Below are 114,224 nucleotides of genomic sequence, written 5' to 3' on the forward strand. Positions count from 1 at the left end.
GGCAGGCTCGGTTCTCAGGCCCCCATCGCGTGCGACACCGTGTAGATCACCAGGCCCACCAGCGCGCCCACCACCGTGCCGTTGATCCGGATGAACTGGAGGTCCCGGCCGATGTTCGCCTCGATCTTCTTCGACGTCTGATCCGCGTCCCAGCCGGCGACGGTGTCGCTGATCAGTGACGTGATCTCCGAGCGGTACGTCGTGACCACGTACACCGCCGCGTCCTCCAGCCAGCCGTCCAGCTTGGCCTGCAGCCGGCTGTCCGTCGCGAGCCGGGCGCCCAGCGACATCAGCGAGGCCCGCGCCCGCAGCCGCAGTTCGCTCCGCTCGTCCTCCGCAGCCGCGATGATCATCGTGCGCACCGACGCCCAGGCCGAGGCGATGACGTCCTGGACCTCGCCGCGCCCCAGGATCTCCGACTTCAGGCGCTCCACCCTGGCCCGGGTGTCCGAGTCCGTCTGGAGGTCGGCGGCGAAGTCCGTCAGGAACGTGTCGATCGAGCCGCGCGCGGGGTGCCCCGGCATGTCCCGCATCTCCGTGACGAACCGCAGCAGTTCCTTGTAGACCCGCTCCCCCACCCGCTTGTCGACGAACCGCGGCGTCCAGCCCGGCGCCCCACCCTGTACCGCGTCCATCACCGAATCGCCGTGCAGGACCAGCCAGTCGTGGGCGCGTACGCAGAGGAGGTCGACGACCTTGCGGTGACCGCCGTCGGAGACGATCTTCTCCAGCATCTTGCCGAGGCCGGGCCCGATCTCCGCCGCGTTGGCCCGCCGGGTGATCGCCTCGCCGACGACCGCCTGGACGTCGGAGTCCCGCAGCACGGTCAGCGCGCCGCGCAGCGCCGTGGCGAGTTCGGCGGTGACACGGTCGGCGTGTTCCGGCTCCGCCAGCCACGCACCGAGCCTCGCACCGACCCCGAGAGCGTGAATTCGGTCACGAACGACCTCTCCGGAGAGAAAGTTCTCCCCCACGAAGGAACCAAGTGACGTCCCCAGCTGATCCTTCTTCGTGGGAATGATGGCGGTGTGGGGGATGGGCAGGCCGAGGGGGCGCCGGAAGAGCGCCGTCACGGCGAACCAGTCCGCCATCGCGCCCACCATCCCCGCCTCGGCAGCCGCCGCAACGTAGCCCGGCCAGCCGTCCACACCTGCGCTCTTCGCCCAGGTGGCCAGGACATAGACCAGTGCGACGAGCAGGAGCAGACCGGTGGCGGTGGTCTTCATGCGGCGCACGCCGCGGCTCTTCTCCTCGTCCGCCGCCGTGTACGCGAACACGGCGAGCGGCGTGGAGCGCCGACCGCTGCCCGCATCCTCCGACTGCCCCGGGCGCTTCCCGGCCTCGGTCACCTTCGCCGCTCCCTGCTCCGCGTCCTGCCCGGCGTCGTGCGCTCCGGATTCGGTCCGTTCCATGCGTTCCACCCGTCCGCGTACGAGTCGCCCCCGTGCCGTACGCATTGTCCTTACCTCACCTACTCCCGGGCCGCATGTCGAGTTCCCGTCGGCCTGTCGCATCATGGGACCAGTTCGATCTTCACGAGGAGACACACCGCACATGCCGAGGCGCCAGAGCCCTGCCCTGCTCATCGCCCTTGTGGCGGGCACAGCCGCACTCGCCGCCGCCATCGCTTTCGGTACGACGCTGCTGACCGGCGCCCGGCCGGGGCCGCGTCCCGAACCGGAACCGCACGCGGCGGCCCGTACCCCCGCGGCGCCGGCCAACTCCGCCGGTACCTGGGTCGCTACGTGGACCGCAGCAGCCGTCAGCGCCGAACCGAACACCGCACAAGGTCTGCCCGGACGCACCATCCGCAACACCGTGCACACAAGCGTCGGTGGCGACGCGGCCCGCATCACCCTGTCCAACCTCTTCGGTACGCGCCCGCTCGTCGTCGACCAGGTCACGGTCAACACGCGGCCTGTGACGTTCCGAGGCGCGCCCACCATCACCGTCCCCGCGGGGAAGCAGGTGGTCAGTGACCCGGTCGTCGTACCCGTGGCCGCCGATGCCGACCTGATCGTCGCCTTCCGCACCCCGCGTGCTTCCGGACCCGTCACCTTCCACCCGAACACCCATCAGACGTCCTACCTGGCCGACGACCGGGGCACCTGGAGCAGCACCAACTGGCGTTATCTGACGGCCGTGGACGTCCGCAACAAGACGACGCCCGGCTCGATCGTCGTGATCGGCGACTCGCTCGCCGCGGGCAGCGGCTCCACGACCGACGCGAACAACCGCTGGCCGGACCTGCTCTCCGACCGGCTGCGCGGCCGGTACGGCATCGTCAACCAGGGCATAGCGGGAAATCGGCTCCTGACCGACGGCCCGACCGCGCTGGGCGGACCGAGCGGCACGAGCCGCTTCGAACGCGATGTCCTGTCGGTGGCCGGGGCGAAGACCGTGATCATCGCCCTCGGCATCAACGACGTGCAGCAGGCCCCCCAGGAGCCCGACCCCCAGCGCATCGTCGAGGGCTTCCGCGCCCTGACGGCACAGGCGCACGCGCGCGGCCTGCGGGTCGTCGGGGCCACCCTGACGCCGTTCGAGGGCTTCGCCACCTGGACGCCGGAACGGAACGCGGTACGGCTGGCGGTCAACGAGCAGATCCGGGCGGGCGGCGTCTTCGACGAGTTCGTGGACTTCGACCGGGCGGTGCGCGACCCGTACGCCACGAACCGCCTCCTGCCCGCCTACGACTGCGGCGACCGGCTCCACCTCAACGACAACGGCTACCACGCGCTGGCCGGCCTGATCGATCTCGGCAAGCTGGTGAGCGCACCGAAGTCCGACGCTCTCTGACGGACCGGCAGTGGCCTCGCCCGGCACCGGGCGGGGTCACTGGCCCTCCGTCAGCTTCCGGCGCCGGGCCTTGCTCCACTTGCGCTGTACGTCGACCCCGCCCATCAGCGCGAATCCCACGACCCGCACCCTCGGGGCGTCCGGCACCGGCTCGGCCTCCTCGCTGTTCGGGGAGTGCTCGCCGAAGCCGCCCATGATGCCCATGCCCTGGACCTCCAGGTTCACATCGGGCTCGACGGTGACCTGGGTTCCGCCCATGATCGTGAAGCAGCGGATGACGACATCGCGGTCCTCGAACCGGGCCTGGCGCAGATCGATGTGGCCGCCGCCCCACATCACGAAGGAGGTGAACACCCGGCCCACGGTCCACCGGCCGTTGCGGTTGAATCCGCCCCAGAACGCGAAGCCGCCCTTCGAGGTGGCGGGCCCACCGATGCGTGCCGCCCAGGTGGTGACCTGGCCGGCCGGGACGGGCGACGCGGCGCCCGCGGGTTCCACGGTCGAGCCCGGTGCCGGAAGGTCCCGGACGAGCGGCGCCAACTCCCCGTGCGTACGCGCCTTGTAGGCGGCGTCGAGCCGCTGCTCGAACTCGTCCATCTCCAGCCGGCCCTCGGCCACCGCGTCGCGCAGTCGCTCGGCGACCCGGTCGCGCTCGGCATCGGAGGCACGCATCTCCGGAAGTTCACTTGTCATACCGGGCACCCTATTGAACGCACCCGCTCACGTCATCGACTGGCGGAGCCGCGCCCCGTCTCCGCGACCGGGACCGCCGGAGCGGAGCCCGCCTCGTACATCCTCGCGATCACGGCCTCGATGTCCGGCTCCCGCACGGAGAGGTCCACCATCGGGTAGTCGGCGGCGATCCGCGCCACCAGCGGAGCCGCCGACGCCGATGCCGGGAACGCCAGCCACTGCCGCGGCCCCGCCACCTTCACCACTCGCACCGAATGCTCCGACGCCAGCTCGATCGGCGGGAGTTCACGCTCCAGATCGACCACGAGCGTGCGCTCGCTCTCCCCCGCCTCGTGCAGTCCGGCGAGCGCCCCGTCATACATCAGCCGCCCGTGGTCGATCACCATCACCCGCTTGCACAGCTGCTCGATGTCGGTCAGGTCGTGCGTGGTCAGCAGGACGGTCGTGTCCCGTTCGGCGTTCAGGTCCCGCAGGAACTGCCGGACCTTCGCCTTGGAGACCACGTCGAGCCCGATCGTCGGCTCGTCCAGATACAGCACCTCCGGATCGTGCAGCAGCGCCGCCGCGATGTCCCCGCGCATCCGCTGCCCGAGCGACAGCTGCCGCACGGGGACCTCCAACAGCTCGCCCAGATCGAGGAGTTCGACGCACCGGTCGAAGTTCTCCCGGAAGCGGCTGTCGGGGATGCGGTACATCCGGTGCATCAGCCGGTACGAGTCCCGCAGCGGCAGATCCCACCAGAGCGTCGTGCGCTGGCCGAAGACCACACCGATCCGGTGCGCCAGCCTCGTACGCTCCCGGGACGGATCGATGCCCGCGACCCGCAGCCGGCCGCCGCTCGGGGTGAGAATCCCGGTGAGCATCTTGATCGTGGTCGACTTGCCCGCACCGTTCGGGCCGATGTAACCGACCATCTCTCCGCGCGGCACCCGGAAACTGATGCCGTCGACCGCTCGCACCTCGTGGCGCTCCCGGCGCATGAAGCCCGTTCTGCGGCGTACGTCGAAGACCTTCTCCACTCCGTCGAGCTCGATGAAGTCCTCGTCCATGCCCTGCCCCTCCCGTTGTCCGTACTCCAACGGGCTCTCACCCGATGAACACATGCGCGAACTAGCTGCCCGTGCTCCGGTAGGCGCGCAGACCCGCCCGCCAGGCCGTGCCCGCCAGCACCCAGCACGCCCCCGCCACCACCGGCGGAAGGAACGCCACCCACTCCGGCAGCGCCAACGGGTACGCCCGGTCCATCACGTACAGCGCGGGCAACCAGCTCACGAAGGCCAGCGGCACCACGAACGTCACCCCGCGCACCAGATCCTTCGCGAAGATCGACGGCGGGTACTGGAGCAGCGTCGTCCCCCCGTACGTGAAGGCGTTCTGCACCTCGGAGGCGTCCTGGGCGACGAACTGGAACGCCGCGCCGGCCACGAACACCGCCCCGAAGATCGCCGCCCCGCTCAGCACCGCCAGCGGAAGGATCACCACCTTCAGCGGCGTCCACGCGATGTCCAGCGACACCAGCGCGTACCCGGTCACGACCAGCCCCTGCGTGATCCGGCCCAGCCTGCGCAGCGCGAAACGGTCGGCGGCCACCTGCGCCAGCACCGGTACGGGCCGCACCAGCAAGGTGTCCAGGGTGCCGTCGCGCACCCGCCGCCCCAGCCGGTCCACCGACCCCAGCAGCAGATCCGACAGCCCGAAGGCGGTGGCCGACATCCCGTACAGCAGGGCGATCTCCGGCAGGGAGTACCCGCCCAGGGCGTCCACGTGCGAGAACATCAGCATGATCGTGACGAAGTCGAAGGCGCTCACCACGAAGTCACCCAGCACCGTCATCGCGAACGACGCGCGGTACGCCATCGTGGAGCGCACCCACATCGCGACGATCAGCCCGTAGGCCCTCACCCCCTCGACCAGCCGGGAACGGTCCTCGAACGCGACTCCTCGCTCAGCCACCCTGAATCACCACTCTCCTGGTCGCCAGACCCTGCACCAGCCGTCCCGCCACCAGCAGCACCAGCGCCCAGCCGGCCTGGAAGGCGTACGCCTCCACCAACCCCCAGCCCGTGCGCTTGCCGAGGAAGACATCGGCCGGGACCTGCAACAACGAGGACCACGGCAGCATCCGCGCCACCTCACCGAGCACCCCGGGGAACAGATTCAGCGGCAGCAGCATCCCCGAGAAGAACAGCCCGGCCAGCCAGATGATCTGTGAGGCGCCCGTACCGTCCATCAGCCAGAACGCCGACAGCGCCACCAGATAGCGCACGGCGAAGCTCACCACGACACCGAGCAGCACGGAGACCAGGAAGGCCGGCCAGGTCCAGAACGAGGCGGGCAGCGCCAGATCGAACGCCAGGGCACCCAGCACCATCGGCGCGATCCCGCGCCCCAGCAGATGGAACGCCGCCCGGCCCAGGTCACCCGCCAGCCACCACAGCTGGAGGTCCGCGGGCCGGTACAGATCGACCGCGATGTCGCCGGTACGGATGCGCTCCATCAGCTCGTTCTCGAAGCCGGCGCCCATCATGGCGCAGGTCATCAGCAGCGCCTGGCCCAGCCATACGTACGTCAGCGCCTGGGACATGTCGTACCCGCCGAGCTGCGGACGCTCGTCCCAGAGGGCGATGTAGGTGTACGCCATGACGAAACCGAAGACGGTGTTGGTGAAGACCCCCGCCGCCGTCGCGACCCGGTAGGTGGCATACCGCCGGAACCCGCCCGCCGCCACCACTGCGTACAGCCGCACCTCGACCCCTCCCCCAGGCTCGGCGCCGGGCTGACGGCACCAAAGCGCACGACCCTAGCCCAGGCGGGACAGCCGTCGCGAGCGGTTATCACCGACCTGACCGGTTATCACCGCCGCGACCGGTCACGCAAGGAGAATCCAGTAGTTATCGCGCCAAAAAGTGCACTATGGGACGACTGACCGAGGCCGAGGAGTCCCTACCGACATGAGCGACGAGCAGCACTGGGCCCCGCGCGACCCCGACGGGCGGCCACTCCCCGCCGGCTCACCCGGCGCCAAAGCGACGAAGGGGAGCAAGAAGCGCCCCCGGCGCACCGGTTGGCGCCGCGTCGTCCCCACCTGGCGCACGGTCCTCGGCACAACCCTCGGCATCGCGCTCCTCCTCGTCGGCGGCTTCATCGCCGGATACGAGCTCGTCGACATCCCGCCCGCCAACGCCAGCGCCACCGCGCAGTCCAACACCTACCTCTACAAGGACGGCACGGTCATCGCCCGCGACGGCGAGGTCAACCGGGAGAACATCCGGCTCGGCCAGGTCCCCCTCACCGTCCAGCACGCCGTCCTCGCGGCCGAGGACCGCGACTTCTACTCCGAGCGCGCCGTCGACATCAAGGCCATGGTCCGCGCCGCCTGGAACACCCTCACCGGCAAGGGCAGACAGGGCGGCTCGACCATCACCCAGCAGTACGTCAAGAACTACTACCTCGGCCAGGAACAGACCGTCGTCCGCAAGGCCAAGGAGTTCTTCATCGCGGTCAAACTCAACCGCGAGGAGAGCAAGGACCAGATCTTCGAGGGCTACCTGAACACCAGTTACTTCGGCCGCAACGCCTACGGAATCCAGGCGGCCTCGCAGGCGTACTACAGCAAGGACGCCGAGGCGCTCACCACCGCCGAAGGCGCGTACCTCGCCTCCCTCCTCAACGCCCCCAGCGCGTACGACGTCGTCACCCACCCCGAGAACAAGGCCGACGCCCTCGCCCGCTGGAACTACGTACTGGACGGCATGGTGAAGGAGGACTGGCTCACCGCCGCCGAGCGCGCCACCACCCGATTCCCCGTCCCCGGCCAGGCCAAGCCCGCCACCGGCCTCTCCGGACAGCGCGGCTACCTCGTCCAGGCCGCCGAGGACTACCTCACCGGCAACAGGATCATCGACGAGAACACCCTCGCCGCCGGCGGCTACCGCATCACCACCACCCTGGAGAAGGAGAAGCAGGACGCCTTCGTCGAGGCGGTCGAGAACAACGTCATGTCCAAGACCAGCGACGACCGGAAGATCGACCGCAACGTCCGCGTCGGCGGCGCCTCCATCGACCCGGACACCGGCAAGGTCGTCGCGATGTACGGGGGCATCGACTACACCAAGCAGTACGTCAACAACGCGACCCGCCGCGACTACCAGGTCGGTTCCACCTTCAAGCCCTTCGTCTTCACCTCCGCCGTCGCCAACGACTCCACCACCCAGGACGGCCGCACCATCACGCCCAACACCGTGTACGACGGCACCAACAAGCGGATGGTCGAGGGCCCCGACGGACCCACCGGATACGCCCCCGCCAACGAGGACGACGTCGACTACGGCCCCGTCACCGTCCGCACCGCCACCGACCGGTCCGTCAACGCCGTCTACGCCCAGATGGCCGAGGACGTCGGGCCCGGCAAGGTCGAGGACACCGCCATCGGCCTCGGCATCCCCGAGAACACCCCCGACCTCACCGCATCGCCTTCCATCGCGCTCGGCCCCGCGACCGCCAGCGTCCTCGACATGACCGAGGCGTACGCCACCCTCGCCAACCACGGCAGGCACGGCACCTACACCCTCATCGCGAAGGTCACCAAGGACGGCGAGAGCGTCTCGCTCCCGGTCAGGGACACCGAACAGGCCGTCAGCCGCACGGCCGCCGACACCACGACCTCGATCCTCCAGACCGTCGTCGAGGAAGGCACCGGAACCGCCGCCCAGGCCGCGAACCGTCCCGCCGCGGGCAAGACCGGCACCGCCGAGAAGGACAAGGCCGCCTGGTTCGCCGGCTACACCCCCGACCTCGCGACCGTCGTCGCCGTCATGGGCCAGGACCCCGACACCGGCGCACAGACACCCCTGTACGGAGCACTCGGCCTGCCCCGGATGAACGGCGGCGGACCGCCCGCGGCCACCTGGGCCGACTACACCGCCGCCGCCCTCGCCAGCTCCGAGCCGGAGGAATTCGACCTCGAACTCCAGGACGGCGCCGACGAGCCCGCCCCGCCCACCGAGGAAGAACCCGAACCCCAAGAGACCGAGGAGCAGGAAGAGGACACCCCCGGGGAAACCCCCTCCGGGACCCCGACCGCGTCCCCCGCCGCGACCCCGTCCCGGAGCAGCGCCGCCCCCACCCCCTCGCCCACCCAGGACGGGACCGGCGGCGGCACGACCACCGGAGGCACCGACGGCGGGACCGGCACCGGCGGCACCGGAGAAACGGAAGAAGCCCCCGGGAACACCGGAGGCTTCTTCGAAGGCGCCCGCGGCGCCCGCCCACAGGATCAGTAGCCCGCAGGGTCAGTGGCCCGAGGTCGCCTTCAGACCCACCACGGCCACCAGCAGCAGACACACGAAGAAGATCCGCGCCGCGGTGGCGGGCTCACCCAGCACCACCATGCCGAGCACCGCGGCACCTGCCGCACCGATACCGACCCACACGCCGTACGCCGTACCGATCGGCAGCGTCTTCGCCGCATGGGACAGCAACACCATGCTGGCGACGATCCCGAGGCCGGTGAACACGCTCGGCCACAGCCGGGTGAACCCCTCGGTGTACTTCATTCCGATCGACCAGCCCACTTCCAGCAGACCGGCGACAATCAGCAGAACCCAGGCCATGACGGCACCTCCGACGAGAAAAACGCGGACAACACGGTGCGTCGTCTTTGCAAGGCCCGGTACGGCGCGTCTCGTCGGGGTCCCCCCTACCGTAGCAAATAACGACAAAGAGCCTGGTGACACCGGTCACCAGGCTCCATCGAGACCACCGCGCACCACGGAAACGCACCACGGAAACGGGCGGACTGCGGGCTACAGATACAGCCCCGTCGAGTCCACCGAACCCTCGAACCGGTCCGCGGCCACCGCGTGCAGATCCCGCTCCCGCATCAGTACGTACGCCACGCCCCGCACCTCGACCTCGGCACGGTCCTCGGGGTCGTACAGCACCCGGTCCCCCGGCTCCACCGTCCGCACGTTCTGGCCGACCGCCACCACCGCGGCCCACGCCAGCCGACGGCCGACCGCGGCCGTCGCCGGAATCAGAATGCCGCCGCCCGAGCGCCGCTCGCCCTCGGGCGAATCGGACCGGACCAGCACGCGGTCGTGCAGCATGCGGATGGGCAGCTTGTCGTCGTGGGTGTTGTCGCTCACGAGCCGAAACCTACCTGCTCGGACCCCCGCCGCACGCCCCCGGGGGTCGGCGCCGTCACTTCTTCCGACGCGTCGACACCGCGAGCAGACCCACCACACCGACGACCAGCAGCGCAGCCGGAATCACTCGCTCCAGACGCGGCGCGCCGTCCTCCGACACGAACTTGGCCCTCACGTCCGACACCGAACGGTTCACCGCGACGAACGCACGCCCGGCCGTCCGGTCCACGGTCCCGGCCACCTTGGCCTTCGCGTCTCCGATGATCGTCTTCGGGTGCACCCGCACCCCGATCTCATCGAGCACCACGGCGAGCTGCTCGCGCCTGGTGATGATGTCCGCCTCGATCTGCGCAGGGGTCCTGGCATCCGACACTGCGCCGCCTCCGTGGTCGTCGTCCGGTAAACCTTCATCGACAGTCTGTCAGCTCGACCGCCCGGACACCCGTCGGCACCCCTATTACGCTCGGTGCCAAACACCGTATGTGCCACCTGAGGAGAACCATGAGCGAGCGACTCCAGCCCGGCGAGACCGCCCCGGCCTTCACCCTTCCCGACGCCGACGGCAACCAGATCTCGCTCGCGGACCATAAGGGACGCAAGGTCATCGTCTACTTCTACCCGACCGCCCTCACCCCCGGCTGCACCAAGCAGGCGTGCGACTTCACCGACAACCTGGATCTCCTGGCCGCGGCCGGATACGACGTCATCGGCGTATCCCCCGACAAGCCGGAGAAGCTCGCCAAGTTCCGCGAGCAGGAGAACCTCAAGGTCACGCTGGTCTCCGACCCGTCCAAGGAGACCCTGGAGGCGTACGGCGCCTTCGGCGAGAAGAAGCTCTACGGCAAAGTGGTGACGGGCGTCATCCGGTCGACGATCGTGGTCGACGAGGACGGCAAGGTCGAGCACGCCTTCTACAACGTGAAGGCCACCGGCCACGTAGCCAAGATCATCAGGGATCTGGGCATCTGACGAGCCCACGCCGCCGGTCCCGCCCGGCCGCGGACCTGTGACCCACGTCCCAATCGGCCGGGTAGTCGGTTTGCAGTCGCCATGACCGAACAGAAGCCTCTCCTGGAACATCCTCCAAGGAAAGGAACCCGGTCATGGCGGCCTCCGACCCCCAGCAGGGGGCCGACCCCGAAGCGGTCAAGCGTCACCCCACCCTCTTCCGCGCCATCCGGAAGCGCCAGAACCCCAAGCTCCGCCGGACCGACATCACCGTCACCGACGACAAGGCAGTGAAGCGGGCGGTGAAGGCGGCGTCGCTCGGCAACGCCATGGAGTGGTTCGACTTCGGCATCTACTCCTACCTCGCCGTGACCCTGGGGCACGTCTTCTTCCCGTCAGGGAACGAGACGACCCAGCTCCTCTCCTCCTTCGCGACCTTCGCCGTGGCCTTCCTCGTCCGGCCGCTCGGAGGAATGTTCTTCGGCCCGATGGGCGACAAGATCGGCCGGAAGAAGGTTCTCGCCCTGACGATGATCCTGATGGCGGTCGGCACCTTCGCCATCGGACTCATCCCCTCCCACGGCACGATCGGCCTCTGGGCCCCCGCCCTGCTGATCCTCTTCCGGATGCTCCAGGGCTTCTCCACCGGCGGCGAGTACGGCGGCGCGTCCACCTTCATCGCGGAGTACGCCCCCGACAAGCGCCGCGGCTTCTTCGGCAGCTTCCTCGAATTCGGGACCCTCGCCGGCTACGTCGGCGCCGCCGGCCTCGTCACCGCGCTCTACGCCCTCCTCGACACCGGCCAGATGGAGTCCTGGGGCTGGCGCGTCCCCTTCCTCGTCGCGGGCCCGCTCGGCCTCGTCGGCCTCTACCTGCGACTGCGCCTGGACGAGACCCCCGCCTTCCAGAAGCTGGAAGGCGGCTCCGCCCACGCCATGGAGGCGGCCGACGGCGTCGAGACCACGGCCAAGGGCGACCTCGCCAAGATCTTCCGGCAGCACTGGCCGACGCTGATCCTCTGCATCTGCCTGGTCGGCGCGTACAACATCACCGACTACATGCTGCTGTCGTACATGCCGACGTACCTGTCCGACGAGCTCGGCTACAGCGAGACCCACGGGCTGCTCATCCTGCTCGGCGTCATGGTCTTCCTGATGCTCATCATCAGCCACTTCGGCAAGCTCTCCGACCGCTTCGGCCGCAAGCCGCTGCTGATGACGGGCATGCTCGGCTTCCTGTTCCTCTCCCTGCCCGCCTTCCTCCTGATCCGCCAGGGCAGCATCCCCGCGATCATCATCGGCATGCTGATGCTCGGCCTCTCCCTGGTCTGCCTGCTCGGCACGATGTCGGCGGCGCTCCCGGCCCTGTTCCCGACCAACGTCCGCTACGGCTCCCTGTCGGTCGGCTACAACCTCTCCGCGTCGATCTTCGGCGGCACGACCCCCCTGGTGATCACGGCCCTGATCAGCTGGACCGGCTCGAACCTGATGCCCGCCTACTACGCGATGGCCGCGGCCCTGGTCGGCGTGATCGCCGTGGCCTGCATGAAGGAGACGGCGCAGCAGCCCCTGGCCGGTTCCCCGCCGTCGGTGGAAACGGACGAGGAAGCGGCGGAACTGTGCCACGCCCAGACCCCGGACCCGAAGTTCTGACCCGTTCTCCTCACGGAAGGGCCCGCACCGCTCTCGGCCGCCGAGAAGTGGTGCGGGCCTTCCGCATCTCATCGCATTCCGGACGTGACCATCCGATTAACGGTTCGTTGGTCCGTACGAGGCTGCGAACGCGCGGCCGGATGTGGAGGGGGCATGCCGGCAAGCCCGTACACGCGCGAGCGCCTCACAGAGGCAGCTTCGTCGTCGCGGACGCTCTCGGAGGCGCTCACGAAGCTCGGGGTCGACCCGAAGAGCGCGTCACGGAGCTATCTCCTCGCCCGCATGCGAAAACTCGGCGTGGACACTCGCCACTTCGAGAGCGAAGGTGCGCGCTGGACGAAGGAAGTCCTTCAGGCGGCGGTCGCATCGTCGACCACCATGGGCGAAGTGCTGCGCCGCCTCGGCCTTGAGGTGGTGGGGGGTCAGCACACCCACATCAGCCGCCGCGTCAAGGCTCTGGGGATCGACACGTCGCACTTCGCGGCACCGTCGAGGAGAGGCAAGATACGCCGCCGGCGTCCGGAGGAACTGCTGGTCGACCAAAGTCGGACCCTCGTACGCCGCATACCTGGCGAGCGCCTCAAGCGAGCCATGATCGCCATGGGCGCCTCCGACCACTGCGCCCGGTGCGGCACAGGGCCCGCATGGCGGGACCGGCCACTACCGCTCGAGGTCGATCACATCGACGGCAATTGGCGAAACAACCAACCGGAGAATCTGCGACTGCTCTGCCCCAACTGCCACTCGACGACCGACACCTATCGAGGTCGCGGCAAAGGGCGTCGCACCTCGGCACGGGGTGAGGGCCGATGAGCAACGGCAGCTACTACACCCGGGAGCGGCCGGCCGAGGCAGCCAGTAACGATCGCTTCGAGCATCGTGGGATCGATGTGTCCCACCTTCCCCGCCGCGTCCACCGCAGGTCCGGGAAACGGCCCTCCCCCGCAGAACTCGCAGAGGCCGTCGCCGCTGCCGTTTCCATCGCCGGCGCTCTCAGGCGACTGGGCAGGGCGGACAACGCGAGCCAGCGGAAGCGGTTGCGCGAGTGGGTCTCCGAGGACGGACTCACCACCACACACTTTCTGGGTCAGGGACATCAGCGGGGACGGATCGGAACCACACCGCTGAAGGCTGCCGAACAGATTCTGGTGAGGCACGAGGGCAAGCGCCGCACGAAGACAGTGCAACTCCGACGCGCGCTGCGCGAAGTCGGCGTCCCGGAGGAGTGCGCCGAGTGCGGAACCGGCGCAACCTGGCTGGGCGAGCCCATGACACTGGAGGTGGATCACATCAACGGCGACTGGAGCGACGACCGCAGGAAGAACCTCCGCCTGCTGTGCCCCAACTGTCACGCTGTCACCAGCACCTGGTGCAGAGGCGGCGGTAGGCACAGGACTCCTGGCGTGTCCGGGGAAGCCTCTTCTCCTGGACCCGCTGCCCTCGCTTCCGAGGGGGCAGTAAGCTAAGGGCTGCTATGCGCCCGTACGCCAACTGGTGAGCGACGATCTTTAGGTGGTCGTGTTTGTGTCGGTTCGAATCCGACCGGGCGCACCAGTCACAATGCCTGGCTCCTCCGCAACGGGGGAGCCAGGCATTCGCGTCTTCAGCCCACCAGTTCCCGCACCACCGGCACCAGCGCCCGGAACGCCATGCCGCGGTGGCTGATCGCGTTCTTCTCCGCCGGGGTGAGTTCCGCGGCCGTGCGGGTCTCGCCGTCCGGCTGGAGGATCGGGTCGTAGCCGAAGCCGTTCGTGCCGGACGGGGTGTGGCGCAGGGTGCCCAGGAGGCGGCCCTCGACCACGCGTTCCGTGCCGTCGGGGAGGGCCAGGGCCGCCGCGCAGGCGAAGTACGCCGTGCGGTGGTCGTCGTCGATGTCGGACAGCTGGGCCAGGAGCAGGTCCAGGTTGGCCCGGTCGTTGCCGTGGGTGCCCGACCAGCGGGCGGAGAAGATGCCGGGGGCGCCGCCGAGCACGTCTACGCAGAGGCCGGAGTCGTCGGCGATGGCCGGGTGGCCGGTGGCGCGGGCGAGGGCGTGGGCCTTGAGGAGGGCGTTCTCCGCGAAGGTGACGCCGGTTTCCCTGACGTCCGGGATCTCGGGGTACGCGTCCGCGCCGACGAGGTCGTGCGTGATACCTGCGTCGGCGAGGATCGCATGGAGTTCGGTGATCTTCCCGGCGTTGCGGGTGGCGAGGATGAGGCGGGTCATGCCCTGATTATCGCCGGGCGGAGCGGGGCCCTACGGGGTGCAGACCTTGCCGATCTCGGTGGCCGCGTCGGTGACCGGGGTGATGTCCGGGGTGGCGTCGCCGGCCTCGATGGAGCCGCGGACGTTGGTAACGCCGGTCTGGAGGTCGTCGACGGCCTTGCTGAGGTCGGCGTTGTCGGTCTTGTCGCCGAGGTTCTTCAGCTCCTTGTCGATCTCGTCCAGGGCTTCGGACGCCTGCGTCGGGTCGTCGGCGGCGGTGGAGACGGCCTGCTGGAGCTTGCTGACGCTGGTGGCTATGGCGTCGGCGGTCTGGACGCAGTCGAGCGCCTTGTCGAGGGCGCTGCAGCCGACGGCCGTGGTGAGGGTCAGCAGGGTGGCCGTGACGGCGAGTGCTATGCGGTGGTGACGGTGGTGGTGGCGCTTGGCCATGGTGCGGTCCCTCCCCGGGGGTTGTACGTGGACGGGCGCACGGTTCGACCCGTGCGCCCGTACCCGTAACGACGCTGTGTGGTGCGCTCTTGGTTGCTTCTTTACTCGCCGAGGGTGCGGGCGAGGGCTTCGAGCTGGAGCGCGGTGAGGCTTTCGCAGCCCGCGGTGGCGAGGTCGAGGAGCGCGTTCAGCTCCTTGCGGTCGAAGGGCTCCGCCTCGGCGGTGCCCTGGACCTCGACGAAGCGGCCGTCGCCGGTGCAGACCACGTTCATGTCGGTCTCGGCGCGGACGTCCTCCTCGTAGCAGAGGTCGAGGAGGGGGGTGCCGTCGACGATGCCGACGCTGATGGCGGAGACGGTGCCGGTCAGCGGCTTGCGGCCGGCCTTGACGATCTTCTTCGTCTGGGCCCAGGTGATGGCGTCGGCAAGGGCGACGTAGGCGCCGGTGATGGCCGCCGTGCGGGTGCCGCCGTCGGCCTGGAGGACGTCGCAGTCGAGGACGACGGTGTTCTCGCCGAGCGCCTTGTAGTCGATGACGGCACGCAGGGAGCGGCCGATGAGCCGGCTGATCTCGTGCGTACGGCCGCCGATCTTGCCGCGTACGGATTCGCGGTCGCCGCGGGTGTTGGTCGAGCGGGGCAGCATCGAGTACTCGGCGGTGACCCAGCCTTCACCGCTGCCCTTGCGCCAGCGCGGGACGCCTTCGGTGACGGAGGCGGTGCAGAAGACCTTGGTGTCGCCGAAGGAGATGAGTACGGATCCTTCGGCGTGCTTGCTCCATCCGCGTTCGATGGTGACGGGGCGGAGCTGTTCGGGGGTGCGGCCGTCGATGCGAGACATGGGAGGAAGCCTAGTGGTCGCAGGGAGGGACCTTTGGCCTGCACTCCCACGACCAATGGCATTTACTGGACATTTAGGGTTCTGCCTAAGATTTTACTGTCAAACTCTCCACTCACAGGAAGATCTGAATGCCGACCCTGAAGAAGCAGACAGTCCGGCCGGATGAGTCCGCACGCCTGCCCACCTCGGGCCACGAGGCATCCGTGCAGGCCCTGGAGGGCGCGCCGCACGGCATTCTGATCGCTTCCACGGAGCAGGAGGCGACGGCGCTCTACGCCAACGAGCGCCTGGAGGACCTGTTCGCCACGAAGGTGCCCATGGAGCCGGGCGCCCTGCTGGCGGCCAGCACCTCGTTCTTCGACCGGAACGGGGAGCCGCTGGCGTTCCCCGATTCGCCGCTGGGCATCGCCCTCGGCCGGCGCCGGGCGGCCAGGGCCGAGCTGCAGTACCGCCCCGAGGGCGGGCCGGTGCTCTGGCTCGACATCAGTGCCACTCCCCTCGTCTGCGAGATGAGCGAGCTGCCGCTGGCGGTGGCGTACGTCCACGACGTGTCCCAGCAGAGGCGCGCGGCCGGCGAGCTGGACGAGGTGAACCGCAGGCTGGCCGAGCAGCTCGACGACATCACGTGGGTGCACAGCCTGACCGAGCGGCTCACGGATCACGGCCGTGTGGACAGCACGCTGAACCAGGTGCTGGTGGAAGGCGCGCGGATGCTGCAGGCGGACATGGGGGTGGCCCGGCTGCGCAACGAGGAGGAGTCCTCGATGGAGACGCGTGCGCTGTACGGGGTCTCGCCGGAGGCGCAGGAGGTCCATCAGGCGGCCATGGCGCTGGGGCCCGCGCATTTCGTGGTGGACGACGCGGAGGAGGCGGGCGGCACGCTGATCGTCGAGGACGTGCAGACGGACCCTTCGTGTTCGGCCGAGCTGCGCGAGCTGGGGCGTGCGGCCGGGTTCCGCAGCGTGTACGCGCTGGCGCTGAGCACGGTGTCGGGGCGCCGGCTCGGCGTCCTGGCGTGGGCGTGGCGCAGGCCGGGACGTCCGACGGCGCGGCAGCGCCAACTGGTGGGGACGTACTGCCGGTTCGCCGGGCAGATGGTCGAGAACAATCTGCTGTACGAGCGTGAGCGCCGGATCGCGGGGACGCTCCAGGACTCGATGATGGCGCAGGAACTGCCGTCGATCCCGGGGCTGCAGGTCGCCGCGTGCAGTCTGCCGGGGGCGCGTGGGATGCAGGCCGGGGGCGACTGGTACGACGTGATGGCGCTGCCGGGCGGAAAGGCGGCGCTGGCGCTGGGCGATGTGATGGGCAAGGGGCTGCGGGCGGCCACGGCGATGGGGCAGCTGCGGACGGCGCTGCGCAGTTACGCGTTGCTGGCCGGGGAGGACCCGGTGGCGGTGCTGACGAATCTGAACGCGCTGAGCCAGGACATGGCGCTGACGGAGCTGGCCACGGTGCTGTACATGACGGTGGATCCCGAGCGGCGCTCCGCGGTGGTGGCGTCGGCGGGGCACTGTCCGCCGTTGCTCCTGGACGGGTCGGGGGCGCGGTTCCTGCATGCGGGCCACGGCGTTCCGCTGGGGGTCGTGGACGCGTGGGACGCGGAGCCGGATTGTTTCGAGCTGGAGCCGGGTGCGCTGCTGGTGCTGTACACGGACGGTCTGGTGGAGCGGCGCGGCGAGGAGCTGGGGGTGGGTCTGGAGCGGCTGCGCGCGGCGGCGTCGGCGGCGCCGTCGGATGTGGACGGCCTGTGCGGGCACTTGGTGAAGGAGTGTCTGGACGAGGGCGAGAACACGGACGACGTGGCGATTCTGGCGGTGCGGGTGCGCTGACGGGGTGGGGGTCCGGGTGCGGAACCGGCCGCCGCTTCCTGCGCGGACAGGAGGCGGCGGCCGGTCGGGTGAGCCGGTGTCAGCGGGTCACATCATGTCTTCGATGTCCGCGGCGATGGGGTCCGCGTCGGTGCCGATGACGACCTGGATCGCGGTGCCCATCTTGACGACGCCGTGGGCTCCGGCGGCCTTGAGCGCGGCTTCGTCGACCTTGCTGGGGTCGTGGACCTCGGTGCGGAGGCGCGTGATGCAGCCTTCGATCTCGTCGATGTTCTCGATACCGCCGAGCCCGGCGACGATCTTCTCAGCCTTGCTGGCCATGTCCTTCTCCCTGGTCTTTGCGTGCTGTGAGCGGACCACCATGGGTCCGTTTCGTCACGGTAACGCACGGTTGGCCCAACTTCGCAGGCGCGTATCCGGCTGATCACGAATGATGACGATCACCGGCGCCCTGTCTTCCGAGCGGGCTCCGCACCGTACCGCGACTGGTCTACACCAGTTTGCAACAACCGCCAAACCAGGCGTGTTCCGGGAGGATGCCGATGAGCTCCAACAGCGCAGCAGTGCCAGAACGGAAGTGGTGGAACGGCCTCTTCCAGGGGCTGCAGAAGATGGGCCGCAGCCTCCAGCTGCCGATCGCCGTGCTGCCGGCTGCGGGCATCCTCAACCGGCTCGGTCAGCCGGACGTCTTCGGCGACGACGGTCTGGGCTGGACGAACGTGGCCAAGGTCTTCGCGGCGGCTGGTGGCGCGCTGCTCGACTCCGGCCTCGGCCTGCCCCTCCTGTTCTGCGTCGGTGTCGCCATCGGCATGGCGAAGAAGTCGGACGGCTCGACGGCCCTCGCGGCCGTGACCGGCTTCCTCGTCTACTACGCGGTGCTGCACGCGTTCCCGGTGGACTGCGCCCCGGGTTCGACGTTCACGTCGGGCGGCACCTGGTTCGGCACCTGCGTCGACGGTGACGCGACGGTGACGGCGGCCGAGTACCAGAACCCCGGCGTCTTCGGCGGCATCGTCATGGGCCTGCTGACGGCCTGGCTCTGGCAGCGGTACCACCGGGTCAAGCTGGTCGACTGGCTGGGCTTCTTCAACGGGCGCCGACTCGTCCCGATCATCATGGCGTTCGTCGGTCTGGCCGTCGCGTCCCTGGGCGCCTGGGTGTGGCAGCCGATCGGTGACGGCCTGATCGACTTCTCCGAATGGCTGGTGGACCTGGACTGGGCGGGGTCGGGCATCTTCGGTATCGCCAACCGCGCCCTGCTCGTCTTCGGCCTCCACCAGTTCCTCAACACGTTCGTCTGGTTCCAGTTCGGCGACTACACCAAGCCGGACGGCACGGTCGTCCACGGTGACATCAACCGGTTCCTGGCGGGCGACCCGACGGCCGGCCAGTTCACCACGGGCTTCTTCCCGATCATGATGTTCGCGCTCCCGGCCGCGGCACTGGCGATCTACCACTGCGCGAAGCCGCACCGGCGCAAGGCGGTCGGCGGCATGATGGTCTCGGTCGGTCTGACGTCGTTCGTGACCGGTATCACCGAACCGATCGAGTACTCGTTCCTCTTCGTCGCACCCCTGCTGTACGCGATCCACGCACTCCTCACCGGCGTCTCGATGGCGGTGACCTGGGCGTTCGGGGTGAAGGACGGCTTCAGCTTCTCGGCGGGTCTGATCGACTACGTCATCAACTGGAGCCTGGCGACCAAACCATGGCTGATCATTCCGGTCGGCCTGGGCTTCGCCGTCGTGTACTACGTGATCTTCCGGTTCGCAATCACCAAGTTCAACCTCCAGACTCCCGGGCGCGAGCCCGACGAGATCGAGGAAGAGATCGAGAAGAATCTCACCAAGTAGCCCTCGCCGGGCATCGCACCCGGCCCCACGAAGGCCCCCGGACCGCCTGGTCCGGGGGCCTTCGGCATGTCACTGAGGGTGCCCGATGCACTACTGCGAATTAGGGGGAATTTGCAGGTTCCTTATCTAACCTTCACCGTGCTAAAACTGGTCTACACCACTGAGTGGTCCAGACCACGCGGCATCGACCCGCCGCGTTCCTTGAGTCGTCGCCCCCAAGAAAACTGCCCTGGCGGCGCCTTGCCTATGGAGGAAGTTGATGAGTACGGCCACCGCTTCGGCGGCCCCCGCGAAGAAGCGGGGCTCCGGCCTGTTCCAGGGCCTGCAGAAGGTGGGACGCAGCCTCCAGCTGCCGATCGCCGTGCTGCCCGCGGCGGGCATCCTGCTCCGCCTCGGCCAGCCCGATGTCTTCGGGGCCGAGGGCCTCGGCTGGGGCAAGGTCGCCACGGTCTTCGCCACCGCCGGTGACGCGGTCTTCGCCAACCTGCCGCTGCTGTTCTGCGTCGGCATCGCGATCGGCTTCGCCAAGAAGGCCGACGGCTCGACCGCCCTCGCCGCCCTCGTCGGCTTCCTGGTCTACAAGAACGTGCTGACCGCGTTCCCGACCTCCGACGCCGTCGTCAACACCACGGCCAACAACGGTGTCGACGTCGCCGCGACGTACAACGACCCCAAGGTCTTCGGCGGCATCATCATGGGCCTCCTCGCCGGCGTCATATGGCAGCGCTACCACCGCACCAAGCTGGTGGACTGGCTCGGCTTCTTCAACGGCCGCCGTCTCGTCCCGATCATCATGGCGTTCGTCGGCACCGTGATGGGTGTCCTCTTCGGCCTGGTCTGGGAGCCGATCGGTGACCTCATCACCAACTTCGGCGAGTGGATGACCGGTCTGGGCGCCGTCGGCGCCGGTGTCTTCGGTGTCGTCAACCGCGCGCTGCTGCCGGTCGGCATGCACCAGTTCGTGAACACGGTGGCCTGGCAGGAGATCGGTTCCTTCAAGGACTCCGCGGGTGGCATGTGGCACGGCGACCTGCCGCGCTTCTTCCACGGTGACCCCACCGCCGGTCAGTTCATGTCCGGCTTCTTCCCGATCATGATGTTCGCGCTGCCGGCCGCCGCCCTGGCGATCACGCACTGCGCCCGCCCCGAGCGCCGCAAGGCCGTCGGCGGCATGATGATGTCCCTCGCGCTGACCTCCTTCGTCACCGGTATCACGGAGCCGATCGAGTTCGCGTTCATGTTCATCGCGCCGCTGCTGTACGTGATCCACGCCGTGCTGACCGCCGTCTCCATGGCCGTCACCTGGGGTCTGGGCGTCCACCACGGCTTCAGCTTCTCCGCCGGTGCGATCGACTACTTCCTGAACTGGAACCTGGCGACCAAGCCCTGGATGATCATTCCGATCGGCCTGGTCTTCGCGGCGATCTACTACGTGGTCTTCCGCTTCGCCATCACCAAGTTCAACCTGACCACCCCGGGCCGCGAGCCCGAGGAAGAGGTCGAGGACCTGACCAAGGCGTAAGCCCGGTCCGGACAGATGCGACGAGGCCCCCACCTTCCCGGCGGAAGGTGGGGGCCTCGTGCGTGCCGCGACCGGGTCAGACCTCGTACACCGCGCCCGGGGCAGCCAGCTCGACCGGGCCGTCGTAGGCCCCGCGGGCGTCGGCCACGTTGCGGGCGGCGTCCGTCCACGGCGGGATGTGGGTGAGGACGAGGCGTCCGGCCCCGGCCCTCGCGGCGTGCTCACCGGCCTCACGGCCATTCAGGTGAAGATCCGGGATGTCCTCCTTGCCGTCGACGAACGACGCCTCGCACAGGAACAGGTCCGTGCCCTCGGCAAGTTCGTCCAGGGCCTCGCAGGGCCCGGTGTCCCCGGAGTACGTGAGCGTCCGGCCGCCGTGCTCGAGGCGGATGCCGAAGGTCTCGACGGGGTGGCAGAGCTGCTCCGTACGCACCGAGAAGGGGCCGATCTCGAACGATCCCGACTTGAGCGTGTGGAAGTCGAAGACCTCCCCCATCGCCCGGTCGGACGGGGTGTCGGCGTGGGCCGTGGTCAGCCGCTGTTCGGTGCCGTCGGGGCCGTACACCGGGATGGAGGCGGGGCGCCCGCCGTCGTGCCGGTAGTAGCGGACCACGAAGTACGCGCACATGTCGATGCAGTGATCGGCGTGGAGGTGGCTGAGGAAGATCGCGTCGAGGTCGTAGAGACCGACGTGGCGCTGCAGCTCTCCGAGGGCGCCGTTGCCCATGTCGAGGAGCAGCCGGAAGCCGTCGGCCTCTACGAGGTAGCTCGAGCAAGCCGAACCCGCTGACGGGAACGAGCCGGAGCAGCCGACGACGGTGAGCTTCATGGAGCGAGAACCTCCGTGACGTGGGAACGGGGAGGGTTCGTGCGGTGCGTTGAACGGTTCGTCGAGCGTAAGGCGCGAAACACCCGGTCGCTCCTCCGCGGCCTGCCGTTGTGGGGGAACTCACCTGCTCTGTCACCGGTTCGATGGAAGGCGCCGGTACGGTCGTTCGTATGAACACGTCCTGGTGGGTGGCGCTCGGCGCGGTCGTACTGCTCGCACTGGCCGTGACGGTGGTGGACGGCCGGAGGCGCGGCGGCGGGGGCCGTCCGGGTGGGCGGACCCGTCCGCCGGGCAGGCCCACGGGACCGCGGCGCGGGACGGGGCCGCAGCCGAAGCCGGGTGAGATCTGGTGGGCGGAGGTGCCGTACGAGGACGGGCCCGGGTCGAAGGACCGGCCGTGTCTCGTGCTGTCGGTGCGGCGCGGCACGGCCGTCGTCGCCAAGATCACCAGCAAGCACCATGCGGAGCGGCCCGGGGTGATCGCGCTTCCGTCGGGGACGGTGGGGGACGCGCAGGGGCGGCCGAGCTATCTGGAGCCGGACGAGACGCGGAACGTGGCGGTGCGGGGGTTCCGGCGGAAGGTGGGGGCGGTGGACCCGGGGGTGTGGGCACGGGTCCGCAAGTCGCGCTGAGGACCTCGAACGCCGGACGGGCTGGATCTTCGGCCCGTCCGGCGTCGAGTGAGGTGCCGGGCAGCTACGCCCAGAGCTGGCCCTGAAGCGTTTCGATGGCCGCTTCCGTCGTGGGGGCGGTGTAGACGCCCGTCGACAGGTACTTCCAGCCGCCGTCCGCGACGACGAAGACGATGTCGGCGGACTCACCGGCCTTCACGGCCTTGTTGCCGACACCGATCGCGGCGTGCAGGGCCGCACCCGTGGAGACGCCCGCGAAGATGCCCTCCTGCTGGAGGAGTTCGCGGGTACGGGTGACGGCGTCGGCGGAGCCGACGGAGAAGCGGGTGGTGAGGACGGAGGCGTCGTACAGCTCGGGCACGAAGCCCTCGTCGAGGTTGCGCAGGCCGTACACGAGGTCGTCGTAGCGCGGCTCGGCCGCCACGATCTTGATGCCCTCGACCTGTTCGCGCAGATAGCGGCCCACGCCCATGAGCGTGCCCGTCGTGCCGAGGCCGGCCACGAAGTGGGTGATGGACGGGAGGTCCGCGAGGATCTCCGGTCCGGTGGTCGCGTAGTGGGCGCCCGCGTTGTCCGGGTTGCCGTACTGGTAGAGCATCACCCAGTCGGGGTGCTCGGCCGCCAGTTCCTTGGCGACGCGGACGGCCGTGTTGGAGCCGCCCGCCGCCGGGGACGAGATGATCTCCGCGCCCCACATGGCGAGCAGGTCCCGGCGCTCCTGGGAGGTGTTCTCCGGCATGACGCAGACGATGCGGTAGCCCTTGAGCTTGGCCGCCATGGCGAGCGAGATACCGGTGTTGCCGCTGGTGGGTTCCAGGATCGTGCAACCGGGCGTCAGGCGGCCGTCCTTCTCCGCCTGTTCGACCATGTGGAGCGCGGGGCGGTCCTTGATCGAGCCGGTGGGGTTGCGGTCCTCCAGCTTGGCCCAGATGCGCACGTCCTCGGACGGGGACAGCCGTGGCAGACGGACCAGGGGCGTGTTGCCCACGGCCGCCAGCGGGGAGTCGTACCGCATCAGCGCATGCCACCGGCGACGGCCGGGAGGATGGTGATGCTGTCGCCGTCGCTCAGCTTCGTGTCGATGCCATCGAGGAAGCGGACGTCCTCGTCGTTCAGGTACACATTCACGAAGCGGCGGAGCTCGCCACCGTCGACGATGCGCTCGCGGATGCCGGTGTGGCGGCTCTCCAGGTCGGCGAGCAGGTCGGCGATGGTCGCTCCGCTGCCCTCGACCGCCTTGGCGCCGTCGGTGTAGGTGCGGAGGATGGTCGGGATGCGGACCTCGATGGCCATGGCGTGGGCTCCTGTCGGAAGCGGAGAGGTGGCGTGGGGCGCGCGTTTCTGCCCCCGCGCGGGGGTGGGGCGTGTGGGTGGCGCTCGGACCGCGGCTCAGACCGTGCGGCTCACGGGCAGGCTGCAGCCGGGACAGATCGCGCTGGACAGCCTGCACAGGTCGACGTGCAGCCGCGCGACGAGCAGCATGCCCGGCGTCCTGTCGCTCACGTCATGGAGAACCATGCGGTCATCGTATCGATTCCCGCCCCGGAAACCCGAGTGTGATCTCGCATGGTGGATGGTGAACGTTCACTGGGTGGACAGTGTGGGCCGTCAGGGAAGGTAGACGACGGTCGGCGCGCCCGTCGTGGGGTGCTTTGTGACCTCTGCCGTGACGCCGTACACGGAGCTGAGCAGCTCCGGGGTGAGGACGTCCGTCGGGGTGCCCGAGGCGACGACCCGGCCGTCCCGGAGCACGTAGATCCGGTCGCAGTAGTACGCGGCGAGGTTCAGGTCGTGCAGGGCGAGGAGGTTCGTCGTGCCGAGGTCGCGGACGAGGGAGAGGATCTCCAACTGGTAGCGGATGTCCAGGTGGTTGGTGGGTTCGTCGAGGACGACGAGCGCGGGCTGCTGGACGAGGGCGCGGGCGACCAGGGCGCGCTGGCGTTCCCCGCCGGAGAGCGAGGCGAACGCGCGGGGGGCGAGCGCGGTGATGCCCACGCGGTCCAGGGCCTCGGTGACGAGGGCGTGGTCGGCGGTGGTGTCCGTCTCCCAGAAGCGTTTGTGCGGGGCGCGGCCCATGGCGACGACCTCGCGCACGGTCAGCTCGAATCCTGCCTGGCCGTCCTGCGGGACGGTGGCGATGCGGCGGGCGCGGGCCTTCACCGGGAGGGTGGCAAGGTCGTCGCCGTCCAGGAGGACCCGGCCGTGGGTGGGGCGGAGGGTGCCGTACACGCAGCGCAGGAGCGTGGTCTTGCCGCTGCCGTTGGGGCCGACGAGGCCCACCGTCTCGCCTGCTGCGGCGGTCAGGTCGACGGAGTCGACGAGGTGCCGGCCCACGCCGGTCCCGTACGAGAGGCCCTCGGTGCGCAGGGTCGTCATGCGGGCGCTCCTTCGGGGCGGCGGCGCAGCATCCAGAGGAAGAACGGGCCGCCGGTGAGGGCGGTGAGTACGCCCACGGGGATGTCCTGGGGTGCGGCGACGGTGCGGGCGGCGAGGTCGGCGAGTACGAGGAAGACGGCGCCGCCGAGCGCGGCGACGGGCAGCAGGGCGCGGTGTCCGGCGCCGACGGCCATCCGGGCCATGTGCGGCACCATCAGGCCGACGAAGCCGATCGCTCCGCTGTACGCGACGAGGGCGCCGGTGAGCAGGGAGACGAGGACGAAGACGGCGGCGCGGAAGCGTGCGGTGTCGAGGCCGAGGACGGTGGCGCCCTCCTCGCCGACGAGCAGCAGGTCGAGGGGGCGGGCGATGGTGAGGAGCAGGGCCGTACCGATGACGAGGACCGTCGTGGGCAGGGCGAGCATGTCCCAGCGGGCCGAGCCGAGGCCGCCGAGCGTCCAGTACAGGACTTCCTGGAGGTGGTCGGCGCGGGCGGAGGTGACCAGGATCAGGCTGGTGAGCGCGGACAGGATGTAGGAGACGGCCACTCCGGCGAGGACGAGCCGGTTGGTGGTGAGGCCGGAGCCGCCGCGGGCCAGGGTGTAGACGAGCACGAGCGAGGCGAGGGCGCCGGCGAACGCGGCGGCGGGGATGGTCACGGTGGTGGCGAGTCCGGCCCCGATGCCGAGGACGATGACGAGGACGGCGCCGGTGGACGCGCCGGAGGAGACGCCGAGGAGGAACGGGTCGGCGAGCGGGTTGCGGACCAGGGCCTGGAGGACGGTGCCGATGACGGCGAGTCCGGCGCCGACGACGATGCCGAGCAGGACGCGGGGCAGCCGTACGTCGAGGACGATGGTGCGGAAGGGGCTCGGCCCGGCCCGCCCGGTCAGGATGTCGAGGACCTGGCCGGGCGGGATGCGGACGGAGCCGAGGGCGAGGGCGGCGACGACGGCCGCACCGAGGACGGCGGCGAGGACGCCGACGACGAGGGTGTACCGCAGGCGCCGGCGCGTGTCGGGGGCGCGGCAGCTCACCGGGCGGCGGCCGTCTCCGGGTGGAGCTGGGCCGCGAGGGTCTCCACGGCCGCGGGGGCGCGGACGCCCAGGACCGCGTCGGACAGCGGCAGTACGGCGAACCGCTTGTTCCTGATCGCGGGGACGTCGGCGAGAGCCGGGTCCTCCAGGAGGCGCTTCTTCTTCTGGGCGACGGTGGTGGCGCCGTAGTCGTAGATCAGGACGACGTCGGGCTTGCGGGCGACGACGTTCTCCCAGGAGGCGTCACCGAAGGGCTTGTCGAGGTCGGCGAAGACGTTCCGGCCGCCGGCCCGGGTGATCATCTCGTTGCCGATGCCCTTGCCGCCCGCGGTGAAGGCGGTCTTGTCGCCGCTGTCGTAGACGAAGACCGAGACGGGTTCGACGTTCTCGAGCTTCTGGGCGGCTGCGGCGTTGGTGGCCTTCGCGTCCCGGATCCAGCGTTCGGCGCGGTCGGCGACGCCGAAGGTGCGGCCGACCTCGCGGACCTCCTCGTAGAGGGTGTCCATGGCGGTGTCGCCCTTGGCGCAGTACTCGGTGTTGAGGCGGCTGTCGATGCCCGACTTCCTCAGCGCCTCGCGGCTGCGGCCGTCACTCGCGGCGAACGCGGAGTCGTAGCCGCCGTAGACGAAGTCGGGTGCCGCGGCGAGGAGCTTCTCGTAGGAGGGGTACTCCTTGGCCAGGACCGGGGTGGCCTCGTACTCCTCGGCGTACTCCGGGAGGACCTTGTCGTCGAGGTAGGCGGTGCCGACGAGGGAGGAGGCCAGGCCGAGTTCCAGCATCACTTCGGTGACGTGCTGGTTCATGGTGACGGCGCGCTTCGGGGGCGCCTCGTACGTCGTGGTGACACCGCAGTTGGTGACGGTGTACGGGAAGCCGGGTGCCGCTTTCGCGTCCCCGGAGCTCTTCGTCCCGTCCGCGGTGGAGCAGGCGGTGAGAGCGAGCGGGAGCAGCAGCACGGCGGCTATGAGCGCGGGGGTGCGCCTGGACATGGCGAGCCTCTCCGGGGGATTTCCTCGTCCCCTGGTCGATGCGAGAAGGCGGCAGGTCAGTTCCTGACTCCCGTTCCCTGTCCCGGAGATGACTCTCCCGGAGGGCTCGGTCACAGTGGCGGGACCGTGCCGGACTTGCACCGGCTTCCTGGTTCCTGCCGCCTCGTTGGTCTGCGTGCAGTCTGTCAGATGGTCGTCACGGACGGGTCAGTACGCCTCGACGACCTTGACGTCTTCCTCCGTGATCTCGCCGTCCACGATGCGGTACGAGCGGAACTGGAAGGGGCCCGCCTCGTCGGTGTCCGCGGTGGAGACGAGGACGTAGTGGGCGCCGGGTTCGTTGGCGTACGTGACGTCGGTGCGCGAGGGGTACGCCTCGGTCGCCGTGTGCGAGTGGTAGACGATCACGGGCTCCTCGTCGCGGTCGTCCATCTCGCGGTAGAGCTTCAGCAGGTCCGCGGAGTCGAACTCGTAGAACGTGGGCGAGCGGGCGGCGTTGAGCATGGGGATGAAGCGCTCGGCTCGGCCCGTTCCGGCCGGGCCCGCGACCACGCCGCACGCCTCGTCGGGGTGGTCTGCGCGGGAGTGCGCCACGATCTGGTCGTACAGCGCCTGGGTGATGGTCAGCATGGCGTTCAGGATATGCATGCGGGCCCGCGCGTACCGGGGAGTGGTACGCACGGGACCGCATGGTGGACGGGGCCGTTGGGGCGGCCGTTCGTCCGGGGCAGCCTCCGGGCGGGGTCAGCGCTTGACGAAGGCGGTGTTCTCGGGGTTGCGGGCCTTGAGCACCAGGTAGGAGACACCGAGGATCAGGGCCCAGAGCGGGGCGCAGTACAGCGAGATCCGGGCGTCCTTGTCGACGGCCATCATGACGATGACGAGGCCGATGAAGAGGAGGGCGAACCAGCTGGTGAAGGGGGCGCCGGGCGCCCTGAAGGTGGACTGCGGCAGCTCACCGCGGTCGGCCTTGGCGCGGTAGCGGATCTGGCAGACGAGGATCATGATCCAGGCCCACATGCCGGAGATGGTCGCGAAGGAGACGACGTACGTGAAGGCGTCGCCCGGCCACTGGTAGTTGATCCAGACGCCGACGAGCATCAGCGCGGCCGAGAAGGTGGTGCCCGCCAGCGGGAGGCCGTTCTTCGTCAGCTTGGTGAACGCCTTCGGGCCCTGCCCGTTGAGCGCCAGGTCGCGGAGCATGCGGCCGGTGGAGTACATGCCGGAGTTGCAGGAGGACAGCGCCGCGGTGAGCACGACGAAGTTCACGATCGCGGCGCCGACGCCGAGGCCCATCTGCTCGAACGCGGCGACGAACGGGGAGACGCCCGGCTTGAACGAGCTCCACGGCACCACGGAGAGGATCATGATCAGCGCGCCGACGTAGAAGACGGCGATGCGCCACGGCACGGTGTTGATGGCCTTGGGCAGGACGGTCTTCGGTTCCTTCGACTCGCCCGCCGTGACACCGACGAGCTCGACGGCGAGGAAGGCGAACATCACGATCTGGAGGGTCATCAGCGTGCCGCCGATGCCCTTGGGGAAGAATCCGCCGTCGTTCCAGAGATTGGCGACCGTCGCGGTGTCCCCGGCGTCGGAGAAGCCGATCGTGAGGACGCCGGCGCAGATCAGGATCATGCCGATGATCGCGGTGACCTTGACCATCGAGAACCAGAATTCGAGCTCACCGAAGAGCTTCACGGAGATCAGGTTGGCGCCGTACAGAATGAACGTGAATACGAGCGCGGACAGCCACTGGGGAATGTCCCACCAGTACGTCATATAGGTCGCGGCGGCCGTGACCTCGGTGATTCCGGTGACCACCCAGAACAGCCAGTACGTCCAGCCGGTCACGAATCCGAAGAACGGGCCGATGAATTCACGGGCGTACTCGGAGAAGGATCCCGACACCGGGCGGTACATGAGGAGTTCACCCAGGGACCGCATGATGAAGAAGATCACCAGGCCCGCGATGGCGTAGGCCAGGATGAGACTGGGCCCCGCCCGGTCGATGGCCTTGCCCGCGCCCAGGAAGAGCCCGGTGCCAATGGCTCCGCCAATGGCGATCATCTGGATCTGACGGGCTCCCAGTCCGCGCTGGTAACCCTCGCCCGCTGTTTCGGCATTCGCGGCCTCGTGGCCCGAGTGCCCCTTGTCGACCTGCGCCGATGTCATGGTGATGCGCCTTTCTCCACGCCGATCCGCGCCCTCGCAGGCTACGGATCAGGTCCTGATCCCCCCGGATATGGATGGAGTGCCGCCGGCGTTCGGCCGGTCTGTAGCGCCCCCGGGAACAGGGGTGGCGTCCCCGGGTGGTCGTGAAGATTTATCACGCAGGCCGGGGCAGCCCAGGAGTCATTGTGTGGCGCACACCACAGGAAAAAGCGGACAAGCGTTTCCAGGCGCAGCAAAAAAGGCCATTCAGGTGACGCGATCGTTATTCGGATTTGAGCGTCCGTTGAGCGAACACCTGCGGGGCGGCTACGGCATCAGTGTCTCGACGAGGGTCTCCTGGAGCGCACCGAGCCAGAGGTAGGCCATCACCATGGGCTTGCGCGGGTCGCTGTCGGGAAGGCGGTAGAGCGAGCCGTCCTCGCCGCCGTCCTCGTCGGTGACCTCCAGACGGGTGCCGATGGTGAGCCGCAGGTCGTTGAGGGAGCCCAGCCAGTTGTGGCACTCCTCGGCGGTGAGCCTGAGTACGGCGCCGCCGTCGCCGACGGGGGCGAGGGCGTCCAGGGTCCGTACGACGGCGAGGGCGTCGTCGCGCTTGCGGTTGCGCAGGTCGTTCTCGGTGAAGCGGCGGAACTCGGCGGACGCCTCGCGCAGCTCCTTGTCCTCGTCCCCGTACGCCTCGGGGAAGAGCCGGGCCAGGGCGGGGTCGGACGGCGGTTCGCTGGGGCCCTCCGCGAAGAGCGCGGCGAGCGGGTCCTCCCCCTCGGCGGGCTGGTCGCCGGGGCCGATCAGCTCCAGCAGCTGGACGGCGAGGGAGCGCAGGATGGCGATCTCGACCTCGTCGAGCGCGACGGCCGCGCCGCCGCCGGGGGTGGCCTCGAAATGGCCGGCCATGGATTCTCCGATGGTGGGGCGGAAGGAGGGGCGGGGCGGCGACGGGCTAGTTGCGGTCCTGGGTCAGGGTCGCCCAGAGACCGTAGCCGTGCATGGCCTGGACATCGCGCTCCATCTCCTCGCGGCTTCCGCTGGAGACGACGGCACGGCCCTTCTGGTGTACGTCCAGCATCAGCTTGTGGGCCTTGTCCTTGGAGTAGCCGAAGTACGCCTGGAAGACATAGGTCACGTAGCTCATGAGGTTGACCGGGTCGTTGTGCACCAGCGTCACCCAGGGGACATCGGGCTCGGGGACGACGGAGGTCTCCTCGGCCGATTCGGGACGTTCGATCTCTACGGGGGCAGCAACGCTCACCTACCCCATGCTGCCACCCGGAAGGGCTCATCGCACAAACGGACCCCACATCTCGTCACTTTGACGAAATAGGGGGTAGCATCCGTGTCATGAACTCAGCGGACCTTGGGCGACGGGTCGGTGTGCCGTCGACCGCACTCTTCACCGACCAGTACGAGCTCACGATGGTGCAGGCCGCACTGAAGGCCGGCACCGCGGACCGGCACTCGGTGTTCGAGGCATTCACCCGGCGCCTGCCCGAGGGGCGGCGCTACGGAGTGGTCGGAGGCACCGGGCGGGTGCTCGACGCGGTGGAGAACTTCCACTTCGACGACGAGATGCTGGCCTTCCTCCGCGACCGGAACATCGTCGACGGACCGACACTCGAATGGCTGGCCGACTACCGGTTCAGCGGCGACATCTGGGGCTACCCGGAGGGCGAGGTGTACTTCCCGGGCTCGCCGATCCTGCGGGTCGAAGGCTCCTTCGCCGAGTGCGTACTGCTGGAGACGGTGATCCTCTCCATCCTCAACCACGACTCGGCGATCGCCGCCGCCGCCTCCCGGATGTCGGCCGCCGCGGGTGGCCGCGGGCTGATCGAGATGGGCGCCCGGCGCACGCACGAGCTGTCGGCGGTGGCCTCGGCGCGCGCCGCGTACGTCGGCGGCTTCGACACCACCTCCGACCTGGCCGCGGGATTCCGGTACGGCATCCCGACCGTCGGGACGAGCGCACACGCCTTCACCCTGCTCCACGACAGCGAGCGCGACGCGTTCCAGGCCCAGGTCGACTCCCTCGGCCGGAACACGACCCTGCTGGTCGACACGTACGACGTGACCGAGGCGGTCCGTACGGCGGTGGAGATCGCCGGTACGGAGCTCGGGGCCGTACGGATCGACTCGGGCGACCTGCTCCTGGTCGCGCACCGGGTGCGGCAGCAGCTGGACGAGCTGGGCGCCACCGAGACGAAGATCGTGGTGACCTCGGACCTGGACGAGTACGCCATCGCCTCGCTCGCCGCGGCGCCGGTCGACGCCTACGGCGTGGGCACGCAGCTGGTCACCGGCAGCGGGCAGCCCACCTGCTCGATGGTCTACAAGCTGGTCGCCCGCGCGGGTTCCGCCGACCCCTCCGACCCGCTGCGTCCGGTCGCCAAGAAGTCGCTGGGCGGCAAGACCTCGGTGGGCGGACGCAAGTGGGCCGCGCGCCGGCTGGACGCGTACGGGGTGGCCGAGGCCGAGGTGATCGGCACCGGCCCCGTCCCGGAGGAGCTGGCCGGCCGGCAGCTGCTGGTGGAGCTGGTGCGGGACGGCGAGGTGATCGCGCGCGAGCCGCTGGAGGCGGCCCGGGAGCGGCACATCGCCGCCCGGGACGGCCTGCCGATGTCGGCGAGCCAGCTGTCGCGCGGCGAGCCGGTCATTCCCACCGAATACCTCTGAGCGATCAGGCCCGTACGGAGCGGTGGCCGGACGGGCTTGATTGTCGGGCCGGAGTCTCTAGGCTCGATGGCATCCCCACCCGGCCCACCACCGCACCACTCCCCCATCGAAGGACACCCGCCATGCACCGCGCGTTGATCGTCGTGGACGTTCAGAACGACTTCTGCGAGGGCGGCAGCCTCGCGGTGGCGGGAGGCGCCGACGTCGCCGCCGCCATCACCGATCTGATCGGTGAGGCCCAGGCCGGATACCGCCATGTGGTGGCCACCCGCGACCACCACGTCGACCCGGGCGACCACTTCTCGGACAGCCCCGATTTCGAGCACTCCTGGCCGGCGCACTGCGTCGCCGGTACGGAGGGGGTGGGCTTCCACCCGAACTTCGCCCCCGCCGTCGCCTCGGGCGCCATCGACACCGTCTTCGACAAGGGCGCCTACGCCGCGGCGTACAGCGGCTTCGAGGGGGTCGACGAGAACGGTGTCGGCCTCACCCAGTGGCTGCGGGACCGCTCCGTCACCGAGGTCGACGTGGTCGGTATCGCCACCGACCACTGCGTCCGGGCGACGGCGCTGGACGCGGCACGCGAGGGCTTCACCACGCATGTCCTGCTGGATCTGACCGCGGGAGTCGCCGAGGGGACCACCGAGCGGGCGCTGACGGAGCTCCGGACCGCGGGCGTGGAGCTCACCGGGAAGCCGGTGGTCCGGCCCGCGGTCTAGGGCGTTCCGATCAGGCGGCAGGGCGGACCGGGCCCGCGTAACCGCCGCTCGGTCTCAGCAGGGCCCGGATGGGGTGCCAGAGCTCCTGGCCCGTCTGCGGCGAGGCCCGCCACAGCAGACCGTCCGGGTGGTGCAGCACGGCCGTGATCTCGTCCGGCGTGGGCGGATGGGTGTTGCCGCGGAGGTAGACGGCGCGCAGGCCCAGGTTGCGCAGCCGCGTCAGGGCGCGTGCCCGGTTGGCCGCGTGCACCAGGATCCGCACCGGCGCCGCCGGGTCCGCCCCCTCTGCCGTATGGGTCAGGGTGAGTGCCACCACCACCGTGCCGTTCGGCAGCCTGCAGAAACCTCCACCAGCCATCTTCCGCGCTCCCCCGTGAGACGTCATGTCAATAAGGATCTGAACAAGACGCACCTAAACACGATCGGCCGCCGCCCGCTAGAGGGCGACGGCCGATCATGGTTTGACCTGCGGTGATGCTGACTACTTGGTCGACGGACCAACCAGGACGGTCATCGTGGAGCCGCTGAGCGGCTCGCCGACGATCGAGATCCGGGTGTTCGTGTCAGTGACCTTGACACTTCCGGTCGGGTTCTCCGCGTACCAGTAGGTGCCCTTGCGGTCGTCGAAGACCGGGACACCGCGCGACGGCTTGATCTGCAGCGGCACGTCGGCCTTGTGCAGCGTGAAACCGTCGGTCCGCTGCCAGCTGAACGGAGCGTCGAACGGCTGGATCTTGTTGCGCAGCAGCGTGCCGTCCGCCCACTTCAGCGGCTTGGCGTGCGAGTCGATCGGGAGGATCAGACCCTGGCCGTGGTGCTGGGAGGTGTTGTTGTCCTTCTGGGACTGGTCCCAGAGCCACACCATCAGACCGTTCTGGTACGGGTAGTGCTCGACCCAGTCGGGACGGGTCGACGAGAAGCCGAAGTTGTACGGGCCGACCTTGAGGGTCTTGTCGTACGAGACGTACTGGCGGTTCTCGGCGATGTAGAACTGCGGGTAGTCGTTGGTGAACGACTCACCGATGCGCGAGAAGCCCTTGACGGTCCAGCCGTTGTCGTCGCCCTCGGCGTTGTCCGTGAAGAGCGCGGCACCGTCGGCGGTCACCGTGATGGCGTCGGCGGTGAAGCCCTTGCCGCCCGCGCCGCCGTCCGTCTGGTAGCGGAAGCGGAGGTCGATCTTCTTGCCCGCGTAGGCGTTCAGGGAGTACGAGAGCTTCTTGTACGCGCCCGAGACGTCGGTCAGCGCCGGCTTGTCGCTGGCGTCGCGCGGGATCGCCTTGCCGTCGGCCGTGCCGTCCAGAGCGGTCCAGTTGGCACCGCCGTTCTCCGACACCTCGGTGTAGAGGTAGTCGTAGTCGGCCTCGATGTCGTACCAGCCCGAAAGGTCCAGCGACGCGGCGGACTTGCCGGTCAGGTCGACCGAGCGGGTCAGCGTGTTCGACAGGTCGTCGCCCATGTCGCTCCACCACTGCTTCGAGCCCTCGGCGGGCTTCGTGACAGAGGTGGTGACGGCCTTCTTCGGGAGCTCGACGACGAGCGCCTGCTTGTCCTTGGTGTTGTACTCGGACACGCCCAGCTTGTGCAGCGAGGTCTTGCCCGCCTTGGCCGTGGCGTAGTCGAGCCAGCCCAGCTGGAGCTTGTCCCAGGCGGTCATGTCGCCCGGCAGGTTGCCGATCTCACCGGTGCCGGTGCCGAGCCAGGAGCCCGCCGACATCAGGGACCAGAAGCCGACCGAGTTCTCGCCGCCGCCGGAGGTGTCGTACAGGTCCGGGAGACCGAGGTCGTGGGCGTACTCGTGGGCGAAGACACCCAGGCCGCCGTTCTCGGGCTGCGCGGTGTAGTCGCCGACCCAGATGCCCGTGTCGCCGATCTGCGCGCCACCGGCCTTGTTGTTGGCCGGGCCGGTCGCGCCGGCGTTGGTGCCGTACGCGTACCAGCGGTGGGCCCACAGCGCGTCGGTGCCCTGGGCACCGCCGCCCGCGGACTCGTCCTCGCCGGCGTGGACCAGCTGGAAGTGGTCGATGTAGCCGTCGGGCTCGTTGAAGTTGCCGTCGCCGTCGAAGTCGTAACGGTCCCACTGGTCGTACTGCGCCAGGTCCGTCTTGATCTCTTCGAGGGTGCGGCCCTTGGCCTTCTGGTCGGCGACCCAGGCGTTGACGCCGTCGCGGACCGTGTCCCAGACGTTGGCACAGTTGGTGCTGCCGCAGTAGTTGGAACCGTAACGGGCCTCGTTGTACGGGACCTTGACCCAGTCCGAGACCTCGCCGTCGACCGAGTAACGGCCGGAGGAGGTCTTCTCGTAGTAGGTCTTGAGCGAGTCGACGCCCTTGCCCTCGCCGAAGTACAGCTCCTGGAAGTGCTCCTGGTTGTAGTCGGCCTTCCAGGCGGTGCTGTTGTCCTTCGCCGGGTCGGGCTCGGCTATCTGGTTGTGCGCCGGGCCGGCCGTGCCGCCGTACTTCTTGACGGGCGGCTTGGGGCCGTCGCCGTCCGGGTCGAACATGGTGGTGTCGTCGACCTGGTCGCCGAACTCCACCAGGATGGTGAAGATCTTGTCGGTCTTCTCGCGGCCGAGCTCGACGTACTTCTTGTCGTCGAGCTTGACGACCTTCGAACCGTCCCGGGTCGAGACCTTCTTGTCGCCCGAGATGACCTGCTCCAGGGCGGCCTGACGCTCTGCGTCCTGCTGCTTGCTGAAGGGGCCCTCCAGGTCGTGGTCCTGTCCCTTCGACGGTGCCGCCGGGTCACGGCGGTCGACGATGGAAGCACCGGAACCCGATGTCTGGTCATCTGCCTGCGCTGTGGCGAAAGCCGAAGCCGTCGCGGCGCTCGCGGCCAAGGCCACGGCAACCGCGGTGGCGCGGAGCGCACGTCTCTTAGTGGTCACTTGATGCAGTCCTCCCCAGCGCCCGCGTCCGCGGCCAGGGGGTTACTGAAGGGCCGCGCGCGTAAACGCGTCACAAGTGACGACATTCGATCGGAGTTACGGAAGAAAAGACAGACCTTGACTTGAACAGACCAAGTGCACTATGCAGGAGTCTCATTCCGGTATCCGGACATTCACGAGATGGCAACGGGCGCGTCGGAAGAGTGTGTTGACGGGGAACGTGACCCAGTGCGCCCCCCGTGCATCGGCACCGTGGGTTAGGTCACGCTTACCACCCGTTCCGCTCGGGCATCCACCGTCATAGAGTCGCTTGACAGTGCGACCGTGTTGAGAGACTGCCCCAACCGACGTCCCGAGGACGGAAATCGCCATGCCGCATCCGACTGCCGCACAGCTCTCCTACGGTTCGGTCACCGTCGTCTTCTCGACCCTCGCCATGCTGCTCCTCTCCCGTACGGAATCCGTCGTCGGCGTGGCGGTGATCGGCACGGCGGCCCTCGCGCTCGGCCTGCTGGTGGCCGTGACCGTGCCGCTGCCCAAGCGCACCGGGCCGGCGGAGCCGTCGGCCGCCGTCCGTACGCACCAGGCGCTGGACGGCATCTCCGCGAAGGTTCCCGCGGCACGCCGCGCCGAGCGCGTCGAGGAGCACTCGCTGCGCAGGTGACCCCGCGCTACGGGACGGCGACCACGACCGTCTTGGACGCCTTGTCCTGGAGGGCCTGCCGGTAGGGCTTGTCCGTGAACATCAGCACGATGTTGATCAGCCACCACAGGCACGGGCAGCACAGCAGCGCCGGCACCCACAGCACGACCGCGCGCATCAGCGCGGCGCTGGTGTCCGGTACGCGGCCGTCGTTGAGCATCGCGACGCGCAGCTTCAGCAGCCGCTTCCCGAGCGTCCGGCCGTCCTTCTGGGTGAGATAGGTGTCGTACGCGACGTAGGCCACGAGGCCGATCAGTGACCAGAGCAGCTGGTGCCCGCTGTACGAGTTGCTGAGGGCGGAGGAGAAGTCCTCGTCGCCGTTGTCGTTCGTGACGTCGACCGCGCCCCCGAAGGGCAGCGAGATCAGATACAGCGGGATCGAGATGATGAGGAAGTCGATCAGCCGCGCCAGAATCCGCTTGCCCGGTTCGGCGAGCGGCGGCATACCTGCCAACGGGTCCACCCCGCCGTACTGACCGCCGTACTGGCCCGGATCGTACGGCGGCGGCGGAGGCGGCGGGGGCGGTTCGCTGCCGTAGGGAGAACCCCCGGACGGCGGCGTCGGCTCCTGCGGCTTCTTGAGGAACGGATCGTCGTCCTCGGGCGGCTGGCCGGGCGTCGGCTGGTCGTTACTCATGGGGGCAGTGCACCCCGGCCCACCCCCGCCCGCAACGGCTCAGGTGCGTTCGGGGGAAGGGGCCGTTCCGCCGGGCGGGCGACGGGCCGTCAGCCGGCGACGAAGGTGCGGGCCGCCTTGTCGTGCCAGCACTGGCGCCACGGACGGTCGATCAGACACCACAGCACATTGAGCACCCCGACGACGAGGATGCCGAGGACTCCGTAGACGAGCCAGCGGCGCAGCGCGGCTCCCACGGTGGGCGGGCCGTGGGACTCGATGTCGCGCACCTCCAGCCCGCAGAGCTTCTTGCCCAGCGTGCGTCCCCACTTGGCGGTGGGCAGCGCCTCCAGGAGGAAGCCGAGGACGAGGAAGGCGCCGAGGACTCCCCCGAACAGGCCCGCCGTCGTGGAGTCCACGAGCCAGACGGTGACGGTCTCGCCGGACTGCTTGGCCGCTTCGATCTTCTCGTCGATGTGGTCCAGGGCCTGGGTGACGAGCGGGAATCCGACCGCGCCGACGACGGCGCCGAGCACGACCGTGTCGAGGAGCCGGGCGGCGAGCCGCTTGCCGAGCCCGGCGGGCCTGGCCGACGTCTGGGCGCGGGCGAGCTGCTGGAAGTGGTCGTCGACGGGCGGCTTCCAGGGCACGACGGGCTGGTCGGACCTGCCTCCCTGCAGTCCCTGGCCGGCCGGTTGCGGGCTCTGCTGCTGCCCTTGGGGCTGCTGCGGCTGGAGTTGCTGCGGCGCCGGGGCGGTCCGCTCGGGCTGGGCGAGCTGGTGGACCTGCTGGGCCCAGGAGGCCGAGCCGCCGCCGGGGCCGGGGGTGAGGGGTGTCTGGAGTGCCGGGGGTACGGGGGCGGGGGCGGGTGCTGCGGGGGCCTGGTTCCGCGCCTGCGGGGTCTGCGGGGGCTGCGCCGTCCCGGACGGCCCCTGCCGCTGTGCGGGGGCGGGTGCGGCGGTCTGCGGGGTGGCGCCGGGGCCCACCGCACGGATCGTCATCGTCCCGTCTGCGGGCGCGGGTCCGGTGTCCCGGGACCGGTTGGGCCCGGCGCCCTGGCTGCCCGTGGCGCGGATCGTGACGGTCCCGTCGGCCGGCGGGCGTGGCGCGTCGGCGGGGCGGTCGGACCGGATCCCCATCGTGCCGTCGGGGACAGGGGCGCCGCCGTCCCGCATACCGGGCAGCGCGCCGCCGGTCGGGTCCTGCGGCGCGGGCCGGCGCGGGTCGACGGGGGCCCGGTCGGCAGGCGTACGGGGACCGGGTGTGCGGTCCACCGGGGCGCGGTCGGCCGGGTTCTGCGCGTCGGGGGCAGGCTGGGCCTGCTGGCCGCCCCAGGAGACGCGGCGGTCGCGGTCGCCGCCGAAGCCGGTCTGGCGGGAGGTGTCGGCCTGCCAGGCGGGGGCGGGTTCGGTGCGGCCTCCGGCGGCCGGCTGCGCGCCGCTGCCGTGGACCTCGTCGACGTCGTCGACCTCGTCGAAGAAAACCGGTCCGGTCTCCTCCACCGAGGCCGCCCGCTGTGCCGGTGCGGAGGCATCTTCGGCGGGAGGCGGGGCCGGGGCCGTCTCGCCCTGCTGGGGCGCCGGCCGACTCGTACCGGGAACCCACGAAACACCGTTCCAGTACCGGACGTACCCGGGAATGGAGGGGTCGGGGTAGTACCCCTCGCGGGGGCTGTCGTCACCGGGTGCCGGGGTTGGCGCGCTCATCACCGTGGTCCCGTATCTCTTCGAGGTCTCAGACCGTCCGTACAAGGGTCCACATCTATCAGACGGCCACCCGCCCCCGGGCCGGTCCCGTCGTTTGGACCTTCTTCCGGGAACAACTGAAGTTTTTTTGAGAAGTCGCGTAATAGGTGGCAGGGAGGGCGCTCTCTCCTTGTGCGGGCCGGTCGTGGGACCGGCCTCCGAGCACCGGAAGGTCGTGCACTCTCATGCTGAACGTCGTGGAACGCGAGCTGGAACTGAAGCTTGTCCTGTCCCCCGAGCGCTCCATCCCCGTCCCCGCCCGGCTGAGCTACCGCACAGCCGACCCGTACGCCGTGCACATCACGTTCCACATCGGCTCCGAGGCGCCCGTGCACTGGACGTTCGCGCGGGAGCTCCTGGTGGAGGGTGTGTTCCGGCCGTGCGGGCACGGGGACGTACGGATCTGGCCGACGAAGATCGACGAACGCAACGTCATCTGTGTCGCCCTGACCTCGCCGGACGGCAACGCCCTGCTGGAGGTGCCGTCCGCCGCCGTGGCCGCCTGGGTGGAGCGGACGCTGCGGGTCGTGCCGCCCGGGACCGAGACCGAGCGGCTGGGCCTCGACGAGGCGCTCGCCGAGCTGCTCGCCCCGCTGCCGGCCGACGACCTGTGGCTGAGTGACCCGTGGCCCTCGGACGAGTCCCCTTCCCAGGACGGTGAGGCGTGACGGTACGGGGGTCAGAAGAGCTTGCCCGGGTTGAGGAGTCCCAGCGGGTCGAAGGCGGCCTTGATGCCGCGCTGCACCTCGATGCCCACCTCACCCAGTTCGCGGGCGAGCCATTCCTTCTTCAGTACGCCGATGCCGTGCTCGCCGGTGATGGTGCCGCCGAGTTCGAGGCCGAGGGCCATGATCTCGTCGAAGGACTCGCGGGCCCGGCGGGATTCGTCGGCGTCCGTGTGGTCGAAGCAGACGACGGGGTGGGTGTTGCCGTCACCGGCGTGGGCGCAGACGCCGATGGTGAGACCGAACTTCTCGGCGATGGCGGCGGTGCCGTCGAGCATCGCGCCGAGCTGCGAGCGCGGTACGCAGACGTCGTCGATCATCGTGGCGGACTTGATGGTCTCCAGGGCGGTGAGCGACATCCGGCGGGCCTGGAGGAGCATCTCCGACTCGGCCGCGTCATCGGCGGGGACCACCTCGGTGGCTCCGGCGGCGGTGCACAGTTCGCCCACGGCGGCCAGGTCGGCGGCCGGGTCGGGGGTGTCGAAGGCGCAGAGCAGCAGCGCCTCGGTGGTCTCGGGGAGGCCCATGCCGGTCATCGCGTTCACGGCGTGGACCGTCGTACGGTCCATCAGTTCGAGGAGTGACGGGGTGTGGCCGCGCTCCATGATCCGGCAGACCGCGTCGCAGGCGGCTGCCGCGGAGTCGAACTCCGCGGCCAGGACGAGCTGCTGCGGCGGCTGCGGCTTCAGCGCGAGGACGGCCTTGACGACGATCCCGAGGCTGCCCTCGGAGCCGACGAAGAGCCGGGTGAGGTCGTATCCGGCGACGCCCTTGGCGGTGCGGCGGCCCGTGGTGAGCAGGCGTCCGTCGGCGAGGACGACGTCCAGGCCGAGCACGTACTCGGCGGTGACCCCGTACTTCACACAGCACAGCCCGCCGGAGGCGGTGCCGATGTTCCCCCCGATGGTGCACGTCTCCCAGCTGGAGGGGTCCGGCGGGTAGTACAGACCGTGCTCGTTCACGGCGCGCGACAGGACGGCGTTGACGACGCCCGGCTCGACGACGGCGATCCGGTCGACCGGGCTGATCTCCAGGATCCGGTCCATCTTCACCAGGGACAGCACGATGCAGTCGTCGGAGGCGTTGGCCGCCCCCGAGAGGCCGGTACGCGCGCCCTGCGGGACGACCGGGACGCGCAGCGCCGTCGCCGTACGCATGACGTGCTGGACCTGCTCGACCGTCCGGGGCAGCACGACGACGGCGGGCGTGCCCGCTTCGCAGAAGCTCGCCATGTCGTGGGCGTACGAAGCGGTGACGTCGGGGTCGGTGATCAGTGCCTCGTCGGGCAGACCTGCGCGCAGCTGTTCGAGAAGATCCTTCATGATCCAAGACTGACACCCGGGGCCAATGGTGTGAACCCGTCTGCGGCAGCCTTCGCAAGGCGCGGTGTGCTCTTCGTACTGACGCAGAGTGATCGGTATGGATGTCATGCCGCAGCAGGATCCGGAATCCCGTCAGCCGCCCGAGACCTATGGCTCCCCGGCGGGCGCGACCGCGCTCTCGCCGGAAGGTGCGACAGCCGTCGTACCACCTCCCCCCACGCTGCGCACGACCCTGCGCCGAGCCGCCTTCGGGGCGGTGGCTGCTGCCGTGCTCGTGGCGGGTGCGGTGGTGGCCGTGCCGGAGAACCGGAGGGATGGCGGGCCCCGCGTCCCCGGTCCGGTCGAGCGGGCGCAGGCGGCGACGGCCGCGGGCTCCCCCGCCGCGCTCCCGGACCTGACGGCCCTGATCGGCGACCGGCAGAAGTGGGTGGCCAGGCATCCGAAGGACGCCCCGTCGTGGGCGGTGCTCGGTTCGGCGTACGTGGAGTGGGGGCTGCGTGCTGCGGACGCGGCGTACTACACCCGGGCGGAACAGGCACTCCGGCGCTCGCTGGACGCGCAGCCCGGCGAGCGCGGCAACGGGGAGGCGTGGGTGGGCATGGCGGCGCTCGCCAACGCACGCCACGACTACCTCGCGGCGCGGAAGTGGGGCGAGGCGGTGCAGGCGCGGCAGCCCAGGACGTGGCGGACGTACGCGGTCCTGATCGACGCGTACAACGGTCTGGGCGACTACAAGGCGGCCGGCGAGGCGACGGAGAAGTTCGCCGAACTCCGCAAGGGGGTGCCCGCCCTCGCGCGGACGGCCCAGATGTACCGCGACCGGGGCTGGCGCGAGGACGCGCTCGCCACCGCCCAGGAGGCGGCGGACCGGGCGACGTCCCCGGCCGAGAAGGCGGACGCCCTGTACCGGCTGGGCGAGCTGGCCTGGGAGCGCGGTGAGCCCGAGGAGGCCGTGGCCCAGTACGGCGCGGCCCTGCGCACCGACGGCGGCCACCACCCCGCACGTGCGGGCCGGGCCCGCGCCCTGGTCGCCCTGGACCGCACGGACGAGGCGCTGTCGGACTACCAGACGGCGGTGGCGAAGCACCCCCGCCCGGAGTACGTCCTCGAACTGGGAGAGCTGTACGAGTCGTTGGGCTTCGACGGCGACGCCCTCAGCCAGTACACGAAGCTGCGCGGGATGCTGACGCGGGCGAAGAGCGCCGGGGTGAACGAGACCCTGGTCCTGGCCCGTCTGGAGGCGGACCACGGCGACCCGGCCACGGCGGTGCGGCTGCTGCGAACGGAATGGTCGCGTCAGCACCGCAGCGCCGCGGTGGCCGACGCGCTGGGCTGGGCGCTGCACCGCTCGGGGGACTCGGCGCAGGGTCTGGAGTACGCCCGCAAGGCCGTGGAGACGGGCGTACGGAACGCCTCGTACGCGTACCACCTGGGCGTGATCGAACGGGAGCTGGCCCAGTACGGCGCGGCCCGCCGCCACCTGGAGGAGGCCCTGCGCACCAACCCGGCCTTCTCCCCCCTGGCCGCCCCCCTGGCCGAGGACGCCCTGAACACCCTCGGCGAACCGGCGGACGGCGGCCCGAAGGACATGCAGCCGGCCGCACCCCCGACGAGCACCCCGGAACCGGCCCCGGAGCCGACTAGGTCGGCCTCGACGCCCCCGAAGAAGTCCCCGAGCCCCTCGACGAAGCAGACACCGTCGCCCTCCGCGACCGCCACCAAGACCCCTGCCGCACCGGCACGAACGGCCCCGTCGGCCCGCCCGTCCGGGAACGGGTGAGGTCATGAACGGCCGGATGCCCGGCGCCGCCGCAGGTCAGCGGTGGCGCCGGGCATCGGCGCGCGGAGATCCGGCGGTTCGCCTCTCCTGCGCGCCGGGCGGGAACGGGCTCCGGGAAGGGGCCCGTTCCGGTGTCTCGGCCGGGGAAGGAGGGCCGGGACGGGGTGGTGGCCGGTGGGGTCAGAGGTTGCCGCGCTTCTCCTGCTCGCGCTCGATCGCCTCGAACAGCGCCTTGAAGTTGCCCTTGCCGAAGCCCATCGAGCCGTGGCGCTCGATCATCTCGAAGAAGACGGTCGGGCGGTCCTGGACCGGCTTGGTGAAGATCTGCAGCAGGTAGCCGTCCTCGTCGCGGTCGACCAGGATCTTCAGCTCGCGCAGGGTCTCGACCGGGACGCGGGTCTCGCCGGCCCACTCGCCGAGCGTGTCGTAGTACGAGTCGGGGGTGTCCAGGAAGGACACGCCCGCCGCACGCATCGTGCGGACCGTCGCGACGATGTCGTTGGTGGCCAGCGCGATGTGCTGGACGCCGGCGCCGCCGTAGAACTCCAGGTACTCGTCGATCTGCGACTTCTTCTTCGCGATCGCGGGCTCGTTGATCGGGAACTTGACCTTGAGCGTGCCGTCGGCGACGACCTTCGACATCAGGGCGGAGTACTCGGTGGCGATGTCGTCGCCCACGAACTCCTTCATGTTGGTGAAGCCCATGACCTTGTTGTAGAAGGCCACCCATTCGTTCATGCGGCCGAGCTCGACGTTGCCCACGCAGTGGTCGATGGCCTGGAAGGTGCGCTTGGCCGGCGGCTCGACGATCGGGTCGGCCGAGACGAAGCCCGGGAGGTACGGGCCGTCGTAGCCGGTGCGCTCGACGAGCGTGTGGCGGGTCTTGCCGTACGTGGCGATGGCGGCCATCACGACCGTGCCGTGCTCGTCCTTGACCTCGTACGGCTCGGTGATGCCACGGGCGCCGTGCTCCACCGCGTAGGCGTACGCGGCGCGCGCGTCCGGGACCTCGATCGCCAGGTCGACGACGCCGTCGCCGTGCTCGGCGACGTGCTCCTCCAGGAAGCGGCCGTGGTCGGTGGACGCCTTGATGACGGAGGTGAGGACGAAGCGGGCGCCGCCGTTGGTCAGGACGTAACTCGCGGTCTCGCGGCTGCCGTTCTCCGGTCCGGAGTAGGCGACGAGCTTCATGCCGAACGCCGTCGAGTAGTAGTGCGCGGCCTGCTTGGCGTTGCCCACGGCGAAGACGACCGCGTCCATTCCCTTGACCGGGAAGGGGTCGGCCTGCCGGGCGGTGTCGGGGCTGGTGTGCAGAGTCTCAGTCATATCCGAAGGTTCTCGCCGCTTCGCAAGGTGCGCAACAGTTCGCGATCGGACTGGTCAATCTGCGCAGTGGGTATCCCCATGAGGGCCGCTTTCTGTACATGATGACCATCACATCACTGACCCTCCGGAGGCGGACCCCGTGGCGATCGACCGACTGGACGGGCGGCTCATCGTGCTGCTGGCCCGGGAGCCCCGTATCGGCGTGCTCGAAGCGTCGCGGCGCCTCGGGGTGGCGCGCGGGACCGTGCAGGCACGGCTGGACCGCCTTCAATCGAACGGGGTAATCCGGGGCTTCGGCCCCGATGTCGACCCGGCGGCCCTGGGCTACCCCGTCACCGCCTTCGCCACGCTGGAGATCAAGCAGGGCCAAGGAGCCGATGTCCGGGCCCATTTGGGCGGCGTTCCCGAGGTGCTGGAGTTGCACACCACGACCGGGCACGGCGACATGCTGTGCCGGCTGGTCGCCCGCTCGAACGCCGATCTCCAGCGCGTGATCGACCGGGTTGTCGGATTTGATGGCATTGTCCGGGCCTCCACGGCGATCGTCATGGAGAACCCGGTCCCTCTGCGCATCATCCCGCTGGTCGAGCAGGCCGCGGAGGACACCGACTGAACCGGGGAGTGACGCGTGAGCTTCTGGGAGTACCTGTCCACTCGGCACCAGCAACTGCTCACCGACGCGTTCCAGCACGTCAGCGCCGTCTTCCAGTGCATGGTCATCGCCACCGCGCTGGGCATCTTCATCGGCGTCGTCAGCTACCGGAGCAGCTGGGGCGGGTCCCTGGCCATCACGTCGACGGCGACGATCCTCACCATCCCCTCCCTCGCCGCGATCGGTCTGCTGATCCCGCTGGTGGGGCTGGGCGTACCGCCCACCGTCATCACGCTCACGCTGTACGGGCTGCTGCCCGTCGTCCGTAACTCCATCGTCGGGCTGCGCGGCGTCGATCCGTCCCTCGTCGACGCGGCGACGGGCATCGGGATGTCGCGGTTCGCCCGGCTGCGCAAGGTGGAACTGCCGCTCGCCTGGCCGCCGATCCTGACCGGCATCCGGGTCTCCACACAGATGCTGATGGGGATCGCCGCCATCGCCGCGTACGCCTCCGGGCCCGGCCTGGGCAACGAGATCTTCCGCGGGATCGCCTCGCTCGGCAGCGCCAACGCGATCAACCAGGTCCTCGCCGGCACGCTCGGCATCGTCGTCCTCGCGCTGCTCTTCGACGCGGCGTACGTCCTGCTCGGGCGACTGACCATTCCTAGGGGTATCCGTGTCTGAGACCGCGACCGAGGCCGAACCGAGCAGCACCGGGACCTCCGGGGCCACCATCCAGCTGGAGAACCTGACCAAGACCTACCCCGGCACCCCCAGCCCGGCGGTGGACAACGTCTCGATGGAGATCAAGGCCGGGGAGACGGTCGTCTTCGTCGGGCCGTCCGGCTGCGGGAAGTCGACCACCCTGAAGATGATCAACCGGCTGATCGAGCCGACGTCCGGCCGGATCAGGATCAACGACGAGGACGTCACCGACATCGACCCGGTGAAGCTCCGCCGCAAGGTCGGGTACGCGATCCAGTCGTCCGGCCTCTTCCCCCACATGACGGTGGCGGACAACATCGCTCTCGTACCGAAGATGGTCGGCTGGTCGAAGTCGCGGGTGAAGGACCGGGTCGAGGAGATGCTCGACCTGGTCGGTCTCGACCCGAGGGAGTTCCACGGGCGCTATCCGCGCCAGCTGTCGGGCGGTCAGCAGCAGCGGGTGGGAGTGGCGCGGGCGCTGGCCGCCGATCCTCCGGTGCTGCTGATGGACGAGCCGTTCGGTGCCGTCGACCCGATCACCCGTGACCACCTCCAGGACGAGCTGATCCGGCTCCAGCACGAGCTCCACAAGACGATCGTCTTCGTCACGCACGACTTCGACGAGGCGATCAAGCTGGGCGACCGGATCGCGGTGCTGCGGGAGCGTTCGCACATCGCCCAGTTCGATACGCCCGAGGCGATCCTGACCAATCCGACGGACGACTTCGTCTCCGGGTTCGTGGGTGCGGGCGCCGCGTTGAAGCGGCTCAACCTGACCCGCGTACGGGACGTGGGCATCGCGGACTTCCCGACGGTGACGGTCGACGACCCGCTCCAGTCGATCTTCAACAAGCTGCGCAGCGGCCCGCACAACGAGCTGCTCATGCTGGACCGCAGGAACCGCCCGTACAAGTGGCTGCGGCGCGGCGACCTGATGCGGGCCCGCGGCTCCCTGGCCCGCGCCGGGCAGTTGGTGCACGACACGGTCACCCGGGACGCGACGCTGCACGACGCGCTGGAGGCGGTGCTGATCGACAGCGGTGGCCGGGTGGCGGTGACGGGACGGCGCGGCGAGTTCATCGGTGTGGTCGACATGGTGACCCTCATGAACTCCGTGCAGGAGCTCCTGGAGGCCGACCGGCTCACGGCCATCGAGCACCAGCACGATCTGCAGGAGCTGCGGGCCCACCAGACCGAACAGGAGCTGGAGGGTGGTGGCACCCCCGAATGACTCCGAGCCATGAGGTGCCCCCCGGGCGCGGGGTGCCGGACAATCGCCCACCCGGCGAGCACGACGTCAGCGGCCACGCCTTCCGTGACGAGGAGGAGGACCCGGTCCCCGTGCCGGCCGGTCCGCCGCGCCGGATCACCTGGCAGAAGCTGGTCCTGGTGCCGCTCGCCCTCGCGGTGGTGCTGGCCATCACTTACGTATGGATCACCAACGTCCACCTCGACTCGATCGCCAAGAACTCGCTGGACGACGGCAACGTACGGCTGCGGGTCTGGCAGCACATCCAGCTGACGGCCATCTCCACCTTCTGGGTCCTGATCATCGCGATCCCCCTCGGGATCGCCCTGACCCGCCGGCGCCTGCGCAAGGGCGCTCCGGTCGTCACCGCCGTCGCCAACATCGGGCAGGCCACCCCCGCGATCGGGCTGCTGGCCCTGTTGGTGATCTGGCTGGGCATCGGCCCGCGCACGGCGATCATCGGCATGGTGATCTACGCGGTGCTGCCGGTGCTCTCCAACACGGTGGCCGGGCTGAAGTCGATCGAACCGACGCTGGTCGAGGCCGCGCGCGGGATCGGGATGTCCGGGGTGGGGGTGCTCTCCAAGGTGGAGCTGCCGCTCGCCGTCCCGCTGATCCTGGCGGGTGTGCGGACGGCCCTGGTGCTCAGCGTGGGCACGGCGACGCTCGCCACGTTCGGCGGTGGCGGCGGGCTGGGCGACCTGATCACGTCGGGCATCCAGACTCAGCGGATGCCGGTTCTGGTGCTCGGCTCCGTCCTCACGGTGGTGCTGGCCCTGCTGGTGGACTGGATGGCCTCGCTGGTCGAACTCTCGATGACGCCGCACGGACTGGAGGCACCGTGACCAGGGGCCGCCGAAGGATCCGGACCGCACTGGCGGGGCTCGTGGTGGCGTCCGTGGTGCTGGCCGGGTGCGGGCTGAAGAGCGGTTCGCCGATGGTGGACGAGGTCGCGCCGGGCTCGGTCGGCGGGGGCCTGCCGCTCAGCGGCGCTTCCCTGACGGTCACGTCGAAGAACTTCAGCGAGAACATCATTCTGGGCCAGATGATCGGGCTGATCTTCCAGGCGGCGGGCGCGGAGGTCCTCGACCGGACGAATCTGCCGGGCTCGATCAGCGCGCGCGAGGCGATCATCCAGGGTGACGCCGATGCGATGTACGAGTACACGGGCACGGCCTGGATCACCTACCTCGGCCATGCGAAGCCGATCGTCGACCCACTGAAGCAGTGGGAGGCGGTCCGCGAAGAGGACCGGGGCAACGGGGTGACGTGGCTGCCGCAGTCCACCCTCAACAACACCTACGCACTGGCCATCAGCAAGAAGAACAACGCGAAGTACAAGCTGAGGACGCTCTCGGACGTCGCCGCACTGTCGAAGAAGGACCCGGGAGCGGTGACGATCTGCGTGGAGAACGAGTTCGCCTCGCGCGACGACGGTCTGCCGGGCATGGAGAAGGCGTACGGGATGTCGATCCCCACCGCGAACATCCAGAAGATGGACGCCGGGATCATCTACACCCAGGTGTCGAAGTCCGACTCCTGCCTGCTGGGCGAGGTGTTCACCACGGACGGGCGGATCAAGGCGATGGATCTGGACGTGCTGGAGGACAACAAGCACTTCTTCCCCAACTACAACGCGGCGCCGGTCATCCACACGGCGACCTTCGAGAAGTACCCGGAGATCGCGGACCTGCTGGACCCGCTCAGCGAAAAGCTGACGACGGAGGTGGCGCAGGTGCTCAACGCCAAGGTGGACGTGGACGGCGAGGACCCGCACGAGGTGGCGCAGGACTGGCTGGTCGAGGAGGGCCTCATCGAGGAGGGGTGACGGGGGCACCGTGGGGCGGGCCCGGGCCGCCGGCGAGCCCGGGCCTCAGGGCGGGCCCTGCGGGGCGGAGCCCAGAAGTTCCAAAGAAATGCTTGCAAAGAACCTGTTGCAAAGGTGTCTTTGCAAGTCTACAGTCGTGGCATGACAGAGAACGAGGCCGGTCGTGAGGCCGGGCCGGCCGGCACCCCCCAGGTCCACTACGTCAACGCCCGCACCCTGCGCGGGCTGGCTCATCCGCTGCGGATGCGCCTGCTGAACACCCTGAGGGAGTTCGGGCCGGCCACCGCGTCCGGCCTCGCCGGCCGGCTGGGCGAGTCCAGCGGCGCCACCAGCTACCACCTGCGCCAACTGGCCTCGTACGGCTTCGTGGAGGACGCCCCGGAGCTCGGCAAGGGACGCGAACGGTGGTGGAAGGCGGTCCACCTGGGCACCGCGTTCGACAACACCGCCGACTTCCTGCGCGACCCGGACCCGGAGGTCCGCGACGCCATGGGCGTCATCCTGCACGAGGTCTCCACCACGCACGCCCAGGAGCTCAGCACCTGGCTCGGCACCATGCACACATGGCCCGAGGAGTGGCTCCACAGCTGGGACCTCAGCGACTTCAAGGTGCGCCTGACCCCCGAACTCTCGAAGGAACTGGCCGAGAAGATCCACGACCTCGTCAACAGCTACCGGGGCCAAGTCCCGGAGGACACCGAGGGCTCGGCCGTGGTCCGCACCCATCTGCACGTCTTCCCGCGCTCATCCGACTGAAGGGACCACCACCGTGCACCCCGACATCCACCTCCAGCTGCACACGTTCCGCTCCGCCGAACTGCACCACGCGGCGGCGGCGATCCGCCCGGCCCGCAAGGACCTCAAGGTCCGGCTGGGCTGGACCCTCGTCGAGCTGGGACTGCGCCTCGCCCAGAGCCGCCCCGCTCCCGCCGCGATGCGCGCACCTCGCACGGCCTGATCCACACAACAGGGGGGAACACCATGGGACACCGCACACCACTGACCGCCGTACTCGCGGCCAACTCCATATCCACCGCGGGTACATCGCTCACCCTGATCGGCGTCCCGTGGTTCGTCCTGGAGACCACGGGCAGCGCGGGCCGGGCCGGCGTCGTCGCCTTCTGCGCGACCCTGCCGATCGTCGTCGCCGCGCTGATCGGCGGCCCCGTCATCGACCGGATCGGCCGCCGCCGGGTCTCCGTCGCCTCCGACACCGTCTGCGGCACCGCCATCGCCGCCATCCCGCTGCTCCACTACGCGGGCGTGCTCGAATTCTGGATGCTGTGCGCGCTGATGGCGCTCAACGGCCTGGTCCACACGCCCGGGAACACCGCCCGTTACGTCCTCGTCCCCGACCTCGCCGAGCACGCCGGCACCACACTCGCCCGCGCCGCCAGCCTCTTCGACGCCGTGTCGCGCGGGGCCCGGATGGTCGGGGCGGCGCTGGCCGGTGTGCTGATCTCCTTCGTCGGCGCCGAGACCGTACTCCTGCTGGACGCGGCGACCTTCGCCCTGTCCGCGCTGCTGGTCGCGGCGGGGGTACGCGGAGTCAGGGCGGCCGAGCCCCGACCGTCGGCGGCGCCGGTGTCGCTGCGCGCGTACCGCTCCGAACTGCGCGAGGGCTACACCTACTTGCTGGGCAACCGGCTGCTGCTCGCCGTCGTGGTGATGGTGATGTTCATGAACGGCACCGACCAGGGCTGGAACGCCGTCCTGCTGCCCGTGCACGCCGAGGGCGAACTCGGCGGGGCCGCCGATCTCGGCCTGCTCACCGCGCTGTTCGGGGCGGGCGGGCTGACGGGAGCGCTGCTGTACGGGGCCGTGGGGCACCGTTTCTCGCGGCGAACGGTGTTCACGGTGTGCGTGGTCCTGTGCGGCGCACCCCGGTTCGCGGTCGCCGCGCTGACCGGTACGACGCTGCCGCTGGCCGTCACGATGCTCCTGGGCGGAGTCGCGGGCGGCATGCTGAACCCGATCCTGACCACGATGACGTACGAACGCGTCCCCGAGGAGCTGCGCAGCCGGGTGTCCGGGGCGCTCACCGCGGGCTGCGAGCTCGCCATGCCGGTGGGCGGTCTGGCGGCCGGCCTGCTGGTGGAGAGCCTGGGAGCGACGGGAGCGCTGCTCGCGATGGGCGGCGTCTACTTCCTGGCGACGCTGAGCCCGCTGGTCTTCCCCGCCTGGCGCACGATGGACGAGTCGGGACCCGCCACCGGGAAGAGCGTCAGCAGCCCGGGACCTTGCCCCCCTGCTCCAGCGCCCGCAGGGCGGACACCGCACCGCTCAGCGTCGTGACCGGAATCAGCCGGAGGCCCTCCGGCAGCTCGGCCTCCGCCTCCCTGCACTCGGCCTTCGGCACGAGGAAGACCGTCGACCCGTCTCGGCGGGCGGCCTGAGTCTTCAGGGACACCCCGCCGACGGCGCCGACCTTGCCGTCGGCGCTGATCGTGCCGGTGCCCGCGACGTTACGGCCGCCGGTGAGATCGCCGCCGGAGCCGTCACCGTCCAGCTTGTCGATGATGCCGAGCGAGAAGAAGAGCCCGGCGCTGGGCCCGCCCACATCGGTGAGATTCAGACTGACGTCGACGGAGCCGGGGGCCTTGTCGAGGTACTTCAGGGCGGCGTCGACGGCGACGTCCTGCGACTCCTCCATGTCCTGGAGGTTGTGCTGCTCGATCTCCTTCTCGGAGCCGCCGGTCGGGTAGACGGCGTCCCGGGGCATGACCGCCCGGTCCGTCCGGAACCAGCTGTCGATCACGTCACCGATCCCGACGTCGGCGGTCGGCCCGGTCGCGACGATCGTCGTCATCCGGAGCTGCCCCTCGGTGGTCCGGGTGGGCGCGCCCTTGATGGTGATCACCGGTTTCCCCTGGTCGTCCCCGAGGACGTCCGCGGTCAGCCCCGGCTGTGCCAGGGTGAACGGCAGGGGCGCGAAGGCGGCCGTACCGAACACCGCGAGGACGGGCAGCGCACAGAGAGCGAGAGCGCGGGGGCGCGAGAGGCGAGAGAGCACCCGCCCAATCTATCCGCGCCTCGCGGGGACGGACCCACAGGCACCCGCCCCCTCACCCCGCCCCAGGTCACCTCAGTGCGTCCGCCACCTCGCGGGCGGCGTCCAGCACCCGCGGACCCACCCGTTCCGGTACGGCGTCCGCGAGCATCACCACACCGACGCTGCCCTCCACCCCCGAGACCCCGACGAGCGGAGCGGCGGCCCCGCTCGCCCCGGCTTCGAGCTCGCCGTGGGTGAGGGTGTAGCCGGGGTGGTCCGGTGGGGTCTGCTGCCGGGCGGTGAGGATCGCCCGGCCCGCCGCACCCCGGTCCAGCGGGTGCCGGAAGCCGGCGCGGTAGGCCACGTGGTAGTCGGTCCAGGTCGGTTCGACCACCGCGACGGCGAGGGCGTCGGTGCCGTCGACCAGTGTGAGGTGGGCGGTGGCGCCTATGTCCTCGGCCAGTGAACGCAGCGCGGGCAGCGCGGCCTCCCTGACGAGGGGGTGCACCTGGCGGCCCAGGCGGAGCACGCCCAGGCCCACCCTGGCCCGGCCGCCGAGATCGCGGCGTACCAGGGCGTGTTGTTCCAGGGTGGCGAGCAGACGGTAGACCACGGTGCGGTTGACACCGAGTTTGTTGGACAACTCGGTGACGGTCAGGCCGTGGTCGGTATCGGCGAGCAGCTTGAGGACGCGCAGTCCTCGGTCGAGCGTCTGGGATGTCTCCGCGGTCACGACGCCCTCTCCCTCTTGGTGAGTGGCGGCGGCTCTCCGACCGACGTCGCGGCACCGGTCCCAGCGGCGACGCACGGAGAGGCCGCCGGCTGGCCATGGCACCGGCTGCGCTCCGCGGCGGCGTTGCCACGGGGCGTTCATATGGCCGGGACAGTAGCGAGCCAGTCCGCTCAGCGGAAGACCTCGTCCAGAATCCGGGCGCCTGCGGAAACGTCCGAACGGCCGCCGGGCATAAGCGCCGGTCAGCGGGGCAACGTCCGGAACCCGGACATCTACGCGCGTCCTGGTCGGCCGACACGTCCGCCACGCTCCGTATACGGCATGTGCACCACATGTGAACCATCGTTAACGGGTCGTAAATAATCGGCCAAAAATTTCCCATGCAAGCAACCGGCCCGGGCGAGGAGCGGTGCTCCTGCCCGGGCCGGCGGTGTGGTGCGCGAGGGTGCGTGCCACCCCACTCACGTCATGCGGGTGGCCCACTCCTGGACCTTCTTGATCCGGTCCTGGATCTGTCCGGCCGTCGCCTCGGCGCTCGGCGGACCGCCGCACACCCGGCGCAGCTCGGTGTGGATCACCCCGTGGGGCTTGCCGCTCTGGTGCGTGTACGCCGACACCATCGTGTTGAGCGACTTCCGCAGCCCGAGCAGCTGCTTGTGGGTGACGACCGGCCGCGCCTCGGCCGGCTTCTCCAGCAGGTCGGCCTCCGCGGCCGGCTTCTGGCGGCTGTGCGCGATCTGCCGGGTCTGCCGCTTCTGGAGCAGCAGTTGCACCTGGTCGGGTTCGAGCAGCCCCGGGATGCCGAGGTAGTCCTGCTCCTCCTCGCTGCCCGGGTGCGCCTGCATGCCGAATTCGGCACCGTCGTACAGCACCCGGTCGAAGACCGCGTCGGACTCCAGCGCCTCGAAGGGCAGCTGCTCCTCGGTCTCCTCGTCCTCCAGCTTCTCCGCGTCGGAGAGGAGCTTGTCCTCCTCGGCGAACGGGTTCTCCTCGTCGCTGCCCTTCTTGGGCTTGTCGAGGACGTGGTCCCGCTCGACCTCCATCTCGTTGGCGAAGTCGAGGAGCATCGGAATCGTCGGTACGAAGACGGAGGCGGTCTCGCCCCGGCGCCGCGACCGCACGAAGCGCCCGACGGCCTGGGCGAAGAAGAGGGGCGTCGAGATGGTGGTGGCGTAGACACCGACCGCGAGGCGCGGCACGTCGACGCCCTCCGACACCATCCGGACCGCGACCATCCACCGCGACTCGTCCGCGGCGAACTGGTCGATCTTCTTCGAAGCGGCCTTCTCGTCGGAGAGGACGACGGTCGCCTTCTGCCCGGTGACCTTCTTCAGGATCTTGGCGTACTCGCGTGCCGACTCCTGGTCGGTCGCGATGACGAGCCCACCGGCGTCGGGGATGCCCTTGCGCACCTCGGTGAGCCGCTTGTCGGCGGCGGAGAGCACGTTGGGGATCCAGTCCCCGGTGGGCGAGAGCGCGGTGCGCCACGCCTGCCCGATCGCGTCCTTGGTCATCGGCTCGCCGAGCCGCGCGGCGATCTCGTCCCCGGCCTTGGTGCGCCAGCGCATGTTGCCGCTGTAGCTGAGGAAGATGACCGGGCGCACGACACCGTCGGCGAGGGCGTTGCCGTAGCCGTAGGTGTAGTCGGCCGAGGAACGCCGGATTCCGTCGTTCCCCTCCTCGTACGCCACGAAGGGGATCGGGTTGGTGTCGGACCGGAAGGGCGTCCCGGTGAGCGCGAGGCGCCGGGTCGCCGGGTCGAACGCCTCCTGGCACGCCTCGCCCCAGGACTTCGAGTCACCGGCGTGGTGGATCTCGTCGAGGATCACGAGGGTCTTGCGCTGTTCGCACCGGTTGCGGTGCAGCATCGGCCGGACTCCGACACCCGCGTACGTGACCGCGACCCCGTGGTACTCCTTGCTCACGGGGCCCGCGCTGTACTCGGGGTCGAGCTTGATCCCTATCCGGGCCGCGGCCTCGGCCCACTGCTTCTTGAGGTGCTCGGTCGGCGCTACGACGGTGATCTGCTGCACGACATGGTGGTGCAGCAGCCACGAGGCGAGGGTCAGCGCGAAGGTGGTCTTCCCTGCGCCGGGCGTCGCGACCGCGAGGAAGTCACGCGGCTGCTCCTGGATGTACCTCTCCATGGCGCCCTGCTGCCAGGCTCGCAGCTTGCCGGCCGTACCCCAGGGGGCGCGGCCGGGAAAGGCGGGTGAGAGGTGGTGGGAGGCGGTAGTAGTCACGGTCTCCGGTTCGGGTCTCTCGGGTACGTGGGGCGCTGTCCGCGGGTCTCGCACGACCTCGTACGAGATACGACAACCGGGCCACCTTACCGGTGACCCGGTCGCGAACCTCCCTGAACTACGCCGCTGCGGCAGGAATTGCGATGGCTGTCACACCCCGGTGACGACCAGCTCGCGGAGTCCCTGCGCGATGGCCTTCACCTCGTCCATTTCCCCCGTCGCCACGGCGATGACCAGGCGTTCCGCGGCGTCGATGTCGGGATGCAGGTCCACTCCGTTCATGGCCAGGAACGTCACGCAGGACAGCCAGGCCATGCGCTTGTTGCCGTCGAACAGGGGGCGGTTGATCGCCAGCGACTGCAGCAGCGCCGCGGCCTTGTCGATCACGTCCGGGTATGCCTCTTCGCCGAACATGGCCGCGGAAGGCCGGTGCGCCGCCGACTCGAGCAGGCCGACATCGCGCACCACGATCTGCATGTCGCCGCAGGCATGCCCGGCGATGACGAGGATGTCCTCGGAGGACAGATAGACGCAGGTCACTTGAGCCGCTCCATGAGCTCGCTCCACTTGGCAGCCTGCTCCTTGGCGGTCTTACGGACGATGGCCTGCTGGGCAGTCCTGGCGAGGTAATCGTCGACGGCCTGCAGGAGTATGGCGTGCATGCTCGTGCCCTCCTGCTCGGCGCGCTGCTTGAGTGCTTCGGTCTGGTCGTCGCGAAGACGCAGGTTCATGGCCATACCAAAACGGTACCAGCAGGTGGGGCCAGAGTGGTACCGCTACCGAGTCCGCACCCGCGCCGCCACCCACGCCCCCGCCAGCGCCACCCCCGCCATCGGCAGGAACACCGCCACGAACGCGCCGGGGTGCGAGCCCGCGCCCCCGCCCGCGCCGTGCGCCGCCGCGCCCAGCGCTCCGCCGCCGAGTGCGGCGAACGCCGCGCCGCCGCCCGCGAGCAGCAGCACGTTCGAGAGGCCGTCGGAGATCTGGAGGGCGGCCGAATTGGCTCCCGCCTCCTCCGGCGCCGACAGCTTGAGCAGCAGCACGCTGGTCGACGCGATCACCATGCCCATGCCGAAGCACCCGAAGGCCCAGGCCACGGCGACGATCCAGACCGGCACACCCTGGATCAGCACGGTGGGCGCCGCCGCGATCGACACGGCGACCAGCACCATGCCGGCCACCATGAGCGGCTCCCGGTGCTTCTCCAGGCGGGGGCGCGACTGCACGTACGAGCCGAGCGCCCATGTCCCGCCGCCGACGGCCAGCGAGAGACCGGCCATCGTCGGGGTCAGCCCGCGCTGGGTCACGAGCATCAGCGGTACGAAGGACTCGGCGGCGATGAACGACCCCGCCGCGACCCCGCGCAACAGCACCACCGCGGGCAGCCCGCGCGCCGCCCGTACGGTGCCGGGCGGCAGCAGACCCCGGACGGCGGGGACCAGGAGCGCGGTCCCGACGACGGCCGGAACCAGCGCGAACCAGTTCAGCTCCTGCCCCGCGTACTGGAGCAGCCCCGCACCGACCGAGATGCCGAGCGCGAGCCGGATGCGCCGCCGGTCGAACGGCTCGGCACCGGTCGAACCGTCCGCCGGCCCCGCGGCCATCCGCCGGATCGCGGGCAGCGCGAGGGCCAGCGGGAAGACGATGAGCACGGGAATCCCGACGAAGACCCACCGCCACCCGAGGTGCTCGGTCACGGTCCCCGAGGCGAGCGGCCCGACGACGGACGGGATCACCCAGCTCGCGGCGAAGGCGGCCATGATCGCCGGCCTGATCCGCTCCGGATAGGCCCGGCCGATCACCACGTACAGGGCCACGATCACCAGCCCGCCACCGAGCCCCTGGACCGCCCGCCCGGCGATGAACATCCACATGCTCCCCGCCGTCCCGGAGAGCAGGAGCCCGGCCGCGAAGGAACTGATCCCGGCCGCGAGCGGCCCCAGCGGTCCGCGCCGGTCGGCCCACTGCCCCGAGAGCACCATGGCGAAGAGGCTGGTGGTGAAGTACGCGGAGAACGCGAACGCGTAGAGCGGGATGCCCCGCAGTTCACGGGCCGCGACCGGCATCGCCGTACCGACGGCGGTGGCCTCGAACGCGATGAGGAGCACCACGGAGACGATGCCGATGCTGAGCGCGCGGTGGGTCCGCCCGAGTACACCTTCGCTCTCGGCGGCGACGGGGGGTCCGATGCGGGGCGAGACGTCGGCGTCGCGCGGTTCGAGAGCGGTCATGAGCCAAGAGTAAGGGGCAAGATCCTGTTTGAACCCTGTCGGTGGACGGCTCCGCCCTCGTCCCTTGGTCGTAGGTCCGCGGCCCCCAGCACGCCCCGGACCGCCGCCGGGACCGCCCAGGTCATGAACGGCGTGTGGCAGTCGTATTGCGGGCCGGCCGGGCCCCTTGAAGGCCCCGCGCCGCCGCCCTAACGTCGTCAGGGCAAGGAAGAAACACACCTGACCGTGTGCCCGAGAGGCTCAGGGGCTCGACTGCAACTCGAGTTACACCGGTTCGAATCCGGTCACGGTCTCCATACGCCACCGCCCGCCCCTCCCACCGAGGGGCGGGCGGTGGCGTTGCGGGACCGGGGCCGCCCCGCGCTCGGCCGCGAAGCCTCCGGACGTGATCACTGAGTAGGCTGCCCCCTGTTCCGATGACGTCCGGGGGGATTTCCGTTCCATGCAGCTGCCGCACCACGCGCCCTCCCGGCAGATCGGCCCGTATCTCGTCGTCGCACGGCTGGACCCGACGGGCCCCGGAGCCGCCGCCGTCCCCGAACAGCGCTTCATCGCCCGCACCGCGGACGGCGACCGGACCGCGCTGGTGAGCGTGCCGCTCCAGGGCACCGATCCGGGCAGGTTCCTCACCGAGGCGCAGGCCGCCCGGTTCCTGCTCGGCCCCTGGGCCGCCCCCGTCACCGAGCACGCGGAGCCCGGCGCGGCCGTGTGGTGCGCGCGCCCGTACGTCCCCGCACTCCCCCTCCCGACGGCCCTGGCCGTCAACGGAGGGCCGCTGCCCGAGGAGACGCTGCGCGTGCTGGGCCGCTGCCTCGCCGAGACGCTGGCCACCGCCCATGCGGCCGGGGTGACCCACGCCGGGGTGTCGCCCGCCGCCGTACTGCTGGCCGGGGACGGCCCGCGGCTCACCTGCTTCGGCGCGGCGCGCACCGCCGCCGAGGACGGTACGGCCCGGTCGGGTCTCCCGGGCCTCGACCCGGGCAGTCTCCCGCCCGAGCAGGCGGCGGGCGGGCGCCCCCGGCCGCCGGGTGACATGTACGCCCTGGGCGCGGTCCTCGCGTACGCGGCCACCGGCCACACCGTCCCCGACCGGGACGAACTCCCCCTCCTGCTGCGCTCGCTCGTGTCCGCCTGTCTCTCCCGCGACCCCGCGGCCCGGCCCCGGGCGACCGACGTTCTCGAGGCACTCGCACCGCCGGCGACCGCCGCTCCCCTCGCCACCGTCCTGGACACGGGACCCGGAGCGGGTGCGCTGCGGCTGCCCGGCCGGGTGGTCGCGGCGGTCGCCCGGCAGTCCGCGGAGATCCTCGCAGCCGACGTACGACCGCCCCTCGGAGCCTGACCCATGATCAAACCCCTGCTCCACGACGACCCCTCGCACATCGGCACGTACCGGCTGGCCGCCCGGCTCGGCAGCGGCGGCATGGGCACGGTCTACCTGGCCCGCACACCGGGCGGCGCGACCGTCGCCCTCAAGACGGTGCACGCGCACATCGCGGCCGACGCCGCCTTCCGTACCCGGTTCCGGCTGGAAGCAGACGCGGCCCGGGTGATCGGCGGCCGGCACGGCGCCCAGGTCGTCGACGCCGATCCGCTCGCGGATGTGCCCTGGATGGCGACGGAATACGTCCTGGGTCCGCCCCTGGACGAGGCGGTCGCCGTGAGCGGCCCCCTTCCCGAGGCGGCCGTACGGGCGGTGGGCGCCGCGCTGTGCGGCGCGCTCGGGCAGCTGCACCGCTCCGAAGTGGTGCACCGCGACCTGAAGCCGTCCAACGTCATGATCACCGCCTACGGACCGAAGGTCATCGACTTCGGTATCGCCCGCGCCCTCGGCGACGACCGCCTCACCCGCGTGGGCGCTGCCGCCGGAACCCCCGCGTTCATGTCCCCGGAGCAGGCCACCGGGCAGGAGCACACTCCGGCCGGTGACGTCTTCGCGCTCGCCGGTGTCCTCGTCTTCGCCGCCACCGGACACGGCCCGTTCGGCAGCGGGCAGCCCGCCGACCTGCTGTACCGCGTCCGGTACGCCGACCCCGACCTGACCGGCGTTCCGGAGGCGCTGGCACCGGTACTCGCCCGGTGCCTGGCGAAGGACCCCGCGCTGCGCCCGGCCACCGGGGAGCTGGCCGCCGCGCTGCACGACGGGCACGGCGAGTTCGCCGACCACCTTCCCCAGCCGCTCCTCTCGGAGATCGCCCGCCGCGCGGCCGAGGTCTGGCAGTTCCGCCCCGAGCGGCTCCCGGCGCCCGCGGAGCCGCCCGTCACCGCCACCGCCGCACCGGCATCCCGGCGCACGGCGCTGTCCCGCCGCGGGCTCCTGACACTCGGCGGGGTGGTGGCGGCCGGGGCGCTCGCGGGCGCCGGACTGTGGCTGCGGCCCGGCCGGTCGGAGGCGAAGGGCTCGCCGTCGCCGTCCGTATCCGGGGCGGGCCCGTCCGCCTCACCCGCGGCCCGCGACACGGCGGGGCCCTGGGACGTGCTGTGGACCACCGGCGAGGGGAAGGCCGACGAGACGATGCCGCCGCTCTTCGTGGGCAAGGCCGTCGTCGTCACGACGGGCGGCCAGCTGCGCGGCCTCGACCCGGCGGACGGCAGGGAACTCTGGATGTTCTTCCCGACGCTGTTCGAGGGCCGGGCCGTCACGGACGGCTCCCAGCTCTACTGGGTGGTCGGCGAGCCGACCGAGTCGTACTCGGTCGTCACGGTCGACGTGGCCACCGGCCGGAAGGACCGCACGGTGACCACGTGGAAGGACCTGCGACTGCCGGAGGGCGCGCGCGCCGAAATCCTCTGCGCCACCGCCGACACCGTGTACCTGACGGCCGGGGACGACAGCGCGGAGACGTTCGACTGGAAGCTGTACGCGGTGAACGCGCGCACGGGAAAGCTCCGTTGGCGCGTCCCCCTGAAGGAGTGGAAGAAGGGCAGCGGCTACAGCTCGGCGTTCGGCAAGGTCGTCGGCGACCGGCTCGTCGTCGGGCAGACCTCGTACGACCTCGCTCTCACCGCGTACGGCACCGGCTCGGGCGCGGTGCTGTGGACCCGGTCCCTGGAGGCCGCTGCCGACAGCAGCTCCACTCTGGTGAGCAGCGGTGCCCAGCTCGCCGACGACGGTACGCACCTCTACATCGGGTCGACCGTGGTCCAGTCGATCGGGCTGTCCAACGGCGAGGTGGTCTGGGAGTTCGGCCGCGACCGTGATTTCGGCGGCGTGACGAACGGCGATGACCACTACGGGCCGCCGGCCGTCCGGAACAGCGTGGTGTACGCGGCGGAGGGCGCGGGGGGCATCGTCGCCCTGGACCCGAAACGCGGCGAACTCCTCTGGGAGGTCGCGGTTCCCGAGGGCAGCTCGACCACTGCGGTGGCGCCGCCCGTCGTCACCGGCACGCACCTCTACTACGGGGACGAGCAGGGGCTGGGCGCGATCGAGCTGAGCAGCCGGACGTACGTACGCTCGCTGCGCACCCCGATCCGCAACTTCGCGCAGGCCCCCGGCAAGGACACACTCGTCGGCAACGGCGCCGAGCGCGAGGTCGAGGCCCTGCGCCTCGGTGGCTGACCGCGGCACCGTACGGTCGCTCCCGCCTCCCCCCTCTTCCCTCACTCCTCCGAGAAGGACTCGCCATGAAACCGCTCGGCCCAGGAGACCCGCTCCGGCTCGGCCCGTACCGTCTGCTCGGCGTGCTCGGCGAGGGCGGGATGGGCAAGGTCTACTTCGGGCAGGACGGCCACGGCCACCGGGCTGCGGTGAAGTCGCTGCGGCCCGAACTCGCCCACGACCAGCAGCTGGTGCAGCGCTTCGTCCGCGAGGCGCAGACCGCGCGGTCCGTCACCGGCAAGGGCGTGGCGCGGGTGCTGGACGCGCAGGTCGAGGGCGGGCGGCCGTGGATCGCGGCCGAGTTCCTGGCCGGCCCCGACCTGGAGCAGGCGATCGCGGCCCACGGACCGCTCGACGCCCCGACGGTGCACATCCTGGCCTCGGCCCTGGCCCGTGCCCTGCACGAGATCCACGCCGCCGGGATCGTGCACCGCGACCTCAAGCCGGCGAACATCGTGCTGACGTCGGACGGGCCGCGCGTCATCGACTTCGGTATCGCCCGCCCGGAACACGGGCTCACCCTCACGACGGCCGGCCAGATCCCCGTCACACCCGGCTACGGTGCGCCCGAGCAGGTGCTCGGGCACCGGGTGGGCCCGGCCGCCGACGTCTTCTCCCTGGGCGCCGTCCTGGCGTTCGCGGCGGGCGGGACACGCGCCTTCACGGGCGACCACGTCGCCGCCGTGCAGTACGAAGTCGTGCACGGTCAGCCGCAGTTGTCTTGCGTCCCCGAGCCGCTACGGGCGCTCATCGCCCCGTGCCTCGCCAAGGAGCCGGGTGCGCGGCCCGGCCCGGAACAGATCGCTCTCGCGTTCGCGCCCCCGCGGCGTGCGGAGAAGGTCTGGCGGCAGGGCGGCCTGGCGCCGCTGATCGGCCGGTACGAGACCGAGGCGGCCCGCCTGATCCCCGCAGACCCCGCCGCCGCCCCGATGGACCGGACCCGGCGCAGGTTCCTCACCGCACTCGCCACCGGCGGGGCCGCGCTCGCCGTGGGCGGCGGCACGGCCGCGTGGCGGCTCAAGGACGACTGAGACCGGCCGGCCGGGCACGCCGCCGGTCGGCCAGCAGGGGCGGCACGGCGACACCCACGCAGAGCAGTCCGGCGGCGCCCACGGCGAGCGCGAGCCAGAAGGCCCCGCTGTGTCCGCCGTCCGACGCGGCGACCGCGGGTGCGCCCTGCGCCGGACCGGAGCCCGCCCCGCCGGAGGGCTCCTGCGGCACGGAGGCCGATGCGGAGGCCGACGGCCTGGGGGTGGGGGACGCGGTGCGGTAGTCGGCGATGGGGTCCCGGTCGGCAGCCCCCGGATCGCCCGGGGTCTTCAGCGCGATGCGGGGCCGGACGATCCCGTACCCGATGAAGTCGTTGCGTACGGCGCCGCTGGTCGGGCCGCCCGCAGTGCCGACCATGACGCGCAGGACCTGGTTGGCCGTCCACGCGGGGTGTTCGGACCAGATCAGCGCGGCGGACGCGGAGGCCAGTGCGGTGGCCACCGCGGTGCCCTCGCTCCGGCACAGCCCGGTACTGCCCGCGCAGGCGCTGATGATGTCCTCGCCGGGAGCGCTGAGATCCACCGCGAGCCCGGCACCCGCCTTCCGAAGGCCGTTCAGGTCCTTGCCGACGGCGCTGACGCCGACGACCCCGGGCGTCGCGGCCGGGTACTGCACCAGCGGCGCGTCGATCAGGGACTCGCCCACGGCCGCGAAGATCAGCTTCCCCTTGCTGCGGGCGTAGTCCACGGCCGCGCGCACCTCGTCGGTGTCGCTGGACGCGGAGAGCGACACACTGATGATCTTCGCGTCGGAGTCGGCCGCGTACCGGAGGGCCGGAGCGAGTCCGGTGTTGATGGCATCGCCCTGCGCCGCGGCGTTGCCGGTGCCCTGGCCGTCGGAGATCTCCAGCGGGAGCACCTTCGCCCCGGGGGCGAGCCCGAACGCGCTCTCCTGCCCGCCGGGCCCCTTGCCGGTACCGGCGATCACGGACGCGGCGGTGGTGCCGCGGTCGTTGCGCTCACCGGCGGCTCCCCCACGGAAGTCCTTGCCGGGCAGCAGCCGGCCGGACAGCTCGGGAACCTCGCGCACCCGGGTGTCGACGAGCGCGACCGTGACACCGGCCCCGGTACTGGTCCGCCACATCTCCTGGGCCTGCATCCGGGTGAGGTGCCACTGCTCGGAGAGCACCGTGTCCGCGTGCGCGGGCGCCGTGCCCACGCCGAGCGCCAGCAACGCCAGGACCGTCGGAAGTACCGTCCGGAACAGGCCCGTTCGCACGGGGGCGAGCGCCGCGGCCCTCGCCCCCCGATGGCTCGGCAGCACAGCAATCTCCCCCTAGGGTCTTTCGTTTGGATCAGGCCGGATCAGGGAGCGGGGTCTGGTGCGGGCAGCTGCAAGGCGGAGGAGGGAGTCGACGCGGAGCGTCGGCGACCGACGACAACGCCGCAGATGCTCGCGCCAGGGCACGCGAGCCCGGCATGATCCGAACGAGAGGCCCTAGGTCGTGTCCGCAAAGTCTCGTCTGGCCAGCGGGTGGACGACGATACTTTGCGGACACTCCCTGGAAGCTTCGGAGATCACCTTAGTCAGCGGCGAAGCCCGGCTTCACGCCGGATCCAACGATGCCTGGGGCTCAAGTCCCGCCTTCCCCTCGCAGCCCAGCTCCTCCGCCATGGCGAGCGAGACCGAGTGCGTCACGGTCGCGTAGGCCCGCTTCAGCGCCTCGACGTCGCCTTCGGCCTCCTGCGGCATTCCCGTCCGCTCGACGCCGATCCGGACATGGCCGGGGGTCTGCGTGGACCCTGGCAGCTTGGCGCTCCGGCAGGCGAACTCGATGAACGCATCGTCCGGTGCGGCCCCCGCCCGCTCGCCCATCTTCAGCGGGGTGAATTTCGAAGCGGGCCTCTCGTCCCCAGGGCCCTCGTGGGAGAGGCGCCAGGTGACGCGGAGTTCGTCACCCGGCGTTCCGGCGGGGGTGTAGATCCGGCAGACGTCACCGTCGTCGCCGGGAGAGCCGGTACCGGCCGGTGGGAAGGCACCGATCAGCTGGTCCGCGGCATGGGCGACCGTGGACGTATCGGCCGACTCCTCGAACCGGGTCGACCCGGTGATGACCTTCAGCGCCTTCCCCGCATCGGCGGACACGGCACCCCCGCACAGCTTCTCGGCGGCGACGGACTTCTCGTCGGGCTTGGCGCCCTCGCCGCCGCAGCCGACGGCACCGACGAGCAGGGAAGCGGCCACAGCCACGCCGGAAAGGCCGCTGCGGATACGCCTGTCCTTGATCAACATCAGCATCTCTCTGTCTCCGTGCCTCACCGCGTCAGCCGGTTTCCGGGTCGCTGCCCTGCTGGTTCTCACGGTCGTTGCCCGTCCCGTAACCGATCCTCATGGATTCCTTCAGGTCCTGGCCGAACTCGCTGTTGATGTCGATACCGTGTTGCGCCATGAACGCTTCCATCGGGGCTTCGGCCATGCCTTCGCCGGCGGAGTAGACCTTGGTCTTCTCCTCCCGGGTGAGGTCCTCCACCTTTTCCTTGTGCTCGTCCACGGAGTTGTCGGAGATATCGCCGATGACCTGGCCGATGACCTGCTCCACGGCCCCACTGGCGGTGTCGGTGGCGAGCGGGATGAGGACCGCGGCGGCGCCCACGGCAGCCGTCGCGGGCAGGAAGGCGACACCGGCCGCGACGCCGGCCGCGGCGCCGAACTCGATCCACCCCGCCCGCTTGGCCACCGCCTTCTCGTAGTCCTCGTGGGTCTTGAGGTTCGTCGCCTCGACCTGGTCGGCGCGGGACTGGTCGAGCATGCCCTGCACCTCGGCGCCGACGTGCACCGTCGATCGGGCAGCCCCGGTGTCGATCTTCCCGTCGGGGCCCACTTGGGCCTCCAGCACGCTGGAGGAGTACACCTGCTCCGCCTTGGACATGGTGGCGTACGCGTCCGGGTGCTGTCCGAGGACACTGAGGAACCCGCGCGCGGTCCTCCTGCCCTCTTCGTCGTCCGCGAAGTCGATGTGCCCGTCCGGGTTCTTTCCGGGGGCGAAGACGCTGTCCGGATTGCCCTTGTCCAGCGCCCAGTTGATGTCGTCGATATACCCGGCCCCCATGGTGCCGAGGCTGTCCGCCATCGCCTCGTGCTGCTTGAGCAGCCCCGCGTCCGAGCCGTACTTCTCCATGACCGACTGCATGACCGCCGCGTTGTCGGCATCCCGCACCACGCCCGCGTCCGGGTGACCGGCCGGATAGCCGAGGGTCGCCGACTCCAGGGCGTGCCCCAGCGCGTCCGGCATGTACTGAAGGGTCGGCGCCAGCTTGTCCGGGTCGGTGGAGTTGCTGTCCGGGAACGACTCCCACTTCTCGTTACCGAAGAAGTCGAGGTAGTTCTTGATGGCGTTGCCGTCCTTGTCCTTGCCAAGGTCCGCCGTGGCGCCCGCGTTGACGGTCCCGTCCTCGTTGTACGCGGTCGGATCGTCGGCGAAGAAGTGCTTCGCGGCGTCCGGGCTGTTCCCCAGCGCCTCCAACATGGCCGTGGTCGGGTCGTAGCCGGATCCGTTCTTCCCCGACGGGTTGAACGGGTTCTCCAGGAAGCCGTTGATCTGCTTGTTGTTGGCGAACATGTACGGGTCCTTCTGGTGCAGCTGCGCCACATGTTCGGCAATCGGGTTGAGGAACTTCGCGTCGTAGTTCCCGTACCGCATGATGCCGCCGAGCAGCTGATACCCGTACGCGCCACCGGAGTTGTCGTACTTCGACAGCGGGATCTGCTCGGTGCCGAGCTTGCGCAGCTCCGGACCCCATTCGGCCGAGAACGCCTTGTCGTGCGAGGCGGTGGCCAGGTTCAGACCGAGGTTCCGCTGCAGATCCTGGACGTCCTTGAGGCGTTCCTTGTCGACCTTGGCGTAGTCGTGCGTATCCGTCGCGAGCTGCCCGAAGAAGGCGAGCGACTTCTCCGGTCCCAGCTTCTCGTAGAAGTTCTTCGAGAACTCGGGAGCCTTGCTGTTGTCGTGGAGCAGCTCGTTGAGCGCCTGGAGCTCGGTGTGCGTGATGTCGCGGCCCTTGGCAGCGAGGGCGGCAGCGCGGGCGGCCTCCTCCTGGTCCAGGTTCTGGTACTTCGGAGCGCTGAAGTCCTGGCCCTCGGTGACGTTGGCTTCCAGGGCGTTCTTGAAGGCGACGTCCGTGTCGTTGCAGTTGTCGACGATCAGGTCGATCTTCTTCTGCCAGGCTTCGAGGGACTCCCGCTGCTTGCGCAGGAGTTCGGTGTAGTCCGGGTCGTGCCGCGCCGCGTTGTCCTTCTCCAGCGGATGGCGGGCCGTGACCTTGCCCTTGGCGTCGACGTGGACGCCCGCCGCCGGGCCCTCGACGTCCCGGATGGCCACCAGGTCGTCCTTGGCCTTCTTGAAGGCGGTGTGGGCGTCCTCCAGGATGAGCTTGACGCCCTTGGCCTCGGCCGCCGCGTCCTTGAACTCCTTCGCGGTCTTGCCGATGAACGCCTTGGTGACGCCGGCGTTGGCGCCCTCCCACTCGGCCTTGTCCGCCTTGGTCTTCATTCCGTCGTTGGCGTCGTCGGCCAGCCGGTCCAGCTTGGTGACCATCTCCGACCACTCGTCCGCGGCCGTCTTCAGCTTGCCGACCGGTGCGTCGACGATGTCCTCGTACTTCAACATGACCTGTTCCCCCGCGGATTACTTCAGATACTCGTTGAGCTTGGACACCGAGATCAGGTCGCCGCCGATCTGGACGTCGTCCTTCTGGTGGGCGGACTTCGTGTAGTTGAGATGATTCGAGATCTGCGAGCACGCGTCGAGGAGCGTCTTCAGATGCGTGTTCCACCGGTCGTGGACCTTCAGCAGTCCCGAACCGCTCTCGAAGTTCCCGTTGGTGAGCGCGATGGCCGCGTCGAAGGTCGAGGCCCTGGCGTGATCGCCGTCCTTCGAGACCCTGGTCCGCAGTTCGTACGCGTCGTGCCCGATGGCACCCAAGTTGTCCTGATTGACCGCAAGGTCGGCGGAGGACGGACCGCCGGAGCCCCCGGGCTCCGGCGGGACGCTGTTCAGCCGCATATCGACCCGTTGCGTCGATTCCGCACGAAGCGTCGCCCACTCTGCGTCGAACGTCATGCATTCCCCCGTACTCGCGTATCGGATTCCATCGGAGCCGTTGCCTCCGCCCTCGATAGACGCACACGCTAACGGCCCAGTTTCAACGACTTCCATCCGGGAGGTGCCCTCCGGGAACCGCGCAGGTCACGTGGGAGGATCCGGAGGCCGCGCACGATCGCTGAGGAGGACGGGCATGTTCGCGATACCCCTGGGTGACGGGGCAGAACTGGGACCACTGGAGCCCTGGCAGGCCGAGGAGTTCCTGGCCCACATGAACCGTGGCCGCGCGTACATCGGCCGGCACGTCGGGCTCCCCGATGTCGTGCACGACCTCGACTCCGCGCGGAGCTGGCTCCGGAAGCACGCCGACAGGACCGCCGCCGACACCGGCCGCATCTACGGAATCCGGCTCGACGGACTCCTCGTCGGCGGCATCCTCCTGCCCGCCTTCGACGTCGCCTCGGGAACCTGCGAGGCCGGCTGCTGGCTGGAACCGGACGCCGCCGGACGCGGCCTGGTCACCCGCGCGCTCCGCGTGATCATCGACTGGGTGATCCGGGAACGCGGCATCCACCGTGTGGAGTGGCTGGTCGCCCCCGAGAACACCCCCAGCATCAATGTGGCCAAGCGGCTCGGGATGACCCTCGAAGGCGTCCAGCGGCAGAACGACCTCTACCGAGGCGTACGACAGGACACCGAGATCTGGTCGGTGCTGGCGCCCGAATGGCTCGGCGCGCACCCCACCGGGCCGTAGGGCGCCCACACGGAAGGCGGCCGGCCCCTGCGTTTCCGCAGCGGCCGGCCGCCGTCACCGCACGAGCGCCGAGTCAGGGCGCGACGGGAACCTGCTGGGCCTGGTCCCCCTTACGGGCTTCCTTCACCATCTCCCGCAGCTGCTCCTCGTCCGACTTGCTCAGCGAGGTCTGGATCAGCTGACCGCCGAACTTCGCGAGCTCCGGGACGACCTTGTCGCGGGCCGCCGAACGGACGAGCACGAAGACGGCCGCCGCACCGGGCTTGAGGTTGGCGCCGAACTCCCGCATGAAGGCGTCGTCGACCCCGGTGTCCGTGACGGAACCACCGGCCGCACCCGCCGCCGCACCCACGGCCGCGCCGAGGAACGGCGCGAAGAACAGCAGCCCGATGACGCTCCCCCACAGCGCACCGCCCGCCGCACCGGTGGCGAGATGGTTGCTGGCCTGGTGCAGCTTGATCCGGCCGTCCTTCTCGCGACGCTCGACGACGACGACGTCGTCGAGCTCGACGAGGTGCTCACGGTGCAGGGACAGCAGCTTGTCCCTGACCTGGTCGGCGGTGGCGAGGTCGTTGTAGGCGATGGCGAACAGATTGCTCATACGACTGACTCCTCGTAGTGGGTGCACGACGGCACCCACTATAGGAATCAATGCCAAAAGGGGCATTTCGGAGCAGGTTGCGACGCCCGGCTCAGACGCGTGGGCCCTGCGACGGCGGGCCGCCGTACGGGGACTGGCCTTGCGGCGCCCCCGGGGGCGGACCGTAGGCCGGGTAGGGCGGCTGGCCCTGCTGGTACGGCGGTACGGCGGAAGCCGACGCCGCAGCACGGCGGCGCGAGCGGACGGCGGTGACGGCCACCGCCCCACCGACGAGGGCTGCCGCTCCGACGCCGAGTCCGATCCAGAGGCCCGTGTTGCCCTCGTCGTCGGTGGCGGTGGCAGCCGCGGCCGGGGTCTCGTCCGCCTCGGAGCCGCCCTTGGCCTGCGACGGCTCGGCGGACGGCTTCGCGGACTCGGCGGCGGCGAGGTCGGGGAGCGGGTAGACGTCGGCGGGACCGGGGTCGCCCGGGGTCTTGAGGGCGATGCGCGGGCGGACGATGCCGTGCCCGATGGCGTCGGTGCGCTCGGCACCGTTCTCGGGGCCGCCCGCCGTGTTCAGCAGGACGCGCAGGACCTGGTTGTTGGTCCAGTCGGGGTGCTGGGACCAGATCAGGGCGGCGGAGGCGGAGGCGATGGCGGAGGCGTCGCTGGTGCCGGTGGATTTACACAAACCCGATTTCTGGTGGCCACATGCATGGACCATGTCCACACCCGGCGCCGCGAGATCTACCTGACTTCCGTACTGGGACGTCGGAGCTCTCGTGCCGTCCACATCAACAGACCCCACACCGACAACTCCTGGAGTACCTGCCGGATATTCGATCGAATTATCTTTGTCGCCAGTATTTCCGACAGCAGCAAAGACCAACGATCCCTTCCGGAGGGCGTACTTCACAGCATCGCTGAGCCGCTGCGAACCCTCCTCATTCGCCAACGAGACGTTGATGATCTTGGCATCATTGTCAACCGCATAGCGAATGGCCGCCGTCAGGTCATCGTTGAAGTTCTTGCCACCGGTTGCCCCGTTGACCTTGCCGGCGTCGTCCCTCATACGAATGGGAAGGATCTTCGCTCCTGGCGCAAGGCCGAATGCACCGTCACCCCCACCCGACTGGCCCGTACCGGCGATCAGCCCGGCGATTCCCGTTCCGTGACCGAGATAGTCGACGTGTTCGTCGCCAGGAGAATCCGGCGCCAGGTCCTTTCCCTTGAGCACCTGGCCGAGCAGATCCGGGTTGGAATCATCGACTCCGGAGTCGATGACGGCAACGGTGACGTTCTTACCGGTGCTCGTCTCCCACATCTGCTCGGCCTGCATGCTGTCGAGGTGCCACTGGTCGGAACGCACCGAGTCCGCGCGAGCGGGTACGGCTCCGATCAGCAGCAGCCCCACAACGGCCGGGACCAAGGTTCCCGGGCGAGCCACTCCCCGGTTGGCGCTCCTGCTGATCCGCATGCGATTCCTTTGCCGGTTACTCAGTCGACGACCGGCGGCACGATACGCCGGCCGTTCTGCTGCCAGGTCTCCTCGTCCTCCGTGAGGTAGTCCGGCCTCTCGCCGTTCTCCTCACGACGCGAGTCTCCCGGTCGCTGGGGCGTGAAGGCTCCCCCACGCCCCATCGGACCGGCACCACGAGCGCCTTGGGCCGAGCCCCCGCCCCTGACCAGGCCACTTCCCCCGGGCGTGAACGGGCGACCGCTGGTGGTCCCTTGCTGCTGCGGACGACCGCCCACGATTCCGCCGGTCTCACCCGCCAGACGGCGACCGCCCAGCATGCCGTTCTGACCACCGGTGGAGCCGCCCATGCCCGGACCGTGCCCCATGGGCGCACGGCTGCCGTGGGTCCCCTCGCCACCGATCACGGTGCCGCGGGGAAGTCCGACCATCGGCTTGCCCGACGACGGTGGGACCTGGCGGCCACCGACGATTCCGGTCTGGCCCGAGGGTCGTCCGAGGGGTCCGGGGCCGGTCGTGTTGGTCGCCGGAGGCATGGGCAGGCGCGAAGTGCCTGTCGACTTCCCTCCGCCGCTCACCATGGGCGGCAGGCCCGGGCCACGCGCGACGACGGGCGGGCCGCCACCGATCACCGGCGGCAAACCGCCGTCGGTCTTCCCTCCTGCCGGCAGGCTCGGCGGAGTCGCCGAAGGAACGGTCGGGGCGTCCGGCAGCGTGGCCACGCTGTCGATCTCCATGTCCACGGGACGCAGCACTGACGTCCCCGAGGACGAGGGCGCCTGTGCCATTCCTGGAATCGCCGTTGCGCCACCTGTCGATTCGGGTGTTCTGGCATAAGCCGTCGGGCCGCCTGCAACACCGCCGGTGGTTCCGCCCGCAGCTCCTCCTTCACGGGCGTAGCCCTCGGCGCCAAAGGCCCGCTCCTCAGAGTCCGGCACGAATGCCTTCGGAGGCGGCGGGAACTTCGGCACCTCCAAGCCCGTGATCCGGTCGTTCGACAGCTCATATGCCTCGGCGAGCTTCTTCATCGCCTGGGCCGCTTCCTGGCGGTTCGCTTCCTTCTCGGCGAGCAGCGTCTCCGCCGACGTCCGTGCCACCGCCGAAGCGTCCGGGTCGTTCCGCGCCGCGAGCGCCGCGTCCAGGTTCGCCTGTGCGCCGGCGTGCGTGCGAGGAATCGTCACCTGGGCCTGGGCGATCGCGTCGGAGGCGTCGGCCAGCCGCATCGAGGCGCCGTCGCTGTACTCGGCCAGGCGCAACGTCGCGTTGGCGAGGTCGGCGGTCCAGGTACGGAACGCGGTCGCGCCCTCGCCCTTCCAGTCCACCATCTGCGGACGGATCTTCAAGTCCTCCGCGATCTTCTTGATCTCCGTAGCCGCGCTCGCCAAGCGGTCCGCCGCGCCCTGCACGGCACCGCTGTTGGCCTGATCGAGCCACGCGAGCATCTGCTCGTGCGGCATGTCCTCGAACGATGTCCTCTTAGGCATCCCGATCCCCCGTCCCTACCTCTGCCCGTACCCGCACCACGCCAGTGAAGTTCGCCATCAGTAGTTCCCGGAGCTCGCTTCGGGCGTCGGCTTCGCGGTCGGCGTCGGGTCGGTGCTCTGTCCGGCCGGCGACTCCGGGACGTACTCGCCGCCGTAGTGCTCCTTCGTGCTGGCGCTGATCGCGCGCATGCGGTCACGGATGTCCTCGTCGAGGTTCTCGTAACCCTTGTGGGAGGCGAGAACCGCGATGCCCATGCCCTCCATCGAGTCCGAGAGCATCTTCGAGAGGTTCTCCAGCTCCGTGATGACCGCCTTGTACGAGCCGTACAGTCCGCTCGCCTCGGCCCAGGCCGGGTCGCCGAACTGGCTGGGGGCTACGCGGTCCTCGCCCACCTTCCTCGCATCGGCCGGCGATGCCTTGAGGTCCTCCAGGAGCTGGTCGATGCGGTCGCGGAACTTCGTGAACGACTGGAGTTCCGTGACCAGGTCGCCCACGGTGTCCTGCACCGCTTCGATGATGCCGCCGAACGGCCATCCCGGAGCCGGTCCCGCCCCTGACCCCGCGTCACTCGGCAGCACAGCGCCCTCCCCCGTATACAAGTGGCTGAAGCTTTGGAGATCACTGTAGTCAGCATCAGTGACAGCTCGCACCCCTGGGTTGCACGTGCAACGCGAATCACACCCTCATGCGCCGCTCACGCCTTGGGAGTTGCGACCGCGGCCTGTGGGCGGATCGGGAGGCGGTTGACCGGGCGGCCGGTCGCCGAGCGGACCGCCGAGGCGACGGCCGCGGGGGACGTCACCACCGGCACCGCCGAGGCGGCCTTGGCGCCGAAGGGGGCCACCACGTCGCGTTCCTCGACGAGTTTGACGATGCGAATATCCGGTGCGTCCAGGGACGTCGGAAGTGCGTATCCGGTGAGGTCGGGGTGGCGGATCAGGCCGCGGGCGGTGCGGAGGTTCTCCGTGAGCGCCGCGCCGATGCCCTGGGTCACGCCCGCCTCTATGCGGATGGCCAGCTGGGCGGGGTTCAGGACCCGGCCGACGTCCTGGGCGACCGCCATCTCGACGACCCGGATCGAACCGAGCTCGATGTCGACGTCCACCACCGCGCGGATCGCGCAGAAGGCGAGGCCGACGAACGCGTCGCCCTGGCCGGACTCGTCGAGGGGCTCGGTCGGGTGCGGGCGGCACTGGGCGGTGGCCCAGAGTTCCTTGCCGTCCATCGCCTCGGTGACCGTCGTGGACAGCACTCCGTCGTACGAGGTGATCTTGCCGTCGGCGATCTGGAGGAGTTCCGTGGACATGCCGAACTTGTGGGCCAGCGGCTGGAGGAGCTGGGTGCGCACCATCTTGGCCGCCCGCTCGACCGCTCCGCCGGAGACCCAGGTGTGGCGGCCGTGCGTCGCCGGGCCCGCCGGGGGCTGGTCGGTGTCGACCGCGGCCACGTGGACCTCTTCGATGCCCAGGGTCTCCTGCACGATCTGCCGGGCGAGGGTCGAGAAACCCTGGCCGGTTTCGACCGCTGCGCAGATGACCGTGGCGATGCCGTCGTGGACCCGGACCGTGGCCGTCGAGACCTCGTCCGTGCCCTCGGCGCCGAGCATGTGGACCATGCCGAGCGCGTAGCCGACCCCACGCCGTACGGCGCCGGGCTCGCCCGCACCCTCCGGGCCGCCGGGGAGCAGCCAGTCGTCCTCGGGGGTGTCCTTGGGCAGGGCGGGGAGGGGGAAGTCGCGTACGGCTCGGAGGAGTTCCGCTACCGGCGCCGGGCAAGTGACCGTCTGGCTGGTGGGGAGGATGTCTCCGGTGGACAGGGCGTTGCGGAGGCGGAGCTCGGCCGGGTCGAGGCCCAGCTTGGCCGCCAGCTTGTCCATCTGGCCCTCGTAGGCCGCGCAGACCTGCATCGCACCCTCGCCGCGCACATGGCCGGAGGGCGGGTTGTTCGTGCGGACGGCCCAGCCCTCGATGAAGGCGTGCGGTACGACGTACGGGCCGCAGGCGAAGGCGACCGCCGCGGCCAGGGACTCCGAGGAGGCGTCGGCGTACGCGCCGGCGTCCAGCAGGATCTGGGCCTCGACCTTGACCAGGCGGCCCTCGGCGTCCGCGTGGTGGCGGTAGCGGAGCAGCGTCGGGTGGCGGTGGGCGTGGCCGAGGAAGGACTCCTCGCGGGTGGCGGCCAGTTTGACCGGGCAGCCGGTGCGCAGGGCGAGCAGGCCCAGGGGGATCTGGAAGCCGGGGTCCTCGCGGTCGCCGGTCGCCCCGGGGACGCCGGTGACGACGACCTTCACCCGGTCCGCCTCCAGGCCGAAGCAGGCGGCTGCCAGGTCGCGGTCGGTGTGCGGGTCGGTGGAGGCCGTGTAGATCTCCACCCCGCCGTCGGGGCGGGGCACGGCGAGGCCGGCCTCGGCGCCGATCGGGGCGGGGTCCTGACGGCCGATGCGGTACAGGCCCTCGACGATGACCTCGCCCTCGACGTCCGGGTCGCCGTAGCGCAGCGGGATGTGGCGGATGAGGTTGCCGTCGGGGTGCAGCGGCTCGGCGGCGAACGCCTTCTCCGGGTCGGTGACCGGTTCGAGGACCTCGTACTCGACGGCGATGGCCGCGGCGGCGAGGCGTGCCGTGTCCGGGTGGTCCGCGGCGACGGCGGCGATGGGCTCGCCGTGGTGGCGTACCAGCTCGGAGGCGAAGACGGGGCGGTCCACGACCCGGCGGCCGTAGGAGCCGTCGCCGGGGATGTCCTCGTGGGTGACGACCGCGCGGACCCCCGGCATCTCGGCCGCCGCCGAGGTGTCGATGGACAGGATGCGGGCGTGCGGGTGCGGGGAGCGGAGCACGGACGCCCACAGCAGGCCCTCGGCCCAGAGGTCGGCCGCGTACGGGAAGGTTCCCTCGGTCTTGGCGCGGGCGTCGGCGGGCGGCAGCGAGGCGCCCAGGCCGAGCAGGGGCGCCTCCTGGTCCGGGCCGGGGCCGGGGCCGGAGATGTCCGGGAACGTCGTGCGGGTGGCGCCGGCCGCGTTGGCCGCGGTGGCTGCGTCGCTGCTCACGCCGCCTCCTTGTCATTCGCCCCGCTGCGGCAGCAGCTGTGGTCGGCCGGTGGGGTCGCGCTCGGGATGCCGGCGGCCCTGCGTGCGTCGCTCACAGGTCGCCTCCCTCGTGCGGGTGAGGCTGGACACTACCGGCGCCGGGGGCCGCCTGGTGCGGGATGCGGGCTTCGTCGGCCGGCTCGGACGCGGCTGCTTCGGCGCTCGCCTCGCGGCCGGCGATGACCTCGCCCACCGCGTCGAGTACTCCGCGGTAGCCGGAGCAGCGGCAGAGGTTGCCGCACAGCGCCTGGCGCGTCTCCAGCTCGGAGGGGGCGTGGTTGCCCTCCAGCAGGTCGTGGATGGTCATCGCCATTCCGGGGATGCAGAAGCCGCACTGGACGGCGCCGCAGGCGGCCAGGGCGCGCTGGACGTCGGACGGCTCGCCGTCGACCGCGAGGCCCTCGACCGTACGGACCTCGCTGCCCGCCGCCGTGGCCGCGGGGACCAGGCAGGAGGCGACGAGGCGCCCGTCGACCTGGACGTTGCAGGCCCCGCACTCGCCCTGCGAGCAGCCGTCCTTGGCACCGGCGAGGCCGAGGCGCTCGCGCAGCACGTAGAGGAGGGACTCACCGATCCAGGCATCGCTGACGGGACGGTCGGCGCCGTTCACGTGCAGGACGTAGGAGGCGGAGGGGTGCTCGCTCGGGGCGCCCGTGAGGGGCCCGGCAGCGGCGGCGGGGTCCTCGTCGGGGACGAGGCCGGGGACGGGGGCGAGATCGGGCTCGGCCCCGTCGGCCGGCGGGGCCGCGGGCGCGAGGTCGGTGGCGCCGGGAACGTCCGGGACGTCGAGGGCGCCGGTGGTGTCGGCGGCGGGGTGCTCGGGTGTCTCCCCCGCCGGCGGTGCCTGGTCCTCGGAAGTCTCCGAAAGCTCGTCGGCGGTCCGGGGTACGGTCTCCGGCTCCGGCTCCGGCTCCGGCTGCTGCGTCGCCCACGGTGCGGGCGCGCCGCCCGGCAGCGTGGCGGGCGGGGCCGTGTCCGCGTACCACTGCGACGCCAGGGCGGAGGCGGCGAACTCGCCGGACTCCTCCGGGAGGTCGCCGTCGGCCACCGGGATCGTCCACTCACCGGTGTGGCCGGAGGCCCCGGTGCCACTGGTGGGCTCGGCGGTCGTCGCCTCGGTGAAGTTCCACTGGGCCGTCGTGGAGGACGTCGCCGGGTACTCGTGCTCCTGCTGCCGGTTCGGGTCCGGCCAGTGCACCGAGGAGGGCGCGAGGGGCTCGTCGCCCGCACCGGCGTCCGGCGCCTGCGGGTCCTGGGCCTGCTGGTTCTGCGTCTGCACGACCCAGCTGCCCGTGGCCGCCGGGTCCAGGCCCGCGGCCGGGGTCAGCGGCAGGATCATCGGCGGTACGTACCCGTGGCCGGGGGCGGCCAGCGGGTCGTTGGCCAGGTCCTCCGGGGGCAGGTGGACGAAGGCCGTCGCCTCGGCGTCGTACTCGCCGCTCTGCGGGGTCGGCTGCCAGCCGCCGTACTGCTGTCCGTACGGGTCGTGCTGCCCCTGCTGCTCGGTGGGGTCCTCGTTGCTCACGACAGTGCCCTCCCGAGCGCGCGTCGGGCCAGCGCGGCGACGGTGCGGCGCAGATGATGAACGGCCGGAGGCAGCGGGGGTGCCTCTCCCCCGTCGGCCGGCGGGGTCTGGTCCGGGATGCAGGCCGCGGCGACGTACTCGCCGAAGGCGGCCAGCGCGTCGGGGGCCAGGCCGCGTTCGCCGTCCCAGTCGATCAGCGAGGCGATCCAGCGTTCGGCCTCCAGGGGCCGCAACGGCATCGGTGCGACGGCGCCGACCGCGCAGCGCACTCCGCGCCGGGCCGGGTCCAGGACGATCGCCACGGACGCGGTGGCGCGGCCTGGTCCGGTGCGGCCGGTGGCCTTCAGGAAGATCTGCGGGGCGTGCAGCAGCGGCACGCGGACGAAGCCGATCAGCTCGGCGGACGAGAGCATCTCGCGGCCGGCCAGCAGGTGCGAGACCGGGACCTCGCGGCGGGTTCCGCCGGGGCCGGCGACGACCAGCTCGGCCTCCAGGGCCGCCAGGACCGGCAGGGTGTCGCCGGTCGGGGCCGCGGTGGCGATGTTGCCGCCGAGCGTGCCGGCGTTACGGATCTGGGGCGGGCCCGCGGCGCGCGCGGACGCGGCGAGCGCGGGGATGAGGGCGGCGAAGTCGGGCCGCCCCATGCGTGCGTGGGTGAGTCCGGCGCCGAGCAGCGCGTGACCGTCCTGGTAGTGCCAGCCGCGCAGCTCGCTGATCCGCCCGAGGCCGACGAGCCCCGAGGGGCGCAGGAGCCCCTTGTTGACGGCCGACATCAGGTCCGTGCCACCTGCCACAGGAACGGCGGCGGGCATGGCACCGAGTGCCGCCACGGCCTCGTCGAGCGAGGCCGGCAGCGTCACCGACTGCATCGCCTGCGGTGCGTGAGTGGTCAACCCAGCTGCCCCTTTCCGGTCTCCCGGCTGTCCGCCTGTTCCGCCGTACGGTACGTGCTCACAGCCCGGACGTGGCAACTCTGGCACATCTTCCGACCGGCCCGACGCGAGGGTCCGCGAAGGGGGTTTCCGCCCCTGACCTGGAGGATGATCCCGTTTCGCACCTCTTCGGCGCAGAGTGTGAATTGCCACTCTTCAGCGCGTCTCGTATGACTTATTCCCTTCGTGCGGGACGGGCCTCCGGCCACCGCGAACGCCCGTGGTCCCGGTGGCCCGCCCCGACTTCGGTGCCGTCTACACGTTCGGCGGCGCACCCTCGATCGGACGGCCGAGGACACCGGGGCGCCGCTGCCAGGGCAACGGGCCGCCCGGCGGGCGGTAGTCGACGCCCAGGGCGTCAAGTCGCGCGTAGTGCGTGGCCATCCGGCGTTCGAAGTCGGCGAAGTCCCGTTCGGCGGGCGCCGGGAGCCGGGACCAGGCGACCTCGGCGAAGGCGGCGAGCCGGGGGAAGACCTGGTAGTCGACGCGGGCCCGGTTCTGCATGACCTCGGTCCACACATTGGCCTGGGTGCCGAGGACGTGACGGGCCGCCGCTTCGGAGAGGCCCGGCGGCAGGGGCTCGAAGCGGTAGACGTCCTCCAGCGTGCGCACGTACCCGATCGGCATCGGCTCGTCGGGGCCGCCGTCCTGACGGTGGTCCAGGTACACCTGCTGCTCGGGGCACATCACGACGTCGTGGCCGGCCTCCGCGGCGGCGATGCCGCCCGCGTAGCCGCGCCACGAGGACACCGCGGCGCCGTCCGCGAGACCACCCTCCAGGATCTCGTCCCAGCCGATGAGGCGGCGTCCGCGCGCGGTGAGCCAGGTGTCGAAGTGGCGGATGAACCAGGACTGGAGCTCGTCCTCGCCCGCCAGGCCGAGTTCGGCGATCCGGGCCTGGGCCGTCGCGGACTCCTTCCACTGGTCCTTGGGGCACTCGTCGCCGCCGACGTGGATGAACGGCGAGGTGTCGGCCGGGAAGAGGTCGAGGATCTCCTCGAAGACGCCCTCGAAGAAGCGCAGGGTGGTGTCGGTGGGGGCGAGTACGTTCGGATTCACGCCCCAGGTGTCCCAGACGGAGAGGGCGGTCGTGTCGATCACGTCCGTGTTGCCCAGCTCGGGGTACGCGCTGATGGCGGCCTGCGAGTGGCCCGGGATGTCGATCTCCGGGACGACCCTGATGTGCCGTTCGGCGGCGTACGCGACGATTTCGCGGATGTCGTCCTGGGTGTAGAAGCCCCCATGCGGGGTCTCGTCCCACAGCTCGGAGGCACGGTGGCCGTATTTGGTGCGGTCCCGCCAGGCGCCGACCTCGGTGAGCCGGGGGTAGCGCTTGATCTCTACGCGCCAGCCCTGGTCGTCGGTCAGGTGGAAGTGGAAGACGTTCAGTTTGTGGGCGGCGAGGAGGTCCAGGTACCGCAGGACGTCGTCCTTGGGCAGGAAGTGCCGCGAGACGTCGAGCATGAGGCCGCGCCAGGGGAAGCGGGGGCTGTCCTCGATGTCCGTGTACGGGATGACGGTCTTGCCGCCGGGGCTGACGGGCGCGCTACGGAAGGCATCGGGGCCCAGGAGCTGACGGAGCGTCTGCGCCCCCCAGAAGACGCCCGCCGGGCTGCCTCCGTTGATCACGACGCCCATGTCGAGCGTGGTGCTCAACCGGTAGCCCTCCGGCTCCAGTGTCGGGTCCAGGCGCAACTGGATGGCGTGCCCGGCCCCTTCGCGGCCCGGTGCGAGCGGCAGGCCGAACGCGGCTCCGAGGGTGGAGCGCAGCCACCGCTCGGTGCTCTCGGTACCGGCCTGTGCCGTGATCTTGGTGGACCGGTCCAGGAGGAACGCGCACCGGCCCTGGTCGTTGAGGCGCACAGGCGCGGGAATGAGGTTGTCCACGTCAGTCCTTAACCGCTCCGCCCAGTCCCGAGACCAGGCGTCGCTGTACGAGTACGAAGAAGACCAGCACGGGAATGGTCATCACCGTCGAGGCTGCCATGATCCCTCCCCAGTCGTTCTCGTCCGGTTTGAAGAAGACCAGCAGCGCCATCGGAAGCGTCGACTGGGAGGTGTCGCTGATGAGGAACGACTTGGCGAACAGGAAGTCGTTCCAGGTCGAGATGAACGAGAAGACGCTCGTCGCCACGAGGCCCGGGAAGACCAGCGGGAAGAGGATCTGCCACAGGAAGCGGGTGCGGCTCGCCCCGTCGATACAGGCGGCCTCCTCCAGGGCCTCCGGGACGGCCCGCACGAAGCCGCGCAGCATCCAGATCGCGAAGGGGAGCGAGAAGGCGAGGTGCGGCAGGATCAGCGAGCCCAGGGTGTTCAGCTGGCCGAAGTCCCGCATCAGGAAGAACAGCGGGATGGTCAGCGCCTCGACCGGCACCATCTGCGCGACGAGGAACATGATCAGCAGCGTGGTGCGGAACCTGAAGCGGAACCGGGTCACCGCCGTCGCCGCCAGGAAGGCGATCAGGGCGGACGCGATGACGACCGTGCCGGCGACGAACAGGCTGTTGAGGAAGTAGCGGCCGAAATCCTGCTGTTCGAAGACCCGGCGGAACGAGTCGAGGGACGGCGACAGCGTCCAGGGGCGGGCTTCGGTGGACTGGATCTCGCCCGCCGGCTTGAAGGCGGAGAGCACCATCCAGTAGAGCGGGAAGGCGACCGCGGCGGCGATGAGCAGCGCCGCGGCCTCGGCGGCCAGCCGGCCGGGCCGGCGGACGCGGAATCGGGTGCCCGGCATACTCACAGTTCCTCCCCCTGGCGCCGTACCAGGCGCAGATAGACCAGGGTCACGGCCAGCAGGATCACCAGCATCACGACACCGATCGCCGAACCCAGGCTGTACTGCGAGGACGCGAACGCCTTCTGGTACGCGTACACGTTGAGCACCAGGTTCTGGCCGGCGATGCCGCCGCCGTTGGTCATGACGTAGATCTGGGTGAACACCTTGAAGTCCCAGATGATCGACTGGATGGTGACGACGACCAGGATCGGCCGGAGCATCGGCGCCATGACCGACCGCCAGATCCGCCACTGCGAGGCGCCGTCCAGCGAGGCGGCCTCCAGCACCTCGGTGGGGATCGCGCGGATGCCCGCGTAGACGGTCACCATCACGAACGGGAACGAGCACCAGAGCACTTCGAGGAGCACCAGGGCGAAGGCGCTGTAGCGCCCGTACGTCCAGGAGAAGTCGCCGAGTCCCAGGACCCGGTTGACCGGTCCGAAGTCCGGGTCGAAGAGGAAGACCCAGACGGTCGAGCCGGTGACGGCGGGGGTCGCCCAGGCGCCGAGGGCCGCCATCATCAGCGCGAGCCGCGGCAGGGCCCGGACCCGGGTCAGCAGGACGGCGAGGGCGCAGCCGGTCATGAGGGTGGCCACCACGCAGGCCGCCGCGAAGACCACGGTCGCGAGGAGCACCTGCCAGAACTGGCTGTCGCCGAAGAGCGTCGCGTAGTTGCCGAAGCCCTGGAAGGTGGTCGGCTCACGCCCGCTCACCTGGGCCTGGGTGTACTCCAGGAAGGAGATCAGGCCGAGCTGGTAGATCGGGTAGACGAGGAGCGCGCCGAGGAGGACGAGCGCGGGCAGGAGGTAGAGCCAGGGGGTCCAGGCGGGGTGCCGCGCGGGTGAGGCGGGGCGGCCTCGCCGGGGCGGGCGGACCTGTGTGCCGCCCGCCCCGGGAGTCCCGGCGGGTGCCGGGGCCTTGTACGTCGTGCTGTTCGCGGCCATCGTCAGCCCGCGGCGGCGAACGCCGCGTCCATCTTCTTCGCCGCGTCGTCCGAGGCCGCCGCGACGTCCTTACGGCCGCTGACGATCTCCTGGAACATCGTCGGCAGGACGAGCGAGGCGTCGATCTGGCCCCAGCCCGGCGAGGCCGGGACGAACTTGGCGCCCGCGCCGAGGGTCTGGACGAACGGCGCGACGAAGGGCTCCTTCTTCGCGGCGTTGTCCCGTACGTCGGTGTAGGTCGGCAGGAAGCCCATCGCGTCGAACAGCTCGGCCTGCGTCTTCTTGCCGGCCAGCGACTTCATCAGGTCCACGGCCAGGGTGCGGTGCGAACTGCTCCTGAGTACGCCGATGTTGTTGCCGCCCGCGAACGCCGGGGCGATCGAGCCCTCCGCGACGCCGGGCAGCGGCACCACCGCGTACTTGCCCTTCACGGAGCCCGCCTCGACGGCGCTGTGGCTGAAGTCGCCGCCGATGGCCATGGCCGCCTTGCCCGAGGCGAAGGTGGTGACGGTCGCGTTGCCACCCATGGAGGCGCACTTGGCGGCCGGACAGTTCGCGTCGCCGAAGAGCGAGGTGTAGGACTCGATGCCCTTGCGGGCCTTGTCGCTGTTGATGGCCGCCTTGTACGTACCACCGGACTCGTTGGCCAGGTCGCCGCCGTTGGCCCAGATGAACGGCATCGCGCCGTAGGTGTACGCGCCGCCGACCGCGAGGCCGTACAGGTCGGGCTTGGCCTTGTGGACCTTCTTGGCGGTGGAGATCAGCTCGGCCTGGGACTTGGGGACCTCGATGCCCAGGTCCTCGAAGACGTCGGTGCGGTAGTACAGCGCCCGTACGCCGACGAAGAATGGGGCTCCGTACACCTTGCCGTCGACCGTCACCGACTGCCTGGCGATCGGATCGGTGTCCTTGGCCTCGTCCCAGGCCCCGAACTCCTCGCTCACATCGGCGAGTCCGCCGTCCTTCACGTAGCCGGCCGTGTCGGTGTTGCCGTACTCGATGACGTCCGGGGCGCTCTTCGGGTCGTTGAAGGCGGCCTTGATCCGCTGGGCGCGGGTGTCGACGGGTATGTACTCGACCTCGACCTTCGCGCCCTTGTGGCTCTTCTCGAAGTCGGCGACGGCGGCGTCGACGACCTTCTCCTTGGGCGTGTTGCCGACCTCCTGGAACAGCCAGACGCGGAGCGTGCCGGACTTCTCGTCGCCCTTGGCGCTGGTGTCGGAGGTCTGCGGCGCGCAGGCGGTGGCGGTGAGGCCCGCCAGCACAAGTGCCGCAGCCGGGGCGGCAATTCGGGCAGAAAGGTTCATCGGAGCCCCTACCGGATCAGTCGTTGCACCCTGTGCAACGCACGTTTCGTTCCGCACAACTGGCAGGAGAGTAGGGGCGCATCAGAGTGCCGACAAGTGGTCTCTACCACTCTGTGACCCGCGGGTGCAGCCCGTGCAACGCGAGGACCCCCGGGCAACGCGAAAGGGCCCCCGGGGCGCGCATCGCTGCGCGCCCCGGGGGCCCTCCCGTGAGTTCCTGCTCGGACTGCGGACCGGTGAGGACTACTTCTTGTCCTTGCCGCCCTTGCCCTTGTCCTTGTCGCCGCCGGCGCCCATGGACTCGTAGATCTCCTTGCACATGGGGCAGACCGGGTACTTCTTGGGGTCGCGCCCCGGCACCCAGACCTTGCCGCACAGTGCCACCACGGGGGTGCCCTCCAGGGCACTCGCCATGATCTTGTCCTTCTGGACGTAATGGGCGAAGCGCTCGTGGTCGCCGTCGCCGTGCGACACCTGTGGTGTCGGCTCCACGAGGGTCCCCGTACCTGCCCCGGGCTCGGGCTCAAGAGTGCTCATAACCGCCAAGGGTACTGAAGCCCGCGGCGTATCGGAGCCGCCAGGTGCGCCCGGCCCCGCCACCGCTCCGGCGGCGGGCCGTCCGTCAGTTCAGCGAGGGGTCGTCCGGGTACGTCGCGATCATCGCGAGCTCGCTGCGCTGGCGCCGCAGGACCGCACGCCAGAGGTTCTCCGGACGGGGCGACGACACGTCGCCCGGTTCCGACTCGACGACGTACCAGGCGCCGTCGCCCAGCTCCGCCTCCAGCTGCCCCGGGCCCCAGCCCGCGTACCCGGCGAAGATCCGCAACGATCCGAGGGCCGCGGCCAGGAGCTCCGGCGGGGTCTCCAGGTCCACCAGGCCGATCGCGCCGTGGACCCGGCGCCAGCCGAGGGGGCCGTCGTCGCCGGGTATCACCGCGACGCCCAGCGCCGAGTCGAGCGAGACGGGGCCGCCCTGGAAGACCACGTCCGGTTCGCCGGCGAGTCCGGCCCAGGGCGCGAGGATGTCGCCGACGCCGACCGGGGTCGGGCGGTTCAGGACCACGCCGAGTGAGCCCTCCTCGTCGTGGTCGAGGAGCAGCACCACCGCGCGGTCGAAATTCGGGTCCGCCAGGGCGGGTGTGGCCACGAGCAGCCGCCCTGTGAGCGAGGACACCTCCGTCATGGCAGAAATGATCCCGCATCTTCGGCCTCCGCGGGCACCAAGTGGACCGGCCGGTTGCCGAGGGGGTACGAGTGCAGCTCAGGGCGCACGGATGCACGGGGAGCGCACTTTTTCGGGCCCCTTGCGGAGGGTAACCCTCCGCAAGGGGTGCTGCGCAGAGCGTGTTGTGGCGGATTCATGACGTTCGTACACGCCCGTTTGCCTTACGGAAGGGGGGTAGGAGGCCATTACCCTTTTCGATGGCCCCCCGCCCGACCACTCCGGAACGCGAGATTCATGACCGGCACAGACGATGTCCTGCTTGTCCACGGCGGAACCCCGCTCGAGGGCGAGATCCGCGTCCGAGGCGCCAAGAACCTGGTGCCCAAGGCGATGGTCGCCGCGCTGCTCGGCAGCGGGCCCAGCCGGCTCCGCAACGTGCCCGACATCCGTGACGTACGGGTGGTCCGGGGACTGCTGCAGCTGCACGGCGTGACCGTCCGCCCCGGTGAGGAGCCGGGCGAACTGATCCTGGACCCCTCCCACGTCGAGAGCGCGAACGTCGCCGACATCGATGCCCACGCGGGCTCGTCGCGCATCCCGATCCTCTTCTGCGGCCCGCTGCTGCACCGCCTGGGCCACGCCTTCATTCCGGGGCTCGGCGGCTGCGACATCGGCGGCCGGCCCATCGACTTCCACTTCGAGGTGCTGCGCCAGTTCGGCGCGACGATCGAGAAGCGGGCGGACGGCCAGTACCTGGAGGCCCCGCAGCGACTGCGCGGTACGAAGATCCGGCTGCCCTACCCGTCGGTGGGCTCCACCGAGCAGGTGCTGCTGACGGCCGTGCTCGCCGAGGGCGTCACCGAGCTGTCCAACGCGGCCGTGGAGCCGGAGATCGAGGACCTCATCTGCGTACTGCAGAAGATGGGCGCGATCATCTCGATGGACACCGACCGGACCATCCGGATCACGGGTGTCGACCGGCTCGACGGATACACCCACCGGGCGATCCCGGACCGCCTGGAGGCCGCCTCCTGGGCGTCCGCGGCGCTGGCGACCGAGGGCAACATCTACGTGCGCGGCGCCCAGCAGCGCTCGATGATGACGTTCCTGAACACCTTCCGCCGGGTCGGTGGGGCCTTCGAGATCGACGACGAGGGCATCCGCTTCTGGCATCCGGGCGGCGCGCTGAACGCCATCGCCCTGGAGACGGACGTCCACCCCGGATTCCAGACCGACTGGCAGCAGCCCCTGGTGGTGGCGCTGACGCAGGCCAGCGGCCTGTCCATCGTCCACGAGACGGTGTACGAGTCCAGGCTCGGCTTCACCTCGGCGCTCAACCAGATGGGCGCTCACATCCAGCTCTACCGCGAGTGCCTGGGCGGCTCCGACTGCCGCTTCGGGCAGCGCAACTTCCTGCACTCGGCGGTCGTGTCCGGGCCGACGAAGCTCCAGGGCGCCGATCTGGTCATTCCCGACCTGCGCGGCGGCTTCTCGTACCTGATCGCCGCTCTGGCGGCGCAGGGCACCTCACGGGTGCACGGCATCGACCTGATCAACCGCGGCTACGAGAACTTCATGGAGAAGCTCGAGAAGCTCGGCGCGAAGGTCGAGCTGCCGGGCGGGGCGCTCGTCTAGCGAGAGGCCCGGCAACGGCGCACAGAGGCGACGGCGGACGGCGGTGGCCCCCCAGGGCGGGGGGCGCCGCCGTTCCTCGTATACGGGGCCCTGGAGGCCCGTATACGGCGAAGAGCGGCCACCCCGCACAGGGTGGCCGCTCTTCGTTTGCCGCTCAGGGCCTCATGATGCCTCGGCGGCTGCTGCTCAAGGCCTTACTTGCCCTTGGCGGCTTCCTTGAGCTTCGAGCCCGCGGAGACCTTCACGCTGTAACCGGCGGGGATGTTGATCGGGTCGCCGGTCTGCGGGTTCCGAGCGGTGCGAGCGGCACGGTGGGTGCGCTCGAAGGTCAGGAAGCCGGGGATGGTGACCTTCTCGTCGCCCTTGGCGACGATCTCTCCGACGGTCTCGGCGAGCGCGGCCAGCACGGCGTCGGCGTCCTTGCGAGTCACCTCGGCGCGGTCGGCCAGGGCGGCCACCAGCTCACTGCGGTTCATGTTTGTACTCCCGTGTTCTTCTTGCCTGTGAGGCGTGAGATCGAAGCCGATGCTGCCAGGGCCCTCTGACAGTCCCCGGACCCGGGTCTGATGTCAGACCCTCTCGCCCGAATACGCATCCTGCCCCCACCAGCGGCGGGAAAGCCAATCCGGAACCCTCCGGAGTCACACGAAAAGCGCCACGGCTTGCCCATAGTGACGTTCCGTCGACTTCCTGAAGCGGTCCGCAGCGGATGCCGGGCCCAGCGGGGCCCGCTGCCCGCCACCCTAAAGGGGCGTTTGGGACGCCGCGACCCGCGACGCGCCGTACGGCAGCCGGAGGTGAGGTAGGGCACCCTCCCCGGAAGCCGTGGCCGCGCGCCCCGGACGGCGTACCTCAGACCAGGTCCGCGGTGCCCTCGGTGACGGCCCCGGCGGCCTTCGCGGCGGCCCTGACGGCCCCGGCGACGGCTCCCGCGACCTTGTCGTTGAAGACCGAGGGAATGATGTAGTTCGCGTTCACCTCGTCCTCGGCGACGACGTCCGCGAGGGCGCCCGCCGCGGCGAGCATCATCTCCGTGTTGACCGTGCGGGACTGGGCGTCCAGCAGGCCGCGGAAGACGCCGGGGAAGACCAGCACGTTGTTGATCTGGTTGGGGAAGTCCGAGCGGCCGGTGGCGACAACTGCTGCCGTCTGGCGGGCGATTGCCGGGTCGACCTCGGGGTCCGGGTTCGCGAGCGCGAACACGATCGCACCGTCCGCCATGGCGGCCACGTCGTCGCCGTTCAGGACGTTGGGGGCGGAGACCCCGATGAAGACGTCCGCGCCGACGACGGCCTCCTTGAGGGTGCCGGTGACGCCCTCCGGGTTGGTGTTGTCGGCGATCCAGCGCAGCGGCGAGTCGGGGTCGGCGGAGACCAGGTCCTCGCGGCCCGCGTGCACCACGCCGTGGATGTCGGCGACGACGGCGTGCTTGACGCCGGCGGCGATGAGCAGCTTCAGGATGGCCGTGCCGGCCGCTCCGGCGCCGGACATGACGACGCGTACGTCCCCGATTCCCTTGCCCACCACGCGCAGGGCGTTGGTCAGGGCGGCCAGGACGACGATGGCGGTGCCGTGCTGGTCGTCGTGGAAGACGGGGATGTCCAGGGCCTCGCGCAGCCGTGCCTCGATCTCGAAGCAGCGGGGTGCGGAGATGTCCTCCAGGTTGATGCCGGCGAAGCCGGGGGCGATCGCCTTGACGATTTCGACGATCGCGTCGGTGTCCTGGGTGTCCAGGCAGATCGGCCAGGCGTCGATGCCGGCGAAGCGCTTGAAGAGGGCCGCCTTGCCCTCCATCACGGGGAGCGCGGCCATCGGGCCGATGTTGCCGAGACCGAGCACCGCGGAGCCGTCCGTCACAACTGCGACGGAGTTGCGCTTGATGGTCAGGCGGCGGGCGTCCTCGGGATTCTCGGCGATGGCCATGCACACACGGGCGACGCCCGGGGTGTAGATCATCGAGAGGTCGTCACGGTTGCGGATGGGGTGCTTGGACGCCATCTCGATCTTGCCGCCGAGGTGCATCAGGAACGTACGGTCGGAGACCTTGCCCAGCACCACACCCACGATGTTGCGCAGACCTTCGACGATCTCGTCCGCGTGCGAGGTGGAGGAGGCCGCGATGGTGACGTCGATCCGCAGCTTCTCGTGGCCGGAAGCGGTCACGTCGAGGCCGGTGACCGAACCGCCGTGCGACTCCACGGCCGTGGTGAGCTGGGAGACCGCTGTGCCGCTCGCGGGCACCTCCAGCCTCACCGTCATCGAGTACGAGACGCTGGGCGCCGTTGCCATGGCCGAGTCCTTCGCTTTCCTTAGCTTCATTGCCGCGCGTCCGGGGCAGTCGCCTCGGGCGCGCTTCCCGATCGTCGCACCTACCGGCCGGTAGCCGGTAATGACTGCCACAGTTCGGAAAGTAGTTTCCACCATACGAGAAGTAGGCCGTTCGGCGGAAGCCCCGGCGGCTCACGAACCTCCCCCGGAACAGAAACAGGCCCACGCCACCTACAGGTGACGCGGGCCTGTCTTTTTCATTTAGGTGGCACCGACCCGCCATGCTCGCCTCGCGGCAAGTGGTCGCTCGAAGCGACGAAGGTTGGGCCCGGGGGCTTGGATCGAGCCGGTGCCAACACCAGGCTAACAAAGACCCCCGGGAAGTGATTCCCGCATCGCAGGTTGACCGGAAAACCGCCTTTCGGCCCCTCTCCGGCCCGCCCCGGCTCCCCCGGCCGCTCAGCCCCTCAGCAGGTCCGGGACCCCGTCCCCGTCGGGCAGGTCGCGCTCGCCCGACACCACCGTGAGCTGCTGCGTGGCCCGGGTCAGCGCCACGTACAGCACCCGCAGCCCGGCCGGTGACTCGTCCGCGATCTCCGCGGGCGAGACGACGACCGTGGCGTCGTACTCCAGGCCCTTCGCCTCCAGGCTGCCGAGCGCCACCACCCGCTCCCCGAGCTCCGCGAGCCATTCGCGTGCCTGGGCGCGGCGGTCCATGGCGACGACCACACCGATCGTGCCGTCCACCTCGGAGAGCAGCCTGCGCGCCTCCTCGCGGACCGTGGCCGCCAGATCCCCGTCGCGTACGGACTCGAAGCGCGGCTCCACCCCGGTCGAGCGGACCGCCGCCGGTGACTCCATCCCCGGCATCGCCAGGGCGAGCACCTTCGCCGCGAGCTCGGCGATCTCCGCCGGGTTGCGGTAGTTGACGGTGAGGGTGAACCGGCGGCGGGGGCGGCTGCCGAGCGCCTCGTCCCGCGCGGCAGCCGCCTCGTCCGGATCGGACCAGGAGGACTGCGCGGGGTCGCCGACGATCGTCCAGGTGGCGTGCCGGCCCCTTCGGCCGACCATCCGCCACTGCATGGGCGTCAGGTCCTGGGCCTCGTCGACGATGACGTGCGCGTACTCGGTACGCTCCGCCGCCAGCCGCTCGGCCCGCTCCCACTGGGTCTCCTCGCGCTGCGGCATCAGCTCCTCAAGACCGGTGAGGTGGTCCAGCGGGTCGAACTCCCGCTTCCGCTTGGGTCGGTTCGGGGTGCCGAGCAGGGTCTGCAGCTCGTCCAGGATCGCCACGTCGTGGACGGAGAGAGGCCCCTGCCCCTCGCTGTCGAGCCGCTTGAGGGAGCGGGCCAGGCGCCGCACCTCCCCCTGGTTGAGGATGCGCCGCGCCCACCGGCCGAGCCGCCTCTCGTCGGCCATCGTGGCGAGCACCTTGCGAGGGGTGAGCTCGGGCCACCAGCCGTCGAGGAACGTGAGGAACGGCGTCTCGGTGGAGACGTCCTCGTCGAAGGACGAGCGCAGCTCGGCGACGAGCTCCGGGTCCGTGTAGCGGCCCCGCCCCGAGGACTTGCTCCAGAGGGCGTCCAGGAGCAGCTTGCGGGCGCGCGGGCGCAGCAGGTTGACCGGTGCGGTGCCGCTGAGCACGTTGTTCCGGATGCGCTGGAGCTCGTCGGCGTTCAGCTCGACGCGGGCGCCGAAGGCGACCACCCGGAGCCGGGTGGGGGTGCCCGCGGGCTGCGCCTGCTCCTCCGCCTCGTCCCCGAACGCCAACTGGCCTTCCCTGGACCGCTCCGCCTGCGCCCTCGGCTGTTCCAGCGCCCCGCGCGCGGCCTTGCGCAGCACGTGGAGCATCCGGGACGAGCCCTTGATGCGGGCGACGGCCGGTTCGTCGTACGTGGTGGCGCCCGCAATGCCCGCCGCCTCGTCGGAGAGCGAGCCGACCGCGCGGATCGCGACCTGGCCCTCCTCGCCGAGCGAGGGCAGGACGCCCTCGGTGTACGCGACGAGGAGCGGGGTCGGCGAGACGACCAGGATGCCGCCCGCGTACCGCCGCCGGTCCTGGTAGAGCAGATAGGCGGCCCGGTGCAGGGCGACGGCGGTCTTGCCGGTGCCGGGGCCGCCGGAGACCTCCGTGACGGAGGCCGCGGGGGCCCGGATCACCAGGTCCTGTTCGGCCTGGATGGACGAGACGATGTCCCGCATGGTGTGGCTGCGTGCCTGGCCGAGGGCCGCCATCAGCGCACCGTCGCCGATGACGGGCAGCGTGCCGCCGCCCAGGTACGCGGTGAGTTCGGGGCGCATCAGGTCGTCCTCGACCCCGAGGACCTTGCGGCCCTTGGAGCGGATGACCCGCCGGCGCACCACCCGGCCGGGTTCCTTCGGCGTCGACCGGTAGAACGGCGCGGCGGCCGGGGCCCGCCAGTCGATCACCAGCGGCGCGTAGTCGGAGTCGAGGACTCCGATACGGCCGATGTGCAGCGTCTCCGCGATGTCCGCGGTGCTGTCCGGCCGTACGGCGTCGTCGGCGGGCTCGACGGAGGTGAACGCGCCGTCCGGGCCGCGCTCACCGTCCTTGCCGAGCAGCAGATCGATCCGCCCGAAGAGGAAGTCCTCGAACTCGTTGTTCAGCCGATTGAGGTGCACACCGGCCCGGAAGACCTGGGCGTCGCGCTCGGCGAGCGCCCCCGGAGTACCGACCTGGCCTCGTTTCACGGCGTCGTGCATGAGAAATTCCGCCTCGTCGATCTTCTCTTCGAGGCGGTGGTAAACCCGGTCCAGATGTTCTTGCTCGACACCGATTTCCCGGTCCCGCAACGAATCGACAGCGGCATCCTGCGCGGCCACCGAGGCCCCCTTCTGACGTGCATTGGGCAGCCGTCAACCGTACGCGAAGGGGGGCCCGCTCCGCACCTGTCACCAGCATTGCGATTGCGCGTCGGAAGTTGCGCCCGCGCGCTCACGCGTCGATCTCCACCAGCCGTTCGCCGTCGAAGGTGCGCACCTCGAAGTGGTCGATGTCGTTGCGGTCCATCGCCGCGCCGCCGTGCACGTACAGCGGGTACTTCGCGGCCTTGTGCGGGGAGTTCTCGATCCCGTACCCCCACTTCGGTACGGACCAGGAGGTGACGACCTCCTCCTCACCGGTCTTGGAGACGGCGATCAGGCTGCATTTCTCGGGGCCCTTGACGTTCTTGAGCTCCAGGACCGTGTGGGTCCCCCATGCCTTCGCCTCCATGCCGACGGTGGCGTCGACCCCGGTGGCGGGATCGGTCGCCGTCTTCTTCTCCTCCATGTGGTGGAAGAAGGCGTCCTCGGCCGGGCTGGTGGGGTGCGGGTCCCCCGTCGCCACCGAACGCCCGCCGTCGTCGCCTCCGGTGGCGGTGACGGCGATCACCGGGCCGGCGATGATCACGGCGGCAGCGGCCGCCATCAGATACCTGCCGCGGCGGCGGCGCAGTTCCCGCTTCCGCGCGACCTCGTCGACCAGCCGGTCGAGCACCGCGGGAGCGGGCGGTTCGGGGACGTGCGGGACGGGCCGGGCGCCCGGGTGGGCCGCGGGTGCCTCGGCGAGCATCGCGAGCATGGGTTCGAGACCGGCGAACTCGTCGAGGTGGGCGGCGCACAGCGCGCAGTGCGCGAGGTGCGCCTCGAAGGCACTCGCCTCCGCCTCGTCCAGGATGCCGAGGACGTAGGCACCGGCGGCGTCGTGCCCCGGTCCCTCCATCGGCTGCCCGAAGGGGCCGGAGGGCGGGCCCGCGGGCCCCGAGGGGTCGTGGGGACCAGTGGGCCGGGGCCCGAACGGCTGCCACTCGTGGTCGCTCATGCCGTGATCCCCCTCTCTTCGAGTACGAGCTTCATCGAACGGAGTGCGTAGAAAACCCGGGACCGTACCGTCCCGCTGGGGATGCCGAGCACCTCGGCGGCCTCGTTGACCGTACGTCCCCTGAAATAGGTCTCGACCAATGCTTCCCGATGCGCCGGGGTCAAATCGTCCAGCGCGTCCGAGAGCGTCATCAGCCACAACGCCTTGTCTATCTCGTCCTCCGCGGGAATGACCTCCAGCGGCGACGGATCGACCTCGTGCGGCCGGGCCTGCCGGCTGCGGTGGCCGTCGATGACGATGCGCCGGGCGACCGTCACCAGCCAGGGGCGTACGGAACCGGTGGCCCGGTTGAGCTGACCGGCGTTCTTCCAGGCACGGATGAGCGTCTCCTGCACCACGTCCTCGGCGCGCTGCCGGTCCCCCGCCACCAGGCGGAGCACATAGGCGAGCAGCGGCCCGGCGTGTTCGCGGTAGAGCGCCCGCATCAGCTCCTCGTCGGGGACGTCGGAGCCGGGGCGGGGCGGTTCACTGCGATGTCGAGCCCTGTGCGGACGGTCATCGGCCACGGCCGCATCCTTGCGCACCCGAACCTCCTGGTCGAGACCCTGTCGAGCTCTTCGACCATCGATACGCAGCCGGGCGCCGGACCATTCAATCCGGTTCAAGATTCTTTTCAGCGGCCGTCCGCGTCGGCGGCTGCCGCTCTGCGGCGGTGGCGGGCGACCCGTTCACGGTTTCCGCAGACCTCGCTGGAGCACCAGCGGCGCCGGTGGCCCCGTGAGGTGTCGAGGTAGAGACGCCGGCAGGTGTCGCCCTCGCAGCGGCGCAGGCAGGACCTGGCCACCGGGTCCGTCAGCAGGTCCACGCAGTCCCGCGCCACGGCGGCGAGCAGTTCCGCGCACGTGGGCGGGGCGTTCAGGGTCCGGGTGAGGTCCCCGCCCTTCGCCCGGACCGCCCGCAGCCCGGGCGGCGGCCCCGCGGCGAGCGCGTTGACACGGTCCAGGGCGGCGTCGGCCCGGCCGCCGCCGAGTTCGGCGGTCAGCAGCCGGTCGATGTCCGCCCGCAGGTGACGGAAGCGGGCCACCCAGGTGTCGTCGACGGTGGCGAGCACGGTCCCGTTCGGCACCAGGGCGGCGGCCACCAGCCATGCGGCGAGCGGGCCGGTCCCGGCGAGCTGTTCGCACGCTCCGGAGGTCCCGGTCCCCGTCGCCACCAGGTCGAGGCAGATCCGGCCGGAGTCGAACCGCCAGTCGTACGCGCCCGTGCCCGTGCCCGCCGCCATGCGCCTGTCACCGCCTCGGGGTCACCGATGGGGAGTCACCACCAGAGTGCCCGTCACCGGCCCGGGCCGGAACCCCTCCTACCGGGCGGGTACCGTCCGGGCGCCGCGAGGGCGTTCCGTACCGTGGCCCGTATGGACTTACGCATGGACGACGCCCGGTCCGAGGTCACGCTCACCGCGGGCCCCCTCCTGCTGCGCCCCTGGCGGCCGGAGGACGCTCCCGCGCTGCTCGGGGCGTACGCCGACCCGGCGATGCGGCGGTGGGCGGCGACGCGGATGGCGGACGCCGACGACGCGGCCGGGTGGCTGGCGGCGCAGCGGGAGGGCTGGGTGGCAGGCACCCGGTTCGGTTTCGCGGTGACCGATACGGCGCTCGGCGGCGAACTGGTCGGCAACGTGGCGCTGAAACGCGCCGAACCGTCGTCGGACACGGCCGAGGTGGGCTACTGGACCACGGCGTCCGCGCGCGGGCGCGGGGTGGCTCCCAGGGCCCTCACGGCGCTCTGCGACTGGGCGTTCGCCACGTTCGCGGGGGACGGGCTCACGCGGCTGGAGCTGGTGCACCAGGCCGACAACGAAGCGTCGTGCCGGGTCGCGGAGAAGTGCGGTTTCGCGCCGGCCGGTGTCCTGCCGGCGTTTCCTCCCGCGTATCCGCTGGCCGGCCACCGCCACGCCAGGTCCGCGGCCGTCGAAGGGATCAGCTCGGCGGACCGTCGTGCAGGATCCGCTGGAACAGCCGGTGGTCGCGCCACTCCCCGTTGATGTGGAGGAAGCGCGGGGCCGTCCCGAACTGCTCGAAGCCGCACTTGGCGAGCACCCGCTGCGAGGCGACGTTGTCCACGACGGTCCCGGCCTCGACCCGGTGCAGCCCGAGACCGTCCCGCGCGAGCTCGCAGATCCGGCCGACGGCGGTGGTCGCGAGTCCGCGGCCCGCCCGGTCGACATCGATCCAGTAGCCGAGGCGGCCACTGCGGAACGGGCCACGTTCGATCGAGGAGAGCGTGAAGGCGCCGACCGCCAGGTCCTCCTCGTCGGCGATCACCCAGGGCACGGCGCGCCCGGCGTCCCGCTCGGCCAGCAGCCCGGCGAGGCGTTCCGTCTGGCCCTGCGCGGTGTAGAAGACCTCGGTCCGCTCGGGCTCCCAGGGGCGCATGTACGTACGGCTGCGGGTGAGCGCGGCGGCGAGGGAACCGGCGTCGTCGAGGGAGGCGGGCCGCAGGGTCGTGCCATCGGCGAGCTGATGACTGTCGTTGATCATCCGAGCACACTATCCCCGGCCCGGACGGCCCCCTGGACCCTGTCGCGCCCCTACTCCACGTACTTCGTGTCGGCCACCGGGTCCAGCGCCAGCCGGTAGCCCCGCTTGACGACCGTCTGGATCAGCCGGGGCACGCCAAGTGCGCTGCGCAGCCGGGCCATCGCCGTCTCCACGGCGTGTTCGTCGCTGCCGCTGCCGGGCAGCGCGCGCAGCAGGTCCGCCCGGGCCACCACCCAGCCGGGCCTGCGGGCAAGGGCGTTCAGCAGGGCCATGCCCGCGGGCGGCACCGGGCGCAGGGCGCCGTCGACGAGCACGGCGTGGCCGCGGATCTCGATCCGGTGACCGGCGACGGGCAGCGGTCGTGCCTTACCGGGGAGTTGGGCGCAGAGCAACTGGACGAGGGGGCCGAGCCGGAAGCGTTCCGGCTGGAACGTGTCGATGCCCACGGCCTGGAGCGGCAGCGCGGTCACCGGGCCCACGCAGACCGTGATGACGTCGTCGCGGAGCGCGGAGAGGATCTCGGGGAGCAGGCCGCGGACTTCGGCCCGGCTCAGGAACGAGGCGGCGGCGGGTGCGCTGGTGAAGGTGAGGGCGTCCAGTCCGCGGGCGACGGTGACGTCGAGCATCCGGTCGAGCGGGGTGATGTCCTCGGGGGGCATCCACCGGTAGACGGGTACGCCGACGACTTCGGCGCCCGCAGCGCGCAGCGCCTCGACGAAGCCGGGCAGTGGTTCGCCGTGCAGCTGGAGCGCGACCCGGCGGCCGGCGACGCCCTCGCCGAGCAGCCGGTCCAGGACCTCGGCCATCGACTCGGAGCCGGGCGACCATGCTTCGGTGAGCCCGGCGGCCCGGATGGCGCCCTTGACCTTGGGGCCGCGTGCCAGCAGTTCGACGCCGCGCAGGAGGTCGAGGAGGGCGTCCCCGATGCCCCAGCCGTCGGCGGCCTCCACCCAGCCCCGGAAGCCGATCGCCGTGGTGGCGATCACGACATCGGGTGCGTCGTCGATGAGTTCCTTGGTGGCGGCGAGGAGTTCGCTGTCGTCCGCGAGGGGCACGATGCGCAGGGCGGGTGCGTGCAGGACCACGGCGCCCCTGCGCTGGAGGAGTGTGCCGAGTTCCTCGGCGCGACGGGCGGCGGTCACCCCGACCGTGAAGCCCGCGAGGGGCCCGTGCTGTGCGTCGTCGTGCATGGCGTGATACCCGGCTCTCGTGTCCCGCTACTGCTCGATGGTGCGGAGGACCGAGACTGCCAACACTGCGTGACAGCCTCGGTTCACTTGTATTTCACACCCGTTACGTCCCCCCGTGCCAAGCCGGGGTCCGCTCACACTTCGGCGTAGCTGAGCTGCGGCTTCGTGGCCACCGCCGGGGCCCGGCGAAGGTATACCGCCCAGGTGACTCCGAAGCACACCGCGTAGAAGGCGAGGAAGGACCAGAAGGCGGCGGTTCCGGTGCCCGCCGTCTGGAAGGACTGCCGGAACGCCAGGTTGATCGCGAGCCCGCCGAGCGCCCCGACGGCCCCGATGAGTCCCATGGCCGCCCCCGAGAGGCGCCGCCCGTACGCCGCGGCCTCCTCGCCGCGCAGGCCCTTGCTGATGGCCTTGGCGTGGAAGATCCCGGGGATCATCTTGTAGGTCGATCCGTTGCCGAGTCCGGTCAGGACGAACAGCGCGATGAAGCCGATGAGGAAGATGCCGAGCGACTCGGCGCCGGAGGCGTAGACGACGACTCCGGTCGCCCCTGCCATCCCCGCGAAGTTCCACAGGGTGATGCGGGCGCCGCCGTACCGGTCCGCGAGCCAGCCGCCCGCGGGGCGGATCAGGGAGCCGAGCAGCGGGCCGATGAAGGTGAGCGAGGCGGCCTGGAGCGGGGTCCGGCCGAACTGGGTCTGCAGGACGAGACCGAAGGCGAAGCTGTAGCCGATGAAGGAGCCGAAGGTGCCGATGTAGAGCACCGCCATGATCCAGGTGTGCGGATCGCGCACCGCCTGCCTGGCCGCGCCGGTGTCGTTCTGCACGGGCCGCAGGTTGTCCATGCGGAAGGCGGCGCAGAGTGCGGCGACGACGATCAGCGGGATGTACGCACCGAGCACGATGCGCGGGTACGCGGCCCCGGCCGTACCGATCACCAGCAGTCCGACGAGCTGGACGACGGGGACGCCGATGTTGCCGCCGCCCGCGTTGAGCCCGAGCGCCCAGCCCTTCTTGCGCAGCGGGAAGAAGGCGTTGATGTTCGTCATGGACGAGGCGAAGTTGCCGCCGCCGATGCCGGCGAGCGCGGCGACCAGCACGAAGGTGCCGTACGAGGTCCCCGGTTCCATCACCAGGAACGCGGCGACGGTCGGCAGGAGCAGCGTCACCGCGCTGAAGACGGTCCAGTTGCGTCCGCCGAACCGGGCGACGGCGAAGGTGTACGGGACACGGACGAGGGCGCCGACCAGGGTGGCCGTGGAGATCAGGAAGAACTTCCCCGCCGGGTCGACCCCGTACTCCGGCCCCATGAACAGGACCATCACCGACCACAGGGTCCAGATGGAGAATCCGATGTGCTCCGAGAACACGGAGAACCACAGATTCCGCCGCGCGACGCGTTCGCCCGTCTCGCGCCAGAAGGTCTCGTCCTCCGGCTCCCACTGTTCGATCCAACGGCCAGCCATCACGCGCCTCCACGGGTGTCGGGTGCTTGTGCCCCGACGGTATGGAGCCCGCGTTTCGGCGTGGTGCTGCGAGGTGACCGGTAGGCAACCTTGCTCTCACCGGGCCGGGGGCGGCCCGGTGAGGGGCGAAGTGATCAGCGGGCGCGTGCGCCGTCGTCCCGGCGGGCCCTCGGCACCTTCTCCGGGTCCTTGCGGGTGCCGTTCGGCCACAGGCGCGGCCGGCGTCTGGCCGCCACGTCCTCGACCCAGCCGACCGCGAGGATCGCGAGCCCCAGGAGAGGCCAGACCGCGATCAGTGTGAGCACGGTGTAGGAGCTCTCCAGGTACGAGTCGAGGTGGTCGCCGACCCAGGGGACGTTCCACAGCTCGTCGACGAGCTGGGCGCTGGCCATCAGCAGCAGGTTGTGCCACAGGTAGATCGTGACGGCCCGGTTGTTGGCCAGGGTGATCACGCTGTCCCACCCGGCGAGCTTGCCCGGGAGCTGCTTCCAGGACGGGGCGTACACGAGGAGGATCGCGCAGAAGCCCAAGGACCAGGTGGCCTGGGCGAGCGGGATCTCGTCGAGGTTCCAGCCCTCCTCGGTGAGGTGGCCCGACGCCCACCAGATGCCGAACCCCATGACGATCGCTGCGGACGACACGACCAGGTAGCGCGGAACCTGTTTCAGCAGGCCGTCGTTGTGGGCGAATCCCAGGATCCAGCAGGAGCCGAAGACAGCGAAGTCGAGGATCGCCTCGCCGGTGGCTCCGGGGATTGTCACCAGATCCGTGCCGAGCACGGCGGTCAGGCCGATCGGAGCGAGCAGCGTCACCCACGGCAGTTTGCGGAACGCGCGCAGCAGCAGGGGCGAGGCAATGACGAACCAGAGGTAGGCCCTGATGTACCAGAGCGGCCCCACGCCTTGGTCGGCCCAGGACACTTCCAGGAAGCCGCCGGTTGATCCGCTCTCCTCGGGGAACGGCGGGGAGCCCACCGGGAGGAGGTAGCAGCCGAGCCGGACGAACCACCACAGCCCCTCCTCCCGTACGGGCTTCCAGCTGAGCGCGAACATGACCGGCACGACGACGAGCGCGAACGCCCACATCGGCGGCAGCAGCCGGCGGAGCCTGTCGCGCACGACGCTCCACGCGGGCCGGGCCAGCGAGCGCGCCATCAGCGAACCGGCCAGGGCGAACATGACGCCCATGGACGGGAAGAGGACGGTCAGCCAGGCCCAGCCGAAGAGGTGGAAGACGACGACGCGGACGAGGGCGACGGTGCGCAGCAGGTCGAGATAGCGGTCGCGTCCGGGCTTCTTCGCCGGCTCGTCCCGGTCCGGCCCGGGGGCCGGAGCCTCGTGCGGGACCTGCTGGAACGGCAGGGGCTGCCGTGCCTGCGGGAACTGCGTGCCCGACGGGATCGGCGGGGGCGGCGGGTTCTGCGGGATGTTCCATGGCCCGGGAGCCGGCTCGGCGAACGGGGGCTGGTTCGGATAGGTCATGCCACGGGCCTCCGGTCCCGTCCGGCGACCGCGCGTCCGCTCTGCTGGGCGCCGGGCGTGCCCACCACTCCCGTGCGGCGCAGCTTCTGCCAGCGCAGCCGGCCGCCGGTGAGAGCGGTGATCCACGACTGGAGCAGCACCACGTACATGAGCTGGCGGTACAGGATCTGCTGGAGCGGCAGGGAGATCAGGTGGACCATGCGCTCCCGGTCGAGCCGGAAGGCGTACGCGGCGCAGACCGCCTGCACCACGAGGACGCCGAACCAGGCGGCGACCGTCTTCCCCGTCGGGCCGAAGACCAGTCCGTACAGCAGGAAGACGTCGATGAGGGGGGCCAGCAGCGGGGCGACGACCATGAAGAGCGAGACGAAGGGAAGCCCGACCCGTCCGAAGCGGCCCGAGGGGCCCCGCTCGATGACGGCGCGGCGGTGCTTCCAGATCGCCTGCATGGTGCCGTAGGACCACCGGTAGCGCTGCGACCACAGCTGCTGCACGGACTCCGGCGCCTCGGTCCAGGCCCGCGCGTTCTCCGCGTACACGACGCGCCAGCCGTCCCTGTGCAGGGCCATGGTGACGTCGGTGTCCTCGGCGAGGGTGTCCTCGCTCATGCCGCCGACCCGGTCCAGCGCGTCGCGGCGGAAGGCTCCGACGGCGCCGGGGATGGTCGGCATGCAGCCCAGCAGGTCGTACATCCTGCGGTCCAGGTTGAAGCCCATCACGTACTCGATGTGCTGCCAGGCGCCGATGAGCGAGTCGCGGTTGCCGACCTTGGCGTTGCCCGCGACCGCGCCGACGCGCGGGTCGGCGAACGGCTGGACGAGCTCGCGGACCGTGGAGGGTTCGAAGACCGTGTCGCCGTCCATCATCACGACGATGTCGTAACGGGCGTGGGCGATGCCGTTGTTGAGGGCGGCGGGCTTGCCCGCGTTGCGCTGGCGGACGACCCGGACGTTCGGCAGACGCAGCGCCTGGACGATGTCCGCCGTTCCGTCGGTCGAACCGTCGTCGATGACGATGATCTCGACCGGATAGTCGCTGGCCACCAGCGAGCGCACGGTGGCGGCGATGCATTCGCGTTCGTTGTAGGCGGGAACCAGCACCGAAACCGGCCGGGCGAGCGGCGGGCCCCAGCTGAAGTCCTTCCTGCGCACCCGCCTCGCGTGCAGGAACGAGAGCAGCAGCATCAGGCCGAAGCGGGCGATGACCAGCCCGCCGATGGCGGCGAGACCGACCACGAGCACATCGGTGATCCGCTCCGAGACGCTGACGGCGGAGACGAACGCCTTGCCCTTGAGCAGCGCGAATCCGGTGGCCGGGGTGTGCGCGCTGGGGGCGCCGAGGGCCGCGGTCAGGTTGGTGAACTCGTAGCCCCGCTGCTCCATCTGCGGCAGGAACGTGCCCAGGGCGGCCACGGTCTGGGACCGGTCGCCACCGGAGTCGTGCATCAGGATGATGGCGCCCTGTCCGCCCTTGGGCGTGGCGCGCTCGATGATCGCGGGGACGCCGGGGCGCTTCCAGTCCTCGCTGTCGGTGTTGTTCACGACGGTGAGATAGCCGCGGCTGCCGATGTACTGCGTCACGGGCCAGGACTTGTTGTCCATCGCGTCGGAGAACGAGGAGTACGGCGGCCGGAACAGGGACGTACGGATACCGGCCGCCCCCGCCAGCACCAGCTGGTTCTGGGAGAGCTCCCAGTCGATGCGCCCGGGCGTCTGGTAGGAGAGGTCGGGGTGGTTGAAGGTGTGCAGTCCGATCTCGTGGCCCTCGTCGACCATGCGCTGGACGAGTTCCGGGTAGCGCGAGGCCATGGTGCCGGTGACGAAGAAGACGCCGTGTGCGTCGTACTTCTTCAGGGCGTCCAGGACCCGCGGGGTCCAGACCGGGTCGGGGCCGTCGTCGAAGGTGAGGACGATCTTGCGGTCGGGTATCCGGAGCGTCTTGGCGGGCTCGGTCGCGGACCGGGCGTCGATGACCGGACCGCCCTCCAGGACGTTCTTCGGCACCTGTGTGGTGGGCGCCGGCGGCTGGATCCGGTGGTCCGCGAGGATCTCACTGTGTACGTAGCCACGCAGCATGAGCATGGCGAGCAGAGCGACAAGAAGGAGCGAGGGCAGCAGATAACGCATGGGGAGTCTGCGCTTCGGCCGCTTCTTCCGGTGGTGCGTGACCCGCGGGGCGGGGGGTGTCATTTACTGGGCGCCTTCTTGTTCATCCACCGGCGGAACTGTCGTCTCGACGGGCGGGTCCGGGCTTTCCGAGGGCTCCACGGGCGACGAGGAGCTGGGGACGGGCGAATCGGAGGCCGAGGCCGGAGCGGAGGACCGCGAAGGCTCCTCGGCGCCCTGGGAGGACGCGACGGGCAGCGACACCCGGTCGGCCGGGCCCGGCCCGGCCGGGACGGGGTCGGAGCCGTTGGCGGACTGCGGTGCGCCGCTGGGAACGGCCTGCTCCGCAGAGGGGGTGGCGCCGGGACCGGTGGGTCCGGAGCTCGTCTCCGTGCCCGTGGACTCGGTCGGGGCGGGCTGCACCTCGACCTCGGCCGACTTCTCCTGCTGCCCCGAGATGGGCAGCCAGGGCGCGCTGGAGTTGCCGCCGAGGAGTGCGACGACCAGCGTCACGGCGTAGCCGGCGCAGATCGCCGCGAGCAGCCAGCCCACACGCCGGAGCGACTTGCTGCGCCGGCCGCTCTCGTCGACGAAGACCGGGCCGTCGGAGCCTTCCGGCGTGCCCGGTTCTATGGCCAGTTCGGAGAGTTGTCTTCCGAGGCCGTCGAGTTGGAGTGTGACCTCGTTCGGCTCATGCGTATGCCCGGTTCGGGTACCTTCACGCCAATTTTCCACAGGTGTACGCACATCCCCCACTCAATGAACCGGGAGCAAGCGGAATGACCGGTTTCGCGCGGTCGGAAGGGGCCCCAGCCCTGCCCACGCACATCAGTCCCAGTGCACCCGGACCATGAATGTAGCGCACGTCGCGGACCCTGAAGCTCCGGTACCGGGGTGTTGTTCAGGAACGGTGACGCATCAGTGACGCATCGATTTCCGGCAGCCAAGATCCAGATGGACGCACCATCCACCCCTCCTCCTCCGCCAGTTGGGCGACCGCTGCGCGCAGAGCGGACAGACCGGGGTGAATCAGACCGTCGCGCCAGACCATGACGAGGGGCGACAGCGGTACGGGCCGGACCAGCGGGCGGACCACGGTTCCGGGTATCGGCGGAAAGTCGACGACCGCGAGCACGGGGTTCCCCGACTTGGCCATCACCCTCTGGAATTCGGCCACTCCGACGGCGAGCGGGACGGGCGCGGCGAGCACGACGGACCACTCGTCGAACAGCAGCCGCGCAAGGTCCGTCCACTCACGGGTGCGCTCGTTGCCCGCACCCGCGTAGACGGTTTCACCGGCCAACTCCCCCATCGCCACGACCTCGCGTCCGGCGAGTGGATGATCACGGGGCAACAGGAGGGCCATCGGCTCGTAGCGCACGGGCTGCACGGAGAGCCGGGCGCGCACCGCCGGGTCGAGCCCGGCGGCCCGACCGAAGGAGACGTCGAGCCGCCCGGCGAGCACCTCACCGGCCGCCCAGGTCAGACCGCTCTCGAAGCGGGCCATCAGTTCGCACTCCGGAGCCAGCTCCCGCGCACGGGCCAGCACCCGGGCCGCGGTCATGCCGTCGGTGTTGAGGTCGACGAGCAGCGGCCGGGCGGCCGGGTCGCCGAAGGCGGCGGCCAGACCGTCCTGGGCGTCCAGCACCCGCCGGGCGTACGGGAGGAGCCGCTCACCGTCCGCGGTCAGGGAGACCTGCCGGGTGGTGCGTACGAAGAGCTCGGCGCCGAGCTCGCGCTCCAGCCGGCGGATGTCCCTGCTCAGCGCCTGCTGGGCGAGGTAGAGCCGGGCCGCTGCGCGGGTGAAGTGCAGCTCCTCGGCCACCGCGAGGAAGGCGCGCAGGAGCCGGGGATCGATGTCGGAGGTCGCCACGCGCAGAATTTACAACACAGGTGCGTTAATCGGGAGAACAAGGTGTTGGACCGCACGGACCGGGCGCCACGACGCTTGGCGCATGCCTCCCGACACCGCCACCGGTACCGCCGCCCCGACAGAACGGGCCGGGTACGGCCACGCCCCGGCGTCCCCGGTGTCGCGGCGGCCGTTCGCACCGTACCGTCAGCTGCTCGCCGCCCCCGGCGTCCGCGCGTTCACCGCGGGCAATCTGCTGGCCCGGCTGCCCATGGGAATGTTCAGCGTCAGCGCGGTCATCATGATCGCCGGGGCGCACGGCTCGTACGCCCTGGCCGGCGCGGTCACCGCGACCGGTCTCGCCGCCACGGCCGTCGTCGCGCCCTGGACCGCACGGCTCGTCGACCGGTACGGCCAGGCCCGGGTCGCCGTACCGGCCACCGCGACCGCCGCGCTCGGCTCCCTCGCCCTGGTGCTCTGCGTCCATTACGACGCCCCGGTCTGGACGCTCTTCGCCTCCTACGCCGCGACGGCCACCACACCCAACACCGGCGGCATGTCGCGCGCCCGCTGGGCGCATCTGCACCGCGGCGATCCGGCCGCCCTGCACACCGCGAACAGTTTCGAGCAGTCCGCCGACGAGCTCTGCTACATGCTCGGCCCGGTCCTGGCCGCGACCCTCTGCGGCGCCCTCTTCCCCGAGGCCGGCACCCTCGCCGGCGCGGTCCTGATGATGACCGGTGTCCTGGTCTTCGCCGCCCAGAAGGCGACCGAGCCCCCGGTGGCGCCCCGTACCCGTACCGCTTCCCCGTTCCGTACCGCCGGAATGCCCGCCCTGCTCGCCGCCTTCCTCGCCACGGGCGCGGTGTTCGGCGCCATGGAGGTCGCGTCCATCGCCCACGCCGGAGGCGCGATCCTCGCCCTCCAGGCGGCCGGGTCCTGTGCCGCGGGCCTGCTGTACGGATCGCTGCGGCCCGTGGCGGACGTCCGGCGGCGGCTGCTGCTCTGCCTGACCGGAATGACGGCGCTGATGTCCCTGCCGCTGCTCGCCGCCGCCTCGACCGAGTCGCGGCTGGTGCTCGCGGGCTGCCTCCTGCTGGCGGGCGCCGCGACCGCGCCGACGATGGTCACCGGGATGACCCTGGTGCAGCGCCTCACTCCCGAAGGACAGCTGAACGAGGGCATGACGCTCGCGGTCACGGCCCTGCTCGGTGGCATAGCCGCCGGATCGGCGGCGGGCGGCTGGACGGTCGAGCACGCCGGGACGGTGACCGCCTATGCGGTCCCCATGGGCGCGGCGGGCCTGGCACTGGTCGTCGCGGCGGCCGGTGTCCGGCGGCACTAGCGGGGACATCGGGGCCGGCGGGGACATCGGGGCCGAAAACACGAGGACCCCGTTGCCGGTGGGCAACGGGGTCCTCGTGTACATGGGAATTGTGGAGATGGCGGGAATCGAACCCGCGTCCAACGGTGCAGAACCAGGGCTTCTCCGAGTGCAGTTCGCTGCGCTTTTCTCGGCCCCGGAGATCTCGCGAACAAGTCTCCGACAGGCCCAGCCACTGTTTGATTTCCCACTGAACCCCGTGACCGGGCTCAGCGGTTTAGTCCCCTAGATTATGCCAGGGTCCGGGTCGGGAACACCCCCGGGCTGACACCCATTAAGGGTCCCTCACTCACTGCTTATTAGGCAGCGAGGGCGAAGGACTGGGAATCGCTCTTGGAATTGGCGATTATTGGTTGCGACATATGGTTTACGAGATCATTGCCGCTTCCTCGACTCGCTTCCCCTGCTTCGACATCCGCTGTCGAAACCGATCATCCCCATGTTTTTTTATCAAGGTGGTCCACACCCCGTGGGGTGCAGTTGCCATCGTACGTGACCAACGCACGACGGTGCCAGCCTATTCCTGCTCAGGCGCTGCGCTGACGTCGCCGGGCCGCCGAGATCGCACGGTTCGTCTCCCTCGTGTCCTGCTTCTCGCGGAGCGTCTGCCGCTTGTCGAACTCCTTCTTGCCCTTCGCGAGCGCGATCTCGACCTTGACGCGGCCGTCCTTGAAGTACAGCGCGAGGGGCACGATGGTGTGCCCCGACTCCTGCGACTTCGACGCCAGCTTGTCGATCTCGGCCCGGTGCATCAGCAGCTTGCGCTTGCGCTTGGCCGTGTGGTTGGTCCAGGTCCCCTGCACGTACTCCGGGACGTGGATGTTGTGCAGCCATGCCTCGTTGCCGTCGATCTGGACGAAGCCGTCCACCAGCGAGGCCCGGCCCATCCGCAGTGACTTGACCTCGGTGCCCATCAGCACCAGGCCGCACTCGTAGGTGTCGAGGATGTGGTAGTCGTGCCGCGCCTTCTTGTTCTGCGCGATCATCTTGCGCCCTGTGTCTTTTTCCTTGGCCATAGTGCGGTCATTTTCGCACTACGACCCACCCCCGAGGCCACTCAATACTGTCTCGGCCCGCTGCTGGGCCTCCGTACCGGCCACGAGGTCCGGGGTGATGCCCTGTCCGTCCACGCTGCGGCCCGTCGGTGTGCGGTAGTGCCCGACGGTCAGTTCGGCCACCGAGCCGCCCGCGAGCTTGCTCGGCATCTGCACGGAGCCCTTGCCGAAGGTGCGCGTGCCCACGGTGACGGCGCGGCCACGGTCCTGGAGCGCCCCGGTCAGGAGTTCGGCCGCGCTCATCGTGCCGCCGTCGACGAGGACGACGAGGGGACGGTCGGTGTCGCCCCCCGGTTCGGCGTTCAGGGCGCGCTGGTCGCCGTGCACGTCGTAGGTGGCGACGAGGCCGCCGTCCAGGAAGGCGGAGGCGGCGGTGACCGCCTCGGTGACCAGGCCGCCCGCGTTGGCGCGGAGGTCGAGGAGGATTCCGGCGTCCGGGTGGGCCGCGCGCACGGCGTCGCGGATCTCGGTGCCCGTCCCCTTGGTGAAGGCGGTGACCTTGATCAGGACCGCGGAGGACGGGGCACTGCCCAGCCGCCGGACCGTGACGGCCTCGGTGGAGAGCCTGGCCCGGCGCAGGGTCTCGGTCCAGCCGTGGCCGTCGCGCCGGAGGCCCAGGACGACCTCGGTGCCCGCCCGGGCGTCCGTGCGGTCCCCGCGCAGCAGGGCGACGACCTCGGCGACGGGACGCCGGTCGACCCGGTGGCCGTCGACCGTGCGCAGTTGATCGCCCTTGCGGATGCCCGCCCGGTCCGCGGGACCGCCGGGCTCGACACGGGACACGGTGACCGTCCCGCCGGCCGAGCGGCGGGCGGAGAGGCCGACACCGGTGTACGAGCCGTCGAGTGCCTGCTCGAAGTCCGCGTACTCCTGCTCGTCGTACACCGCGCCCCAGCGGTCCCCACTGCGGCTGACGGCGTCCTGGGCCGCGTCGGTGACCGACTTCCCGTCGGCCTCGGCCTCGGCGGCGGCGTCCTCGACCGCCTCACGGTCCCGGGGGTCCACGGCGGAGGCCACGGAGCGGGCCTGTATGCCGGGGTTCCTCCGGTCGTCCTGACGCGGCAGCGAACCGGTGGCGGCGGCGGTGGCGAGCACACACCCGAAGATCAATGTCAGGGCCGCCCCGCGGTGGAGACCGCGGGGCCCGAAGCGGTGCGTGGGGCCTGACATGGCGTCGAGTCTAGGACAAGGCCCCGGCGCCGCACGGCCGGTTGGCCGCGCGGCGCCGGGGCGCATCTCACACCTTGAGGTACTTGCGGAGCGCGAAGAGCGCCGCGAAGGCCGGCATCAGCAGGCCGATCGCGAGGACCAGCGGCAGCTTCGTGAGGACCGCGTCCCAGCCGATGAACTCGATCAGGTTCAGCTTCTCCTGGAGGGCGAGTCCACCGTCGATCAGGAAGTACCGGCCTCCTATCAGCATGAGGCAGGCGAGTACGCCACCGATCAGTCCGGCGAAGGCGGCCTCCATGATGAACGGCATCTGGATGTAGAAGCCGGAGGCGCCGACGAGCCGCATGATCCCCGTCTCCCGTCTGCGGCTGAACGCCGAGACGCGGACGGTGTTGACGATCAGCATCAGCGCGATGACCAGCATCAGCGCCATGACGAAGAGCGCCACCTTGTTCATGCCGTTCATCAGCCCGAAGAGGTTGTCCAGAATGGATCTCTGGTCCTGGACGGACTGCACGCCGTCACGCCCCGCGAAGGCGGTGGCGACGACCTTGTACTTCTGCGGGTCCTTCAGCTTGACCCGGAACGACTCCTGCATCTGGTCCGGCGTGATGTTGCCGGCCATCGGGGAGTCGCCGAACTGCTCCTGGTAGTGCTTGTACGCCTGGTCGACCGTCTCGAAGAGGACCGGCTTCTCGACGGCGTCCATCTTTTCGAGATCGGCCTTGATCTCCTTCTTCTGCTGAGGAGTGACCGCACCCTTGGCGCACTTGGGTACGTCCTTGGCGTCACTCTTGTTGCAGAGGAAGATCGAGACGTTGACCTTGTCGTACCAGTAGGTCTTCATCGAGCTGACCTGGTCGCGAATCAGCAGCGCACCGCCGAACAGGGCGAGCGAGAGGGCGACAGAGACCACCACGGCGAAGGTCATCGTGAGGTTGCGACGGAGACCGACTCCGATCTCCGACAGGACGAACTGGGCGCGCATGGCGTCCTTTCAGTACTCGATGCTCAGTGCTGGTAGCCGTAGACGCCGCGCGCCTGGTCACGTACGAGACGGCCCTGCTCGAGCTCGATGACGCGTTTGCGCATCTGGTCGACGATGTTCTGGTCGTGGGTCGCCATGATCACGGTGGTGCCGGTCCGGTTGATCCGGTCCAGCAGCTTCATGATGCCCACGGAGGTCTGCGGGTCGAGGTTGCCGGTCGGCTCGTCGGCGATCAGCAGCATGGGACGGTTCACGAACGCGCGCGCGATCGCCACGCGCTGCTGCTCACCACCGGAGAGCTCGCCGGGCATCCGGTCCTCCTTGCCGCCGAGACCGACGAGGTCGAGAACCTGGGGCACCGCCTTGCGGATCTCTCCGCGCGGCTTGCCGATGACCTCCTGCGCGAAGGCCACGTTCTCGGCGACGGTCTTGTTGGGGAGAAGGCGGAAGTCCTGGAAGACCGTGCCCAACTGGCGGCGCATCTGCGGCACTTTCCAGTTGGACAGCCGCGCGAGGTCCTTGCCGAGCACATGAACCATGCCCTGGCTGGCGCGCTCTTCACGCAGGATCAGCCGCATGAAGGTGGACTTGCCGGAGCCGGAGGAGCCCACCAGGAAGACGAACTCACCCTTCTCGATGTCGAGTGACACATCCCGGAGCGCAGGACGGCTCTGCTTCGGGTAGGTCTTGGAGACGTTGTCGAATCGGATCACGGATGCACCACGGTCGGCCGGGAGTAGGTGAGCGTGACCATACGCGAACCGGGCTCGCGCGTGCAGGCGGGCTCCGGCAATGGGTGATTTGTGACGCCCGGAAAGGGCAAATCAGGCGCCCGGAAGCCCGTCCGGGACCGGGTCCGGCGGTACGTTGCCCGGCGGGCCGCGCCGAAATCCTCGCGAGCTGGCACAGTGGTAGGGGGAACGGTCGTGTTTCCCGGAGCGTTGTGCGGAGAGAACGTGTATGCGGCTCCGCCGCGCGGGAGGAGGAAAGCGCATGACCTATGACCGACTGGTGTGCGCGAACTGCGCGGCGCCCGTGAACGAGGGCCGCTGCCGTGTCTGCCGGGCCGTGCGCCAGCAGATGGAGCAGGAGCGGGAGCAGGGACCGTTCGCCGGGCTGAACCCCGCGATGCTGATCGCGCTCATGGTGCTGCTGGTCGCGGTGCTCGCGCTGGTGGCACAGCAGGCCGCGTAGAGCGCTCCGGCGCGCCTCCCCAGAGGCCGTGCGACATACAGAGGGACCCGGTCCGCTTGCGCGGGCCGGGTCCCTTCGTGCTTACGTACCGCTGACCGCCTTAGGCGACCGTACGGCCGTTCACCAGGCGCGGAAGGATCCGGAAGCCGATGCCGCCGGCGATCATCGTCGCGGCGCCGACCAGCAGGAACGTGATCTCGGCCGCACCGGTCTCGGCGAGCTCGTCCTTGCCCTTGCCCTGCTCGACCGGCTGGTTGCCGACGCTGTCCGTGTCGGTGTTGTCGACACACTCGGCGCCGTCGAGGTCGACGGTGCAGGTGCCCGCGCCGCCATCGGTGCCGGAACCGGAGGTACCGGTGCCGCCGGCCTGCTGGCCCTCGGAGCCGTTGCCGCCGTTCCCACCGTTGCCGCCGTTGCCGCCATTGCCACCGTTGCCGCCGTTGCCGCCGTTGGCCGCGTCGCCACCGCCCACAGCAGCGTCGCCGCCGCCCACAGCAGCGTCGCCGCCGCCTACAGCCGCGTCGCCACCACCGACGGCAGCGTCACCGCCACCTACAGCCGCGTCGCCACCGCCCACAGCAGCGTCGCCGCCGCCTACAGCCGCGTCGCCACCACCGACGGCAGCGTCACCGCCACCTACAGCCGCGTCGCCACCGCCCACAGCAGCGTCGCCGCCGCCTACAGCCGCGTCGCCACCACCGGCAACGTCACCGCCACCAGCCACGTCGCCACCACCAGCCACGTCGCCACCACCGGCAACGTCACCGCCGCCGGCCACGTCGCCACCACCGGCAGCGTCGCCGCCGCCGGCCGCGTCTTCGCCCTCGAAGGCGTCGATGCCGACTTCCAGGCCCTGCTCGTTGGCTTCGGCCTTCACGCCGATGCCGGCGACGTCGACGCCGATACCGACGGCCTGAGCCGCACCGGCAGCGGTGAGCGAGGCGCCTGCGGCGATTACCGCACCTGCGGCTATCCGCGCGACGCGGACTCGCGTCTTCTTGGTCATCTGCTGCTACCCCCAGTAGCTGTTCTGATCATGGAGCAGCCATATGCGGGGCCACGGCCCTGCGGGGTAGCGCTCTCGGCAGGGCCACTTCGTGCCGTGGTCATCCCGCCCGCCCCCGTTCGCACCCGTCCCAGACATACGCATGCTGCTAAAGCACCCTGTCCAGAGTTAAGGATTACGTCAAGGCCGTTTCGTGTAATGCGCACCGGTATGGGGGTTCTTGACAGTCATTCGGAACCACGACTGTGACGCATTCACCACGCCGCCCCCTCAACTTCCCCTGGGCCGGAACATGGAGAAGCCCGGGCGGCCGACGGCCACCCGGGCTCAACTGCTCGGTGCGTGGGGCTACTTCTCGCTCTGCTTGCGCCAGCGGATACCGGCCTCGATGAAGCCGTCGATCTCGCCGTTGAAGACCGCTTCGGGGTTGCCCATCTCGAACTCCGTACGCAGGTCCTTGACCATCTGGTACGGGTGCAGGACGTACGAACGCATCTGGTTGCCCCAGGAGTTGCCGCCGTCGCCCTTGAGCGCGTTCATCTTCGCCTGCTCCTCCTGGCGGCGGCGCTCAAGGAGCTTCGCCTGGAGGACGTTCATCGCGGACGCCTTGTTCTGGATCTGCGAGCGCTCGTTCTGGCAGGAGACGACGATGCCGGTGGCCAGGTGGGTCAGGCGCACCGCGGAGTCCGTGGTGTTGACGCCCTGACCGCCGGGGCCCGAGGACCGGTAGACGTCCACGCGCAGCTCGGACTCGTCGATCTCGATGTGGTCGGTCTGCTCGACCACCGGCAGCACCTCGACGCCCGCGAAGGACGTCTGGCGGCGGCCCTGGTTGTCGAACGGCGAGATCCGGACGAGCCGGTGGGTGCCCTGCTCGACGGAGAGCGTGCCGTACGCGTACGGCACCTCGACGGCGAAGGTGGTCGACTTGATGCCGGCCTCTTCGGCGTACGCCGTCTCGTAGACCTCGGTCTTGTAGCCGTGCCGCTCGGCCCAGCGGATGTACATGCGCTGGAGCTTCTCGGCGAAGTCGGCGGCGTCGACGCCGCCCGCCTCGGCACGGATGGTGACCAGGGCCTCACGCGCGTCGTACTCGCCGGAGAGAAGGGTGCGGACCTCCATCTCGTCCAGCGCCTTGCGCACCGACTCCAGCTCGGCCTCGGCCTCGACGAGCGCGTCCGCGTCGCCCTCGTCCTCGGCGAGCTCGAACATGATGCCGAGATCATCGATGCGGCCACGCAGGGCCTCGGTCTTGCGGACCTCGGCCTGGAGGTGCGAAAGCTTGCTCGTGATCTTCTGTGCCGCCTCCGGGTCGTCCCAGAGGGACGGCGCCGCAGCCTGCTCCTCGAGCGCGGCGATGTCCGCCCTCAACGCATCCAGGTCCAGGACGGCCTCGATCGACCCCATGGTGGAGGAGAGGGACTTCAGCTCTTCGGAAATATCGACGACTGCCACGGGTCCAGCGTAACGGCTGGACGAGTGAAGCTGTCCCTCCCCCGGGGACGGGCCTCTGTTCGCCCCCGGGTCCGGACAAGATCTAGGGCGATGCGGGCGCCGAGTTCTTCGTGTCCTGCGGGGCGGTGTCCGTGCCGTCGCCGCCGCTGGCCAGCCAGCCGCCCACACCCACCGCGGCACCGAGGACGAGCGCCGCCACACCCAGGGTGATCCGCCGCTTACGGACCGCGGCCGATTTGTTGCGGGCCGAGCCGGGGCGCGGACGGCCCGGCGCGCGCGGGGCGCGCGCGGTGCCGAGCGGGCCTCCGGCCAGCTCGTCGGGGCCCGGGACGCGCATGCTCGTGTGGGTGTCGCGGTTGGAGTCCGGGGAGGAGCCGGGGACGAGCGGGACGGCGCCCCGCCTGCGGGGCTCCTCGGCGGCCGGGGTGTACTGCTGCTCGTCGTAGATCTGCGGTTCCGGCTCGTTGTCCGGCTCGTCCACGTCCAGCGGCGGGATGCCGGCCAGCAGCGGAAGCAGCTCGCGCAGCCTGGCCGCGAGCTCGGAGGCGCGCAGCCGGGAGGCCGGCGCCTTGGCCAGGCACTGGACCAGGAGCTGCCAGAGCTCCTCGGGGATGCCCGGGAGGGGGACGACCGTCTCCGTGACGTGACGGCGCAGGACGGCACCGGGGTGGCCGCCGCCGAAGGGCGTGAAGCCCGCGAGGAGCTCGTACAGGACCGTCGCGAGGGCGTATATGTCGACGGCGGCGCGCGGCGGGAGGCCCTCGACGATCTCGGGGGCCAGGTAGTCCGGCGTTCCGATGATCTTGGTGGCCTTGGTGCGCCGAGGGGTGTCGATCAGCTTGGCGACGCCGAAGTCGGTGAGCAGGGCCGGGTGCGAGCCACCGGGGCCGAGCGGGCCCTCCATGTCGAGCAGGATGTTCTCCGGCTTGACGTCGCGGTGGACCACCCCGGCGGCGTGCGCGGCGGCCAGGCCGTCCGCGACGTCCGCGATGATCGCGACCGCCGCCTCGGGGGCGAGCCTGCGCTCCCGGTCGAGACGGGTGCGCAGATCTGTGCCGCGTACGAGATCCATGACGAGCGCCAGGTCGGTGCCGTCCACGACGAGGTCGCGGACGGCGACGACGTGCGGATGGTCGAGTCCGAGCAGGGCGGTGCGCTCCTGCACGAAGCGGCCCACGAGCTCCTGGTCGGACGCGAGGTCCTCGCGCAGCAGCTTGATGGCGACCGGGCCTTCCGGCCCCTCGCCGAGCCACACCGTGCCGGCGCTGCCGCGCCCCAGGATCTGGTGGGCGGTGTACCGGCTGCCGATATTCCGTGCCAAGACTGCTCCCTCAGCGGCTGGCGGTGGACCCCCGGTCGACAAAGTTACGCGGCGATCGGGGTGTTGCGTGCCTTGGATGGCGCCAACCTCGACTTCTGCGGGGGAAATTGCCCCGCAGAAGTCGACATAGCTACAGAATCGCCGGTCTCCGGCGTCAGTTGCCGGCCTTCTCGACGCTGTCGGCGGCGTTGCCCAGCTCCGAGACCCAGTCCGTCACGGTGGTGATCGCGTCGCCGATCGCCTCCCAGTAGCTCTTGCCCTGGGCCACCCAGTCCTGGAGCGGCGTCAGTTCCCAGATCAGCCAGCTCGCGACGATCAGCAGCACCACGGTGAACAGGCAGCCCTTCAGGCAGCCGAGTCCCGGGATGCGCATCGGGTTGGCGCTGCGCTGCCTCGGCTGCCGGGGAGCCGGCTGCTGGGGCGGAGGCTGCTGCGGCGGCGCGTACTGCTGGCGCTGCTGCGGCTGGTTCTGAGGCTGGTGCTGCTGAGGCTGCTGGTAGCGCTGGGGCTGCTGCTGATACTGCTGGCGCTGCGGGGGCTGCTGGCGCTGTTGCTGCTGCTGGGGCGGCTGCTGCTGGCGCTGGGGCCGGCGGCGCAGCGGGTCCTGGCTCGGGTCGAGGTACTGGACCTGCGTCTGCTCGTTGCGGTCGCGCGCCGCCTGGAGCTGCGACTGCCAGGGGTGCGGGCCGTCGGGCTCCGGAGGGCCGTCGGGGCGGGGCGGTACGGGCGGCATGACGGAGGTCGGATCGGCGCCGCCCGCCCCCTGGCCGTATCCCTGTCCCTGGTTCGGGCCCGGGTTCTGCCGCATGACGCTGGTCGCGGCGGCGGGGTCGTAGGCGTTCGGGTCGTACGAGCCCGCGTTGCTCGGCAGCACCTGCGTGGGGTCGGCCGCGCCCGGGGTCTCCGGCACCGCGGCGGGTGCCGGGTCGGGGGCGAGCAGGGCGCCCACGCCGTCGGCCGCGGCGATCTGCGCGGAGTTGGCGTGCACGCCGATGCCCGCGGCGACGGTACGCAGCGCCCGGGCGAGGTTCTCGGCGCTCGGCCGCTGGTCGGGGTCCTTGCGCAGGCAGCGCTCTATGACCGTCCACAGCGGTGCGGGCACCGTCGTGGGGCGGCGCGGCTCCTCGCTGAGGTGCCGGTGCAGGACTTCGAGTGCGGTGCCGCCCGCGAAGGGCGGACGGCCGGTGACCAGCTCGTACAGCAGGATGCCCGCGCCGTAGATGTCCACGGCGGAGGTCTGCGGGCGGCCCTCGGCGGACTCCGGCGCCACATAGGCCGGCGTGCCGACGAACTCGTGGGTCCGGGTCAGGCCCGGGGAGTCCGCGAGCCGCGCGATGCCGAAGTCGGTGAGCATCGGGTGCATCTGACCGTTGCGCTCGTCGAGCAGCACGTTCGCGGGCTTGAGGTCGCGGTGGACGACGCCGTCGGCGTGGCTGGCGGCGAGCGCGTCCGCGATCTGTGCGGTGAGGAGGGAGGCGGCGACCGGGGTGAGCGGGCCGTTCTCGCGGAGATAGCGGTGCAGGTCGGGACCGTCGATCAGGTCCATGACGAGGGCGAGGAGATCGCCCTCGACGACCAGGTCCCGGGTGCGCACGATGTTCTCGTGGGTGAGCCGCAGCAGCACGGAGCGCTCGCGCAGGAACCGCATCACGACGTCCGCGTCGTTGGCGAGCTCCTCCTTGAGGACCTTGATCGCAACGGTCTCGCCGGGCTGGCCCGCGACGGCCGCCTCGGCGCCCGCGGTCTCCCGCTGGCGGGCTCGCCAGACGGTGCCGGTGGCGCCGCGTCCGAGCGGCTCCTCCAGGAGGTACTTGCTGCCTACAGGCCGCACGTCATGCGCTCCCTGCTGATCATGGTGCTTGCGGTCCGCCGGGCCTGCCCGGATGTTCCGGCCCACTCTAATGCCGTCGAACGGGCCGTCGGCCGGTCGTGTTCCGGTCGTGTTCCTGCTGTGTCCTGTGTGTCCTGGAGTGTGTGGGGAGAAGACGCAGCGCACGCGCGGATGGTTGCCGAACGGGCGCGCAGAACGGCTCCCCGGAGTGCGGCAGGGATCACGCCGGACGCTTCGAGCCCGACCCAAGCAGGCACTTTTACGCCCACAGCCGACCATTCAAGATCACTTAGTGCTGGCCCCCGGGCGTGTTGTCAGTGGCAGGTGCGAGGATGCCTCCAGCACGGAACTGTGGGGTCGGGAGCCTCGCGGTACGTGACGACCTGTACCGGACGACGCGTCCGTGCCGGGTGGGGGGAATCACAGGTCACCTCCCCTGCCGGGCGCCCCGCGCAGAAGGGACCGCTGACGGCGATGCAGATCCGGCTGACCGTCCTCGCGCCGCGCAGCGGCCAGACCCCGCCCCCGGCGCGCGCCTGCGATGTGCTCGTCACCGCCCCGGCGGGCACGGCACTCGCGGCTGTCGCCTCCGGCCTGGCCTCGGCCGTCTCCGGCCCCGACGGCTCCATGGGCGGCGGCGCGGTGGTGCTGTTCGCCGGGCGCGAGCGGCTCGACGCGCAGCGCATCGCCCTGGGCGAACCCCCACTGGTGGACGGCGCGGTCCTCTCGCTCCAGATGCCCGGTGAGGACGAGGCGGTGGACGACGCCGTCCCCGCGCACCTCCATGTGATCGCCGGGCCCGACGCGGGCGGGGTGCATCTGCTGCACGGCGGACAGATCCGGATCGGCCGCTCCGCCGACGCGGACGTCCCGCTCGACGACCCGGACGTGTCCCGGCTGCACTGCGCGGTGACGGTCTCCGAGGACGGCCGGGTCTCGGTGGCCGACCTGGGCTCCACGAACGGCACCTCGCTGGACGGCACGGAAGTCCACGACCGGCCGGTCCGGCTGAACCCGGGTGCGCTGCTGCGCCTCGGCGAATCGACGCTCCGGCTCACTTCGGGCACCCGTGCCCCCGTGCTGCCGACGGCCCCGGACGGCGAGGGCCACCTCCGGGTCAACCGGGCGTCCGTCACCCACGCCCCGGCCCCGGGCCGTCCCGAGCCGGGATCAGGAGAGCGGTACGGCGAGGGGTACGGGACCCACGCGGCGCACGCGTACGGCGAGGCCGCCTCGCAGGGCGGCCAGGTACCGGCCGGACACGACGCCCACCGCTACGGACAGGACGGGGCGCACTCCCCCGCCACCCATGGGCACGGCACCCGTGTCTCTCCGGACGAGGCTCCCCGGCGCGGCGGCATAGGCGCCTGGGCGCGACGGCTCGCCGGCGGCAGGGGCGAGGCGGCGCACGACACGGCGGGGCAGGCGGACGACGCCCGCGCCACGCCCTCCTCTTCCTCTTCCTTCTCCGCTTCCTCCGTCTCCTCCTCGGCGCCCCGGCGTTCCGCCGCCCCGGAGGGGACGTGGCCCGACCCGGCGGCGGTGCTGTTGACCGCGCTCGGCCCCGGCCCGCGCCTGTGGGAGCGCGACCCCGCGCATCCCGAGGCCCTGGTCGTACGGCTGGGGACGACCGACCGGGCCGAGCTGCCCGCCGTTCCGGTGACCGTGGGGCTGCGGGAGGCCGGTTCGCTCGGTCTCGCGGGGCCGAGGGCCCGGCTGGCCGGACTGGCCCGGTCGGTGGTGGCGCAGCTCGCCGCGCTGCACTCCCCTTTCGATCTGGAGATCGTGCTGATCAGCACGGACCGCACGCGCGGCACGGACGAGCGCCGGCGCGAGTGGGCGTGGCTCGGGTGGCTGCCGCATCTGCGGCCGATGCACGGGCAGGACTGCCGCCTGCTCCTCGCGTACGACCGGGAACAGGCCACGGCCCGGACGGCGGAGCTGGTGCGCCGGCTGGACGAGGGGCCGCTCGGGCCCGGCTGGGCGAGCGTCGACCGGGCCACGGTCGCCGAGGCCGCCCGGCGGCACACGGGGCCGTACACCGTGGTGATCGTCGACGGTGACCCCGGTTCCGCGGCGCTGCGCGAGACCACGGCGAGGCTGGCCGGTGCGGGGGCGGCTGCCGGTATCCATCTGATCTGCCTGGCCGAGGCTCCCGCGTCGTCGCCCACCTCGCCCGTCGACGCGACGTACGACGCCGCCTGCCGGGCCTCGATCGCGTTCCGGGAGTGCGGGGCCGTCGCCATGCTGAGCGGCGACGTGGCGACCGCGCTGCGCCTGTTGCGTACGGCGGGCGGACGGACCGCGGGCCACGGCACCGTGGCGGCCGTGGATGCGGTGTCGGTGGCCTGGGCCGAGCGGTTCGGGCGGGCGCTGGCCCCGCTGCGCGAGGAGGGCTCGGTGGCCCTGCCCGGTCGCCCGATGGCCGCGGCGCTGCCGCCGTCCGCACGCCTGCTGGACGAGCTGGGCCTGGCGCGGGCCACCCCGGCGTCGCTGATGGCGCGCTGGGCCTCCACGGCGGAGGAACAGCCGGGTGCGACGCCTCGCCCCGCCGCCTCGCCCGGCCCGTCCGCGACGGACCTGGACACCCCGGGCTCGGGGCGCACCGTCAGCACGGCCGCCCGCGTGGGCCCCCAGCGCACCGCCCCGGAGAGGGACACCCGCGACTCGGACCGCACCCCGTACCCGGGAACCACGTCCTACGGCTCGGGCCGTACGCCGTAC

General features: G+C 70.6%; 104 protein-coding genes, 2 tRNA genes, 1 other RNA gene, 1 pseudogene and 2 riboswitches (1 of these 110 cut by a window edge). Of the genes and pseudogenes, 34 read left to right on the plus strand and 74 right to left on the minus strand.

All coding sequences use genetic code 11. The annotated features are described in order from the left end of the window. Positions 1-14 precede the first annotated feature (14 nt). On the minus strand, positions 15-1,412 hold the full coding sequence (locus tag OG230_RS13120) for a DUF445 domain-containing protein (protein WP_328910372.1): 1,398 nt from the start codon (positions 1,410-1,412) through the stop codon (positions 15-17). A gap of 142 nt (positions 1,413-1,554) precedes the next feature. On the opposite strand from OG230_RS13120, the gene OG230_RS13125 reads away from it, so the two are divergent. Next, positions 1,555-2,799 (plus strand): SGNH/GDSL hydrolase family protein, encoded by a 1,245-nt coding sequence (locus OG230_RS13125; protein WP_328910373.1) that lies wholly within the window; start codon positions 1,555-1,557, stop codon positions 2,797-2,799. A gap of 36 nt (positions 2,800-2,835) precedes the next feature. Here the strand turns inward: OG230_RS13125 and OG230_RS13130 are convergent, their stop codons facing one another. The 4 genes from OG230_RS13130 to OG230_RS13145 form a co-directional block, all read right to left on the minus strand. After that, on the minus strand, positions 2,836-3,471 hold the full coding sequence (locus tag OG230_RS13130) for a DUF1707 SHOCT-like domain-containing protein (RefSeq protein WP_443051587.1): 636 nt from the start codon (positions 3,469-3,471) through the stop codon (positions 2,836-2,838). A 53-nt stretch (positions 3,472-3,524) separates the two neighbouring features. Beyond that, positions 3,525-4,541 (minus strand): ABC transporter ATP-binding protein, encoded by a 1,017-nt coding sequence (locus OG230_RS13135; protein WP_328910375.1) that lies wholly within the window; start codon positions 4,539-4,541, stop codon positions 3,525-3,527. 61 nt (positions 4,542-4,602) lie between these two features. Continuing rightward, positions 4,603-5,445 (minus strand): ABC transporter permease, encoded by an 843-nt coding sequence (locus OG230_RS13140; RefSeq protein ID WP_328910376.1) that lies wholly within the window; start codon positions 5,443-5,445, stop codon positions 4,603-4,605. Further along, the gene (locus OG230_RS13145) at positions 5,438-6,238 is read right to left on the minus strand and encodes an ABC transporter permease (protein WP_328910377.1); all 801 of its coding nucleotides are present in this window, start codon (positions 6,236-6,238) and stop codon (positions 5,438-5,440) included. Before OG230_RS13145 ends, OG230_RS13140 begins: the two co-directional genes overlap by 8 nt. A gap of 205 nt (positions 6,239-6,443) precedes the next feature. Between OG230_RS13145 and OG230_RS13150 the strand changes: the two genes are divergently transcribed. After that, positions 6,444-8,774 (plus strand): transglycosylase domain-containing protein, encoded by a 2,331-nt coding sequence (locus OG230_RS13150; RefSeq protein ID WP_328910378.1) that lies wholly within the window; start codon positions 6,444-6,446, stop codon positions 8,772-8,774. A 9-nt stretch (positions 8,775-8,783) separates the two neighbouring features. Here the strand turns inward: OG230_RS13150 and OG230_RS13155 are convergent, their stop codons facing one another. From OG230_RS13155 to OG230_RS13165, 3 genes are all read right to left on the minus strand, one after another. Further along, positions 8,784-9,104, minus strand: coding sequence for a DMT family transporter (locus tag OG230_RS13155; RefSeq protein ID WP_328910379.1), 321 nt, complete (start codon positions 9,102-9,104; stop codon positions 8,784-8,786). Between the two features lie 35 nt (positions 9,105-9,139). Beyond that, positions 9,140-9,205: riboswitch (guanidine-III (ykkC-III) riboswitch) on the minus strand. 91 nt (positions 9,206-9,296) lie between these two features. Next, complete coding sequence (locus OG230_RS13160) at positions 9,297-9,638, minus strand: GroES family chaperonin (RefSeq protein WP_185300584.1); 342 nt, start codon at positions 9,636-9,638, stop codon at positions 9,297-9,299. Positions 9,639-9,693: 55 nt separating this feature from the next. Beyond that, positions 9,694-10,011, minus strand: coding sequence for a DUF3618 domain-containing protein (locus tag OG230_RS13165; protein ID WP_328910380.1), 318 nt, complete (start codon positions 10,009-10,011; stop codon positions 9,694-9,696). Positions 10,012-10,139: 128 nt separating this feature from the next. Between OG230_RS13165 and bcp the strand changes: the two genes are divergently transcribed. The 5 genes from bcp (at position 10,140) to OG230_RS13190 (ending at position 13,792) form a co-directional block, all read left to right on the plus strand. Continuing rightward, the gene (bcp, locus tag OG230_RS13170) at positions 10,140-10,607 is read left to right on the plus strand and encodes a thioredoxin-dependent thiol peroxidase (RefSeq protein ID WP_328910381.1); all 468 of its coding nucleotides are present in this window, start codon (positions 10,140-10,142) and stop codon (positions 10,605-10,607) included. 134 nt (positions 10,608-10,741) lie between these two features. After that, positions 10,742-12,238 (plus strand): glycine betaine/L-proline transporter ProP, encoded by a 1,497-nt coding sequence (proP, locus tag OG230_RS13175; RefSeq protein WP_328910382.1) that lies wholly within the window; start codon positions 10,742-10,744, stop codon positions 12,236-12,238. Positions 12,239-12,391: 153 nt separating this feature from the next. Next, positions 12,392-13,051 (plus strand): HNH endonuclease signature motif containing protein, encoded by a 660-nt coding sequence (locus OG230_RS13180; RefSeq protein ID WP_328910383.1) that lies wholly within the window; start codon positions 12,392-12,394, stop codon positions 13,049-13,051. Continuing rightward, positions 13,048-13,704, plus strand: a complete 657-nt coding sequence (locus OG230_RS13185; protein ID WP_328910384.1) for an HNH endonuclease signature motif containing protein — start codon at positions 13,048-13,050, stop codon at positions 13,702-13,704. The genes OG230_RS13180 and OG230_RS13185 overlap by 4 nt, the downstream gene beginning before the upstream one ends. Before the next feature lie 10 nt (positions 13,705-13,714). Then, positions 13,715-13,792, plus strand: a tRNA-Leu gene (locus tag OG230_RS13190). A gap of 49 nt (positions 13,793-13,841) precedes the next feature. Here OG230_RS13190 and rdgB read toward each other — a convergent pair. The 3 genes from rdgB to rph form a co-directional block, all read right to left on the minus strand. Beyond that, positions 13,842-14,444 carry an RdgB/HAM1 family non-canonical purine NTP pyrophosphatase gene (rdgB, locus tag OG230_RS13195; protein ID WP_328910385.1) on the minus strand — a complete coding sequence of 201 codons (603 nt, stop codon included), beginning with the start codon at positions 14,442-14,444 and terminating at the stop codon, positions 13,842-13,844. Between the two features lie 30 nt (positions 14,445-14,474). Next, positions 14,475-14,873, minus strand: coding sequence for a hypothetical protein (locus OG230_RS13200; protein ID WP_328910386.1), 399 nt, complete (start codon positions 14,871-14,873; stop codon positions 14,475-14,477). Positions 14,874-14,974: 101 nt separating this feature from the next. After that, positions 14,975-15,712: a ribonuclease PH gene (rph, locus tag OG230_RS13205; protein ID WP_328910387.1), complete on the minus strand. Its 738-nt coding sequence runs from the start codon at positions 15,710-15,712 to the stop codon at positions 14,975-14,977. A gap of 128 nt (positions 15,713-15,840) precedes the next feature. Between rph and OG230_RS13210 the strand changes: the two genes are divergently transcribed. Then, a complete protein-coding gene (locus OG230_RS13210) occupies positions 15,841-17,544 on the plus strand; it encodes a SpoIIE family protein phosphatase (RefSeq protein WP_328910388.1) in 1,704 nt (567 codons plus the stop codon). Between the two features lie 87 nt (positions 17,545-17,631). Here OG230_RS13210 and OG230_RS13215 read toward each other — a convergent pair whose 3' ends face one another. Next, complete coding sequence (locus tag OG230_RS13215) at positions 17,632-17,907, minus strand: PTS glucose/sucrose transporter subunit IIB (RefSeq protein WP_328910389.1); 276 nt, start codon at positions 17,905-17,907, stop codon at positions 17,632-17,634. A 179-nt stretch (positions 17,908-18,086) separates the two neighbouring features. On the opposite strand from OG230_RS13215, the gene OG230_RS13220 reads away from it, so the two are divergent. Together OG230_RS13220 and OG230_RS13225 are read left to right on the plus strand one after the other, a co-directional pair. Continuing rightward, positions 18,087-19,397: a PTS transporter subunit EIIC gene (locus OG230_RS13220; RefSeq protein WP_328910390.1), complete on the plus strand. Its 1,311-nt coding sequence runs from the start codon at positions 18,087-18,089 to the stop codon at positions 19,395-19,397. 259 nt (positions 19,398-19,656) lie between these two features. Continuing rightward, positions 19,657-20,919 (plus strand): PTS transporter subunit EIIC, encoded by a 1,263-nt coding sequence (locus OG230_RS13225; protein WP_328910391.1) that lies wholly within the window; start codon positions 19,657-19,659, stop codon positions 20,917-20,919. Positions 20,920-20,995: 76 nt separating this feature from the next. Here the strand turns inward: OG230_RS13225 and OG230_RS13230 are convergent, their stop codons facing one another. Further along, entirely contained in the window at positions 20,996-21,748 is a 753-nt protein-coding gene (locus OG230_RS13230) for an MBL fold metallo-hydrolase (RefSeq protein ID WP_328910392.1), read from the minus strand. A 170-nt stretch (positions 21,749-21,918) separates the two neighbouring features. Here OG230_RS13230 and OG230_RS13235 point away from each other — a divergent pair, with 170 nt between their 5' ends. Further along, the gene (locus OG230_RS13235) at positions 21,919-22,380 is read left to right on the plus strand and encodes a type II toxin-antitoxin system PemK/MazF family toxin (RefSeq protein WP_328910393.1); all 462 of its coding nucleotides are present in this window, start codon (positions 21,919-21,921) and stop codon (positions 22,378-22,380) included. A 64-nt stretch (positions 22,381-22,444) separates the two neighbouring features. On the opposite strand, the gene OG230_RS13240 is transcribed toward OG230_RS13235, so the two are convergent. The 10 genes from OG230_RS13240 to clpS all read right to left on the minus strand — a co-directional run bounded on the left by OG230_RS13240 (position 22,445) and on the right by clpS (position 30,203). Then, complete coding sequence (locus OG230_RS13240; protein WP_328910394.1) at positions 22,445-23,395, minus strand: PLP-dependent cysteine synthase family protein; 951 nt, start codon at positions 23,393-23,395, stop codon at positions 22,445-22,447. Further along, on the minus strand, positions 23,395-23,673 hold the full coding sequence (locus OG230_RS13245) for a MoaD/ThiS family protein (protein ID WP_328910395.1): 279 nt from the start codon (positions 23,671-23,673) through the stop codon (positions 23,395-23,397). The genes OG230_RS13240 and OG230_RS13245 overlap by 1 nt, the downstream gene beginning before the upstream one ends. A 96-nt stretch (positions 23,674-23,769) precedes the next feature. Beyond that, positions 23,770-23,898, minus strand: coding sequence for a putative leader peptide (locus tag OG230_RS13250; protein ID WP_328910396.1), 129 nt, complete (start codon positions 23,896-23,898; stop codon positions 23,770-23,772). A gap of 90 nt (positions 23,899-23,988) precedes the next feature. After that, entirely contained in the window at positions 23,989-24,756 is a 768-nt protein-coding gene (locus OG230_RS13255) for an ABC transporter ATP-binding protein (protein ID WP_328910397.1), read from the minus strand. Further along, positions 24,753-25,793, minus strand: a complete 1,041-nt coding sequence (locus OG230_RS13260) for a FecCD family ABC transporter permease (protein WP_328910398.1) — start codon at positions 25,791-25,793, stop codon at positions 24,753-24,755. Before OG230_RS13260 ends, OG230_RS13255 begins: the two co-directional genes overlap by 4 nt. Next, complete coding sequence (locus tag OG230_RS13265; protein WP_328910399.1) at positions 25,790-26,782, minus strand: ABC transporter substrate-binding protein; 993 nt, start codon at positions 26,780-26,782, stop codon at positions 25,790-25,792. The genes OG230_RS13260 and OG230_RS13265 overlap by 4 nt, the downstream gene beginning before the upstream one ends. A 37-nt stretch (positions 26,783-26,819) precedes the next feature. Continuing rightward, positions 26,820-26,976, minus strand: a riboswitch (cobalamin riboswitch). A gap of 13 nt (positions 26,977-26,989) precedes the next feature. Continuing rightward, complete coding sequence (locus OG230_RS13270; RefSeq protein WP_328910400.1) at positions 26,990-27,412, minus strand: M67 family metallopeptidase; 423 nt, start codon at positions 27,410-27,412, stop codon at positions 26,990-26,992. Between the two features lie 114 nt (positions 27,413-27,526). Then, complete coding sequence (locus OG230_RS13275; protein ID WP_328910401.1) at positions 27,527-28,957, minus strand: amino acid permease; 1,431 nt, start codon at positions 28,955-28,957, stop codon at positions 27,527-27,529. Positions 28,958-29,263: 306 nt separating this feature from the next. Beyond that, a complete protein-coding gene (locus OG230_RS13280; protein ID WP_328910402.1) occupies positions 29,264-29,848 on the minus strand; it encodes a DUF2017 domain-containing protein in 585 nt (194 codons plus the stop codon). Between the two features lie 46 nt (positions 29,849-29,894). Continuing rightward, a complete protein-coding gene (clpS, locus tag OG230_RS13285) occupies positions 29,895-30,203 on the minus strand; it encodes an ATP-dependent Clp protease adapter ClpS (protein WP_185300569.1) in 309 nt (102 codons plus the stop codon). A gap of 89 nt (positions 30,204-30,292) precedes the next feature. Between clpS and OG230_RS13290 the strand changes: the two genes are divergently transcribed. Both OG230_RS13290 and OG230_RS13295 read left to right on the plus strand, forming a co-directional pair. After that, entirely contained in the window at positions 30,293-31,621 is a 1,329-nt protein-coding gene (locus OG230_RS13290) for a nicotinate phosphoribosyltransferase (protein WP_328910403.1), read from the plus strand. 122 nt (positions 31,622-31,743) lie between these two features. Next, positions 31,744-32,340: an isochorismatase family protein gene (locus OG230_RS13295; RefSeq protein WP_328910404.1), complete on the plus strand. Its 597-nt coding sequence runs from the start codon at positions 31,744-31,746 to the stop codon at positions 32,338-32,340. Positions 32,341-32,350: 10 nt separating this feature from the next. On the opposite strand, the gene OG230_RS13300 is transcribed toward OG230_RS13295, so the two are convergent. Further along, a complete protein-coding gene (locus OG230_RS13300) occupies positions 32,351-32,698 on the minus strand; it encodes a hypothetical protein (RefSeq protein WP_328910405.1) in 348 nt (115 codons plus the stop codon). A 123-nt stretch (positions 32,699-32,821) separates the two neighbouring features. Then, positions 32,822-35,224 carry an immune inhibitor A domain-containing protein gene (locus OG230_RS13305; RefSeq protein ID WP_328910406.1) on the minus strand — a complete coding sequence of 801 codons (2,403 nt, stop codon included), beginning with the start codon at positions 35,222-35,224 and terminating at the stop codon, positions 32,822-32,824. 370 nt (positions 35,225-35,594) lie between these two features. Here OG230_RS13305 and OG230_RS13310 point away from each other — a divergent pair, with 370 nt between their 5' ends. Continuing rightward, the gene (locus OG230_RS13310) at positions 35,595-35,888 is read left to right on the plus strand and encodes a hypothetical protein (protein ID WP_328910407.1); all 294 of its coding nucleotides are present in this window, start codon (positions 35,595-35,597) and stop codon (positions 35,886-35,888) included. Between the two features lie 7 nt (positions 35,889-35,895). Here OG230_RS13310 and OG230_RS13315 read toward each other — a convergent pair whose 3' ends face one another. Next, positions 35,896-36,564 (minus strand): RDD family protein, encoded by a 669-nt coding sequence (locus OG230_RS13315; protein WP_328910408.1) that lies wholly within the window; start codon positions 36,562-36,564, stop codon positions 35,896-35,898. Between the two features lie 89 nt (positions 36,565-36,653). After that, entirely contained in the window at positions 36,654-38,249 is a 1,596-nt protein-coding gene (locus OG230_RS13320) for an RDD family protein (protein ID WP_328910409.1), read from the minus strand. A gap of 224 nt (positions 38,250-38,473) precedes the next feature. Here OG230_RS13320 and OG230_RS13325 point away from each other — a divergent pair, with 224 nt between their 5' ends. After that, positions 38,474-38,956 (plus strand): SsgA family sporulation/cell division regulator, encoded by a 483-nt coding sequence (locus OG230_RS13325; RefSeq protein ID WP_328910410.1) that lies wholly within the window; start codon positions 38,474-38,476, stop codon positions 38,954-38,956. An 11-nt stretch (positions 38,957-38,967) separates the two neighbouring features. Here OG230_RS13325 and OG230_RS13330 read toward each other — a convergent pair whose 3' ends face one another. After that, a complete protein-coding gene (locus tag OG230_RS13330) occupies positions 38,968-40,335 on the minus strand; it encodes an FAD-binding oxidoreductase (RefSeq protein ID WP_328910411.1) in 1,368 nt (455 codons plus the stop codon). A 97-nt stretch (positions 40,336-40,432) separates the two neighbouring features. Here OG230_RS13330 and OG230_RS13335 point away from each other — a divergent pair, with 97 nt between their 5' ends. Next, positions 40,433-42,115 carry a tetratricopeptide repeat protein gene (locus OG230_RS13335; RefSeq protein ID WP_328910412.1) on the plus strand — a complete coding sequence of 561 codons (1,683 nt, stop codon included), beginning with the start codon at positions 40,433-40,435 and terminating at the stop codon, positions 42,113-42,115. A gap of 180 nt (positions 42,116-42,295) precedes the next feature. On the opposite strand, the gene hppD is transcribed toward OG230_RS13335, so the two are convergent. Beyond that, positions 42,296-43,441, minus strand: coding sequence for a 4-hydroxyphenylpyruvate dioxygenase (hppD, locus tag OG230_RS13340; protein WP_328910413.1), 1,146 nt, complete (start codon positions 43,439-43,441; stop codon positions 42,296-42,298). 139 nt (positions 43,442-43,580) lie between these two features. Here hppD and OG230_RS13345 point away from each other — a divergent pair, with 139 nt between their 5' ends. From OG230_RS13345 to OG230_RS13380, 8 genes are all read left to right on the plus strand, one after another. Next, positions 43,581-44,054, plus strand: a complete 474-nt coding sequence (locus OG230_RS13345; RefSeq protein WP_328910414.1) for an Lrp/AsnC family transcriptional regulator — start codon at positions 43,581-43,583, stop codon at positions 44,052-44,054. Positions 44,055-44,069: 15 nt separating this feature from the next. Next, positions 44,070-44,717: an ABC transporter permease gene (locus tag OG230_RS13350; RefSeq protein ID WP_328910415.1), complete on the plus strand. Its 648-nt coding sequence runs from the start codon at positions 44,070-44,072 to the stop codon at positions 44,715-44,717. Then, positions 44,710-45,969 carry a betaine/proline/choline family ABC transporter ATP-binding protein gene (locus tag OG230_RS13355; RefSeq protein WP_328910416.1) on the plus strand — a complete coding sequence of 420 codons (1,260 nt, stop codon included), beginning with the start codon at positions 44,710-44,712 and terminating at the stop codon, positions 45,967-45,969. Before OG230_RS13350 ends, OG230_RS13355 begins: the two co-directional genes overlap by 8 nt. After that, positions 45,966-46,832, plus strand: coding sequence for an ABC transporter permease (locus OG230_RS13360; protein ID WP_328910417.1), 867 nt, complete (start codon positions 45,966-45,968; stop codon positions 46,830-46,832). The genes OG230_RS13355 and OG230_RS13360 overlap by 4 nt, the downstream gene beginning before the upstream one ends. A 17-nt stretch (positions 46,833-46,849) precedes the next feature. After that, positions 46,850-47,815: a glycine betaine ABC transporter substrate-binding protein gene (locus tag OG230_RS13365; RefSeq protein WP_328911389.1), complete on the plus strand. Its 966-nt coding sequence runs from the start codon at positions 46,850-46,852 to the stop codon at positions 47,813-47,815. Between the two features lie 141 nt (positions 47,816-47,956). After that, positions 47,957-48,571, plus strand: a complete 615-nt coding sequence (locus OG230_RS13370) for an ArsR/SmtB family transcription factor (RefSeq protein WP_328910418.1) — start codon at positions 47,957-47,959, stop codon at positions 48,569-48,571. Between the two features lie 13 nt (positions 48,572-48,584). Beyond that, the gene (locus OG230_RS13375) at positions 48,585-48,773 is read left to right on the plus strand and encodes a hypothetical protein (RefSeq protein ID WP_328910419.1); all 189 of its coding nucleotides are present in this window, start codon (positions 48,585-48,587) and stop codon (positions 48,771-48,773) included. Between the two features lie 23 nt (positions 48,774-48,796). After that, positions 48,797-50,110, plus strand: coding sequence for an MFS transporter (locus OG230_RS13380; RefSeq protein WP_328910420.1), 1,314 nt, complete (start codon positions 48,797-48,799; stop codon positions 50,108-50,110). On the opposite strand, the gene OG230_RS13385 is transcribed toward OG230_RS13380, so the two are convergent. The 6 genes from OG230_RS13385 to OG230_RS13410 form a co-directional block, all read right to left on the minus strand. Beyond that, the gene (locus OG230_RS13385) at positions 50,040-50,828 is read right to left on the minus strand and encodes a S16 family serine protease (RefSeq protein WP_328910421.1); all 789 of its coding nucleotides are present in this window, start codon (positions 50,826-50,828) and stop codon (positions 50,040-50,042) included. The genes OG230_RS13380 and OG230_RS13385 overlap by 71 nt on opposite strands. Positions 50,829-50,895: 67 nt before the next feature. Beyond that, positions 50,896-51,540, minus strand: coding sequence for an IclR family transcriptional regulator (locus OG230_RS13390; protein ID WP_328910422.1), 645 nt, complete (start codon positions 51,538-51,540; stop codon positions 50,896-50,898). Positions 51,541-52,001: 461 nt separating this feature from the next. Further along, a complete protein-coding gene (locus tag OG230_RS13395) occupies positions 52,002-53,783 on the minus strand; it encodes a DEAD/DEAH box helicase (RefSeq protein WP_328910423.1) in 1,782 nt (593 codons plus the stop codon). A 150-nt stretch (positions 53,784-53,933) separates the two neighbouring features. Further along, positions 53,934-54,323, minus strand: a complete 390-nt coding sequence (locus OG230_RS13400) for a type II toxin-antitoxin system death-on-curing family toxin (protein WP_328910424.1) — start codon at positions 54,321-54,323, stop codon at positions 53,934-53,936. Continuing rightward, positions 54,320-54,520: a ribbon-helix-helix protein, CopG family gene (locus tag OG230_RS13405; protein ID WP_026290595.1), complete on the minus strand. Its 201-nt coding sequence runs from the start codon at positions 54,518-54,520 to the stop codon at positions 54,320-54,322. The genes OG230_RS13400 and OG230_RS13405 overlap by 4 nt, the downstream gene beginning before the upstream one ends. Positions 54,521-54,559: 39 nt before the next feature. Next, positions 54,560-56,014, minus strand: a complete 1,455-nt coding sequence (locus tag OG230_RS13410) for an MFS transporter (RefSeq protein ID WP_328910425.1) — start codon at positions 56,012-56,014, stop codon at positions 54,560-54,562. Between the two features lie 221 nt (positions 56,015-56,235). Here OG230_RS13410 and OG230_RS13415 point away from each other — a divergent pair. From OG230_RS13415 to OG230_RS13430, 4 genes and pseudogenes are all read left to right on the plus strand, one after another. Further along, positions 56,236-56,310 (plus strand) — tRNA-Cys (locus tag OG230_RS13415). Positions 56,311-56,456: 146 nt separating this feature from the next. Further along, the gene (locus OG230_RS13420) at positions 56,457-57,356 is read left to right on the plus strand and encodes a serine/threonine protein kinase (protein ID WP_328910426.1); all 900 of its coding nucleotides are present in this window, start codon (positions 56,457-56,459) and stop codon (positions 57,354-57,356) included. A gap of 3 nt (positions 57,357-57,359) precedes the next feature. Further along, positions 57,360-59,576 carry a serine/threonine-protein kinase gene (locus OG230_RS13425; protein ID WP_328910427.1) on the plus strand — a complete coding sequence of 739 codons (2,217 nt, stop codon included), beginning with the start codon at positions 57,360-57,362 and terminating at the stop codon, positions 59,574-59,576. A gap of 65 nt (positions 59,577-59,641) precedes the next feature. Then, positions 59,642-60,628 (plus strand): annotated as a pseudogene (locus tag OG230_RS13430) (serine/threonine-protein kinase); the annotation flags it as partial. Positions 60,629-60,632: 4 nt separating this feature from the next. Here OG230_RS13430 and OG230_RS13435 read toward each other — a convergent pair. The 4 genes from OG230_RS13435 to OG230_RS13450 form a co-directional block, all read right to left on the minus strand. Then, positions 60,633-61,928, minus strand: coding sequence for a S8 family serine peptidase (locus OG230_RS13435; protein WP_328910428.1), 1,296 nt, complete (start codon positions 61,926-61,928; stop codon positions 60,633-60,635). A gap of 282 nt (positions 61,929-62,210) precedes the next feature. After that, complete coding sequence (locus tag OG230_RS13440) at positions 62,211-62,903, minus strand: hypothetical protein (protein WP_328910429.1); 693 nt, start codon at positions 62,901-62,903, stop codon at positions 62,211-62,213. 25 nt (positions 62,904-62,928) lie between these two features. Then, positions 62,929-65,271: a hypothetical protein gene (locus tag OG230_RS13445; RefSeq protein ID WP_328910430.1), complete on the minus strand. Its 2,343-nt coding sequence runs from the start codon at positions 65,269-65,271 to the stop codon at positions 62,929-62,931. An 18-nt stretch (positions 65,272-65,289) separates the two neighbouring features. After that, positions 65,290-65,724 (minus strand): hypothetical protein, encoded by a 435-nt coding sequence (locus tag OG230_RS13450; protein ID WP_328910431.1) that lies wholly within the window; start codon positions 65,722-65,724, stop codon positions 65,290-65,292. 175 nt (positions 65,725-65,899) lie between these two features. Between OG230_RS13450 and OG230_RS13455 the strand changes: the two genes are divergently transcribed. Next, positions 65,900-66,460 carry a GNAT family N-acetyltransferase gene (locus tag OG230_RS13455; protein WP_328910432.1) on the plus strand — a complete coding sequence of 187 codons (561 nt, stop codon included), beginning with the start codon at positions 65,900-65,902 and terminating at the stop codon, positions 66,458-66,460. Between the two features lie 73 nt (positions 66,461-66,533). Here OG230_RS13455 and OG230_RS13460 read toward each other — a convergent pair whose 3' ends face one another. From OG230_RS13460 to OG230_RS13520, 13 genes are all read right to left on the minus strand, one after another. After that, on the minus strand, positions 66,534-67,061 hold the full coding sequence (locus OG230_RS13460; RefSeq protein WP_328910433.1) for a DUF1269 domain-containing protein: 528 nt from the start codon (positions 67,059-67,061) through the stop codon (positions 66,534-66,536). Between the two features lie 91 nt (positions 67,062-67,152). Next, on the minus strand, positions 67,153-68,517 hold the full coding sequence (mycP, locus tag OG230_RS13465) for a type VII secretion-associated serine protease mycosin (protein WP_328910434.1): 1,365 nt from the start codon (positions 68,515-68,517) through the stop codon (positions 67,153-67,155). A 20-nt stretch (positions 68,518-68,537) separates the two neighbouring features. Beyond that, complete coding sequence (locus OG230_RS13470; protein WP_328910435.1) at positions 68,538-70,001, minus strand: hypothetical protein; 1,464 nt, start codon at positions 69,999-70,001, stop codon at positions 68,538-68,540. A 57-nt stretch (positions 70,002-70,058) separates the two neighbouring features. Further along, positions 70,059-70,508 carry a hypothetical protein gene (locus OG230_RS13475; RefSeq protein WP_328910436.1) on the minus strand — a complete coding sequence of 150 codons (450 nt, stop codon included), beginning with the start codon at positions 70,506-70,508 and terminating at the stop codon, positions 70,059-70,061. Between the two features lie 188 nt (positions 70,509-70,696). After that, a complete protein-coding gene (locus tag OG230_RS13480; protein ID WP_328910437.1) occupies positions 70,697-73,048 on the minus strand; it encodes a xanthine dehydrogenase family protein molybdopterin-binding subunit in 2,352 nt (783 codons plus the stop codon). 91 nt (positions 73,049-73,139) lie between these two features. Then, the gene (locus OG230_RS13485) at positions 73,140-74,612 is read right to left on the minus strand and encodes a 2Fe-2S iron-sulfur cluster-binding protein (RefSeq protein ID WP_328910438.1); all 1,473 of its coding nucleotides are present in this window, start codon (positions 74,610-74,612) and stop codon (positions 73,140-73,142) included. Beyond that, positions 74,609-75,505 carry an FAD binding domain-containing protein gene (locus OG230_RS13490; RefSeq protein ID WP_328910439.1) on the minus strand — a complete coding sequence of 299 codons (897 nt, stop codon included), beginning with the start codon at positions 75,503-75,505 and terminating at the stop codon, positions 74,609-74,611. The genes OG230_RS13485 and OG230_RS13490 overlap by 4 nt, the downstream gene beginning before the upstream one ends. Before the next feature lie 294 nt (positions 75,506-75,799). Continuing rightward, a complete protein-coding gene (locus OG230_RS13495; RefSeq protein ID WP_328910440.1) occupies positions 75,800-77,431 on the minus strand; it encodes a beta-N-acetylhexosaminidase in 1,632 nt (543 codons plus the stop codon). Between the two features lies 1 nt (position 77,432). Continuing rightward, a complete protein-coding gene (locus tag OG230_RS13500; protein WP_328910441.1) occupies positions 77,433-78,278 on the minus strand; it encodes a carbohydrate ABC transporter permease in 846 nt (281 codons plus the stop codon). A gap of 2 nt (positions 78,279-78,280) precedes the next feature. Continuing rightward, positions 78,281-79,264 carry a carbohydrate ABC transporter permease gene (locus tag OG230_RS13505; RefSeq protein WP_328910442.1) on the minus strand — a complete coding sequence of 328 codons (984 nt, stop codon included), beginning with the start codon at positions 79,262-79,264 and terminating at the stop codon, positions 78,281-78,283. A 2-nt stretch (positions 79,265-79,266) separates the two neighbouring features. Further along, the gene (locus OG230_RS13510; RefSeq protein WP_328910443.1) at positions 79,267-80,571 is read right to left on the minus strand and encodes an extracellular solute-binding protein; all 1,305 of its coding nucleotides are present in this window, start codon (positions 80,569-80,571) and stop codon (positions 79,267-79,269) included. A 243-nt stretch (positions 80,572-80,814) separates the two neighbouring features. Continuing rightward, positions 80,815-81,108, minus strand: coding sequence for a DUF3039 domain-containing protein (locus tag OG230_RS13515; RefSeq protein WP_328910444.1), 294 nt, complete (start codon positions 81,106-81,108; stop codon positions 80,815-80,817). 85 nt (positions 81,109-81,193) lie between these two features. Next, positions 81,194-81,754, minus strand: a complete 561-nt coding sequence (locus tag OG230_RS13520) for a YqgE/AlgH family protein (protein ID WP_328910445.1) — start codon at positions 81,752-81,754, stop codon at positions 81,194-81,196. Positions 81,755-82,030: 276 nt separating this feature from the next. Here OG230_RS13520 and murA point away from each other — a divergent pair, with 276 nt between their 5' ends. Beyond that, the gene (gene murA / locus OG230_RS13525) at positions 82,031-83,371 is read left to right on the plus strand and encodes a UDP-N-acetylglucosamine 1-carboxyvinyltransferase (RefSeq protein WP_328910446.1); all 1,341 of its coding nucleotides are present in this window, start codon (positions 82,031-82,033) and stop codon (positions 83,369-83,371) included. A 194-nt stretch (positions 83,372-83,565) separates the two neighbouring features. On the opposite strand, the gene OG230_RS13530 is transcribed toward murA, so the two are convergent. The 6 genes from OG230_RS13530 to OG230_RS13555 all read right to left on the minus strand — a co-directional run bounded on the left by OG230_RS13530 (position 83,566) and on the right by OG230_RS13555 (position 90,744). Further along, positions 83,566-83,847 (minus strand): HU family DNA-binding protein, encoded by a 282-nt coding sequence (locus tag OG230_RS13530; RefSeq protein ID WP_003968811.1) that lies wholly within the window; start codon positions 83,845-83,847, stop codon positions 83,566-83,568. A 376-nt stretch (positions 83,848-84,223) separates the two neighbouring features. Then, positions 84,224-85,660 carry an NAD-dependent malic enzyme gene (locus OG230_RS13535; RefSeq protein WP_328910447.1) on the minus strand — a complete coding sequence of 479 codons (1,437 nt, stop codon included), beginning with the start codon at positions 85,658-85,660 and terminating at the stop codon, positions 84,224-84,226. Positions 85,661-86,098: 438 nt separating this feature from the next. Continuing rightward, a complete protein-coding gene (locus tag OG230_RS13540) occupies positions 86,099-88,483 on the minus strand; it encodes a HelD family protein (protein WP_328910448.1) in 2,385 nt (794 codons plus the stop codon). 112 nt (positions 88,484-88,595) lie between these two features. Then, a complete protein-coding gene (locus tag OG230_RS13545; RefSeq protein ID WP_328910449.1) occupies positions 88,596-89,462 on the minus strand; it encodes a zf-HC2 domain-containing protein in 867 nt (288 codons plus the stop codon). Beyond that, positions 89,459-90,046 (minus strand): sigma-70 family RNA polymerase sigma factor, encoded by a 588-nt coding sequence (locus OG230_RS13550; RefSeq protein ID WP_328910450.1) that lies wholly within the window; start codon positions 90,044-90,046, stop codon positions 89,459-89,461. Before OG230_RS13550 ends, OG230_RS13545 begins: the two co-directional genes overlap by 4 nt. 89 nt (positions 90,047-90,135) lie before the next feature. Continuing rightward, positions 90,136-90,744 (minus strand): CGNR zinc finger domain-containing protein, encoded by a 609-nt coding sequence (locus OG230_RS13555; protein ID WP_328910451.1) that lies wholly within the window; start codon positions 90,742-90,744, stop codon positions 90,136-90,138. Positions 90,745-90,876: 132 nt separating this feature from the next. Between OG230_RS13555 and OG230_RS13560 the strand changes: the two genes are divergently transcribed. Beyond that, a complete protein-coding gene (locus tag OG230_RS13560; RefSeq protein ID WP_328910452.1) occupies positions 90,877-91,506 on the plus strand; it encodes a GNAT family N-acetyltransferase in 630 nt (209 codons plus the stop codon). On the opposite strand, the gene OG230_RS13565 is transcribed toward OG230_RS13560, so the two are convergent. The 7 genes from OG230_RS13565 to OG230_RS13595 form a co-directional block, all read right to left on the minus strand. After that, positions 91,442-92,002, minus strand: coding sequence for a GNAT family N-acetyltransferase (locus tag OG230_RS13565; RefSeq protein ID WP_328910453.1), 561 nt, complete (start codon positions 92,000-92,002; stop codon positions 91,442-91,444). The two genes, OG230_RS13560 and OG230_RS13565, sit on opposite strands and share 65 nt — an antisense overlap. Before the next feature lie 50 nt (positions 92,003-92,052). Further along, positions 92,053-93,192 carry a uroporphyrinogen-III synthase gene (locus tag OG230_RS13570; RefSeq protein WP_328910454.1) on the minus strand — a complete coding sequence of 380 codons (1,140 nt, stop codon included), beginning with the start codon at positions 93,190-93,192 and terminating at the stop codon, positions 92,053-92,055. Positions 93,193-93,326: 134 nt separating this feature from the next. Further along, complete coding sequence (locus OG230_RS13575; protein WP_328910455.1) at positions 93,327-94,658, minus strand: nitrate/nitrite transporter; 1,332 nt, start codon at positions 94,656-94,658, stop codon at positions 93,327-93,329. Positions 94,659-94,792: 134 nt separating this feature from the next. After that, the gene (locus OG230_RS13580; protein ID WP_328910456.1) at positions 94,793-96,139 is read right to left on the minus strand and encodes an acyltransferase family protein; all 1,347 of its coding nucleotides are present in this window, start codon (positions 96,137-96,139) and stop codon (positions 94,793-94,795) included. Beyond that, positions 96,136-98,265 (minus strand): bifunctional polysaccharide deacetylase/glycosyltransferase family 2 protein, encoded by a 2,130-nt coding sequence (locus OG230_RS13585; protein ID WP_328911390.1) that lies wholly within the window; start codon positions 98,263-98,265, stop codon positions 96,136-96,138. Before OG230_RS13585 ends, OG230_RS13580 begins: the two co-directional genes overlap by 4 nt. Before the next feature lie 63 nt (positions 98,266-98,328). Next, entirely contained in the window at positions 98,329-98,979 is a 651-nt protein-coding gene (locus OG230_RS13590; protein ID WP_328910457.1) for a hypothetical protein, read from the minus strand. 166 nt (positions 98,980-99,145) lie between these two features. Then, a complete protein-coding gene (locus OG230_RS13595; RefSeq protein ID WP_328910458.1) occupies positions 99,146-100,117 on the minus strand; it encodes a LysR family transcriptional regulator in 972 nt (323 codons plus the stop codon). An 82-nt stretch (positions 100,118-100,199) separates the two neighbouring features. Here OG230_RS13595 and OG230_RS13600 point away from each other — a divergent pair, with 82 nt between their 5' ends. Continuing rightward, positions 100,200-101,441 carry an MFS transporter gene (locus OG230_RS13600; RefSeq protein WP_328910459.1) on the plus strand — a complete coding sequence of 414 codons (1,242 nt, stop codon included), beginning with the start codon at positions 100,200-100,202 and terminating at the stop codon, positions 101,439-101,441. An 89-nt stretch (positions 101,442-101,530) separates the two neighbouring features. Here the strand turns inward: OG230_RS13600 and ssrA are convergent. From ssrA to ftsE, 5 genes are all read right to left on the minus strand, one after another. Continuing rightward, positions 101,531-101,919, minus strand: a transfer-messenger RNA (tmRNA) gene (gene ssrA / locus OG230_RS13605). A gap of 88 nt (positions 101,920-102,007) precedes the next feature. Next, positions 102,008-102,496, minus strand: a complete 489-nt coding sequence (gene smpB / locus OG230_RS13610) for an SsrA-binding protein SmpB (RefSeq protein ID WP_328910460.1) — start codon at positions 102,494-102,496, stop codon at positions 102,008-102,010. 18 nt (positions 102,497-102,514) lie between these two features. Continuing rightward, a complete protein-coding gene (locus tag OG230_RS13615; protein WP_328910461.1) occupies positions 102,515-103,705 on the minus strand; it encodes a S41 family peptidase in 1,191 nt (396 codons plus the stop codon). A 67-nt stretch (positions 103,706-103,772) separates the two neighbouring features. After that, entirely contained in the window at positions 103,773-104,693 is a 921-nt protein-coding gene (ftsX, locus tag OG230_RS13620; RefSeq protein ID WP_328910462.1) for a permease-like cell division protein FtsX, read from the minus strand. Positions 104,694-104,716: 23 nt separating this feature from the next. After that, on the minus strand, positions 104,717-105,406 hold the full coding sequence (gene ftsE, locus OG230_RS13625) for a cell division ATP-binding protein FtsE (RefSeq protein ID WP_014046319.1): 690 nt from the start codon (positions 105,404-105,406) through the stop codon (positions 104,717-104,719). A gap of 280 nt (positions 105,407-105,686) precedes the next feature. On the opposite strand from ftsE, the gene OG230_RS13630 reads away from it, so the two are divergent. Further along, positions 105,687-105,887, plus strand: a complete 201-nt coding sequence (locus OG230_RS13630; protein ID WP_328910463.1) for a hypothetical protein — start codon at positions 105,687-105,689, stop codon at positions 105,885-105,887. Positions 105,888-105,987: 100 nt separating this feature from the next. On the opposite strand, the gene OG230_RS13635 is transcribed toward OG230_RS13630, so the two are convergent. From OG230_RS13635 to OG230_RS13650, 4 genes are all read right to left on the minus strand, one after another. Further along, positions 105,988-106,893 (minus strand): hypothetical protein, encoded by a 906-nt coding sequence (locus OG230_RS13635; RefSeq protein ID WP_328910464.1) that lies wholly within the window; start codon positions 106,891-106,893, stop codon positions 105,988-105,990. Positions 106,894-107,241: 348 nt separating this feature from the next. Beyond that, positions 107,242-108,348 (minus strand): peptide chain release factor 2, encoded by a 1,107-nt coding sequence (gene prfB, locus OG230_RS13640; protein ID WP_328910465.1) that lies wholly within the window; start codon positions 108,346-108,348, stop codon positions 107,242-107,244. Positions 108,349-108,430: 82 nt separating this feature from the next. Beyond that, the gene (locus tag OG230_RS13645; RefSeq protein WP_328910466.1) at positions 108,431-109,669 is read right to left on the minus strand and encodes a serine/threonine-protein kinase; all 1,239 of its coding nucleotides are present in this window, start codon (positions 109,667-109,669) and stop codon (positions 108,431-108,433) included. A 154-nt stretch (positions 109,670-109,823) separates the two neighbouring features. Next, a complete protein-coding gene (locus tag OG230_RS13650; protein WP_328910467.1) occupies positions 109,824-111,500 on the minus strand; it encodes a serine/threonine-protein kinase in 1,677 nt (558 codons plus the stop codon). Between the two features lie 474 nt (positions 111,501-111,974). Between OG230_RS13650 and OG230_RS13655 the strand changes: the two genes are divergently transcribed. After that, on the plus strand, positions 111,975-114,224 hold the 5' portion of the coding sequence (locus OG230_RS13655; RefSeq protein WP_328910468.1) for an FHA domain-containing protein. It continues 1,356 nt past the right edge of the window; only the first 2,250 of its 3,606 coding nucleotides appear in the window; its start codon is at positions 111,975-111,977; its stop codon lies off the right edge, out of view.

The organism is Streptomyces sp. NBC_00234, from assembly GCF_036195325.1.
Taxonomy (GTDB): Bacteria; Actinomycetota; Actinomycetes; order Streptomycetales; family Streptomycetaceae; genus Streptomyces.

Coding starts and splice junctions, on each gene's coding strand:
- OG230_RS13200 (WP_328910386.1), bottom strand. CDS start 14,873: ATGGCCAAGCGCCACCACCACCGTCACCACCGCATAGCACTCGCCGTC.
- bcp (WP_328910381.1), top strand. CDS start 10,140: ATGAGCGAGCGACTCCAGCCCGGCGAGACCGCCCCGGCCTTCACCCTT.
- OG230_RS13580 (WP_328910456.1), bottom strand. CDS start 96,139: ATGACCTATCCGAACCAGCCCCCGTTCGCCGAGCCGGCTCCCGGGCCA.
- OG230_RS13335 (WP_328910412.1), top strand. CDS start 40,433: ATGGATGTCATGCCGCAGCAGGATCCGGAATCCCGTCAGCCGCCCGAG.
- OG230_RS13460 (WP_328910433.1), bottom strand. CDS start 67,061: ATGAGCAATCTGTTCGCCATCGCCTACAACGACCTCGCCACCGCCGAC.
- OG230_RS13325 (WP_328910410.1), top strand. CDS start 38,474: ATGCTGAACGTCGTGGAACGCGAGCTGGAACTGAAGCTTGTCCTGTCC.
- OG230_RS13560 (WP_328910452.1), top strand. CDS start 90,877: ATGGACTTACGCATGGACGACGCCCGGTCCGAGGTCACGCTCACCGCG.
- OG230_RS13295 (WP_328910404.1), top strand. CDS start 31,744: ATGCACCGCGCGTTGATCGTCGTGGACGTTCAGAACGACTTCTGCGAG.
- OG230_RS13370 (WP_328910418.1), top strand. CDS start 47,957: ATGACAGAGAACGAGGCCGGTCGTGAGGCCGGGCCGGCCGGCACCCCC.
- OG230_RS13510 (WP_328910443.1), bottom strand. CDS start 80,571: ATGAACCTTTCTGCCCGAATTGCCGCCCCGGCTGCGGCACTTGTGCTG.
- OG230_RS13290 (WP_328910403.1), top strand. CDS start 30,293: ATGAACTCAGCGGACCTTGGGCGACGGGTCGGTGTGCCGTCGACCGCA.
- OG230_RS13450 (WP_328910431.1), bottom strand. CDS start 65,724: ATGACGTTCGACGCAGAGTGGGCGACGCTTCGTGCGGAATCGACGCAA.
- OG230_RS13535 (WP_328910447.1), bottom strand. CDS start 85,660: ATGGCAACGGCGCCCAGCGTCTCGTACTCGATGACGGTGAGGCTGGAG.
- OG230_RS13455 (WP_328910432.1), top strand. CDS start 65,900: ATGTTCGCGATACCCCTGGGTGACGGGGCAGAACTGGGACCACTGGAG.
- OG230_RS13570 (WP_328910454.1), bottom strand. CDS start 93,192: ATGCACGACGACGCACAGCACGGGCCCCTCGCGGGCTTCACGGTCGGG.
- OG230_RS13235 (WP_328910393.1), top strand. CDS start 21,919: ATGAACACGTCCTGGTGGGTGGCGCTCGGCGCGGTCGTACTGCTCGCA.
- OG230_RS13155 (WP_328910379.1), bottom strand. CDS start 9,104: ATGGCCTGGGTTCTGCTGATTGTCGCCGGTCTGCTGGAAGTGGGCTGG.
- OG230_RS13120 (WP_328910372.1), bottom strand. CDS start 1,412: ATGGAACGGACCGAATCCGGAGCGCACGACGCCGGGCAGGACGCGGAG.
- OG230_RS13545 (WP_328910449.1), bottom strand. CDS start 89,462: ATGAGCGACCACGAGTGGCAGCCGTTCGGGCCCCGGCCCACTGGTCCC.
- OG230_RS13245 (WP_328910395.1), bottom strand. CDS start 23,673: ATGGCCATCGAGGTCCGCATCCCGACCATCCTCCGCACCTACACCGAC.
- OG230_RS13515 (WP_328910444.1), bottom strand. CDS start 81,108: ATGAGCACTCTTGAGCCCGAGCCCGGGGCAGGTACGGGGACCCTCGTG.
- OG230_RS13125 (WP_328910373.1), top strand. CDS start 1,555: ATGCCGAGGCGCCAGAGCCCTGCCCTGCTCATCGCCCTTGTGGCGGGC.
- OG230_RS13150 (WP_328910378.1), top strand. CDS start 6,444: ATGAGCGACGAGCAGCACTGGGCCCCGCGCGACCCCGACGGGCGGCCA.
- OG230_RS13255 (WP_328910397.1), bottom strand. CDS start 24,756: ATGACGACCCTGCGCACCGAGGGCCTCTCGTACGGGACCGGCGTGGGC.
- OG230_RS13425 (WP_328910427.1), top strand. CDS start 57,360: ATGATCAAACCCCTGCTCCACGACGACCCCTCGCACATCGGCACGTAC.
- OG230_RS13185 (WP_328910384.1), top strand. CDS start 13,048: ATGAGCAACGGCAGCTACTACACCCGGGAGCGGCCGGCCGAGGCAGCC.
- OG230_RS13565 (WP_328910453.1), bottom strand. CDS start 92,002: ATGATCAACGACAGTCATCAGCTCGCCGATGGCACGACCCTGCGGCCC.
- hppD (WP_328910413.1), bottom strand. CDS start 43,441: ATGACTGAGACTCTGCACACCAGCCCCGACACCGCCCGGCAGGCCGAC.
- mycP (WP_328910434.1), bottom strand. CDS start 68,517: ATGCGGATCAGCAGGAGCGCCAACCGGGGAGTGGCTCGCCCGGGAACC.
- OG230_RS13585 (WP_328911390.1), bottom strand. CDS start 98,265: ATGCGTTATCTGCTGCCCTCGCTCCTTCTTGTCGCTCTGCTCGCCATG.
- OG230_RS13600 (WP_328910459.1), top strand. CDS start 100,200: ATGCCTCCCGACACCGCCACCGGTACCGCCGCCCCGACAGAACGGGCC.
- OG230_RS13500 (WP_328910441.1), bottom strand. CDS start 78,278: ATGCCGGGCACCCGATTCCGCGTCCGCCGGCCCGGCCGGCTGGCCGCC.
- smpB (WP_328910460.1), bottom strand. CDS start 102,496: ATGGCCAAGGAAAAAGACACAGGGCGCAAGATGATCGCGCAGAACAAG.
- OG230_RS13410 (WP_328910425.1), bottom strand. CDS start 56,014: ATGACCGCTCTCGAACCGCGCGACGCCGACGTCTCGCCCCGCATCGGA.
- OG230_RS13530 (WP_003968811.1), bottom strand. CDS start 83,847: ATGAACCGCAGTGAGCTGGTGGCCGCCCTGGCCGACCGCGCCGAGGTG.
- OG230_RS13265 (WP_328910399.1), bottom strand. CDS start 26,782: ATGTCCAGGCGCACCCCCGCGCTCATAGCCGCCGTGCTGCTGCTCCCG.
- OG230_RS13520 (WP_328910445.1), bottom strand. CDS start 81,754: ATGACGGAGGTGTCCTCGCTCACAGGGCGGCTGCTCGTGGCCACACCC.
- OG230_RS13630 (WP_328910463.1), top strand. CDS start 105,687: ATGACCTATGACCGACTGGTGTGCGCGAACTGCGCGGCGCCCGTGAAC.
- OG230_RS13445 (WP_328910430.1), bottom strand. CDS start 65,271: ATGTTGAAGTACGAGGACATCGTCGACGCACCGGTCGGCAAGCTGAAG.
- OG230_RS13575 (WP_328910455.1), bottom strand. CDS start 94,658: ATGGCTGGCCGTTGGATCGAACAGTGGGAGCCGGAGGACGAGACCTTC.
- OG230_RS13505 (WP_328910442.1), bottom strand. CDS start 79,264: ATGGCCGCGAACAGCACGACGTACAAGGCCCCGGCACCCGCCGGGACT.
- rph (WP_328910387.1), bottom strand. CDS start 15,712: ATGTCTCGCATCGACGGCCGCACCCCCGAACAGCTCCGCCCCGTCACC.
- OG230_RS13180 (WP_328910383.1), top strand. CDS start 12,392: ATGCCGGCAAGCCCGTACACGCGCGAGCGCCTCACAGAGGCAGCTTCG.
- OG230_RS13280 (WP_328910402.1), bottom strand. CDS start 29,848: ATGGCCGGCCATTTCGAGGCCACCCCCGGCGGCGGCGCGGCCGTCGCG.
- OG230_RS13300 (WP_328910405.1), bottom strand. CDS start 32,698: ATGGCTGGTGGAGGTTTCTGCAGGCTGCCGAACGGCACGGTGGTGGTG.
- rdgB (WP_328910385.1), bottom strand. CDS start 14,444: ATGACCCGCCTCATCCTCGCCACCCGCAACGCCGGGAAGATCACCGAA.
- OG230_RS13250 (WP_328910396.1), bottom strand. CDS start 23,898: ATGGTTCTCCATGACGTGAGCGACAGGACGCCGGGCATGCTGCTCGTC.
- OG230_RS13230 (WP_328910392.1), bottom strand. CDS start 21,748: ATGAAGCTCACCGTCGTCGGCTGCTCCGGCTCGTTCCCGTCAGCGGGT.
- OG230_RS13440 (WP_328910429.1), bottom strand. CDS start 62,903: ATGCTGATGTTGATCAAGGACAGGCGTATCCGCAGCGGCCTTTCCGGC.
- OG230_RS13240 (WP_328910394.1), bottom strand. CDS start 23,395: ATGCGGTACGACTCCCCGCTGGCGGCCGTGGGCAACACGCCCCTGGTC.
- OG230_RS13275 (WP_328910401.1), bottom strand. CDS start 28,957: ATGACATCGGCGCAGGTCGACAAGGGGCACTCGGGCCACGAGGCCGCG.
- OG230_RS13210 (WP_328910388.1), top strand. CDS start 15,841: ATGCCGACCCTGAAGAAGCAGACAGTCCGGCCGGATGAGTCCGCACGC.
- OG230_RS13420 (WP_328910426.1), top strand. CDS start 56,457: ATGCAGCTGCCGCACCACGCGCCCTCCCGGCAGATCGGCCCGTATCTC.
- OG230_RS13215 (WP_328910389.1), bottom strand. CDS start 17,907: ATGGTGGTCCGCTCACAGCACGCAAAGACCAGGGAGAAGGACATGGCC.
- OG230_RS13380 (WP_328910420.1), top strand. CDS start 48,797: ATGGGACACCGCACACCACTGACCGCCGTACTCGCGGCCAACTCCATA.
- OG230_RS13270 (WP_328910400.1), bottom strand. CDS start 27,412: ATGCTGACCATCACCCAGGCGCTGTACGACCAGATCGTGGCGCACTCC.
- OG230_RS13405 (WP_026290595.1), bottom strand. CDS start 54,520: ATGGCCATGAACCTGCGTCTTCGCGACGACCAGACCGAAGCACTCAAG.
- ftsX (WP_328910462.1), bottom strand. CDS start 104,693: ATGCGCGCCCAGTTCGTCCTGTCGGAGATCGGAGTCGGTCTCCGTCGC.
- OG230_RS13310 (WP_328910407.1), top strand. CDS start 35,595: ATGCCGCATCCGACTGCCGCACAGCTCTCCTACGGTTCGGTCACCGTC.
- proP (WP_328910382.1), top strand. CDS start 10,742: ATGGCGGCCTCCGACCCCCAGCAGGGGGCCGACCCCGAAGCGGTCAAG.
- OG230_RS13315 (WP_328910408.1), bottom strand. CDS start 36,564: ATGAGTAACGACCAGCCGACGCCCGGCCAGCCGCCCGAGGACGACGAT.
- OG230_RS13330 (WP_328910411.1), bottom strand. CDS start 40,335: ATGAAGGATCTTCTCGAACAGCTGCGCGCAGGTCTGCCCGACGAGGCA.
- OG230_RS13470 (WP_328910435.1), bottom strand. CDS start 70,001: ATGCCTAAGAGGACATCGTTCGAGGACATGCCGCACGAGCAGATGCTC.
- OG230_RS13220 (WP_328910390.1), top strand. CDS start 18,087: ATGAGCTCCAACAGCGCAGCAGTGCCAGAACGGAAGTGGTGGAACGGC.
- murA (WP_328910446.1), top strand. CDS start 82,031: ATGACCGGCACAGACGATGTCCTGCTTGTCCACGGCGGAACCCCGCTC.
- OG230_RS13225 (WP_328910391.1), top strand. CDS start 19,657: ATGAGTACGGCCACCGCTTCGGCGGCCCCCGCGAAGAAGCGGGGCTCC.
- OG230_RS13320 (WP_328910409.1), bottom strand. CDS start 38,249: ATGAGCGCGCCAACCCCGGCACCCGGTGACGACAGCCCCCGCGAGGGG.
- OG230_RS13555 (WP_328910451.1), bottom strand. CDS start 90,744: ATGGCGGCGGGCACGGGCACGGGCGCGTACGACTGGCGGTTCGACTCC.
- OG230_RS13360 (WP_328910417.1), top strand. CDS start 45,966: ATGACTCCGAGCCATGAGGTGCCCCCCGGGCGCGGGGTGCCGGACAAT.
- OG230_RS13130 (WP_443051587.1), bottom strand. CDS start 3,471: ATGCGTGCCTCCGATGCCGAGCGCGACCGGGTCGCCGAGCGACTGCGC.
- OG230_RS13635 (WP_328910464.1), bottom strand. CDS start 106,893: ATGACCAAGAAGACGCGAGTCCGCGTCGCGCGGATAGCCGCAGGTGCG.
- OG230_RS13135 (WP_328910375.1), bottom strand. CDS start 4,541: ATGGACGAGGACTTCATCGAGCTCGACGGAGTGGAGAAGGTCTTCGAC.
- OG230_RS13615 (WP_328910461.1), bottom strand. CDS start 103,705: ATGTCAGGCCCCACGCACCGCTTCGGGCCCCGCGGTCTCCACCGCGGG.